General features: G+C 35.4%; 86 protein-coding genes and 1 pseudogene. 65 read left to right on the plus strand and 22 right to left on the minus strand.

The window, feature by feature from the left end; translation table 11 throughout:
* Window positions 1-94: pseudogene (locus tag GXW81_RS04365) on the minus strand (IS982 family transposase); the annotation flags it as partial.
* Window positions 95-276: 182 nt separating this feature from the next.
* On the opposite strand from GXW81_RS04365, the gene GXW81_RS04370 reads away from it, so the two are divergent.
* The 18 genes from GXW81_RS04370 to GXW81_RS04455 all read left to right on the plus strand — a co-directional run bounded on the left by GXW81_RS04370 (window position 277) and on the right by GXW81_RS04455 (window position 15,825).
* Window positions 277-975 carry an NAD(P)-dependent oxidoreductase gene (locus GXW81_RS04370; RefSeq protein ID WP_161531348.1) on the plus strand — a complete coding sequence of 233 codons (699 nt, stop codon included), beginning with the start codon at window positions 277-279 and terminating at the stop codon, window positions 973-975.
* A gap of 29 nt (window positions 976-1,004) precedes the next feature.
* Window positions 1,005-1,571, plus strand: coding sequence for a DapH/DapD/GlmU-related protein (locus tag GXW81_RS04375; RefSeq protein WP_161531349.1), 567 nt, complete (start codon window positions 1,005-1,007; stop codon window positions 1,569-1,571).
* A gap of 5 nt (window positions 1,572-1,576) precedes the next feature.
* A complete protein-coding gene (locus GXW81_RS04380; protein ID WP_161531350.1) occupies window positions 1,577-2,548 on the plus strand; it encodes a glycosyltransferase family 2 protein in 972 nt (323 codons plus the stop codon).
* A gap of 12 nt (window positions 2,549-2,560) precedes the next feature.
* The gene (locus GXW81_RS04385) at window positions 2,561-3,577 is read left to right on the plus strand and encodes a glycosyltransferase family 2 protein (protein WP_161531351.1); all 1,017 of its coding nucleotides are present in this window, start codon (window positions 2,561-2,563) and stop codon (window positions 3,575-3,577) included.
* A gap of 38 nt (window positions 3,578-3,615) precedes the next feature.
* Window positions 3,616-5,049 carry a lipopolysaccharide biosynthesis protein gene (locus GXW81_RS04390; RefSeq protein ID WP_161531352.1) on the plus strand — a complete coding sequence of 478 codons (1,434 nt, stop codon included), beginning with the start codon at window positions 3,616-3,618 and terminating at the stop codon, window positions 5,047-5,049.
* A gap of 81 nt (window positions 5,050-5,130) precedes the next feature.
* Window positions 5,131-6,147, plus strand: coding sequence for a sugar phosphate nucleotidyltransferase (locus GXW81_RS04395; RefSeq protein WP_161531353.1), 1,017 nt, complete (start codon window positions 5,131-5,133; stop codon window positions 6,145-6,147).
* A 56-nt stretch (window positions 6,148-6,203) separates the two neighbouring features.
* Window positions 6,204-7,004 carry a DUF4292 domain-containing protein gene (locus GXW81_RS04400; protein WP_161531354.1) on the plus strand — a complete coding sequence of 267 codons (801 nt, stop codon included), beginning with the start codon at window positions 6,204-6,206 and terminating at the stop codon, window positions 7,002-7,004.
* Window positions 7,001-8,554, plus strand: a complete 1,554-nt coding sequence (locus GXW81_RS04405; protein ID WP_161531355.1) for a M23 family metallopeptidase — start codon at window positions 7,001-7,003, stop codon at window positions 8,552-8,554. The genes GXW81_RS04400 and GXW81_RS04405 overlap by 4 nt, the downstream gene beginning before the upstream one ends.
* A gap of 30 nt (window positions 8,555-8,584) precedes the next feature.
* Window positions 8,585-8,767, plus strand: coding sequence for a twin-arginine translocase TatA/TatE family subunit (locus tag GXW81_RS04410; protein ID WP_004916619.1), 183 nt, complete (start codon window positions 8,585-8,587; stop codon window positions 8,765-8,767).
* 109 nt (window positions 8,768-8,876) lie between these two features.
* Complete coding sequence (tatA, locus tag GXW81_RS04415; RefSeq protein WP_161531356.1) at window positions 8,877-9,074, plus strand: twin-arginine translocase TatA/TatE family subunit; 198 nt, start codon at window positions 8,877-8,879, stop codon at window positions 9,072-9,074.
* Window positions 9,075-9,098: 24 nt separating this feature from the next.
* Entirely contained in the window at window positions 9,099-9,710 is a 612-nt protein-coding gene (locus tag GXW81_RS04420) for a DUF4254 domain-containing protein (RefSeq protein WP_161531357.1), read from the plus strand.
* Window positions 9,703-10,173: a hypothetical protein gene (locus GXW81_RS04425; protein WP_161531358.1), complete on the plus strand. Its 471-nt coding sequence runs from the start codon at window positions 9,703-9,705 to the stop codon at window positions 10,171-10,173. Before GXW81_RS04420 ends, GXW81_RS04425 begins: the two co-directional genes overlap by 8 nt.
* Window positions 10,174-10,192: 19 nt before the next feature.
* The gene (gene ribA / locus GXW81_RS04430) at window positions 10,193-10,786 is read left to right on the plus strand and encodes a GTP cyclohydrolase II (protein WP_079207520.1); all 594 of its coding nucleotides are present in this window, start codon (window positions 10,193-10,195) and stop codon (window positions 10,784-10,786) included.
* Window positions 10,787-10,948: 162 nt separating this feature from the next.
* Entirely contained in the window at window positions 10,949-12,655 is a 1,707-nt protein-coding gene (locus GXW81_RS04435; protein ID WP_161531417.1) for a glycoside hydrolase family 3 protein, read from the plus strand.
* A 13-nt stretch (window positions 12,656-12,668) separates the two neighbouring features.
* Window positions 12,669-13,802 carry an N-acetyl-alpha-D-glucosaminyl L-malate synthase BshA gene (bshA, locus tag GXW81_RS04440; RefSeq protein WP_153935731.1) on the plus strand — a complete coding sequence of 378 codons (1,134 nt, stop codon included), beginning with the start codon at window positions 12,669-12,671 and terminating at the stop codon, window positions 13,800-13,802.
* Between the two features lie 14 nt (window positions 13,803-13,816).
* A complete protein-coding gene (locus tag GXW81_RS04445; protein ID WP_161531359.1) occupies window positions 13,817-15,079 on the plus strand; it encodes a DUF2851 family protein in 1,263 nt (420 codons plus the stop codon).
* Window positions 15,080-15,085: 6 nt separating this feature from the next.
* Complete coding sequence (locus GXW81_RS10490) at window positions 15,086-15,307, plus strand: PspC family transcriptional regulator (protein WP_161531360.1); 222 nt, start codon at window positions 15,086-15,088, stop codon at window positions 15,305-15,307.
* Window positions 15,304-15,825: a GNAT family N-acetyltransferase gene (locus tag GXW81_RS04455; protein ID WP_161531361.1), complete on the plus strand. Its 522-nt coding sequence runs from the start codon at window positions 15,304-15,306 to the stop codon at window positions 15,823-15,825. Before GXW81_RS10490 ends, GXW81_RS04455 begins: the two co-directional genes overlap by 4 nt.
* 138 nt (window positions 15,826-15,963) lie before the next feature.
* Here GXW81_RS04455 and GXW81_RS04460 read toward each other — a convergent pair whose 3' ends face one another.
* Genes GXW81_RS04460 through GXW81_RS04475 form a run of 4 tightly spaced genes read right to left on the minus strand, consistent with a single transcriptional unit; the run spans window position 15,964 to window position 19,733 of the window.
* Window positions 15,964-17,022, minus strand: coding sequence for a DUF3810 domain-containing protein (locus tag GXW81_RS04460; protein WP_161531362.1), 1,059 nt, complete (start codon window positions 17,020-17,022; stop codon window positions 15,964-15,966).
* Entirely contained in the window at window positions 17,012-18,490 is a 1,479-nt protein-coding gene (locus GXW81_RS04465) for an MFS transporter (RefSeq protein WP_161531363.1), read from the minus strand. The genes GXW81_RS04460 and GXW81_RS04465 overlap by 11 nt, the downstream gene beginning before the upstream one ends.
* A 39-nt stretch (window positions 18,491-18,529) precedes the next feature.
* Window positions 18,530-19,261, minus strand: a complete 732-nt coding sequence (locus GXW81_RS04470; protein WP_161531364.1) for a 1-acyl-sn-glycerol-3-phosphate acyltransferase — start codon at window positions 19,259-19,261, stop codon at window positions 18,530-18,532.
* 13 nt (window positions 19,262-19,274) lie between these two features.
* Complete coding sequence (locus tag GXW81_RS04475; RefSeq protein ID WP_161531365.1) at window positions 19,275-19,733, minus strand: GtrA family protein; 459 nt, start codon at window positions 19,731-19,733, stop codon at window positions 19,275-19,277.
* A 115-nt stretch (window positions 19,734-19,848) separates the two neighbouring features.
* On the opposite strand from GXW81_RS04475, the gene GXW81_RS04480 reads away from it, so the two are divergent.
* From GXW81_RS04480 to GXW81_RS04490, 3 genes are all read left to right on the plus strand, one after another.
* Window positions 19,849-21,981, plus strand: coding sequence for an outer membrane beta-barrel protein (locus GXW81_RS04480; RefSeq protein ID WP_161531366.1), 2,133 nt, complete (start codon window positions 19,849-19,851; stop codon window positions 21,979-21,981).
* A 96-nt stretch (window positions 21,982-22,077) separates the two neighbouring features.
* Entirely contained in the window at window positions 22,078-22,935 is an 858-nt protein-coding gene (locus tag GXW81_RS04485) for a BadF/BadG/BcrA/BcrD ATPase family protein (protein WP_161531367.1), read from the plus strand.
* Between the two features lie 22 nt (window positions 22,936-22,957).
* Entirely contained in the window at window positions 22,958-25,243 is a 2,286-nt protein-coding gene (locus GXW81_RS04490) for an NADP-dependent malic enzyme (RefSeq protein ID WP_153935741.1), read from the plus strand.
* 79 nt (window positions 25,244-25,322) lie between these two features.
* Here GXW81_RS04490 and guaB read toward each other — a convergent pair whose 3' ends face one another.
* Window positions 25,323-26,783, minus strand: a complete 1,461-nt coding sequence (guaB, locus tag GXW81_RS04495; protein WP_161531368.1) for an IMP dehydrogenase — start codon at window positions 26,781-26,783, stop codon at window positions 25,323-25,325.
* Between the two features lie 80 nt (window positions 26,784-26,863).
* A complete protein-coding gene (locus GXW81_RS04500) occupies window positions 26,864-28,699 on the minus strand; it encodes an ABC transporter ATP-binding protein (protein ID WP_161531369.1) in 1,836 nt (611 codons plus the stop codon).
* Between the two features lie 578 nt (window positions 28,700-29,277).
* Between GXW81_RS04500 and GXW81_RS04505 the strand changes: the two genes are divergently transcribed.
* The 3 genes from GXW81_RS04505 (at window position 29,278) to GXW81_RS04515 (ending at window position 32,902) form a co-directional block, all read left to right on the plus strand.
* Window positions 29,278-29,922: a hypothetical protein gene (locus tag GXW81_RS04505; RefSeq protein ID WP_161531370.1), complete on the plus strand. Its 645-nt coding sequence runs from the start codon at window positions 29,278-29,280 to the stop codon at window positions 29,920-29,922.
* Between the two features lie 21 nt (window positions 29,923-29,943).
* A complete protein-coding gene (locus GXW81_RS04510; protein WP_161531371.1) occupies window positions 29,944-32,079 on the plus strand; it encodes a hypothetical protein in 2,136 nt (711 codons plus the stop codon).
* Window positions 32,080-32,182: 103 nt separating this feature from the next.
* The gene (locus tag GXW81_RS04515; RefSeq protein ID WP_161531372.1) at window positions 32,183-32,902 is read left to right on the plus strand and encodes a DNA-binding domain-containing protein; all 720 of its coding nucleotides are present in this window, start codon (window positions 32,183-32,185) and stop codon (window positions 32,900-32,902) included.
* A 263-nt stretch (window positions 32,903-33,165) separates the two neighbouring features.
* On the opposite strand, the gene GXW81_RS04520 is transcribed toward GXW81_RS04515, so the two are convergent.
* From GXW81_RS04520 to GXW81_RS04540, 5 genes are all read right to left on the minus strand, one after another.
* Complete coding sequence (locus GXW81_RS04520) at window positions 33,166-33,960, minus strand: hypothetical protein (RefSeq protein ID WP_161531373.1); 795 nt, start codon at window positions 33,958-33,960, stop codon at window positions 33,166-33,168.
* Between the two features lie 5 nt (window positions 33,961-33,965).
* Window positions 33,966-34,370 carry a rhodanese-like domain-containing protein gene (locus tag GXW81_RS04525; RefSeq protein ID WP_161531374.1) on the minus strand — a complete coding sequence of 135 codons (405 nt, stop codon included), beginning with the start codon at window positions 34,368-34,370 and terminating at the stop codon, window positions 33,966-33,968.
* 3 nt (window positions 34,371-34,373) lie between these two features.
* Entirely contained in the window at window positions 34,374-35,780 is a 1,407-nt protein-coding gene (locus tag GXW81_RS04530; protein ID WP_161531375.1) for a rhodanese-like domain-containing protein, read from the minus strand.
* A 13-nt stretch (window positions 35,781-35,793) separates the two neighbouring features.
* Window positions 35,794-36,588 (minus strand): sulfite exporter TauE/SafE family protein, encoded by a 795-nt coding sequence (locus GXW81_RS04535; RefSeq protein WP_161531376.1) that lies wholly within the window; start codon window positions 36,586-36,588, stop codon window positions 35,794-35,796.
* 70 nt (window positions 36,589-36,658) lie between these two features.
* Entirely contained in the window at window positions 36,659-37,102 is a 444-nt protein-coding gene (locus GXW81_RS04540) for a hypothetical protein (protein ID WP_161531377.1), read from the minus strand.
* Between the two features lie 145 nt (window positions 37,103-37,247).
* Between GXW81_RS04540 and GXW81_RS04545 the strand changes: the two genes are divergently transcribed.
* The 5 genes from GXW81_RS04545 to GXW81_RS04565 all read left to right on the plus strand — a co-directional run bounded on the left by GXW81_RS04545 (window position 37,248) and on the right by GXW81_RS04565 (window position 43,491).
* A complete protein-coding gene (locus GXW81_RS04545) occupies window positions 37,248-38,798 on the plus strand; it encodes a helicase HerA-like domain-containing protein (RefSeq protein ID WP_161531378.1) in 1,551 nt (516 codons plus the stop codon).
* Window positions 38,799-38,951: 153 nt separating this feature from the next.
* Entirely contained in the window at window positions 38,952-40,175 is a 1,224-nt protein-coding gene (locus GXW81_RS04550; RefSeq protein WP_161531379.1) for a PolC-type DNA polymerase III, read from the plus strand.
* Between the two features lie 44 nt (window positions 40,176-40,219).
* Complete coding sequence (gene recN, locus GXW81_RS04555; protein WP_161531380.1) at window positions 40,220-41,869, plus strand: DNA repair protein RecN; 1,650 nt, start codon at window positions 40,220-40,222, stop codon at window positions 41,867-41,869.
* Between the two features lie 78 nt (window positions 41,870-41,947).
* Window positions 41,948-42,811, plus strand: a complete 864-nt coding sequence (locus GXW81_RS04560; RefSeq protein WP_161531381.1) for a GLPGLI family protein — start codon at window positions 41,948-41,950, stop codon at window positions 42,809-42,811.
* 116 nt (window positions 42,812-42,927) lie between these two features.
* Complete coding sequence (locus tag GXW81_RS04565; protein WP_154137252.1) at window positions 42,928-43,491, plus strand: DUF3575 domain-containing protein; 564 nt, start codon at window positions 42,928-42,930, stop codon at window positions 43,489-43,491.
* A 63-nt stretch (window positions 43,492-43,554) separates the two neighbouring features.
* On the opposite strand, the gene GXW81_RS04570 is transcribed toward GXW81_RS04565, so the two are convergent.
* The gene (locus GXW81_RS04570) at window positions 43,555-44,238 is read right to left on the minus strand and encodes a zinc metallopeptidase (RefSeq protein ID WP_161531382.1); all 684 of its coding nucleotides are present in this window, start codon (window positions 44,236-44,238) and stop codon (window positions 43,555-43,557) included.
* Between the two features lie 82 nt (window positions 44,239-44,320).
* Between GXW81_RS04570 and GXW81_RS04575 the strand changes: the two genes are divergently transcribed.
* The 22 genes from GXW81_RS04575 to GXW81_RS04685 all read left to right on the plus strand — a co-directional run bounded on the left by GXW81_RS04575 (window position 44,321) and on the right by GXW81_RS04685 (window position 67,851).
* Window positions 44,321-45,445: a GNAT family N-acetyltransferase gene (locus GXW81_RS04575; protein ID WP_161531383.1), complete on the plus strand. Its 1,125-nt coding sequence runs from the start codon at window positions 44,321-44,323 to the stop codon at window positions 45,443-45,445.
* A gap of 313 nt (window positions 45,446-45,758) precedes the next feature.
* Complete coding sequence (locus tag GXW81_RS04585) at window positions 45,759-46,124, plus strand: NADH-quinone oxidoreductase subunit A (protein WP_004918335.1); 366 nt, start codon at window positions 45,759-45,761, stop codon at window positions 46,122-46,124.
* A 43-nt stretch (window positions 46,125-46,167) separates the two neighbouring features.
* Entirely contained in the window at window positions 46,168-46,722 is a 555-nt protein-coding gene (locus tag GXW81_RS04590) for an NADH-quinone oxidoreductase subunit B (RefSeq protein WP_004918338.1), read from the plus strand.
* An 82-nt stretch (window positions 46,723-46,804) separates the two neighbouring features.
* Window positions 46,805-47,299: an NADH-quinone oxidoreductase subunit C gene (locus GXW81_RS04595; protein ID WP_004918340.1), complete on the plus strand. Its 495-nt coding sequence runs from the start codon at window positions 46,805-46,807 to the stop codon at window positions 47,297-47,299.
* Window positions 47,300-47,334: 35 nt separating this feature from the next.
* Entirely contained in the window at window positions 47,335-48,558 is a 1,224-nt protein-coding gene (locus GXW81_RS04600; RefSeq protein ID WP_064970368.1) for an NADH-quinone oxidoreductase subunit D, read from the plus strand.
* A gap of 57 nt (window positions 48,559-48,615) precedes the next feature.
* A complete protein-coding gene (nuoE, locus tag GXW81_RS04605; protein WP_004918343.1) occupies window positions 48,616-49,128 on the plus strand; it encodes an NAD(P)H-dependent oxidoreductase subunit E in 513 nt (170 codons plus the stop codon).
* Between the two features lie 12 nt (window positions 49,129-49,140).
* Window positions 49,141-50,496, plus strand: a complete 1,356-nt coding sequence (gene nuoF, locus GXW81_RS04610; RefSeq protein ID WP_014938101.1) for an NADH-quinone oxidoreductase subunit NuoF — start codon at window positions 49,141-49,143, stop codon at window positions 50,494-50,496.
* Between the two features lie 106 nt (window positions 50,497-50,602).
* Entirely contained in the window at window positions 50,603-51,622 is a 1,020-nt protein-coding gene (locus GXW81_RS04615; protein WP_161531385.1) for a 2Fe-2S iron-sulfur cluster-binding protein, read from the plus strand.
* 3 nt (window positions 51,623-51,625) lie between these two features.
* On the plus strand, window positions 51,626-52,690 hold the full coding sequence (nuoH, locus tag GXW81_RS04620) for an NADH-quinone oxidoreductase subunit NuoH (RefSeq protein ID WP_161531386.1): 1,065 nt from the start codon (window positions 51,626-51,628) through the stop codon (window positions 52,688-52,690).
* Between the two features lie 73 nt (window positions 52,691-52,763).
* Window positions 52,764-53,291: an NADH-quinone oxidoreductase subunit I gene (locus GXW81_RS04625; protein WP_013446881.1), complete on the plus strand. Its 528-nt coding sequence runs from the start codon at window positions 52,764-52,766 to the stop codon at window positions 53,289-53,291.
* 3 nt (window positions 53,292-53,294) lie between these two features.
* Entirely contained in the window at window positions 53,295-53,792 is a 498-nt protein-coding gene (locus GXW81_RS04630; RefSeq protein ID WP_161531387.1) for an NADH-quinone oxidoreductase subunit J, read from the plus strand.
* Between the two features lie 6 nt (window positions 53,793-53,798).
* Window positions 53,799-54,125: an NADH-quinone oxidoreductase subunit NuoK gene (gene nuoK / locus GXW81_RS04635; protein WP_004918357.1), complete on the plus strand. Its 327-nt coding sequence runs from the start codon at window positions 53,799-53,801 to the stop codon at window positions 54,123-54,125.
* 7 nt (window positions 54,126-54,132) lie between these two features.
* Window positions 54,133-56,025 (plus strand): NADH-quinone oxidoreductase subunit L, encoded by a 1,893-nt coding sequence (gene nuoL / locus GXW81_RS04640; RefSeq protein WP_161531388.1) that lies wholly within the window; start codon window positions 54,133-54,135, stop codon window positions 56,023-56,025.
* Between the two features lie 3 nt (window positions 56,026-56,028).
* Complete coding sequence (locus GXW81_RS04645; protein ID WP_161531389.1) at window positions 56,029-57,513, plus strand: NuoM family protein; 1,485 nt, start codon at window positions 56,029-56,031, stop codon at window positions 57,511-57,513.
* A gap of 20 nt (window positions 57,514-57,533) precedes the next feature.
* The gene (locus GXW81_RS04650) at window positions 57,534-58,922 is read left to right on the plus strand and encodes an NADH-quinone oxidoreductase subunit N (RefSeq protein ID WP_161531390.1); all 1,389 of its coding nucleotides are present in this window, start codon (window positions 57,534-57,536) and stop codon (window positions 58,920-58,922) included.
* 150 nt (window positions 58,923-59,072) lie between these two features.
* Window positions 59,073-59,570: a thiol peroxidase gene (tpx, locus tag GXW81_RS04655; RefSeq protein WP_161531391.1), complete on the plus strand. Its 498-nt coding sequence runs from the start codon at window positions 59,073-59,075 to the stop codon at window positions 59,568-59,570.
* A gap of 55 nt (window positions 59,571-59,625) precedes the next feature.
* A complete protein-coding gene (locus tag GXW81_RS04660; RefSeq protein WP_161531392.1) occupies window positions 59,626-60,270 on the plus strand; it encodes an NAD(P)H-binding protein in 645 nt (214 codons plus the stop codon).
* Between the two features lies 1 nt (window position 60,271).
* Window positions 60,272-60,898, plus strand: coding sequence for a J domain-containing protein (locus GXW81_RS04665; RefSeq protein WP_161531393.1), 627 nt, complete (start codon window positions 60,272-60,274; stop codon window positions 60,896-60,898).
* Between the two features lie 439 nt (window positions 60,899-61,337).
* The gene (gene gcvP / locus GXW81_RS04670; RefSeq protein ID WP_161531394.1) at window positions 61,338-64,196 is read left to right on the plus strand and encodes an aminomethyl-transferring glycine dehydrogenase; all 2,859 of its coding nucleotides are present in this window, start codon (window positions 61,338-61,340) and stop codon (window positions 64,194-64,196) included.
* 662 nt (window positions 64,197-64,858) lie between these two features.
* Window positions 64,859-65,512, plus strand: a complete 654-nt coding sequence (locus GXW81_RS04675; RefSeq protein WP_154137063.1) for a hypothetical protein — start codon at window positions 64,859-64,861, stop codon at window positions 65,510-65,512.
* Window positions 65,513-65,547: 35 nt separating this feature from the next.
* Window positions 65,548-67,380 carry a hypothetical protein gene (locus GXW81_RS10500; protein WP_260393544.1) on the plus strand — a complete coding sequence of 611 codons (1,833 nt, stop codon included), beginning with the start codon at window positions 65,548-65,550 and terminating at the stop codon, window positions 67,378-67,380.
* A gap of 87 nt (window positions 67,381-67,467) precedes the next feature.
* Complete coding sequence (locus GXW81_RS04685; protein WP_161531395.1) at window positions 67,468-67,851, plus strand: HU family DNA-binding protein; 384 nt, start codon at window positions 67,468-67,470, stop codon at window positions 67,849-67,851.
* Window positions 67,852-68,779: 928 nt separating this feature from the next.
* Here the strand turns inward: GXW81_RS04685 and GXW81_RS04690 are convergent.
* The gene (locus GXW81_RS04690; protein ID WP_161531396.1) at window positions 68,780-70,702 is read right to left on the minus strand and encodes an ABC-F family ATP-binding cassette domain-containing protein; all 1,923 of its coding nucleotides are present in this window, start codon (window positions 70,700-70,702) and stop codon (window positions 68,780-68,782) included.
* A 143-nt stretch (window positions 70,703-70,845) separates the two neighbouring features.
* Here GXW81_RS04690 and GXW81_RS04695 point away from each other — a divergent pair, with 143 nt between their 5' ends.
* From GXW81_RS04695 to trmB, 8 genes are all read left to right on the plus strand, one after another.
* Window positions 70,846-71,199: a hypothetical protein gene (locus tag GXW81_RS04695; RefSeq protein ID WP_161531397.1), complete on the plus strand. Its 354-nt coding sequence runs from the start codon at window positions 70,846-70,848 to the stop codon at window positions 71,197-71,199.
* Between the two features lie 170 nt (window positions 71,200-71,369).
* On the plus strand, window positions 71,370-72,185 hold the full coding sequence (locus GXW81_RS04700; RefSeq protein ID WP_161531398.1) for an MbnP family protein: 816 nt from the start codon (window positions 71,370-71,372) through the stop codon (window positions 72,183-72,185).
* 85 nt (window positions 72,186-72,270) lie between these two features.
* Window positions 72,271-73,317: a cytochrome-c peroxidase gene (locus GXW81_RS04705; protein ID WP_161531399.1), complete on the plus strand. Its 1,047-nt coding sequence runs from the start codon at window positions 72,271-72,273 to the stop codon at window positions 73,315-73,317.
* Entirely contained in the window at window positions 73,318-74,265 is a 948-nt protein-coding gene (locus tag GXW81_RS04710; RefSeq protein ID WP_161531400.1) for a transporter, read from the plus strand. It abuts the gene before it with no gap.
* Between the two features lie 68 nt (window positions 74,266-74,333).
* Window positions 74,334-75,356 (plus strand): AMP-binding protein, encoded by a 1,023-nt coding sequence (locus GXW81_RS04715; protein ID WP_161531401.1) that lies wholly within the window; start codon window positions 74,334-74,336, stop codon window positions 75,354-75,356.
* Window positions 75,357-75,391: 35 nt separating this feature from the next.
* Window positions 75,392-76,048, plus strand: a complete 657-nt coding sequence (locus GXW81_RS04720) for an alpha/beta hydrolase (protein WP_161531402.1) — start codon at window positions 75,392-75,394, stop codon at window positions 76,046-76,048.
* 106 nt (window positions 76,049-76,154) lie between these two features.
* Window positions 76,155-76,916 carry a hypothetical protein gene (locus tag GXW81_RS04725; protein ID WP_173002803.1) on the plus strand — a complete coding sequence of 254 codons (762 nt, stop codon included), beginning with the start codon at window positions 76,155-76,157 and terminating at the stop codon, window positions 76,914-76,916.
* Window positions 76,917-76,956: 40 nt separating this feature from the next.
* Window positions 76,957-77,637 (plus strand): tRNA (guanosine(46)-N7)-methyltransferase TrmB, encoded by a 681-nt coding sequence (gene trmB / locus GXW81_RS04730; protein WP_161531403.1) that lies wholly within the window; start codon window positions 76,957-76,959, stop codon window positions 77,635-77,637.
* Between the two features lie 58 nt (window positions 77,638-77,695).
* On the opposite strand, the gene pruA is transcribed toward trmB, so the two are convergent.
* On the minus strand, window positions 77,696-79,321 hold the full coding sequence (gene pruA, locus GXW81_RS04735; protein ID WP_161531404.1) for an L-glutamate gamma-semialdehyde dehydrogenase: 1,626 nt from the start codon (window positions 79,319-79,321) through the stop codon (window positions 77,696-77,698).
* A gap of 203 nt (window positions 79,322-79,524) precedes the next feature.
* Between pruA and GXW81_RS04740 the strand changes: the two genes are divergently transcribed.
* From GXW81_RS04740 to GXW81_RS04755, 4 genes are all read left to right on the plus strand, one after another.
* Window positions 79,525-81,291 carry an aminopeptidase P family protein gene (locus tag GXW81_RS04740; RefSeq protein ID WP_161531405.1) on the plus strand — a complete coding sequence of 589 codons (1,767 nt, stop codon included), beginning with the start codon at window positions 79,525-79,527 and terminating at the stop codon, window positions 81,289-81,291.
* Window positions 81,292-81,393: 102 nt separating this feature from the next.
* Window positions 81,394-83,772, plus strand: a complete 2,379-nt coding sequence (locus GXW81_RS04745) for a TonB-dependent receptor domain-containing protein (RefSeq protein WP_161531406.1) — start codon at window positions 81,394-81,396, stop codon at window positions 83,770-83,772.
* Between the two features lie 132 nt (window positions 83,773-83,904).
* Window positions 83,905-85,083 carry an acetyl-CoA C-acyltransferase gene (locus GXW81_RS04750; protein ID WP_161531407.1) on the plus strand — a complete coding sequence of 393 codons (1,179 nt, stop codon included), beginning with the start codon at window positions 83,905-83,907 and terminating at the stop codon, window positions 85,081-85,083.
* Between the two features lie 111 nt (window positions 85,084-85,194).
* Window positions 85,195-86,673: an MFS transporter gene (locus GXW81_RS04755; protein WP_161531408.1), complete on the plus strand. Its 1,479-nt coding sequence runs from the start codon at window positions 85,195-85,197 to the stop codon at window positions 86,671-86,673.
* Window positions 86,674-86,748: 75 nt separating this feature from the next.
* Here GXW81_RS04755 and GXW81_RS04760 read toward each other — a convergent pair whose 3' ends face one another.
* Genes GXW81_RS04760 through GXW81_RS04780 form a run of 5 tightly spaced genes read right to left on the minus strand, consistent with a single transcriptional unit; the run spans window position 86,749 to window position 92,575 of the window.
* Window positions 86,749-87,342 (minus strand): hypothetical protein, encoded by a 594-nt coding sequence (locus GXW81_RS04760; protein ID WP_161531409.1) that lies wholly within the window; start codon window positions 87,340-87,342, stop codon window positions 86,749-86,751.
* Window positions 87,343-87,399: 57 nt separating this feature from the next.
* Window positions 87,400-88,386 carry an acyl transferase gene (locus tag GXW81_RS04765; protein ID WP_161531410.1) on the minus strand — a complete coding sequence of 329 codons (987 nt, stop codon included), beginning with the start codon at window positions 88,384-88,386 and terminating at the stop codon, window positions 87,400-87,402.
* A gap of 13 nt (window positions 88,387-88,399) precedes the next feature.
* The gene (locus GXW81_RS04770) at window positions 88,400-89,293 is read right to left on the minus strand and encodes a ribokinase (RefSeq protein ID WP_161531411.1); all 894 of its coding nucleotides are present in this window, start codon (window positions 89,291-89,293) and stop codon (window positions 88,400-88,402) included.
* A gap of 15 nt (window positions 89,294-89,308) precedes the next feature.
* Window positions 89,309-89,950, minus strand: a complete 642-nt coding sequence (locus GXW81_RS04775) for a DUF4241 domain-containing protein (RefSeq protein WP_161531412.1) — start codon at window positions 89,948-89,950, stop codon at window positions 89,309-89,311.
* A gap of 6 nt (window positions 89,951-89,956) precedes the next feature.
* Window positions 89,957-92,575 (minus strand): valine--tRNA ligase, encoded by a 2,619-nt coding sequence (locus GXW81_RS04780; RefSeq protein WP_161531413.1) that lies wholly within the window; start codon window positions 92,573-92,575, stop codon window positions 89,957-89,959.
* A gap of 211 nt (window positions 92,576-92,786) precedes the next feature.
* Here GXW81_RS04780 and GXW81_RS04785 point away from each other — a divergent pair, with 211 nt between their 5' ends.
* The gene (locus tag GXW81_RS04785) at window positions 92,787-93,158 is read left to right on the plus strand and encodes a DUF1573 domain-containing protein (RefSeq protein WP_004918413.1); all 372 of its coding nucleotides are present in this window, start codon (window positions 92,787-92,789) and stop codon (window positions 93,156-93,158) included.
* Window positions 93,159-93,192: 34 nt separating this feature from the next.
* Here the strand turns inward: GXW81_RS04785 and GXW81_RS04790 are convergent, their stop codons facing one another.
* Both GXW81_RS04790 and GXW81_RS04795 read right to left on the minus strand, forming a co-directional pair.
* Complete coding sequence (locus GXW81_RS04790; protein ID WP_161531414.1) at window positions 93,193-93,504, minus strand: hypothetical protein; 312 nt, start codon at window positions 93,502-93,504, stop codon at window positions 93,193-93,195.
* 70 nt (window positions 93,505-93,574) lie between these two features.
* The gene (locus GXW81_RS04795; RefSeq protein ID WP_409258623.1) at window positions 93,575-94,507 is read right to left on the minus strand and encodes an IS1595 family transposase; all 933 of its coding nucleotides are present in this window, start codon (window positions 94,505-94,507) and stop codon (window positions 93,575-93,577) included.
* Between the two features lie 400 nt (window positions 94,508-94,907).
* Between GXW81_RS04795 and GXW81_RS04800 the strand changes: the two genes are divergently transcribed.
* Complete coding sequence (locus tag GXW81_RS04800; protein ID WP_161531416.1) at window positions 94,908-95,330, plus strand: hypothetical protein; 423 nt, start codon at window positions 94,908-94,910, stop codon at window positions 95,328-95,330.
* The last annotated feature ends 13 nt before the right edge of the window (window positions 95,331-95,343 follow it).

A 95,343-nucleotide genomic window follows, 5' to 3' on the forward strand; every position in this document is an offset into this window, starting at 1 on the left:
TAGGTGTTCTTCTCTGATAACTAATCAGTTGATTTTCTGAAAAAAGTCCTAAAACTTCCAAAATTCTTTCATATATTTGCTCTATGTTGTTCATTTATATCGTTTTATAGCAAAAACAATATACTGATTTTCAGTCTAATAAACAACTCTTGTTTTTTTCATTTCATAATGCACAACGGGTTAAAATGAAGATGTTCTATCTGTTGGATATAATCCTCATTTTAAAAACAAAATATAATTAAAGGTGTTTATTAATTTGAAGTATATAATTTTATTATGGTTGTTGGAAAAGGACTTGTAGCATCATTATTTACGAATGTAGATAGAGAAGATATCATTTTTTTTGCATCAGGTGTTTCTAATTCGCTAGAGGTTAGGATGGAGGAGTTTATGCGTGAGGAAAATCTTGTTAGAGAAACTATTGCTAACCATCCTGATAAGGTAATGGTGTATTTTTCTACCTGTAGTATATATGATTCTTCCAAGGTAGATAGCCCTTATGTACGTCATAAATTAAAAATGGAGAATATTGTCTCAAACAATTGTAGCAGATATTTAATTTTAAGATTAAGCAATGTGGTAGGAAAAGGAGGCAACCCTAATTTACTGATGAATTATCTAGTGCGTTCGGTAATGAATGGAGAAGTCATAAATGTACACACAAAAGCAACTAGAAATTTAATAGACGCAGATGATGTGAGAGCAATAGTGTTGAGCTTAATTGAGACTCAAAATATAAACAAAATTATCAATTTAGCATATTTAGAAAACTATACTATTGTTGAAATATTAGAAATATTAGAATCTTTTTTTAAAATTAGACTCAATCTCAATCTTGTAAAGGCAGGAGCGAGTTATCCTATAAGTACCTCATCTGAAGTGGAAAATTATTATATAAAAAATAAACTTCTTGATAAAGAAAACTATCTTAGAACTATTTTGTCTAAGTATTATTCTATTTGTGATGTAGATTAAAGTTACATTTGTGTTTTAGTTTTATAAAAATGAAAAATATTATATTGTTTTTATTTTATAAGTTTTATAAATTTCTTAAGTATTCGGAAGTTTATCTATTGAGAAAAAAGTTCTTCTTAAATTCTCAATCCAAAATACATAGTTCTTTTAAGCTAGGGGCAGATAATGTGTTGGATATTCATTCTAAGGCTGTTTTCAATATAGCGGAAAATGTGATGATAAATCAAAATAATTTTATCACAGTAAAGAAAGAGGCTAAATTGAGTATAGGAAAAGAGACTTACATTACTAGGGCTACTATTTCTTGTTTGGAAGAGATAACCATTGGAGAAAACTGTATTTTAGGGGAAGGGTTGAAAATTTTTGATCATAATCACAGTTATACTCAGGAGCCTTTTTCTGTATCTAAAACAGAATTTAATACAGCACCTATAAAAATTGGTAATAATGTTTGGACAGGAGCGAATTGCATTATATTGAAAGGCGTGACGATAGGAGATAATGTGATTTTGGGAGCAGGGTGTACCATATATAAAGATATTCCTTCGAATAGTATAGTGATTAATAAACAAGAGTTAATACTAAAATCGGTGTAATCAGTATGAGTTTGGGATTTCCTATGGTATCGGTTATAATGTCGGTGTATAACGCAGAAAAATATTTGGCAGAAGCAATAGACTCGGTTCTTAATCAGACATATAGTGATTTTGAATTTATTATCATTGATGATTGTTCTACAGACTCCTCTTTTGCTATATTAAAAAAGTATGCCGCTAAAGATTCAAGGATAAAATTATTGCAAAAGAAAGAAAATAAGGGGACTCAGGGATTTATTGAAAATTTGAATTGGGGACTTGAGGAAGCTAGAGGTAAATATATTGCAAGGATGGATGCGGATGATATTAGCCATCCTACTAGATTTGAAAAGCAAGTGGATTTTTTAGATAATAATCCAAATGTTTTTATTATAGGCGCTCAATTAGATTTAATAAACGAGAAAAATGAAATAATAGGAGAAAAGTTAGCTAGCACTTACAATGAGGAAATTCAAGAGCGAATGCTTAAAACAATACAGCTATTTCATCCTGTTATTATGTTCAGAAATGAAGGTTTAAGGTATAGGGACAAGGTTTGGTATTGTGAGGATTATGAGCTGTATCTTCGTTTGATGTCGAAACAAAAAAAGATGGCTAATTTGCCAATTAAATTATTGAAATATAGGGTTTTAGGTGGTTCTATATCAAGAAAAGGGAGTAAGTTTATTAAATACATGTTTCTATCTAAAGCCTTTGAAATGTATTATGAAAGACAAAAAACAGGAAAAGATACTTACGAACAAATTAATCCTCACGCTTATGTGAATATACATAATATAGATTATAAAAACTCCATGCAAGAAATGGAACAAGCTGCGAGAGCTTGTTTAAAATATAAATTCAGAGAAGAATTGGTAGATCTAGTGAAGAAACAAAAAAAGTTTTATCCTAATGAGAAGTTTGGATTTTATTCTTTGGTAAGTAAGCTGCCATCGAATTTATTTAATCTCTGTTGTAGAATCTTAAATCGGATATAACATAGAATAAAAATGGATATATATATAAAATCATTCAATAGAGCATACTATCTAGATCGTTGTCTAGCGTCTATTGCAAGAAATGTGAAGGGAACTTATTCTATTACGGTTCTAGATGATGGCACTCTTCCAAAATATTTGGATAAAATAAAAGAGAAGTATCCTCAAATAAATATCAAAACATCTAAGTCTTATTCCCGAAAAATAAAGGGTGTAGAAGAAAATATTTTCTTAGGGAAGAATATAGATAGTTTTAATATTCCTACCGACTTGTGGGTAGAAGCAGTTGAGAATGGAACAGATTATTGTATCGTTACGGAAGATGATGTGTGGTTTACAGAAACAATAGATGTAGAAAATTTACTAACAGAAATAGAGAAAAATAATATCAATCTTTTAAAATTAGGCTGGCTAAGTAACTTTAAAGATGATGAATATCTCCAGATAGGTAAAATTAACGAAGACATCAATTTTAATAGACCTAAGGATTTGTTTTTAGGTTCTAAATGGCTAATGGATATATTTTTCTATAACCGTTATAAGTTTTTTAGTATTGCTTATAGATTAGGCATTTTTGATAATTATACCAAAAGAAAATACTGGTCGCTCAATTCTATCCTGATGGGGCTATGGAAAAAAGAATATTGGCTAGAAGTCTGGAAAGATGCAAAGGGTAAGGTGGACGAAAAACAACAACTAAGAAACGCTGCTGCTTACTATAATAAACATAAAAATAATCCTAATTTTATAGCTAGGCTTTCTAAAGAAGCTATGAAAACAACTTTTCAAAGTTCTGCAACTAACTCTTATCATGAATATGGGTTTAAGGTGGATATAAACTACATCAATTATCTTTTGAATGAGGCTTGGTATAATGATAAGTTAGATAGTATGCAAAACTATCCTAATGACTTTTCTATTGATTATCTAGAAACCTTCTTTGATGATAAGGTGGATAAAAACGAATATCATAAGTGGGTAGAGCAGTTTAAAAATCAATATAGAAACCTCGGCTGTAGTATAGACTAGAAGTTTATATTTTCTATATCTTTGCAGAAATTTTTGCTTTGAAAAAATTACTCAACGAGACTATCATTTACGGTATCGGGGCTATCTTACCGAGGGTTATTTATTTCCTGCTTAATCCTTTTTTCATTTACTATATCTCTAGGGAAGAGTTTGCCCAGTTTACCAATCTTTATGCTTGGATGTCTTATGTGAACATACTGCTTACACTTGGGTTTGAAACCTCTTTTTTTCGTTATTCGGCAGAGAAAGAAAACGAAAACAAGGCATTCTATACTTCGTTTTGGTTTCTGTTTTTTACATCAAGTTTATTTTTAGGTGGAGTTTATATTTTTAATCAAAGTATAGCAGATTCATTAGGGTATGCAGCTCACCCTGAGTATATTAAATGGTTTGCTTGGATTGCCTTTTTTGATACTATTTGTGTAATTCCGTTGGCATGGCTTAGATTTAACAATAAACCAATAAAATATTCTGCTATTAGAGTGGCACAGGTGCTGATGCAGGTATTAAGTGTTTTGGCATTATTTCTATTTATACCTAAAGAAACTTCTCAGAGCTTGGGTATGGAGACATCGGTATCCTACGCATTCGTAAGTAATATTATAGCTAGTGTGGTAGTGTTTGTGATGTTACTTCCTGTAGTTAGCAAGATAAGGTTTAAGTTTTCTATGAACTTGTTTAAACGAATGATAAAATATTCATATCCACTGATGTTGGCAGGATTAGCATTTGTTGTAAACGAAAACTTTGATAAAACGGTACAGTATAATATTATTTCTAAGGCAGAAGCAGGGGCTTATGGGGGTTGTTATAAGTTGGCGGTTCTAATGACGCTATTTGTTACGGCTTATAGAATGGGTATTGAGCCATTCTTTTTTAAACAAATGAATAATGCAAATGCGCCAAAAACTTATGCAAAAATCACGGAGTATTTCACATTATTCGCATCTGTAGCAGCGTTGGGTATTGTAGCAAATATCAGTTGGTTAAAATCAATTTTTATTACAGATAGCTCTTATTGGATCGCTATGGATATAGTACCGATTATTGTAGTGGGTAATTTGTGTTTTGGTATTTATTATAATTTATCTACTTGGTATAAAGTTACGGATAGAACCTTTGTTGGGACGCTTATTTCTTGGCTAGGAGCGGCAATTACCATTGTACTGAATTTGTTATTGCTCAAAGATTATGGGTTTATGGTGTCAGCGTGGGTAACCCTACTGGTTTATTTCTTAATGATGTTGGTGTCTTACTTTTTAGGACAGAAGTATTACCCAATCCCTTATAATATGAAAAAAATAATGTTGGTACTTTTGGTATTGTCGGTATTTTCGTTTCTGTCTTATCAAGTGTTTGAAGCAAATGTATGGATTGGGAATATTTTATTCTTAATCTTTGGGTTTGGTATTGTTTTTTCTGAGAGAAACTTAATTTTATCAATGGTAGCGAGGTTTAAAAATAGAGGGTAATTTTAATCAGTTGTTTATTTTTGGAGGAAGAAAAATTAAAATACTATATTTGAAGTTTAATTAGTAATTTATCATAAAAATATGAAAATAATAGTACCTATGGCGGGGCGAGGCTCCCGATTGAGACCGCATACTCTTACAGTTCCAAAACCACTTATACCTATTGCAGGTAAGCCTATTGTGCAAAGATTGGTGGAAGATATTGCAAAGGTAGCAGGGCAGCCTATAGAGGAAGTGGCTTTCATTATTGGAGATTTTGGTGATGAGGTAAAAGCTTCTCTAATTCAGATTGCAGAAAAATTAGGGGCTAAAGGGAGTGTTTATACTCAAGATGAGCCTCTAGGTACAGCTCACGCAATAAAGTGTGCGGAAGCTTCTATGCAGGGTGATGTGGTAGTAGCGTTTGCTGACACTCTTTTCCGTGCTGATTTTGTCTTAGATACTAATTCGGATGGTGTAATTTGGGTGAAAAAAGTAGAAGACCCTTCGGCTTTTGGAGTGGTCAAGCTAGATGATTATGGCTTTATTACAGATTTTGTAGAAAAGCCACAGACCTTTGTTTCAGATTTAGCTATTATAGGAATTTATTACTTTAAGTCTGCTGAGAAGTTAATGGAGGAGATCAATTATATTATGGAGAATAATATAATGCAAGGGGGGGAGTATCAGTTAACAACAGCATTAGAAAATCTAAGACAAAAAGGAGCTAAATTCTCTTTAGGAAAGGTAAATGATTGGATGGATTGCGGCAACAAAAACGCGACGGTAGAAACCAATAGTAAGATATTGCAATATGAAAAAGAAGCGATGTCTTCGTTCCCATCGTCTGCTAAAATAGAAAATAGCCTTATTATTCCTCCGTGCTTTATAGGGGAAAATGTGGTTGTTAAAAACTCCAAAATAGGACCTAACGTCTCTTTAGGCAATAATACTGAGGTAGTTAATTCTAATATAGATAACTCTTTAATACAGGAAAAAACCCTGATTAATCATGGTAATTTGAGTAACTCTATGATAGGTAACTCTGCTAAATATTTTGGAGTATCTAGAGAAATTTCGCTAGGAGACTATTCGGTGCTAGATTTTCTTTCTAAATAGATGTATAAGTTTTTAACTATTTTTTCGTTATAGCTAGATAATTAACATTCAATATTATGAATAAACTTTGGTTATTAGGGATAGCTGTGCTTATGCTAGTGACGTGCAAAACACAGCAAAATGTTCCGTCCACACCACCTGTGAGTACACATAAAAAGATAGAAAAAGACCAAGTTTTTTTCAATAATATCCTTAGAGAATCTGCTTTTAAAAATTTAAAGATTTCCAGTAAAATTAAGGTAGATAATGGGAGTCCAATTCCTACGTTGGACGCATTAGTTTATATAGAAAATCAAAAGAAAGTTTGGATAAATCTTTCAGCGTTGTTCTTTAATGTAGCAAGAGGTGTCGCTACGCCGGAAGGCGTTAAAGGTTATGAGAAGTATAATAAAACTTATATAGATTCGGATTTTTCTTATCTTAATCGACTTCTGAATGTTAACTTTATTGATTACTCAGCTCTTCAGAATTTATTGGTAGGGAGGACTTTTGTTCCTATTAAAGATAGTGATTTTGATTTGACTAAAAATGCACAAGGTTATCATTTAACATCGGCTAAAAATCAAAAAATAACAGTAGATGGTAAGGTAAATGAGTATAAAATGGAATTAGATTATGATACCATGTTTAATCTTAGTAGAGTGAAATTATCTGACGCCAAAACACCTGATTATCTAGAAGTTTTTTATACCAATTGGGATAATTTTGAAGGAAATTATCTGCCTAAAAATGTTAAAATTATTATAAAAGCAAAAAAAACAGACCAGATTTTCATAGAAAACACGAAATTTGACTCCTCTACTATGGATACACCATACACGGTACCAAGTAACTATACAAAGAAGGAAATTAAATGATATTTAGGAAGTTAAGTTTTTTATTGAGTGTATTGTGCTTTGGGTTGTTTTTTTCTCAGAAGAAAGAGCAGCTTCAGAGAGAAAGTGCTGAACTGAAAAAACAAATTGCACTTATCAACTCTAATCTTGCTAAAACTCAGAAGGAGGCAAGGCTTTCGATAGCACACCTTAATGAAGTTAATAAAAAAATTCAGTTAAGAGAGAAGGTTTATAATAATACACAAAAGGAGAAAAGGCTGATTGAAGATGATATTTATCTTCGTCAAAAAGAAATTAATAAGTATAAAAAAGAACTGGCTATACTAAGAAAAAACTATGCTGAGATATTAGTAAAAGCTTATAAGAATAAAGGTATTCAAAATAAAGTTACATTTATTCTATCGGCTAAAAATTTGGGAGAGGCTCTAAGAAGAGTACAGTATCTTAAACAATACTCTGATTATCAAGATAAAAAAGCTAAAGAAATTAGCAGTAAAGCGGCAGAAATTCAGCAAGCTTTAAAACTGAAACAAAAATCAGTAAAAGAGAAAGAAAATATTCTTACTCAGCAACAGAAAGATCTTTTAGTAATCCAAAATGATAGAAAACAAAGGGAACTATTATTAGAAGACTTCAAGAAAAATGAGGCTGCTCTTACGGCTGAACTTAAACAAAAGCAAGCACAAGCTAAGAAAATTGAAGGGGAAATCCGAAAGATAATAAACGAAGAAATAGCCGCTGCTAAAGCGAAAGAAGAGGCAGAGCGAAAGGCTAGATTGGAAAGAGAAAGACTTGCGAGAGAGGCAGCCGCTAGAGAAAAAGCAAGAATAGATGCCGAGAATAAAGCTAGGGCAGAAGCATTAGAAAGAGAAAGAAAAAAAGCGGAAGCAGAAGCTGCTAGATTGGCAGAAATTGAAAGAAAGAAGCAAGATGATGCTAGAAAACAAGCTGAACTTGCAAAAGCAGAGGAAAATGCAAGGAACGAAGCTCGTCGAATAGCCGCAGAAAAAGATGCTAGAGAAGCTGTTGCTAGAGCTAAGGCTGCAGAAGAAAAAGCTAAGGCAGCAAGAGATGCTGAGGCAGAACTAGCCAAGAGAAAAGAAGAGGAAAAGAAAAAAGCGGAGGAAAAAACGAAGACCGCGTTTGGTGTAGGAGCAGCAACAGGGGCTAATTTTGCTGAAAATAGAGGGCGAATAGGCTTTCCAGTGGAGAGAGGGCAGGTAACACACCGTTTTGGTAGACAGCCACACCCGGTATTTAAGAATATAGTTGAGGAGAATAATGGGATTAGAATTGCTGTTTCTCCCGGTACTAAGGCAAGATGTGTTTTCCCTGGTGAAGTGTCAAGAATTTCTTTTGTCGGGGGGACTAAAACGGTTATTGTAAAACATGGTAGCTATTTTACCATATATAGCAACTTATCTGATGTTTCGGTTTCTCCTAATCAGAAGGTTTCATCAGGAACTACAATTGGGACTATAGCACAGGATTTTGAGGGAGCTTACTCTCTAGACTTCCAAATTTGGAATGGAAGTACTCCTGTTGATCCTATGGGATGGGTCTCAAATTAACTATAAATTGAATAAAAATATAAATAAATTATGTTAACGACTATTTTAGCACTATCAGTACAACATATACTTATAGTGTTGGTTATACTACTCTTATTGTTTGGAGGGAAAAAGATTCCGGAGCTGATGAAGGGCTTAGGTTCAGGTATTAAGGAATTTAAAGATGCAGTAAAGGAGGAAGAAAAACCTTCAACAGAAGAAGAGAAAAAGTAGAGCAAATCTATTAGAGGGTTAAATTTTGGTAAGGATAGCGTATTAGTTTATATGTATAAATTTTGCTATCTTTACCAAAATTTTGTTTTAATACTATAAAGATAAATATATGTTAGTAGCTATTCTTGGGGCAGTAGGACCTTGGCAGATTGTTGCCATCGTGGTTGTATTATTACTTTTGTTTGGAGGAAAGAAGATTCCAGAACTTATGAAAGGCTTAGGCTCAGGTATTAAAGAGTTTAAAGACGCGGTAAAGGAAGATGATAAAAGCAAACCTTCAACAGAGGAAGAAAGCAAAAAATCATAATTAAAAAGTAAGATTTTAAATTAAATGAGTTTTTCTGAAAAAGCTTGGAATATTTTTAATCAAGCCATTATAGACTATCATAAAACAGATGATGTAGATGCAGTTGAGTCTAATCCGTTCTCCGAAAATACTTTGGAACGACTTTTGTATTCAAAGAATTGGATTGATACCGTTCAGTGGCATTTAGAGGATATTATTCGTGATGAAAACATATCTCCTGAGGAAGCTCTAAAGATTAAAAGAAGAATAGATTCATCTAACCAAAATAGAACCGATTTGGTAGAGTATATAGATGATTATTTTCTAGAAAAATATAAATCTGTGAAGCCTAAGGAAGATGCTAAAATCAATACAGAAAGTCCAGCATGGGCTATCGACAGATTGTCTATATTAGCTCTTAAGATTTATCATATGAAGATAGAAACCTTAAGAGATACAGCAGACGAGGAACATAAACTGAAGTGTTCTAATAAATTGGCTGTTCTTGAGGAGCAGAAGGTAGATTTGAGCACAGCTATAGATAGATTATTATTTGATATAGAGAGCGGTAACAACAAAATAAAGACTTATAAGCAAATGAAAATGTATAATGATGATAGTCTAAACCCAGTTTTATATCAAAAGAAAAATGTTTAAAAATCTCTTACCCTTAGTATTCACTATATTTTTACTGGTTTCTTGTTCTGTAGAGCAAGTTAACTTGTCTCCTCTTTCACAAGGGATTGTTTCTAAAGGAGAGGCAAAAACTTCACCTGACACCATAGTTATGAGTGCAAGTGTGAACGTTAGCCAAGTAAAGTATGCTTCTGAACTATCAACAGCGGCAGATAAACTTCCGAGGTTTTCAGATGCAGCAATAAATAAGCATATAGATTTAATAAAGTTCAATGTTTCTGAGTATCTTTATGCACTTAGGGAACACAACGAAAATAGAAAGGTAAGAACGCTAGACGGTTTGCAAAAGAGTTACAAAAAACTTCAAGGGCTGAGGAAAAATCTTTCTTTAGAAGAAGATGAAGCTCTTAATTTTTATTTGGTTAAAATCAAGACCAACATCACACTATTAGAATCTATTAAAACATCTTCTGATAACTTTTAAGTAAAGGTACGCTTATTTTATGTTGAAAATACAGGCTGAGGCTAATATCCCTACCGATTTTGGTGTTTTTAAAATGATTGCATTTTCTGATAATGAAATGGATTGGACACCACATATTGCGTTGATTGCAGAAAATACAGACTTTTCTAAGGAGGTCAATGTTAGGTTTCATTCTGAGTGCATTACTGGAGAGATATTTCATTCTAAAAAGTGTGAGTGTGGGCAGCAGCTAGATGCTGCGATGCAGTATATGCAGAAGAATGGCGGTATTATTCTTTATTTGAGACAAGAAGGTAGAAATATCGGGATTATCAATAAGCTTAAGGCTTATGCTTTGCAAGAGCAAGGAATGGATACTGTACAGGCAAATCTACATTTGGGACTACCTGCCGATGGTAGAGATTTTGGTGTGGCTATTGATATTTTAACTAATTTGGGTGTAAAAGAGATTAATTTACTTACTAACAATCCAGATAAATTAAAATTTGTAGAGGATAGTACAATAAAGCTTAATGAAAGGATTCCTTTACAGATACCTTCTAATGAAGTCAATGAGGATTATTTAAAGGTGAAAAAAACTTACTTTGGGCACTTGCTAGAAGATAATAAATAATCATAATATCAATTATATAAGGTTAAAGAGCTCTTTTTTACTAAAAAGATGCTCTTGTTTTTTTAATAGTAGGCTTATAATAAAATTGTATATTTGTTGTGGTTACAACTAATTTCTTTGAGTATAATGAATATAAATGTTAGAACAGTCTTAGCTTATGTGATGTTATTTTTTATTTTTGGGAATAATAAAGCACAATATATACCTAAAAATAACGCTGAAATCCTAAAAAAAGAAGCCAAAGTTTATGCTGAAAAAACTTATCAACAGCTTTCTGAAGATGAGAAAATAGGGCAACTTTTTATAGTCGCATTATATACTAATAAAGGGGAATCTTTCATCAATCAAGTCAAGACATTAGTGGAGAAGGAAAATATAGGAGGGCTTATATTGATGCAAGATGATACTCGTAGGCATATAAATTTGGTGAATGAACTTCAAGGTAAATCTAAAATACCTCTGATGATAGGTATGGATGCAGAGTGGGGACTTTACCAAAGGCTTCCAATAGCACATAAGTTTCCTTGGGCAATGACACTTGGGGCGATTCAGGATAATACGCTTATTTATGAAATGGCGGCTAAAATAGCTGAAGATTGTAAAAGAATGGGGATTTATTGGGATTTTGCTCCTGTGGTAGATGTTAATACCAATCCTATCAATCCCATTATAGGTAATCGTTCTTTTGGATCTAATGTGAAAAAAGTGATAGAGAAAGGGTTGGCTTACAGTTATGGTTTACAGGATAATGGAGTTTTGGCAAGTATTAAGCATTTCCCAGGTCATGGAGATACCGATACAGATTCTCACTTGGATTTACCTGTAGTTAATCATTCATTACACAGACTTAATAAAGTGGAGTTAGCCCCATTTAAAGCACTTATGGATAAAAAAATAGGGGGTGTTATGGTGGCTCATCTCTATGTTCCGTCTTTGGAAAGTCAAAAGGGAATTCCTGCTTCTATTTCGTATAATATTGTAACTAATTTGTTGAAAAATAAGTATGGCTATCAAGGGCTTATTATTACCGATGCTCTTAATATGAATGCGGTTGCGAAGAGGTTTAGTCCGGGAGAACTTGATTTAAGGGCGTTTAAGGCGGGTAACGATATTATGCTTTTTTCTCAAGATGTACCTTCTGGTAAAAGGTTAATTAAGAAAGCTTTGCAATCTGGCGAGATTGCTCAAGATAGACTAAGAGAGTCAGTCATGAAAATTTTGGAAGCCAAGTATCTATTAGGGCTACAAGATTTTAAACCTATTGATGCCAATAACATAGAACGAGATTTAAATAATGATACTCATCAAGAATTGACAGAAAAGCTATACGCCAACGCTTTAACATTGATAAAAGATGAGGCAAAAGCACTACCTTTAAAATCATCAAAATATTATTATTTACCTTTGGAGGAAGCTTCTTATCAAGACTTTATTAGAGAACTTCAAAACGGAAGAGAAGTAGAGCTTATCACAGAAGATAAATTGAATACTTTACCTCAAAATACTCCAATTATCGTAGGGCTTCATAAGGATAACAGCACAGCATATAAGCCTTATAAAATATCTGCTAAATCTAAGGTAATTTTGGATAGAGTAGCTGCCAGGCATCAGTTGATATTGGTGGTGTTTGGCAGTCCATATGCTTTGAGAGACATAAATATAAAGGATTATCCAACGGTACTTGTGGCTTATGAAAATAATGAATTGTCTATGAAGGCCACCGCCAAAGGACTTTTAGGTAAAACTAAAATACATGGGCGACTTCCTGTGGTGGTAAATCAAGATTTAAAAGAGGGGATAGGGATAGATGTAGCACCTGTACAGAGCGAAACTGAATGTAGTGCTAGACCAAATATCATCATAGAATAAAATGTTGAAAGGTATGAAAATAGGCATTCTTTGTTATCCTACTTACGGAGGAAGTGGTATTGTAGCTACCGAATTAGGAATGAGTTTAGCTCAAAAAGGTTACGAGGTACACTTCATTAGTTCTAACCTTCCCGCACGGTTGGATATGACTAACCCTAACATTTTTTTTCATAAAGTAAATGTTGAAACCTATCCGTTGTTTAAATATCAACCGTACGACATTGCCTTGTCTTCGGCTATTTATCAAGTAGTTAAACTTTATAAACTAGACCTCATACACGCTCATTATGCTATTCCATATGCTTATGCAGCCTTTGTGGCAAAGCAGATGCTGAGAGATGAAGGTATTTTAATTCCCATAGTTACCACACTACATGGCACCGATATTACTTTGGTGGGGCAACATCCTAGTTATAAGGCAGCGGTTCAGTTTTCTATCAATCATTCAGATGCGGTAACTTCTGTTTCGGAAAGTCTTAAAAAAGATACTTTAAAAGCCTTTACTATTAAAAAAGAAATACAAGTTATTCCAAATTTTATTGATAACGATTTATATAACAGTTTTGTAGGGTGTTGTAGAAGACAATTTGCGGAAGATGACGAAAAACTACTGATTCATGTTTCTAATTTAAGAAAAGTTAAGAGAATTCCTGATGTGTTAGAAGTGTTTAAAAGAGTGCAGGAAAAAGTACCAAGTAAATTAGTGATTATTGGTGAAGGTCCTGATATGGAACTGATTAACGATTTCCTTATGGCTCATCCGTACCTTATAGACAAAATAAGAATTTTAGGGAAAACTAATGATTTGTACCAGATTTTAAAATGTACTGATGTGTTTCTGCTTCCTTCTGAACAGGAGAGTTTTGGTTTGGCAGCGTTGGAAGCAATGGCGGCAGGAAATGCGGTGATTAGTAGTAATGCAGGAGGGATACCAGAGGTAAACATACAAGGAGAAACAGGCTTTTTAACGGAAGTGGGCGATGTGGAGACTATGGCTAAAAAGACTATCAATCTCTTGCAAGATGATGCTTTGCTCCAAAAGATGAAAGAAAGAGCAAAAGAAGTAGCCTTGCGTTTTGATTTAAAAAATATTCTCCCACAATACGAGCAGATGTACCGTGAAACGATAGAATCTTTTAAAAGTTAACCTTAACTTTTCGTATGAACGAGCAACTACTGCAATATCTTTGGAATTTTAAACTCTTTAAAACTTTTGATTTTAAGGATACTAAAGGTAATAAGGTAGAGGTCTTAGATTTTGGTCAGTGGAATTCCGACGAGGGAGCCGATTTTTTGTTTGCTAAAATTAAATATCAAAATATTGTTTTAGCAGGAAGTATAGAATTGCATTTAAAATCTTCGGATTATCAAAAACATCAACATCATTTGAATAGACAATACGATAATATTATTTTGCATGTGGTCTATACTCACGATAAAGATGTGGAAGAGTTGGTTGAGAAAAATATCCCAACATTAGAGCTTAAAGATTATTTGGAGACTTCTACACTAGAGAAATATCAGCGGTTAAAGGCTCAAAATGAGTTTATTCCGTGTGAGAAGTTGATAGAGGTTTCTAAAATTCCGTTTCAGTTTTCAGAGGAAACATTACTTAAAAAACTTGACCAAAAATCTTTGGAAATAGAAACCGCACTCGCTGAAACTAAGAATAATTACGAAGAAGTTTTATTTCAAAATTTGGCGTATGTTTTTGGACTTAAAATCAATGCTTTTGCTTTTAAGCAAATCGCAAAAAGTGTAAGCTTTGGTATTGTAAATAAAATAAGACATCATCAAAATCAATTAGAAGCTTTATTTTTCGGGTTGAGTGGCTGGCTAGAAACACCTTCCGATACGGAAACCGAGATGTGGAAAAGAGAATTTGATTTTCTAAAAGCCAAATATCAACTGAACGACACTTTTGTAGTTCCTAAATTTTTAAGATTAAGACCTGCTAATTTTCCCACAATAAGGCTATCTCAGTTAGCGGATCTTTATCATTTGCATCAAAATTTATTTTCAAAAATAATTAAAGTGTCTTGTCTTGAGGAGCTTTATGAATTGTTTACTCCAGTTAAAGCATCGGAATATTGGGATAATCATTATAATTTCGGAAAATCAACGGATAAAAAATCAGTTAAAAAACTGACGAAAAGTTTTATAGATTTGGTTGTTCTTAATGCTGTTCTTCCTATAAAATATACTTATCATAAACATTTGGAGGAAGATATTTCTGAAACTGTTTTGGATTTTTATCAAAATATAAAACCAGAAAAAAATAGTATCATAGAACAGTGGGAGGCTTTGGGAGTTCCTATTAAGACGGCTATGGATAGCCAAGCCTATTTATTCCAGTATAAAAGTTTTTGCAGTCAGAAAAAATGTCTAATTTGCAGTATTGGATATCAACTTTTAAAAAGATAGTAGTTTATGTTTGAAAATTTAAGACATAGATTTGAGCGTGAATGGTTTGGTGTACTTACCAGAATGGGGTCTAAGCTAGGAATTCCGGTATCAAAGTTAAGAGTTTTTTTCATTTATTCTACATTTGCGACGGCAGGAGTATTTTTCCTTCTTTATTTAGGGCTGGCATTTCTTCTTTGGATAAAAGATATGTTCATTGTGAGAAGACCTAGCGTATTTGATTTATGATAGAGATACAAATAAAGCCTGTGAAGAGTGATAATATTGCTAAACTACAGGAAATCTATCAATCTTATATAAATACTTTTCCCAAAGACGAACGTCGAGATGAAGCAGATTTTTGGGCTTTAACTAGAAAAGAATTTTCTCCTATAAGAGAAATTACAAGGGGAGAAGCTAGTGTAGGTTATATTATAGTGTGGGATTTATCATTATGCTTGTTTGTAGAACATTTTGAAATATACACACCTTTTAGAAATCAAAATTTAGGTTCTCAAGTATTGAATTATTTAAAAAATAAATTTCCATTGATAGTCTTGGAATCAGAGCCTGATAGTTTAGGAGAACTGGCTTCTAGAAGATTGAATTTTTACCAGCGTAACGGATTTACAGTCCTAGATAAAAGTTATATTCAACCAGCTTATTCAGAGGATAAAATGCCTATAAATATGTATTTGCTAGGCACAAATATGCCCGATGATTTGTGTATCGTTACTGAAGAAATAAAGAGTAAGGTTTATAACTAATATGAAATGTTTTTTTATAAATGAAAAAAAGTGTATATTTGGGGAACCTAAGGAAAAGGGAGGAAATTTTCCTTTGAGTAATATTTTTTTTCATCATTTGTGTTTTTAAGAGAGTCATACTATATAGTATGACTCTTTTTAATTAGCGATAGAAAGTCGTTCGTACTTGATTAAAAGTTCAATAAAGTAAGAGTAAGTAATTCTGCCTTCTTGCTGATTAGATTTCAGGAATAGATGGTTAGTCAATCCAAAAAAATCAGAAATGAGTCCTGTATGTTTATTTATAAAATTTTTCTCATAAGCTCGGTCTCGTTTCATTCCATCAGAATATTCACTAAGGATTTTTTCAACGAATTGAGGCTCTGTATCTACTAACGAGTTAAGTAAACTTTTAAGAGTGAAATATTGAGTGCTGTATTTTAGGTCAATATTATCACTGTTAATTCCTATGAGATAACCTATGAAATTAGCTTCTTGTTCCCTTGCGTAACCCAACTGATGAGCACTTTCGTGGGCTAAAGTAAATGGCAAATAGGTGTCAGGAAGATTAGGGTTATATTGAGCTTCGGCAGAAAAAGGATTGTAATACCCTAAAATACCTGTATCATTCATTATAAAAGAAAAAATACTAGATTTGAAGTTGGAGATGTCAGTTGTTATTTTAGAGTTTAAACCTAAAGGAAGTTGCTTCTGTTGGTTAAGAATTTCAGAGGTTACAATACTTAAATTTTTTATTTTAAAAACACCGTTAGAATCTTCGGAGACTTGTGCTCTACTTTCTTTACATAAGTTGAGGTATTTAATAGCGAGAGTTTTAGCCTCGTTAATACTAGGTTCTTCTTTGGGCAAAAGATTTATTATTGGTGGTTGAAAATAAGTCATTCCCCAAAAACTTTGATAGATGAAATAGAATATATTAACTCCTACTAATAGTTTTAGTAATGATTGTTTTTTCTTTTTAAATATTGAAACTAAGTTATAAATGAGAACTACAAATAAAACAATGTACAATATATCTCCAATAGAAAACGGAAACAAAGATGAAAGATATTGATGTATTTCTTTTTTTAGTTCAAAAAGAGAGTTGAAGAATTCAACGGCTAAAGAAATTTTGGATAGAATATAGAATAAAACGAATTGGGCAAACAAAATGCCTGCCCAAAATCTTTTCTTTTTATGTAAACTACTAGTGTGCACTATTAGAATTCTCAGATAAGATAACGCCTTTCTTTTTAAGGATTTTAGGAGTGATAAAACCATAAAAAGCCAAGTAGCTGAAGCATATAACAGGAATAATGTACGAGAAATGCGTGTAAGTCATTCCCAAAATTCCGTTTGGAGAGGTAAGGTCGTGGTCGCAAACCCACCCTTGTATCAGAGGAATAACACCCCCTCCTAGAATCATCATTACCAAGAACGAAGAGGCTTTACCTGTATTTTTACCAAGCCCTGCGATTGCCAAGTCAAAAATAGAAGGCCACATAATAGAGCAAAATAATCCACCTGAAATAAAGAAATATTTGGCAATTTCTTTATCTGGGTAAAATAAACCTAAAATCATCATTGCGGCACCTGCCACTCCAAAAATCATTAGTGTTTTTCCAGCGTTTTTACCACCTAGGAAACTCATAACGATAAAAATAAAAATCCAAATAGGGTAGATGTAAAATGCAGAAATATCTTTTCCACTTAGATGGTTAGCACCTAAAATAATTCCAAATGCTACGAATGGCACAATAAACTTTAAAGCTAAATTAGTAGAAGACGAGGTGTTGAAAACATTGATACCACCATTCCATCTCCCAATCATCAAACTACCCCAATAGAGTGATACGAAAGGAGCAATGTCGTGTTCCAAAACATTACCAAATTCTGCAGTGTGTAATAAGGCAGGTAAATTACTAATAATAGAAACCTCAACACCTACATAAATGAAAATGGCAAGCATTCCTAATAGGAGTTGCGGATAATTAAAGATATTGAAAGAGGAATCTTTATCTGTATTATCTACTTCATCTGAAGCAATGTCTTTAGCAGGGTCTTCTATTTTAGAAAATAGCATAAATACCGCTACTAGTATAAAAGCAATACCAAGTATGATAAACGGTAATTTAACATCGTTGAGGTTTAGACTAGTGTCTCCATTACCTCCCGTTCCGAAAAGGGCTAATCCTAATAAAATAGGACCAATGGTAGTTCCCAAAGAGTTGATACCTCCTGCTAAGGTTAGCCGGTGAGCTCCAGTTTCTGGGCTTCCCATTTTAATAGCGAGAGGATTGGCAACAATCTGTTGCACAGAAAATCCTAATCCTACAATAAACAAAGCTGTTAAAAAGAATGCAAAACTATGATTAGTGGCTGCTGGTACAAATAAAAAGGCACCAATAGCAGAGATTACTAATCCGAAGGCTAAGGTCTTCTTGTAACCAAATTTTTGCAGAATATCACTAAACAACGATATAATGAAAAATATAACTGAACCTATGAAATACGCCGCATAGAATGCCCACGCGACTAGTTGAGATTGTACCTGAGAAAGAGTAAAACTCTTTTTAAAAACAGGAATAAGAATATCATTACTTGCGGCTACAAATCCCCAAAAGAAGAATACAATAATCAGGGATATAAACTGAGACCATTTGGTTTGTGCTGTATTTTGTTCCATTTGATAAATGTTAAGAGAGCAAAGATAATTATTATTATCTTACAATGTATTTTCTTCTAGTGTGTTTTTGATAAGCTGATGCGCCTTTGTTTTAAGTTCATCTATATTGTAGGCTTCAGGAGTGTCAATAATCTCATTTAAAAATACCTTCACTTTACCTGGGTAACCTTTAGAATTATCAAAAGGAAACATTTCTTTTAATCCAATAAAAGTAAATATAGCTAGCGGCATACCATGTTCCACCGCTAGAGAGAATGCTCCATTCTTAAAATTGTCTAGAATAATGCTTGTGTCATCAGGAACACCACCTTCAGGGAAAATTACCATATTTTGTCCACCTCTCATTCTCTCAGCAGATTTTGTGTACACTTCGGCTCTGCTTTTAGGGTCTTTCCTATCCACCATTACAACTACTCTTTTGTAAATAGTTCCGAAGATGGGGATTTTTACCAACTCTTTTTTTCCTACAAAACAAATAGGATGATTAGGCAACAAAATAACCATCAGCATAACATCAATCACAGAAGTATGGTTGGCAATTACAATGTATTGTGTGTTGGGATTAAGATTTTTTGAAGTTTTCTTAATTAACTCGTATCTAAAGCCCATACCATAGAATACGCCTAACGCCCAAAGTCTAATAAAAAAATAACAAATGTTGTAGTGCCCCTTTCTAAATGAAAAAAGATAAACCCAAGGTCCTAGTATTAGCACTAGAACAATGTTTAGTATCACAAACCATAAACGCCATAGATAAACCAGTGCCACCATAATTTTGAAAATTTTATCCGTTGAATACCATTCGTTTTTTCACACTATAGTTGAGTATAGATACCAGAGCGATGGCTGATACTTTGCTAAGTATTTCTCGGCTGAAGGTAAAGAACCATAGTTTAAGATAAGTATCAAAAACCCACCAAAAGAAAACTTGGAAGAATATAAGACTCAAAAAAGTAGAAAAAACAGAAACCCCCATAAAGTAAGCGAACTCTCTCTTCTTAGAATGTTTGCCCCTCTGAAATACAAACCAAATACTCAAGAAATAGTTGGTGATAATACCACTACTGGTAGATAAAATATTACTCAACGGGTAATGCACGCCCATAAAATCTACTTCCATAGGGAACCATTGAGGAATAAAGATACTAAGCAGCTTAAAAGAACCTATCTCTACTATAGCGCTCAAACCACCTGCTATAATAAAGAATAGAATTTGTTTTTGTTTCAGTAGATGCTGTTTCATAAAGTGGCAAATTTAACTTTAATAATTAAAAGATGTAAAAAATCTAGCAGAATTTTTTACAAAATGTAACAAAAGTAAACGATTTACGACCTACTATGCTATAAAATATAACACAATGAAAAAACAATTAATTCTATTGTCTTTAGTGAGTTCGTTTTGTGTGATGGCACAGGAGAAAGGTGGCTCAAAGGAGAAAAAGATAGAAGAAGTTACCATCACCAAAACCAAAAAAGCGATAGAACAAAAAGCAGATAGAACGATTTTTGATTTTTCGGAGCAGCCTCAACTTAATTCAGGGACCGCTTTAGATGGGATAAAAAAAATACCAGGGCTTGTGTCATCTGATGTGGCAGGTATGCTTTATCAGGGTAAAATGCTAGAGGTCTTTATGGATGGCAGACCACTAAATATTTCTAGTAACGAACTGAATGCTTTTTTAGAAGGTATGCCAGCCAATTCTATAGAACGAATAGAGATTATCACACAGCCAGGAGCAGAGTTTCCTGCAACTTCTGGAGGAGCAATCCTTAATATTATCACTTCCAAAACGGCTAAAAATTACCTTACAGCTACTTATTCTGGCAATTACTCTTTTACTAACGAAGAAAAAGTGCGTAGCCGAACTAATAATTCCGTTTTGTTGAATGCTAAAAATAAATGGTTTGGTTGGCAACTTAATGTGGGACAGAATTATAGAGAATCCTTACTTAGAGGAAATACGGATAACATAGCCTCTGTATTTACCGACCGCTGGGGGCGTGGTTCTTTTATTAAAGCAGCAATGACTTTTGATATTGGTCAAGACAGGTTATTATTAAACTACGACCTCAATCGTAATAACAATGATTCTAGAGCAAATAGTAGCGGTGTCTTTTCAGGAATGCCTTACGAAAGATTAGACGAAACCTATTCGTTAGGAAATAGGCATGAGTTTATCGCCACTTATCAAAAGAAATTTGATGATAAAAATAAGAAGCTAGATTTCCGATTTTTATTCAATAAGAATGATAATAAATTTCAGCAGGAAAATCAAATGCTTAATGGAGTTGGAAAAAACCAGTTGATATTAAACAATTTATCAGATGCTAGAATTTCTACTTTTAAGGTAGATTACTCTCAACCGATAAATATTTTAGATGAAGGTAAAATCAGTTTTGGTGGGTTGTACGAGAAGCTAGACTTTAATACTCAGTCTGGAGGTATTACCAATTTAGACTATCAAAGACAAACGGCATCGTCTTATTTAGAATTACAAGCTACTTTAGGGAAATTTGATTTCATAGCAGGAACTCGTGCCGAAGATTACGATATTTCAGGCGAGTCTTACAATATAACTACAAAGTCTAATAATCAACTAATTCCTTTTAATCAGTTTAGATTTTTCCCCAATGCAAGCGTACAGTACAACTTTGGTAAGCAGGTTTATTTTGCTTTAAACTATAACAAAAAAATTACGCTACCTAGCATTTCTGCTCTTAACCCTAATAACAATACTCTTGCTAACGGAAACCTTTGGACGACGGGTAACCCTAATCTCCAACCAACAATTTTTGACAACTATGAGGCTAAACTTTCTGCGTTTGACTATGCCTTTATTGGTTATAATGTAAGCGTAGCTAAAAATCAGCTTATTCAGAAGGTAACTCGTCAGGGAGATGTGATTGTTAATAGTCAGGAGAATTTACCACAATTTAGAATCCACAACTTTAATGTAGGACTTCCGTTGCCGTTTATGCTATTCCATAAACCACTAAGCGAGGTGATGAAGATGAATTTTAATCCAGATAAAATCAACTTTATGTACCTCTATGCAGGTTATCAAAAACACGAAATTCCAGAAATGAAAACCAAAGGATTTTGGATTTTGAACCTGATGTCGCAGTTTATACTTCCGAAAGATATTAAACTAGTGGCTAATTTTGGTTACTTTACACCGAACGGGAACTACTACTATTTTGTAGCCGATAAACCGTTTATGAATACGCTAGACCTTACGCTTTCCAAGAAGTTTATGCATGACCGTTTGAGTGTTTCGGTATTTGCTAATGATATTTTAAACGGGCAAAGAATGCAAATACGTTCTATGACACAAACGCCTAATGTTGTGCTCTTTAATAAGTGGGACAGCCGTAGCTTTGGACTTTCTGTAAACTACAAAATCCCAACTAAAAACCGCCTAGCAAAAGAAAACCCTAACCTTTTGAATAAGGATAAAAAAGAAGATACAGGGCTCATCCAAGGTCTTTAAAAACTAAGATTATAGATACTTTTAAAGGAAAAAAGGAGCGTTTTTTGCTCCTTTTAATATTTATTATTTATATCTTAGCGAATTAAATTGTTTTTTATGATAGCAATTGTAGATGGAGGTTCCACGAAGTGTGATTGGGTAATTCTTAACCCTAGCGGAAGTTTCAAACTTAAAACAGAAACTGTAGGTTTTAATCCTAATATCATTCAGATTGATTTAATTCCGAAAGAAATCGTTAAAAATCAGGATTTAAACCAGCTTCAGTCTAGGGTTACTCAAGTGTTCTTTTATGGTTCTGGGTGTGGCATCGCAGAGAATAAGGCGGTGGTAGAGCAGCAGCTAAAAAAGGTATTTACCAATGCGAAAATAGTAGTGAGTGAAGACCTTACAGCAGCAGCCTATGCTGCTTATAGAGGTGTACCTGCCATTGTCTGTATTTTGGGTACAGGCTCCAATTCTTGTTACTTTGATGGAACGAATGTGAGAAGCGATTTGCCCTCTTTAGGCTTTTTAATCGGTGATGAGGGGAGCGGTAGTGCTCTAGGGAAGCATCTTTTAAGACGATTTTTTATGAAGAAGCTCCCTACCGATTTGCATCAGGATTTTGTAGATACCTATAACCTAAGTATAGAAGAGGCGATTAAAAATATGTATCATAACCCTAGAGCTAATGCCTACTTAGCTAGTTTTAATCAGTTTATTGCTGAAAGAAAACAGCACCCTTATTTACAAAATTTAGTCTTTGACGAAATGAAGAATTTCTTAGACTATCACGTGTTGCCTTACAAGGAAGCTAAAGAGGCTGAAATTAATTTTATAGGTTCCATCGCTTATGTGTACGAAGATTCTTTACGAGCGGCAGCGGCAGAACTTAATCTTAGGGTAGGGACTATCGTGCAAAGACCCATAGAAAGTTTGGTAAATTATCACAAAAAATACATACTAGAAATTTAAACTTAATTATATAGCGATTTATATGTCAAGTAAAACCAATAGAGACGAAAAAAACTTTAGACAAGCGGCTTTAGATTATCATAGAGCGGAGCCTAAAGGTAAAATAGAAGTAATTCCATCAAAACCACATTCCTCACAGAGAGACTTAAGTTTGGCGTATTCACCAGGGGTGGCAGAGCCTTGTCTTGAGATAGAAAAAGACCCTGCAATGGCTTACGAATACACAGGGAAGAGCAATCTAGTAGCAGTAATTTCTAACGGAACAGCCGTTTTAGGCTTAGGAGATATAGGTGCAGAGGCTTCTAAACCCGTGATGGAAGGCAAAGGGTTACTATTTAAAATTTTTGCAGACATCAATGTGTTTGATATTGAAATAGATGAGAAAGACCCAGATAAATTCATTCAAATTGTAAAAGCAATAGCTCCAACTTTTGGCGGTATCAACCTAGAAGACATCAAAGCTCCAGAGGCGTTCTATATAGAGCAAAGACTAAAGGAAGAGCTAGATATTCCGCTAATGCACGACGACCAGCACGGAACGGCAATCATCTCTGCGGCGGCGCTCATCAACGCACTAGAGTTGGCAGGGAAGAAGATAGAAGAAGTAAAACTCGTGGTAAATGGGGCAGGAGCGGCAGCCATAGCGTGTACCAAACTTTATATGGAGCTAGGGCTTAGAAAAGAAAATATCTTGATGTGCGATAGTAAGGGCGTTATCAATCACAAAAGACAAAACTTAACGCCTGAAAAACTAGACTTTGTAGCCGAAACCGATTTAGAAACTTTAGAAGATGCCCTTAAAGGAGCCGATGTTTTTGTAGGGCTATCCAAAGGCGATGTGATGTCGGCAGAAATGTTGAGTTCTATGGCAGAAAATCCTATTGTATTTGGTTTGGCAAACCCAACGCCAGAGATAGACTACAATTTGGCTAAAGCTACTAGAAGTGATGTAATTATGGCAACTGGACGAAGCGATTATCCTAATCAGGTGAACAATGTTTTGGGCTTTCCGTACATTTTCCGTGGAGCATTAGATGTTCAGGCGAAAGGGATAAACGAGGCAATGAAACTCGCTGCTGTAAAAGCGATTGCCGATTTGGCGAAGGAACCAGTGCCAGAAGCCGTTATTTTGGCTTACAACCTTAAAGGACTGAACTTCAGTAGAGATTATTTTATTCCGAAACCTTTTGATAATAGGTTAATAACTAGAGTGTCCGTGGCAGTAGCAAAGGCTGCTATGGAGAGTGGTATTGCTAGGAAAAGCATAGAAGATTTTGAAGCCTACGAAAACCACCTTTTAGACAGAATGGGCAAAGATGAAAAACTCATCAGAATGATGCAGAATAGGGCTCGTTCTAATCCTAAGAGGGTAGCACTAGGCAATGGGGAAGAGTATAATGTGATTAAAGCGGCACAAATCCTTTACGAAGAAGGCATTGCAGAGCCTATTTTGTTGGGAGACAAAAAGCTCATCAAAGAGAAGATGAAGGAGTTCGGTATAGAGCTTAATGTCAAGATTGTAGACCCCAACGATGAGGAGCAGCAAGAGAACAGAAGAAAGTACCGAGAAACCCTTTGGAAACTACGCAACAGAAAAGGAATCAATGAGTATAAAGCCAAAAGGTTTGTGAGAAACAGAGATTATTTCGGACCTTTAATGCTGAAACACGGCGATACTGATGCCCTGATTGTTGGTTTCTCAAAGAATTACTCTTCTGTACTAAAGCCTGTTTTGGAAGTGATAGAAAAAGAGCCAGGCGTGGATAAGGTGGCTTCTATGATGATGATACTTTCAGGGAAAAAGCCGAGATTTTTTGCGGATACTTCCATTAACAAAAATCCAACAGCAGAAGATTTAGTTAATATTGCTAAAATGTCGGAACTTACCGTGAAATCTTTTGCCATAGAGCCAAGAATAGCGATGTTGTCTTACGAGAATTTCTCTAGTATTTCCGAGACTTCCCAAAAGGTAGCTAAAGCGGTAGAAATCTTACATAAGAAATATCCTAATATGGTGGTAGATGGTGAAATTCAGCCAGATTTTGCGATGAATTCTGACCACTTAGCGGATTATCCGTTTTCTAAATTAGGAGATACTCCAGCTAATGTGTTTATCTTCCCGAATTTGGAGTCGGCTAATATTTCATATAAGATTATTAGAGGAATGAGAGTGGCACAAACCATAGGACCTATCCTTATGGGGCTGAAACAACCTGTACACGTATTACAAATGCGTTCTAGCGTAGATGAAATTGTAAACTTAGCCACAATAGCGGTGCTAGACGCTCAAAGGAGAGAAACGAAATAGATTGAATTGAGATTTAATTTTAGTTAAATATAAAAAAAGCGATAATCAAAACTTGATTATCGCTTTTTTACTTTTATGATTACAAGGAGTAGTTAGGAGCCTCTTGAGTAATAATCACATCGTGAGGGTGAGATTCTTTAAGACCGCTACCCGTTATTTTTACCATTTTAGAATCGGTTTGGAGTGATTTAATATCTTTCGCACCGCAGTATCCCATACCTGCTCTTAGTCCACCTGTGAGCTGGAATATCACGTCTTCTAACTTACCTTTGTGTGGTACTCTACCTTCGATGCCTTCGGGTACAAATTTCTTAGCTTCGCTTTGGAAATAACGCTCTTTACCACCTCTTTTCATTGCAGCTAAGCTACCCATACCTTGGTAAGATTTGAATTTTCTTCCTTGGAAAATAATTTCCTCACCTGGGGCTTCATCGGTTCCAGCGAATAGAGAGCCTAGCATCACTGCATTAGCACCACTTGCGATAGCCTTTACGATGTCGCCAGAAAGTTTAATCCCGCCATCTGCGATTACAGCAACATTTTTAGATTGAGCGTACTCATATACATTATAGATTGCCGAAAGTTGAGGTACACCTACACCAGCCACCACTCTCGTGGTACAGATAGAACCTGGACCTACACCCACCTTTAGAACATTAGCACCAGCCTCGATGAGGTCTTTGGCAGCTTCTGCGGTTACAATATTTCCACCCACGATGTCTAGGTCTGGGAAGGCTTGTCGGATTTCCTTTATTTTGTCTAAGACCCCTTTAGAATGTCCGTGTGCAGAATCTATGGCGATAATATCCACTCCAGCTTTAACTAAGGCGGTTACACGCTCCATCGTATCTTCGCCTACGCCTACACCCGCACCTACGATAAGTCTGCCGTTTTTGTCCTTATTGGCGTGAGGGTATTCTAGTTGATTGTCTATGTCTTTAATGGTGATAAGCCCTACGAGTTTAAAGTTTTCATCAACGATAGGGAGCTTTTCTACTCTGTTTTCTAGAAGGATATTTTTAGCCGTTTCAAGAGTGGTGTTCTTGTCCGAAGTTACTAGATTATCTTTAGTCATCAGCTCTTCCACCTTCATATCCAAGTTTTCTTGGTATTTTACATCTCTATTGGTAATAATGCCTATAAGCGTATTATTGTCATCTACCACAGGCAGACCAGAGATTTTGTATCTAGACATCAGCGCTTTGGCCTCTCTTAGAGTGTAGTCTTTGGAAAGCGTTACAGGGTCTGCTATCATTCCGTTTTCGGAGCGTTTTACCTTGTTTACTTGAGCAGCTTGTTCCTCTATCGGCATATTTTTATGGATAAATCCTAAACCACCCACACGAGCTAAAGCAATAGCTAAGTCGGATTCGGTAACGGTATCCATCGCTGCGGAAACGATAGGCACATTCAGCGTGATTTTGTCGGTAAGACGAGATTTAAGTGAAACTTGATTGGGAAGTACCTCAGAAAAGGACGGTACTAGAAGCACATCATCGAAAGTAATGGCTGTTTCTACAATTTTGTCTTGTATAGGCATAGCACTTTCTTTGCAAAACTAAGATTTTTTATTTAATCTTACAAAAGAAAATCAACTTAGCTTCCCAATATTAAGGAGATTTAATCAAAGTTTTGTAGCTCTACCAACTTTTTGTAAACACCGTTTCTAGCCATTAAATCGTTGTGGTTGCCTTGTTCTATTACCTTGCCTTTTTCCATTACTAGAATCAAATCGGCTTTTTGTATGGTAGAAAGTCGGTGGGCAATGATGAGTGAAGTTCTGTTTTCCATCATTTTGTCTAAGGCATCTTGCACTGCTCTTTCGCTTTCGGTGTCTAGGGCAGAGGTGGCTTCATCTAAAATCATCACAGGTGGATTTTTGAGTACCGCTCTTGCGATGGATATTCTTTGCTTTTGTCCTCCTGATAGTTTGTTGCCATCATCACCTATGTTGGTGTTGTAGCCTTCGGGAAGTTGGTCTATAAATTGGTGTGCATTGGCGATTTTAGCCGCAGCGATGACTTCTTCTTCGGAAGCCTCTGGCTTACCCATTAAGATATTATTATAGACTGTATCGTTAAACAATACCGATTCTTGCGTAACCATTCCTAGCAGGCTTCGGTAGTCTTTTAGTTTTAAATCTTTGATGTTGTTACTATCTACCTCTATGTTTCCTTTATTTACATCGTAAAATCTTGCCAAAAGGTTGGCGACAGTAGTTTTACCACTCCCAGACTGACCTACCAATGCTACCGTTTTCCCTTTTGGTAAAGACATAGAGAAGTCTTCCAAAATCTTATGGTCTTGGTCGTAGAAAAAGCTGATATTTTTAAACTCAATGCTGTGGTTGAGATTATCGATAGCGATAGGATTGGAAGTTTCTTCCACCTTTAAATCATAATCTAAAACTTCCGAAACTCTCTCTAGACTTGCCATTCCGCTTTGTATAGACGATATGGAGTTAGACAGTTGTTTAGCTGGAGCGAGTATCTGATAGAAAATCCCTAAGAAAATAAGGAAGGTCGCAGGGTCGTTATTAGTCCCGTTGATAACGCTGATGCCCGAAAACCAAGCGATAAGTAACATCGTGATAGACCCCAAAAACTCACTCATTGGAGAGGCGAGCTCTCGTCTTCGGCTCATACCTATGGCGTATTTTTGCCAAAGGTTGGTGGTGGTATCAAATCTTTTTTCTAGGATTTTATCCGCATTAAATATTTTAATGACTTTGGAGGATTTTAAGGTTTCGTCTACCAAAGAGAATAGATTGCCTAGTTCTTCTTGTGCCGAGTTGGCTTGTCTTTTTAAACTTTTACCAACCCACGAAATCAGCCAACCCATAATAGGGAAGACAATCAGGGAAAACAGCGTAAGCTGGGCATCTAATAAGAAGAGTGCGGTGAGAGAAAAAATAATCATGAATGGAGCATTCACAATATCTACTAAGGCTCCCATAATACCACTTTCTATAGCACCGACATCGTTAGAAATTCTGGACATCATATCGCCTTTCCTTTGTTCTGTAAAGAAAGAAACAGGGAGCTTTAGGAATTTGTGATAGATAGCACTTCTTAAATCTTTAGTAATCCCCACACGGTAATTTACAAGAAGAAAAGACCCAAGGTATCTAGAGATATTACGAAGCAAAAACGCCACTCCTGTAATTACGCACACCCACGCCAAAACGGTGCTGCCGCCATAAATATCGTTATATACTTGTATTTTATAATAGACTAAATCTTTTAAGTAGCCAAAATAATTACTCATGTTACCATCGTAGAAGGGCTCTTTGGTAGTGTCTATTTTATCTAATCTTAGGATAATCCTTAAAACAGGGAGCATAGAAAGCACCGAAAATATTTGAAGTACAGAGTACAAAATATTAAAAAACATACTTCCCCAAAGGTACTTTTGATGCGGTTTGGCAAAGCTTAAAATTCTATGTAAAGGTTTCATTAAAGTCTTTTATAAAGCCACAAAAGTAAGCAGGATATTTTAATTGAGCAAAAGCAGGTAGGCTTAGAGATTTAATATTTGCTACATATAATTTGCATATATTAAAAAATGCTTATACATTTGCTCTAGATTTATGCGATACACTATCAGCGACATACAAAAAAATAAAAAAAACTTGCACAAAAATTTGGTACTTCCAAATAATTGTGTAAACACACACACACACACACACACACACACACACACATAGTTTCGTGTATATGTCTTCTATTATCTAGAAAAATATTTCAACTTTTATCGTTTAGAAAAAATATACCGCCAGTATTCATTGGAGGTCTTTCGTGCTCATATTATTTACAAGATAATTTATATAACCATCTACTAGAAGCATTTTTGTTTTTTAAAACAACATGGTCGTTCTTGTTTAGTGCTTCTAGTGTTCAGAGAGGGCGTTATGCTCTTTCTATATCAGCCTTTCCTCTCATTTTGTGTGTGTTTAGAGGGGAAAGGCATTTTTATACTCAAGATTTAAAAATAGACAAAACAATAATTTATTAATCATTTAAAAATTAGATTTTATGAAAGCAACAACGACAAAATTTAGTGCATTGGCTTTTTTAGGTTTAGGCTTATTAGCTTATGGACAAACTTATGATGGTAAAGTAGGTATTAACGAATCTCAACCTAAAGCTACTTTAGAAATAACTCCTAATACAGCTAACAAGTTGTCTACAGCCTCTACAGTAGAAGGTATTTTAATACCTCGAGTTAGCCGTTTAAGAGCTGCTAATATGGGAACTGGCGTTACAGAATCTACACTACTTTATATTGACTCTGTTGCTGATGGTGCTGCTTCGGGAACGACGGTTAATGTAGATGCAACGGGCTTCTACTTCTTTAAAGGAGGGGTTTGGGTAAAAATGGGTGCAGGTGCTAGTAGTACAGCTGGGGCATTATATGGTAGTATTAGAGTATTAGACAATATAAAAGAAGATCAATGGACAGCGGAAGACTTTACTATTGTATTAACTAACGGTTTAACCAATGCAGCTTTACCAAAAGCAGCTCAAAATAAGGGAAGAATAATTTCTATAAGAAATGCTTCGGCAGGTCTAATTAGCTATACAGCAAATGCTCCTTTGAACAACTCTGCTATTTCTGTGAATAGAGGGCAGTTAATACAATCTGATGGTACCAATTGGTATGTAATCGGAGGTTTCTAATCACTTTAAAATTTATAAACAATGAAAAAAAATATTCTTACTATATCGGCGTTACTATTGAACATCGTAGCATTTTCTCAAGTAAATGTTGGTACAAATACTAATACACTAACCAATAAAAATACCTTTTTAGATGCGAGTGGATTTACAGAAACTGCTATATCTGGTACAGGAAAGGGGCTTAATTTTCCTAGAACTAACTTAACCACTTTTGCTTTTGATACATCGGATTTAGGGCAATATCAGTATTTCAAAACAGGTTTTGATGGTTTGGTGGTATATAATACAGCAACAGGAAAGACAGGAACTAATACTGCAACACAAGGTCAGCAGATAGATGTAACCCCAGGATTCTATTACTTCTCTAACCCTACGGCAACTGAAGATACTACAAACTTATCATCAGGTAAATGGGTAAGACTAAGTGATTCCCAAGCTAACGACCAACTTTGGGCTCAGAGAGATAACAATGGAATTATTGAAACTTATCTTAAGCCCTCTTTAGGGACTAATGATATTTTGGGATTTTACGAAGATAAAACCAATAAAAATAAGGGGTTTCTTCGTATTGCAGGCATCCTATCTCCGCTAGCTACTAGTACTACATTCTATAAGCGTTCAAGTATTAATTTTGAGAACTATGGTTCAGATGCTTTTCCTTTGACACATCCTTATACAAATACGGCATTTTATGATTTTAATCATAGAAGAAGTGTAGTTACTTCAGGACATGTAAACAATTCTACTTCTACTGCTATGAGATATAATGGGGGATATAATACCTTATTAGTACAAGACCCTAATATATCCAAACCTCTTAATTATCTTAATGGGCAAACTTTTGAGGTGCTTATAGAAGGAGAAGACCCTGATGGTACGGGACCTTTGTTAGGCGCAACCTTAGGTGTGAATGCTAATACTATGGTAGGTCTACAGTCTTGGGCTAGAGCTAATACATCAGGGAACTTAGGTAGTTTAGAAGGATTTAAGGTTGTAGGTCGTAGTATAGGTAGTGGTGCTACTATAGGACGATTTACAGGTCAAAATATGGATATTCTGGTGTCTAATAATCAGTCGGCATCGGTGGTTAGAGGAATAAATAATCAAATGGCACTTGAGACTGGACAAGTGAGTAATATGGGAGGTCTAGTGTCATATATTACATCAAAGGCGAGTAATATATCTACAGGAAAAGGTATGGATTTACGCTATATAGCCTCAGATACAGGTTCTACTATGACAGAGTATGTGGGTGTTTTCAATTCATTCACTTTAGGAGCAGGGAATAGTGTAGATGACTTTTATGGATATCGTCTTCATATACCTGCTATTGGAGCTAATTCTACTGTTAAAAATGCTTATGGGCTTCATTTAGATAATGTTAATTTCAGTACTGGAAACAATTATGCTATTTACACTAACGCTGGAACAGTTCGTTTCGGTGATAATGTAGGTATCGGCGTAGATGCTCCAGTAGAAAAACTAGAAGTAGCGGGAAATATCTTAGCTAAAGAAGCTGAACTTCGTTCTGAAAGGTCATCAAATATAGGAGGTTCATTAGAACTTTCCAATACTCTAAAGGCAGACACTACAACTGAAGTAGGTAAATGGAGATTGTTCAATATGAAGACTGGAGGAGCATATAATTATATCAGTGGTTTGCATTTTTGGGCTTATGGATTAGATAATTCAAATAAAAGTTCTAAAATGGTATTAACAGATGAGGGTAAGCTAGCAATAGGTTATGGTAGCAATGCTTCTGAAATGCCTAAAATTACAGAGTTATTAAATGTTAATGGTAATGTAAAAGCAACCGCTTTTATGGGAACTAATGGAGCTAAACTCTTCCCAGACTATGTGTTCCAAAAATACTATACAGGTACTTCTAACATTAAAGCAGATTACAGCTTTAAGACCCTTAGCCAAGTAGAAGATTTTGTAAAAGCTAATGGACATTTACCAGGATATCAATCTGCTGCAGAAATCAAAAAGCAAGGTTATATAGATATTATGGCAACTCAACTTACCAATGTGGAGAAGATAGAGGAACTTTACTTACATCTTTTAGAAAAAGATAAAGAAGTAAAAGACCTAAAAGCAAAGAATGAAGAGTTAGAGTCTCGTTTACAGAAGTTAGAAGCCTTATTAGTAAAATAGTTTATAACTTTCCCCATTGTGACAGTATCGCAATGGGGCTTTTTTATATCTCAAATTAGAATAAAATAATATAAAAGTTTAACCTCAAAAAATTATAAAGCTTATGAATACACTAAAAGCGTGGTTGCGTCCCAACCTATTGACTAAAGATGACCCTAATGATTTTGTAGCCGTACCTCTTTTAGGTGGCAGCCTTGGCATTACAGAAATCATAGAAGCTCTCAAAAAAGAGGGTATGGAGATAAAAACCGAAACGGCGGTAGATATTATCACTCGTTTTAACCGTAAAGCCTCAGAGCTGGTACTCAACGGTTATAGCGTAAATACTGGATTAGTCTATATGCGTCCTGCGATTAAGGGCGTATTTTATGATAAAACTTGGGATAAGGAGAAGCACTCGGTTTACGTAAATGTAAACCAAGGCACCGACCTAAGAAAAGCCGCCAACGATACCAAAGTAGAAATCCTAGGCGAACAATCTAGCCCAATGAGTGTGTTCAGTATTACCGACAAAGCCACAGGCAAAGCAGACGGTACGCTTACCAAAGGCAAAAACGCCGAAATTAAAGGCACTTATATTAAAATAGACGGCAATGACCCTAAAAATGGCATCGTCTTTAAAAATCTAGACACTCAACAAGAAGTGAAACTCTCAGCAGAGCATATTGTTCTTAACGAGCCGTCAAGGTTACTCATTCTCGTTCCTGCAGATTTAGAAGCAGGGAATTATGAGCTAAGTCTCACAACACAATTCTCTAAAGGTAATACCTTACTTAAAGAGCCTAGGACAGAAATTTTATCTGCTCCTATTGTTATTGGGTAGTTCGTTTTTATAACCACAACTGTAGGTTCTCAAATTTTGAGAACCTACAGTTATTTTTTACGCTACTTCGTTGTCTTACCGTACAACGGTGTGTCGTCTTAGGCTACGCTGGTGTGTTGTATGGTAAGACAACGAAGTGGCGTCAGTAAAGAGTTAAAGTTCTTGGATTAAATACTTTTATGTGACCTTGATGTTTTTCTAATGATTTTGGTTAGGAAACAATAGGTAACTTCTATAAAAAGATCTATATTATCAGTTAACTTTTACCTCCACCATTGTTCTTCTTCTTTTTGTTTGGCTTGTTTCGTTTCTGAAGTTTCGGTAAAATCTCCCTGAGCAAGCTTATAAGTTTTCCAACCGTTTTTTAGATATTTATTATTAACACTAAATTCTCCTACTCCAATATCAAGGTCGCCACTTTCAGGAATTCTGTAGTCTCCCCAATTACATCTCTTAGTTATATTTGTTTTATAGCTCGTCCAACTACCAACAAATTGATTATTTGAAAAACCATCAGAAAAGAAATTTAAGGCGTCGTATCGAAATTGCCCTTTATCGTCTATCAAGAAACGACTCTTCAGTTTACCTTTGATAAATCCAGTCGAAGGTTGTTTTTTATCTTCGTACAGAGTTACATCACAATCTGCATATCCCTGTTTGTAATTTGGGAAGTCACTACTTTTATAGATTTTAGCTTGTTTAATAGTAATTTTCCCTTGAAATGTGCAGATGGTTTCTCTAACTTTTGTTTTTCCAGATACCAAATATTCATAAGGATTTGTTGGGTTCTGAATAACTGAAGTAAAATGAATAAAAAATCTTTGATAATTATTTCCTATGAAGCCTAATATTTCGGGGCGTTTAACCTTTTCTTTTATTTTTTCTTCTCGGTTTTCCGAAATAATGCTATCTGCAGCAATAACTTTAGAAAGATTATAATTTTTAATTTGTTCAAAAAAATCAATCTTTATTCTGTCTTGTGCGTAGGAGTTTCCAAATAATAAAACTGTTAATATGATAACTGAGATGTATCTAAATTTGTTTTTTAGAGTATTCATTTTTTTTATTTTTGAAGTGCTTTTACTTCGTTCCAAGTCCCAGCGTTATATACTTTTTTAAAGCCGTGTTTCTCTAGAATAGTCTTAGCTTCTTCGGAGCGTCTTCCAGAACGACAGAAAAGTACAATATCCTGCGAAGAATTTAGTTTGTCTAAATGATTTTCTAATTGGTCTAAAGGTATGTTGATGGCTCCATTAGCACTGCCTTCTGCAAATTCTTCTGGAGTCCTTACATCTACCAAAATACTATTGGGAGCATTTATAATTTTCGTGATATTTGCTTCACTAGTATTTTTTGTATTGGCTGTACACCAGATAATTCCAGTATCTTTGGCTTTACTAGTTGTTTGGCAGGAGGTAAGCCCTAGAGCTAAACCTCCGCCAAGTATCATTTGGTGTATAACTTTCATAATTTAGAACTTAACTTTAGACTGGCATACAAAATCAGTGGTAGGCACAGAGGTTTCCTTAATTTTAGCAAAACCACCATCTACTTCTGTAAAATTTCGGATACCTCTAGAATTGAGTATGCTAGACGCAATCATACTACGATAACCTCCTGCACAATGGATGTAGAAATGTGTATCGTCTAGTTCTTTTGCCCAGTCGTTAATTTCCATAAGAGGGCGGCTAAGGGCGTCTTCTACATGCTCAGCAGAGTATTCTCCTATATTTCTTACATCTACTACTTTTGCATCTTTATGGTATTCGTTAGCAAAGGTTTCGGCAGAAATTCTTTTAATAGTGTCTATTTCTTTTCCTGAATTTTTCCACGATTCAAAACCACCTTTGAGGTAGCCTACTACATTATCAAACCCTACACGAGCGAGTCTAGTAATGGCTTCTTCTACGGTACCTTCTTCACAGACTAGTAGCAGGGGTTGCTTAACATCTACAATCATCGCACCTACCCAAGGGGCAAAACTGCCTTTAAGACCAATGTTTATAGAGTTAGGTACAAAACCTTGGTGGAAATCAGCCGCATTTCTAGTGTCAAGGATTAAAGCTCCTGTATTCTCTGCCACGGTTTCAAAATCTTCTACGGATAGAGCTTCTTTACCGTTTTTTAAAACTTCATCAAAGCTGGTGTAGCCTCCTTTGTTCATAGCGACATTCATTCCGAAGTATTGCGGTGGAGCGGTAAGTCCGTCTAAAACAGCGTCTATAAAAGCCTCTTTGCTAGGTTGGTTGAGGGCATAGTTTATTTTCTTTTGGTTGCCAAGGCTGTCTACGGTTTCCTTCATCATATTTTTACCACAAGCAGAACCCGCTCCGTGTGCTGGATATACGGTAACCTCATCTGGTAGAGGGAGTATCTTATTGTAAAGACTTTCATATAATAGCCCTGCTAACTCTTCTTGGGTAAGATTGGCAGCCTTTTGTGCCAAGTCAGGACGCCCCACATCACCTAAAAATAGCGTGTCGCCACTAAACAATGCAGTTTCTTTTCCATTTTCATCAAGGAGTAGAAAACACGCGCTTTCCATCGTATGTCCTGGAGTGTGTAGCACTTTTATTTTAACATTTCCTAACTCAAAAATTTGATTGTCCTCTGCAATAATAGCTTCAAAACTAGGCTTTGCAGTAGGTCCGTAGATGATAGGAGCGCCTGTTTTTTTACTCAAATCTAAATGTCCCGATACAAAATCAGCATGGAAGTGAGTTTCAAAGATGTATTTTAGGCTAACACAATCTTTCTCTAAACGCTCTAAGTAAGGTTGTACTTCACGCAGTGGGTCTATAATGGCTGCTTCGCCGTTAGAAGTAATGTAATAAGCACCTTGTGCAAGGCAACCTGTGTATATTTGTTCTATTTTCATAATGATACTATTTTTATTTTAAAATTAATTCTTTAATTAGGATATAAACTCCCATACCTAACACAAACCAACCAAAAGCAGGTTTGAGTTTTTTACCATCTACTCTTTTAGATAAAGCTAAGCCTAATAAAACTCCTAGAATAGATAGCCCCGTAAAAGATAAGAGAAATTGCCAGTCTATGGCAACTTTGTCTAAAGAGCTTATAAAACCTATGGTACTACTAAGTGTAATAATCAGTAGCGAGGTACCAATAGCTTCCTTCATTTTTAACCCTAAAATCATTACCAAAGCAGGAATGATAAGAAATCCTCCGCCAGCACCTACCAGCCCTGTAATAATGCCCACCAATAGCCCTTGAGAAATAAGCATCATATTTCTAGCGGGAGAAGCTGCTAGAGTGTGAGGTTCAGCTTTACTCCCTACAATCATTTTGTAGGAAGCCAAAAGCATTAGTGAGGCAAATAAAATGAGAAGGAACATATCTTTAGTAAGACAAATACCCCAACGGTTGATGATGTATTCGGGTAGATGTGGCACAACCACTCTCCTAGAGAAAAGCACTCCTAAGACGGAAGGGATACCAAATAGTAAAGCAGTATTGAGGTGTATTTGTTTCTCTTTAAAATGTCCCAAAGAGCCTACTAATCCGTTACAAGCAACCACAAATAAAGAGAGTGTGGTTGAAGTAACGGCATCTAACCCAAAAAGGTAGGCAAAAACAGGAACGCTTAAAATACTACCGCCACCGCCCATAAGACCGAGTACCAAACCAATGATGACAGCAAAAAAATAACCTAGTAGCTCCATAATTTTCTACAAAGGTAAGACTTCCACTCTACAAGTTATGAAACTTGGGTTACAGAAGTCCATTTTTGGATTAGGCTATTTCCATAATTTCAATTTGATGAGAGCCAAAATCAACTTTATCTCCTACTTTAGTCTCTTTTATTTTTGAATAAATAGGAGCCTCTTCGGAAATACAAATTACATCTTTTCCTTCATATTTGAACGGTGGCACTGAGATTCCAATAAAAATATAACTTTTGTCGGTTTTAATAAGGCAACCACTTTCAATACTTGTATGGTGTTCTTGAGCGGAATGTTCTATGAATGCTAAATGATTTTTTGCCGTATTTGCCATCTGTTCAAACCTAAGCTGCATATCTTTAGCCTCTGTTTGATGTGAAAAGTCTTCAGGGTCGTGAGTAGCATCTTCATCTATGTCAGACTCTATACGGTAACGCTCTACAGATTTTTGTAGGTTATCCACTATCTTTTGTTGCTCGTTAGCAATAGCTTTTAAAATGATTTCTTTTTCCATAAGGATTATATCTTTTATAGAGTAACAAATATAAGCAAAATCTACCATATTTAGGACTGGTTTGTCCTAGATGAGATTATTTAAGATAGATAAAAGAGCTATTATTCAGTTTTATTTCTTAATTTTATCCATCAAAAAATGTAAAATGGCAGACAAAACTAAATTTATAGAAGAACTAAGCAGTAGATATAGCTCCAAAGGAGATAGTATTATCCTAGGGAAGGGAATGCTAGATGGAGAGGTAATAAAAGAGGTAGATGTAAAACTTCCGTTAAAAACCTTAAACCGTCATGGTCTTATAGCTGGGGCTACAGGAACAGGAAAAACGAAGACCATACAGGTCTTTGTAGAACAACTTTCTCATGCAGGAATACCGTCTTTAGTAATGGATATTAAAGGTGATTTTTCAGGAATAGCAGAGGCAGGGGAGGAAAATAACATTATTAAAGAACGCTATGCTAAAACAGAGTTACCGTATAAAGCTCAGCCTTTTCCAGTGGAGTTAATGACGATTTCTGGAGCTAAAGGTGTTCAGTTGAGGGCTATGGTTACAGAATTTGGACCAGTACTACTTAGTAAAATATTGGGGCTTAATGATACTCAAAGTAGTATTATGTCGATAGTCTTTAAATATTGTGATGATAAAGGCTTACCTCTAATTGATTTAGAAGATATTAAAAAAGTATTACAGTATGTAACTACGGACGATAATGGTAAGAAAGAAATAGCAGAAAATTACGGCTCTATTGCACCAGCATCTTTAGGGGCTATTTTGAGGTCTATTGTAGCTTTAGAGCAAGAAGGAGCAACAGCTTTCTTCGGAGAGCCTAGCTTTGAGGTTAATGATTTGCTACAAACTAGAGATGGAAAAGGCGTGGTAAATATTATGCGTGTAGATGATATTCAGAATAAACCCAACTTATTTTCTACCTTCATGCTGTCTTTGTTTGCCGAAATTTACCTTACTTTTCCAGAAGAAGGCGATAGTGGAAAACCCAAATTGGTGCTTTTTATAGATGAAGCTCACTTAATTTTTAAAGAAGCCTCCAAAACCTTGCTTTCACAGATAGAAACTATGGTGAAACTTATCCGTTCTAAAGGGGTTGGTATTTATTTTATTACTCAAATACCTGGAGATGTGCCAGAGAATGTTTTGAGTCAGCTAGGTCTTAAGATTCAGCACGCATTGAGAGGATTTACAGCTAAAGATAGAAAAGAAATAGAAAAAGCCATACAAAACTATCCTGTTACAGAGTATTATAAGGCTGAAGAACTCATCCAAAATTTAGGAATAGGAGAGGCGTTTGTAACGGCATTAGATGAAAAAGGTATCCCAACACCTTTGGTGCAGACTTATCTTATTTCGCCAGAAAGTAGAATGGGAGTATTAACGGCTACCGAGATAGATAATCTAACGGCAGGGTCAGCTTTAGTTAAGAAATATCAGAATAGTATAGATAAAGAAAGTGCTTACGAGATTTTATCTAAAAGAATGGTCCCTGTAGCCGAGGGAAGTCAGGCGTCTCAAGAAGTACCTAAAACAACCGTGACTAAAGAACAAGAAGAACCTAGCATATTTGATACTGTATTGAAAAGTCCTATGGCTAAAACCTTTGGTACAACTCTAATGAGAGAGGGAGCAAAAGCCATACTAGGTATGCTTGGATTAAAATCCACTTCTAGGAGAAGGTACTAAAAGTTAATATCATAACCTGTAAAATTGAATGATTCAGATTTAATCTGAATCATTTTTTTGTGGATTAAACGGTGGTTAAATTTGCATTTAATGAAAAATATCCGCAAGTTTGCACCCTTTGATATTGTGAGATTGTTTTATTTTAAAAACTAAATGTATTCGGTAATAGATATAGAGAGTAATGGTGGTGCATTCCGAGAGGAGTGTATTATAGAGGTCGCTATCTATCGTTATGATGGGCATAAGATAGTAGACCAATTTATCTCTATGGTAAATCCAGAAGCCGATATTTCTCATTTTGTGCAAAAACTGACAGGCATCACGCCTAAAATGGTTAAAACTGCTCCCAAGTTCCACGAAATTGCCAAAAGAATTATAGAAATCACCGAGGGGAGCACCTTAGTAGGGCATAATGTAGATTTTGATTATAGAATGTTGAGGCAATCTTTTAAGAGGTTGGGCTATCATTTCAGTATAGAAACATTAGACACAATACCTTTAGCCAAAAAACTTATTCCTAATGAAGAAAGTTATTCTTTGGGGAAATTGGTAAAATCTTTAGGAATACCTTTAGCAGAGCATCACAGGGCAAGTAGTGATGCTAGAGCAACGCTGGACCTTTTTAAACTGCTAATGACTAAGGATAAAGATAACGAGATTATCCAATCCCATTTTGAGGAAGCTAATGCAAAAACCTACCTCAATAAAGTTAAAACACTTACCCAAGATTTACCAGCAGAACGAGGGATTATTTATTTCCAAGATGCTGAAGGTAAGGTCATTTTATCCGAGGCTACAGATGGTATTTATAAGTTTGCGAAGAAGGTATTTAATGCTAAATCTAAAAAGTGGCAAAAAATACAAAACGAAGTAGAACAGATTTCCTATGAACTAGTGGCGTCAGAGTTGTTTGCAAAGCTGATTATGAATACTAAAGGTCTTACCAAAACGATACATTTGCCGTATGGACTTTTTTTTGAAAATGATGAATGGTTAGTCAAACGAGTGCGTAGAGATATGCCGTTATTGCCTATGATTAAATTTAAAACCCATTCGCAGGGGAGAAAGGTGCTTAATTTTATTAAAAATCACGAAGTTTTAAACCACAAAGAAACTCTTGAACAGTTTTTAAGTTTTAAAGATAAAAATATCCTTCTTACAGGACAGGGCAGGACGAGAGGCGAAAAATCGTTTTTGTTGATAGAAAAAGGGCAAGTGTCGGGCTATGGATTTTACGATTGGTACCACCAAATAAGCACTTACGATAAACTTTCGAAGTTAAAAATAAAAGTAGACAAAGTTTCCTCTGATTTGAAAAACGAAATAAAGTTAGCCCTGCTCAGAAATGAGTTTAAAACACAAGAGATTCCTAGCTAATATTTTCTTTCAGAGCTGAAAGTTAAATTCGTATTTTTGTACTTATGCTAAATAAAATTTACATACAGAACTTTGCCCTTATAGATAAGCTAAGTCTAAATCTTAATAAAGGTTTGCAGGTTATTACAGGAGAAACGGGAGCTGGTAAATCTATTATTTTAGGAGCTTTAAGGCTGATTCTTGGTGAGAGAGCCGACCTAAAAGCCGTGGCAGACACAGAACAAAAAAGTGTTGTAGAGGCTGAGTTTGAAGTTTCTAACGACTTAAAATCCTTTTTTGATGAGAATGATTTAGACTTTGAAAATTCCACCATCATTAGACGAGAAATTCTCCCAAGTGGCAAATCTAGGGCTTTTGTGAACGATGTTCCTGTAACATTAGATGTTCTTAAAAATTTGTCATCTAAGTTGGTGGATATACATTCGCAGTTTGAAACTTCGTTGTTATTTACGGAGGCTTATCAATTTAGAATTATAGATGGCATTGCACAAAATCAGTCTATTTTAGCAGAATATCAAAAGACTTTTTCGGCTTATCAGAATTTAAAGAAGGATTTAGAAGAAGCTCAAAATCATTTATCAGAAGGGCTTAAAGAGCGAGATTATAAATCTTTTCTACTCCAAGAATTAGAAGAATTAGCCTTAGATAAAATAGATTTTGAAGAGGTTAAAAACCAGTTGAACACACAAGAAAATGCGGAATTTATATCGGAGAATTTAGCTGCGGTGATTTCTCGTTTTCATCAAGAGGAGATTGGGGTATTAGATGCTTTGGCGGACGCTAAAACGAAACTGTATAGAGTATCGGAGGCTTCCTCTCAGTTTGATGAGGTGAGTCAGCGTTTAGAATCTGTATTTGAGGAGTTTAAAGATATTGTAAGCGAAGTAGAAAATCAGGCAGAAAAAATAGAAATGAATCCACATTTACTATCTGAACTTACAACGATAGTTAATAAAATCAATACACTATTTGTAAAGCATCAAGTAGATACAGTGGAGGATTTGTTGGCTATTAAAAATAAACTGTCCGAAGAGCAAAATAGCTTTGATACATTAGAGCAGAAGATAGATGATATTACTAAAAAGTTGGAACAATCTTTAGCTCAGTTAGAAGTGTTGTCAAAAGAATTGTCTTCAACTAGGATTAAAGCCAGCCTTGTGTTCAAAGATAAAATAGAGCAACTGCTGAAACAATTAGGTCTGGAGAAAGCCAAGATAGAAGTTAGTCTTTCGGAGGCGGAAACATTTAATTCCTTTGGGAAAGAAAACATCAATATTTTATTTCAAGCCAATACAGGATTTCCGCTTAAACCTATACAGACGGCAATTTCTGGTGGAGAGCGTTCTAGAGTGATGCTGAGCGTTAAGAAAATAATGGCAGAAACAACAGCTTTACCAACTTTAATTCTTGACGAAATAGATACAGGTGTTTCTGGAAGGGTAGCTGAAGAAATAGGAAAGGTGATGAAAGAAATGGCCAAAGATATGCAACTGATAGTGATTACCCATTTAGCACAGGTAGCGGCTAAAGGACACCATAATTACAAAGTGGTTAAAAGCGAGGTGGAAGGCAGAACGCAGTCTAGAATTATCTTGTTGTCAGAAGATGAAAAACTACACGAGATAGCCCAGATTTTATCAGGAGCGAAGGTTACAGATGCTGCTCTAGAACAGGCTAAGGAGCTGATGAAATAAAAAACAGATGTTTTAGTAAATTATGTTGTAACAAATCTGATGATTTTACTACTTATTGTTTAGAATAAAATTTTAATTATGAAAAAAATAAATCTTTTAGTATTACTTCTTTTAGTGGGATTGTTTTCTGCACAGGAAGTTAATCGTTTCTTTTATGAAATGACTTTTAAGCCAAGCAAAGATTCTGCTAACAAGGTGGAAAAAGAGCTTACGGTATTAGATGTGTGGAAAGATAAATCGGTTTATAGAGATTATATGGCGGTTTCTCAAGATTCGCTGATGAAGGCTTTTATGGAACAAGTTAAGAAAACAGGTAATATGTTTGACCAAGAAAAATTTGGATTAAAACAAGGTAAATTTACTTATTCCATAGTAAAGCCTTACCCAATTAAAGAGGTGGCTTATGAAGACTTTATTTTGGAAAAAAAGTTTGTATATAAAGAGCCTGTAAAGCTAGATTGGAAAATAGAAACAGAAAAAGCAACCATAGAAAATTACTCTACACAAAAAGCAACCGCTTCTTTCGGTGGAAGAAATTGGATAGCTTGGTTTACTACAGATATTCCTTTTGCTGATGGACCGTATAAATTTTATGGTTTACCGGGGCTTATTGTTAAAATAGAAGATACCCAAAACCATTATCAGTGGGTGCTTAAAGGAAATGAGAAACTTTCTGAAGAAAAAGCAACGCCATACTCTGAAAAAATGATGAAAGAATTTGGTATGGGGAATGGTATTGAGGTAACTCGCGAGAAGTTTGATAAAGCTTATCAAGCCTATAAACAAGACCCTTTTGCTTCTATCAAAACACATTTTAATAATCCGGCAATGAAAGAGTATAAACTTCCAGATGGTTCTTATTTTGTAGATAAAATAAAAGAAGCAGAAGTGAAACTGAAAAAGTTTTTAAACGAAAATAATAATCCTATTGAACTAAAATAGGCTTTTGCTAAGAAAGTAAAATTAGAAGAGCAGTACATATAGTTTATTTGTACTGCTTTTTTGTGGGATGTAGAATGTATGAAATTTATTAAATTTGCTCCATAAAAATTAGACCTATGAAAAAAATATTTATGTTTTTGAGTTTTATCTGCTTTGCTTGTTTTGTTCAGGCTCAGACGGATTCGTTAAGTACTAAACCTAAGCCAATCACTTCTATTAGGAGTAATGATGTTATGATTAGTCCTTTTCCTTTAATAGCTGGAGGAGCTATAAATGTTTCTTATGAGAGACTTATTGATGATAGTTCTGGTGTTGGTTTAGATATTATTTTAGGTTTAGGAGACATATCTGGTAATAGTCAATTTTCTCCTTATTACAGAAGATATTTTGGAAAAAAATATGCTTCAGGATTTTTTATAGAAGGTTTTCTTCCTATAACAACCTCTCGTGATGAGAAAATAGATTATTATTATAGTCCTTATAGTTACTCATTTTATCCTGTATATACAGAATCAACTAATACAACTATAGGTATAGGTTTTGGTATAGGGGGTAAGTGGGTAACGCGTAGTAATATCACTTTTGAAACAAGTATCGGTTTGGCAAGGAGATTTACTAAAGGAGAAATGGTAAGTCCTGTGGCAGGAAAGCTGATGTTAGGTGTAGGATATAGATTTTAGTAGTGTTTGTTAAATACAAATAAAAAAAGCCTCAAAATTTTTGAGGCTTTCTATTTATGATTTTTAATCTCTCCTCTCCATTAGCATAGAAGCAAAATAAATTAGCTGAGCTAATGAGCCTAACGCTGCAACTACATAAGTTCTAGCAGCCCATTTTAGAGAGTCTTCAGCACCAGCATATTCTTCTGTGGTTACAGTGCCTGTACTCTTTAACCATTTTAAAGCACGATTACTTGCATCGTACTCTACAGGGAGCGTAACGAATGCAAATAATGTTGTTATGGCAAATAGCACAACACCTATAGCTAATAGGGTTTTATTGCCACTTGCAGCCATTACTGCAATACCGCCTATAAGGATAAATTGTAACAAGTTAGAACTGATATTAACGATAGGAACTAACTTAGAACGAAGTTGTAACATAGAATACCCTACGGCATGTTGTATGGCGTGTCCACACTCGTGGGCGGCAACGGCAGCGGCAGCGGCATTTCTCTGCATATAAACTGCTTCGGACAGATTTACCGTTTTGTTCATAGGGTTGTAATGGTCTGTAAGTTGCCCAGGTATAGAGACTACCTGAACATCATGTATGCCATTGTCTCTTAACATTTTTTCTGCCACTTCTTTACCAGAAAGCCCGTTACTGAGAATTACTTTAGAGTAGTGATTAAACTTTGATTTTAACCTCGCCGAAACAAGCCAACTTACTAGAGTGATGATTCCTAAAATAATATAATAACCCATAATAATTTAATTTTTAGCCACTATTTAGAAAAAATTATGCCAAACTTTTATGTTATATTTGCTGTGAAAAAATGACCGAAATATGGCATCTATAGTAGTAAAAAAGGTAACTAACGATAACGAATTACAGGATTTCATAAAATTCCCAAACAAACTTTATAAAGAAAATCCCAACTATGTGCCACCACTTAACAACGATGAAAAGAATATTTGGAACGCTAAAGAAAACCCAGCTTTATCTTACTCTGATGCAGAACAATATTTAGCATATAGAAATGGAGAAGTTGTTGGGCGTATTGCACTTATGGTTAATTATAAGGAAGAAAAGGAGTTAGGTGTTAAAAAGTTGCGTTTTGGGTGGCTGGATTTTATAGATGATATAGAGGTTTCAAAAGCATTGATGGATAAAGCTATAGAAGTAGCTAAATCTAAAAATCTTCCCAAGATTGAAGGTCCAATGGGGTTTACTAATTTGGATAAAGCGGGTATGTTGATAAAAGGGTTTGACAAATTGGCAACTATGATAGGAATATATAATTTTGAATATTATCCCGCTCATTTAGAGGAACTTGGACTTAAAAAAGAAAAAGAATGGGTAGAGTTTGAAATTGATTTTCCAGAGCAACTGCCAGAAAAAGTAACCAAGTTTAGCGGTCTTATTAAAGAAAAATATAAGCTTAAGGTTCTTAGGTTTAATCATAAAAAAGAAATATTGCCTTTAGTAGAGCCTATGTTTAAATTACTTGATGAAACTTATAAGAATTTATCTACCTACACGCCGATTTCAGATGAGCAAATCAAGACTTATAAAGAGAAATATTTTGGTTTTATAGACAAAGATTATATCATTTGTATTTCTGATGAACATAATGATTTAATTGCTTTTGCTATCACAATGCCATCTTATTCTAGAGCTTTGCAAAAGGCTAAAGGTAAGTTGCTTCCGTTTGGGTGGTGGCACTTTCTACAAGCAAGTAAGAAGAATGATAGAGCTAACTTTTACCTAATAGGCATTCGTCCAGATTACCAGCGTAGAGGAGTTACTTCTATTATCTTTGAAGAGATTTATAAAGTGTTTAAGAAGAAAGGGGTGAGGTTTTTAGAAACCAATCCTGAGCTTGAAGAAAATAAAAATATTCAACTTTTGTGGCAGGATTATAATCCGGTTAATCACAAACGAAGAAGAACTTATTCATTAGACATTTAAGGCATTTTCAATGAAAAAACAACTTTATTTCTATGCGATTTTAATTATCGCATTTGTATTATATAATACCGTTTTTAAAGTCGAAGACGATAGGGTGAACGCTATCGTTAATATTACCTTTGCAAGTGTTCTGTTTTTGTATATTGCTTATATCGCTTGGGTGATATTAAAGAAAATGAAAAATAGATAAAATAGCTATTTAAAATAATTCTAAATTAACTAAATATAAGTTATTTTGCTTTTAAAAAGGAGGTGGCTTTTTTAGTTTTAAGGTTTAATTTCTTAGCTTTGCAGGTCAAGAATTAAAGTTATTATGAGTATTCCAGAAAATTATATTCCAATTTTAATACAAGCTGCTGTAGGCTTGGGGTTTGTGTTGATTTCTTTGGTAGCTTCTCATTATTTGGGACCTAGGCTTAATGGCGGAGTTAAAGATGATGCCTTTGAGTGTGGGGTAGAGATTGAAGGAGATGCTAGAACACCATTCTCTGTTAAGTATTTTCTTACAGCTATTTTATTTGTTTTATTTGATATAGAAATAGTTTTTTTCTACCCTTATGCGGTTAACTTTAGGGAGTTTGGGGTAGAAGGCTTTTTAGCTGTTCTTACATTTGTAGCAGTATTTTTTATCGGATTTTTCTATGTTCTTAAAAGAGGAGCTTTAGATTGGGATAAGTAAGAATGTTTAAGTAACTATTATATTTAAAAATTAGAAAAACGAGATGTCTAATAAACCTATTATAAAAACAGATGCACCAGCTCCTCCAGGATATTCAGGAGAGGGGTTCTTTGCAACAAAATTAAGTAGCCTTATAGGAATGGCACGTTCTTATTCCTTATGGCCACTACCATTTGCAACTTCTTGTTGTGGTATTGAGTTTATGGCAATGGCGATGCCTACTTATGATATGGCAAGATTCGGTGCAGAAAGAATGTCTTTCTCTCCAAGACAAGCAGATTGTCTTTTGGTTTGCGGAACTATATCTAAAAAATTAGCACCTGTACTTAAGCAAGTTTACTCTCAGATGGCAGAACCTAAATGGGTAATAGCGGTGGGAGCTTGTGCAAGTAGCGGTGGTATTTTTGATACTTATTCGGTACTACAAGGTATAGATAAAATTATACCTGTAGATGTATATGTGCCAGGGTGTCCGCCTAGACCAGAGCAGATATTAGAAGGGTTTATGCAGGTTCAGGCATTGGCACAGAGTGAAAGTCTTAGAAGAAGAGATATGCCAGAATATAAGGCATTGTTAGAAAGCTACGGTGTTAAATAAATTGAGATAATTTGAAATTGAGAGCTAGATTATCAAAAAATTAAAGAAGTTAAATCATTGTCAAATTATCATATAAAAAGATATGAACAACGAATTTGTTTTAGAGGCCATAAATAGAGAATTTCCAGAAGCGGTATTGTCAGTTTCTGAGCCTCATGGTCTGTTAACATTAGAGGTAAAAAAAGAAGAGGTAAAAAAACTTATTCATCATCTAAAAGATTCTTCTTTAGAAATAGGTTTTCTTACAGATATATGTGGTATCCATTATCCTCAAGATAAGGCTAAGGAACTAGGAGTTATCTATCATCTTCATAATATGAAGACTAATTTTAGAGTTCGTCTAAAAGTGTTTATGCCGATAGAAGAAGCAGAGGTAGATACCATTTCAGATTTATATTCAGGAGCTAACTGGATGGAGAGAGAAACATTTGATTTTTACGGTATTAGATTTAAGGGACACCCTGATTTAAGAATTATCTTAAACGACCCAGATATGGGCTACCACCCAATGCTTAAACAGTACCGTTTAGAAGATGGTACTAGAGAGGATAAAGATGATAAAATGTTTGGTAGATAGAACTATTGGATATTTTACCCAAAATAAAATGAATTATGAAAGATAACGAACTATCTAATATACTTAATCAATACGAAAGTAGTGAGCAAATTGATGGGCAATTATATACCCTTAATTTAGGACCTACACACCCCGCAACACATGGTATATTCCAAAATGTACTGACGATGGATGGGGAAAAAATACTTCACTCTGAGCAGACGGTAGGTTATATTCATCGTGCTTTTGAGAAAATATCAGAGAGAAGACCTTACGCCCAGATTACTACGCTTACAGACCGTCTTAATTATTGTTCAGCTCCAATCAACAACTTAGGATGGCATATGACGGTGGAAAAGCTCATCGGTTGTAAAGTACCGAAGAGAGTAGATTATATGCGTATCATCATTATGGAGTTGGCTAGGATTGCAGACCATTTGGTATGTAATGGGGTAATAGGAGTAGATACAGGAGCAATTACAGGGTTTACCTATGTATTCCAAGACAGAGAGCGTATTTACGAAATGTACGAGCAAATCTGCGGAGCTAGAATGACTACCAATATTGGTAGAATTGGTGGTTTTGAGAGAGATTTTAGCCCTAAATTTCACGAATTAATTAAAGATTTTATTAAAAACTTCCCAAAAAGATTCCAAGAGTTTTGTAACCTAATGGAGCGAAACAGAATCTTTATGGATAGAACTATTGGGGCAGGACCTATTTCGGCAGAGAGAGCTCTTAATTACAGCTTTACAGGACCAAATCTTCGTGCAGCTGGGGTAGATTACGATGTGCGTGTAGCACAACCTTATTCGTCTTATGATGATTTTGATTTTATCATTCCAGTAGGGACAGCGGGAGATACTTATGACAGATTTATGGTTCGTCAGCAGGAGATATGGGAAAGTTATAAGTTGGTTAAAAATGCTTACGAAAACCTTCCAGAAGGTGATTATCACGCAGATGTTCCAGAGTTTTATTTGCCAGCTAAAGCAGATGTTTACACCAAAATGGAAGCTCTTATCTATCACTTTAAAATTGTTATGGGAGAGCAAGATATTCCTAAAGGAGAGGTGTACCATTGTGTAGAGGGTGGAAATGGAGAGTTAGGCTTCTATCTTATTAGTGATGGTGGAAGAACGCCATACAGACTACACTTTAGAAGACCTTGTTTTATATACTACCAAGCGTTCCCAGAAATGATAAAAGGCTCTATGATTTCTGATGCTATTGTAACTATGAGTAGTATGAATGTAATTGCAGGAGAATTAGACGCCTAAAATTTTGCTAAAACTAAAAAAGAATTAGAGTACACAGTACTTTTACAAGATAAAAAAATGAACGAGACAGTTATAGCTTTTAAGCCAGAAACCTTAGAAAAGGTTCATAAAATCATCGCTAGATACCCTGAAGGGAAACAAAAGTCGGCACTTATTCCTGTTTTGCATATTGCACAAAAGGAATTTGGAGGGTGGCTTAGTGTTCCCGTGATGGACTATGTGGCGGAGGTGCTTAACATATTGCCAATAGAGGTGTACGAAGTGGCTACTTTCTACACGATGTTTAATATGAAGCCGGTAGGTAAATATGTGCTAGAAGTGTGTAGAACAGGACCTTGTATGCTCAATGGAAGTGATGATATTTTAGACCATATCCGTAAAACACTTAACATTAAGGATGGAGAAACTACGGAAGATGGTTTGTTTACATTAAAACCAGCGGAATGCTTAGGAGCTTGTGGCTACGCACCAATGATGCAGTTAGGGAAATTTTATCATGAACATTTAACTAAAGAGAAAGTAGATGAAATCCTTGAGCTATGCAGACAAGGAGCCATTGCTTTGGATTAAATAAAAGAAAAAATGAGTAAAAAACTTTTACTTAAAGATGCACATATAGAGGGTATTCGTTATTTTGATGTTTACCGCAAACAGGGAGGTTATCAAGCAGCAGAAAAGGCACTTAAGATGGCTCCTGAAGAAATTTTAGAAGAAGTAAAAACTTCTGGACTTAGAGGTCGTGGAGGAGCAGGTTTCCCTACGGGGCTTAAGTGGAGCTTTTTAGCGAAGCCAGAAGGGGTGCCTAGACACTTGGTAGTGAATGCCGATGAGTCAGAGCCAGGCACTTTCAAGGACAGATATTTGATGGAATTTATTCCTCATCTTTTAATTGAAGGAATGTTAATTTCGTCTTACTGTTTAGGTTCTAATGCTTCTTACATCTACATTAGAGGAGAATATTCTTGGATTCCTGATATTTTAGAGGAAGCTATTGAGGAAGCTAAAAAAGCAGGATTTTTAGGTAAAAATATATTAGGTTCTGGTTTTGATTTGGAAATTTATGTCCAAAGAGGAGGTGGAGCTTACATCTGTGGAGAGGAAACCGCTCTTCTAGAATCATTAGAAGGAAGAAGAGGTAATCCTAGACTAAAACCTCCATTCCCAGCGGTTAAAGGGCTTTGGGAAAGACCTACGGTAGTTAATAATGTGGAGTCTATTGCCGCAGTAGTGCCTATTATCAATATTTCTGGAGCAGAGTATGCTAAAATTGGAGTTGGGCGTTCTACAGGAACTAAGCTAATTTCAGCGTGTGGTAATATCAATAAACCAGGAGTTTATGAGATTGATATGACCATTACAGTGGAAGAATTTATATATTCTGATGAATATTGTGGTGGAATACCTAACGGAAAGCGTCTTAAGGCGTGTATTCCTGGAGGAAGTTCTGTGCCTATTGTACCAGCTAATTTATTGCTAAGAACCATAGATGGCAAACCAAGATATATGAATTACGAATCCCTTTCAGAAGGAGGGTTTGCTACGGGAACGATGATGGGGTCAGGTGGTTTCATTGTTTTAGATGAAGACCAATCTGTGGTAAAACACACTATGACTTTAGCTCGTTTCTACAACCACGAAAGCTGTGGACAATGTACACCTTGTAGAGAAGGAACGGGGTGGATGTATCGTATCCTGAAAAAGATTGTAGAAGGTAAAGGAGAAATGTCCGATATAGATTTACTATGGGATATTCAAAGAAAAATAGAGGGTAATACCATTTGTCCGTTAGGAGATGCGGCAGCGTGGCCTGTAGCAGCAGCTATTCGCCATTTCCGTGATGAGTTTGAATGGTATGTTAAAAACCCAGAGTTAGCATTAACTCAAAACTACGGTTTAGGAAACTATGCAGATCCTATTCCTTTAAAAGTGGAAGAGTAATTTTCTCAGATGTAGTAAAGAAATATTACTAATAAAGAGAAATGTATATATAAAATAACACAGTCAATTCATAGCCTATTTTTGAAAAGGTTAATTATAGAAAATTATGAGTGAGGAAGTTAAAAAGTTTAAAGTAACTATAGATGGGCAGACTACAGAGGTTGCTCCTGGTACTAGTATCCTAGAGGCTGCTAGACAAATCGGGGGGAAGTCTGTGCCGCCTGCAATGTGCTATTATAGTAAATTGGAAACTAGTGGTGGTAGATGTCGTACTTGTTTGGTAGAGGTTTCTAAAGGGTCAGAAGCAGACCCTAGACCAATGCCTAAACTTGTGGCAAGTTGTCGTACAACAGTGATGGACGGTATGGAGGTAAAAAATTTAACTTCTGAGAAAACTCAAGAGGCCAGAAAAGCCGTTACTGAGTTCCTCCTTGTTAATCACCCATTGGATTGTCCAATTTGTGACCAAGCTGGAGAGTGTCATCTTCAAGACTTAGGCTATGAACACGGAGTAGAAAATACAAGAACGGAGTTTGAAAGAAGAACTTTTGAACCAGAAGATATAGGTCCTTATATTAAACTTAATATGAACCGTTGTATCCTATGTGCTAGATGTGTCTTAGCGGCTAATCAGCTTACGAAAGAGAGAGAGCATGGGATATTATTTAGAGGTGATCACGCCGAAATATCTACCTACCTCAATAAGGCATTAGAGAATGATTTTATAGGTAATGTGATTGATGTTTGTCCTGTGGGAGCTCTAACGGATAACACTTCTCGTTTTGCGAGTAGAGTATGGTTTACAAAACCTATGAACGCTACTTGTAAGTGCGAAAAATGTAGTGGTAAAGCAGTATTGTGGATGAAGGGGGATGAGGTTATCAGAGTAACGGCTAGAAAAGACGAGTATGGTGAAGTAGAAGAATTTATTTGTAATGATTGCCGTTTCCATAAAAAAGATGTCAAGTATTGGAATGTTGAAGGACCAAGACATATCAGCAGACATTCTGTAATTTCTGCTAATCATTACGAAGATTCAACGAATGCTTACGAGCTTTTGGAGGATAATACAGCAAAAGAAATAGAAAGCTCTACAGAAAATAAAAATCAAGAAGAAGAAAAATAAGTTATGGATTTATTGACTTTTAAAACGATATTAGTAATCTCTCTTTTTATTCTGTCTCTTACGGTAGCGGCTTATTCTACTTGGGCAGAAAGAAAGGTGGCTGCATTGATGCAAGACCGTATCGGTCCTAATAGGACTGGTCCATTGGGATTATTACAACCTTTGGCTGACGGTGGTAAATTTTTCTTTAAGGAAGACTTTATTCCTAAAAATTCAGAGAAGTTTTTATTTATTTTAGGTCCTGGTTTGGTGATGTTTATATCACTTATTACAGGAGCGGTTATTCCTTGGGGAAAAAGCCTTAACATAGGTGGAGAATCGTTTAGTTTACAAGTAGCTAACATAGATGTTGGGGTGCTTTACCTTATAGGTATGGTGTCTGTGGGAGTTTATGGCATTATGATAGGTGGTTGGGCTTCTAACAATAAATATTCTCTTATAGGTGCTATTCGTGCATCTTCTCAGATGATATCTTATGAATTAGCTATGGGGTTAGCATTATTGTCTATCATTATGATGGCAGGTTCATTAGATTTAAGAGTAATTACAGAAGCACAAGGCACAGGCAAACTATGGGGCGTAATTCCTGTAGGTTCTGGAATGAATTGGAATATTTTTTATCAACCAGTAGCCTTCTTAGTTTTCTTGGTAGCTGCATTGGCAGAGTGTAACCGACATCCGTTCGATTTACCAGAGTGTGAGGCTGAGCTCGTGGCTGGTTTTATGACAGAGTATTCTGCGATGAAGTTGGGATTATATATGTTTGGGGAATATGTTAATATGTTTATCTCCAATGCTTTAATGGTGGTTTTATTCTTTGGTGGTTACAACTATCCAGGTGTAGAATGGGTAACGACTACCTATGGTGAAAATGTAGCTGGAATTTTAAGTATTGTTGCGTTTTTGAGTAAAACATTCTTTGGTATCTTCTTGTTTATGTGGATTAGATGGACGCTTCCTCGTTTCCGTTACGACCAACTGATGCATCTTGGTTGGAAGACTTTAATCCCATTAACATTAGTTAATTTATTGATAACAGGAGCGGTAATATTAGCGTTTGGAAGTTAATACCAAATTTATAAAATTGAAATACAAGATAAAGACAATTAAATAATGTCTAACATCTAATATCTAATAGATAATGAAATTAACAAATAGATCAAAAGTAGTTTCTAATAAAAAGATGACTTTGGCGGAAAAGGCTTATCTCCCTGCTATAGTTAAGGGTATGAGCATTACACTAAAGCATTTTTTTAAGAAAGATAGTACGATACAATATCCAGAACAAGAAAAGCCAAGGGCTAAAGTATGGCGTGGGAGACATGTTCTTAAAAGAGATGATGAAGGTAGAGAAAGATGTACCGCTTGCGGGCTTTGTGCAGTTGCTTGTCCTGCGGAAGCCATTACGATGACTTCGGCTGAAAGAACTAAGGAAGAAAAACATCTTTATAGAGAGGAAAAATATGCTTCTACTTACGAAATTAATATGTTGAGATGTATTTTCTGTGGATTGTGTGAGGAGGCTTGTCCTAAATCGGCGATTTATCTTACAGATAGATTAGTAGATGTAGAGTCTAACCGTGGTTCTTTTGTCTATGGAAAAGACAAACTAGTGGAGGATATGAACAATAGAATAGATATTAGTGAAAGACAAAAGAAATCTTATTAAGTAATGGAGCAGATTGTTTTTTATATTATTTCAGGTTTAGCGGTTATTAGTGCTATCTATTTTGTAGCAGCTAAAAATCCGTTATATAGTATATTGTCTTTAGTAATTACATTTTTTTCTATAGCAGGATTGTATATATTACTTAACGCTCAATTTTTGGGAATTGTGCAGATTATAGTATATGCAGGAGCTATTATGGTTTTATTCTTATATGTGCTTATGATGCTTAATCTAAAGGAGAAAGACGAAGGCAAAAAGGATAACCTAATGAAATTTGCAGGAATTTTCTCTGTAGGGCTTCTTTTAGTAGGTTTTGTAGGTGCTTTAAGAGGTTATGTAGGAAATGAATTACCTGTAACTGAGATTACAGAAGGTGTAGGGCTTACCAAAAATTTGGGAAGATTATTGTTTAATGAGTATGTATTGCCGTTTGAGTTGGCTTCAATTTTAATTCTTTCGGGGATTGTAGGAGCGGTGCTAATTGGTAAAAAAGATTTATAAAATATTATGGAAATGAATTCTTTTGTACAGAACATTCCTTTGGATTATTACGTAGTTTTATCTACATTTTTATTCTGTTTGGGTGTTTTGGGTGTTTTGTTAAGAAAAAATGCCATTGTTATTTTGGGATGTGTAGAGCTTATGCTTAATTCTGTAAATCTATTATTAGTAGCATTTTCTACCTATTACGGAGATGCTCATGGGCAGATGTTGGTATTTTTCATTATGGTGGTAGCTGCGGCAGAAGTGGCTGTGGGACTGGCTATTATTACTATGATGTACCGAAATATAAAATCAGTAGATATTAGTATTTTAAATAAATTAAAAGGATAAAAGAAATATGGAAAATATAGTTTATGCGATTGTTCTTTTTCCTTTATTAGGCTTTTTAATCAACGGATTATTAGGGAAAAGATTACCTAAAATTGTGGTAGGCGGTTTGGCTACTGCGGTGGTATTTGTTTCATTTTTACTTTCGGTTTATATCTTTACACAGTTCAATTCGGATAGTCCTGCTTTAGTGGTAAAGGCTTTTGAATGGTTCCGTGTTAATGGTATGCAGGTTAATTTTGGGTTTCAGGTAGACCAGCTTTCTTTAATGATGATGATGATCATTACAGGGATTGGTTCTTTAATCCACTTGTATTCTATTGGTTATATGAGCCACGATGAAGGCTTCTATAAATTCTTTACTTACCTCAACCTGTTTATATTCTCTATGTTACTTCTAGTAATGGGAAGTAACTATTTGATTCTGTTTATCGGTTGGGAAGGTGTTGGTCTTTGTTCTTATTTATTGATTGGTTTTTGGTATAAAAATCAAGAATATGGTAAGGCGGCTAGAAAGGCTTTCATTATGAACCGTATAGGAGATTTAGGTTTGTTGATAGGTATTTTTATGTTAGCATCTGAAGTAAATGCGGTAGATTATCTAAGTGTAGCTCAAAACTCATCTACGTTTGCTATTGATAGCCCAGTTGTTATCTTTATCACATTGAGTTTATTTGTAGGAGCGGTAGGTAAATCAGCACAATTGCCGTTATTTACATGGTTACCAGATGCCATGGCAGGACCTACTCCAGTATCTGCACTTATCCACGCAGCTACGATGGTTACAGCGGGGATTTATTTGGTAGTTCGTTCTAACTTCTTATATTCTTTAGCACCTACAACATTAGATGTTATCTTGTATATAGCATTGCTTACAGCAGCTTTAGCAGCGTTTATGGCATTAAGACAAAACGACATTAAAAAGGTATTGGCTTACTCTACAGTATCTCAGCTAGGGTTTATGTTTGTAGCTTTAGGAGTAGGAGCTTATACAGCGGCGATGTTCCATTTGATGACACACGCTTTTTTCAAGGCATTACTATTCTTAGGTTCAGGTTCTGTAATCCACGCAATGAGCGGAGAGCAAGATATGAGATTTATGGGAGGACTTAAAAAGTATATTCCTATAACTCACGCTACTTTTTTTATAGGTACATTGGCTATATCGGGAATGCCGTTATTTTCAGGTATGATTTCTAAAGATGAAATATTGGTGTCAGCGTATGCTAAAAATCCAATATTCTGGGTAATTCTTTTCGTAATAGCAGCTATGACGGCTACTTATATGTTTAGATTGTATTATCTTACTTTCCACGGCTCTTTCAGAGGGACAGAGGAGCAAAAACATCACCTTCACGAAAGTCCACTTAATATGACTTTACCATTGATGGTTTTATCTGTATTGTCTTTGTTGGGTGGTTTCTTGAATTTGCCTCATTTTATAGCTCACGGAGAATACCAAACTTTACACCATTGGTTAGAAGGGTTGTATTATGTTTACACAAAGGAAACGGTTGAAGTTCCATTTAATGTAGAAATGATTTTACTAGGGCTTACAGTACTAATGTTCTTTGTAGTTTGGTTTGTGGTTAGATATCTGTATGTTACTAAAAACAAACAGCCTAAAGCTGAATATACAGGTTGGGAAAAACTGTCTGCTCAAAAATTGTATATAGACGAAATTTACAATGCTGCTGTGGTAAAACCAGTAGAAGGTTTGGGTAAATTGGCTTCTATGTTTGATAAAGGAATTTTAGACCGTTTAGTAACACTTGTAGGTTTAGGTTCGGTAGGTTCAGGTAGAGCATTCAAAAAAGTTCAGAATGGAAATGTAGAAAACTACATTTTAATTATGTCTTTGGCGATAGGTATTATTTTAATTATTAACTTTTTAGTTCTATAATAGATGTTATTATCATTATTACTATTACCTCTTGTAGGTTCAGGATTGGTTTTTGCTTGGAAGAGCTCTCAGAGTAGGTATTTGGCATTTGGTATAGCTTTAGCTCAGTTGTTGCTGGCATTTGTGATGTTGTTTAATTTCAACTACACAGATTCTGTAGATGGCGAAATGCAGTACCAAATACAATACGATTGGAGTTATTTGATAAGAAGTAGTTTAAGTTTCGGTATAGATGGTATGGGTATGCTAATGATATTGCTTACCAATATTTTAGTGCCTTTTATCATTCTATCATCGTTTAATCAACAGACATCTTATAGAAATACTTTTTATGGACTTGTCTTATTGATGCAGTTTGGTCTTTTAGGCGTTTTCACTGCGTTAGATGGTTTATTATTCTATATATTTTGGGAAGTTACCCTTATTCCAATATTGTTTATATGCGGAATTTGGGGGCAAGAAGACCAAAGAATTAAAACAACTACTAAGTTTTTTGTCTATACTTTCTTCGGTTCTTTATTCATGTTGGTTGGTTTAGTTTATTTATACAATCATTCAGACTCTTTTGCTTTGATAGATTTGTATAATGCGGCTCTGAATACTGAACAACAGACCTTTGTTTTCTGGTTAATTATGATGGCATTTGCGGTTAAGTTGCCATTATTTCCCTTCCATACTTGGCAGCCAGATACATATACTTATGCACCAACGCAAGGCTCTATGCTTCTGTCAGGGATTATGCTTAAAATGGCAGTCTATGGAGTGCTAAGATATCTATTACCAATAGCTCCAGAGGCCGTACTAGGTCTTTCTGGTAAAATAATAATGGTAATGGCAATAGTGGGGATTATTTATGGAGCTTTAATAGCTATTGTGAATAATGATGTTAAGAGAATTATCGCTTATTCATCTCTATCGCATGTGGGGTTAATGGTTGCAGGAATTTTTGCTTCTGCTATTGTTACACTTAATGGAACATTTACTTATGAGGGTGCTGAGGGTGCTATGGTACAAACTTTTGCACACGGTATCAATGTGGTAGGGTTATTCTACTGTGCTGATATTCTCATTAAAAGATTTGGTACAAGAGACCTTCGTCAGATGGGTGGATTGGCTAGAGTAGCTCCTAAGTTTGCAGTACTGTTTATGATTATTTTATTAGGGTCTATGGCGGTTCCGTTGACAAATGGATTTATCGGAGAATTTATGTTACTAAAAGCCGTATTTAGCTACAATACATTAGCAGTAATAGTTTCTGGACTAACAGTAATCTTAGCAGCAGTATATATGCTAAGACTTTATGGTAAAGCAATGTTTGGAGAAGGAGACGAAGCTGTTTTATCACAAGTTAAAGACCTTTCGGCGGTAGAATTTTCGGTATTGGCAGGGTTATCTATTTTTGTAATAGTATTGGGAGTGTATCCTAATATCATTATAGAAATGGTGCAAAGTTCGTTAAAGTTTATTTACTTATCTGTGATAAGTTAACAAAATGATATTTTAAAAAGATGAGTGTTTTAATTACTATATTTATCACAGCAGTTATTGCTTTGTTTACGGGTGTTTTTAATCAGGGTAAATATGCTAGGTATGTAGGAATTCTTGGTTTGGGAATTGCGTTATATGTTAGTTTCCTTCCTGATTGTACTTTTTTTGAAAAATACAATGCGATGTTTAGCTATAGTGCTAATACAGCATTATTTACCAAAATATCTTTGGTGGTAACTCTTTTATTATTTTTTATTGCAGGTTTTGCATTTAGTAATCATAGAAGTCACCAGTCGGAGCTTTATGCTTTAATGCTATTTTCTCTTTGTGGAGGTATTATTTTGTTTGGATTCCAAAATATGGTTACTCTATTTTTAGGGATAGAGATACTGTCTATACCGCTTTATGTTATGGCAGGAAGTGCTAAAACCAACCTTCGTTCTGTAGAAGCGTCTATGAAATACTTTTTGATGGGTGCTTTTGCTACGGGCTTTTTGCTTTTCGGTATCGCTTTGATTTATGGTAGTACAGGTAGTTTTGATTTAGCAACTATCCACCTTTTTAGAGGAGCACACGGAGCTACAAGCAAAATGTTTTTATTAGGAATTGTAATGATGTTGGTGGCTATGGCATTTAAAGTATCTTTAGCACCATTCCATATGTGGAGTCCAGATGTATATCAAGGAGCACCGTCTCTTATTACAGGCTTTATGGCATCAGTGGTTAAGATAGCAGGATTTTATGCGTTTTTCAAAGTGATGACTTTAGCATTTATCGGAGGTTTTTCTATGTGGATTAACATCGTGGCTGTGCTTATTATATTAACGCTCATCTTGTCTAATATTATGGGATTGGCACAAACCAATGCGAAGAGAATGTTGGCTTACTCTAGTGTTTCTCATGCAGGGTATATTGCACTAATTTTTTTCGGGTTTAATAGCCTTTCTGTATATAATTTAGCTTTCTATCTATTTGCTTATTCTTTAGCAACAGTTGGGGTGTTTATGTGCTTGATATGGGTAGAAAAAATTAAAAGAGAAACTTCTTTTGAAGCATTTAACGGTTTGGCAAAAACAGAACCTTTATTAGCTATTGTAGCTTCTGTATCTTTATTGTCAATGGCTGGTATTCCGCTTACGGCAGGGTTTATAGGTAAATTTAATGTTTTTAGTCAAGCTATTTCAGGTAACGCTACTGTACTGGTAATTGTAGCTATCTTGGGTTCTGCCTTGAGTATCGCTTATTATTTAAGATTGATTATAGCGATGTTCTTTTATCAAGAAAGTACATTTAAAACTAGTGAAAAGGTAAGTATTACTTATAACATTATGGCGGTGGTGCTTGTATTGTTATTGGTAGCGATGGGAGTGTATCCAGATTTATTTGCTATGCAATTTGGACTTTATTAAGAAAATAAAATAAGAATCAATCAGTTGATATAGAGAGCATAAACTTTTCGGAGTTTATGCTTTTTTATTGGTGTTTATTAGGATAGTAAAGCTAACAATAGGTTTGTAAGAAATTTATATTTATTTTTGATAAATATTAAAACATTTAAAATGGCAAAACTAACATTAAAAGGTAATGAAATTAGTAGTGTAGGAGAACTTCCTAAACTAGGAGAAACAATAAAAGACTTTAATCTAGTAGCTTCAGATTTAAGCGAAAAAACTAAAAATGACTTCTCAGGAAAAAGAAAAGTACTTAATATTTTCCCAAGTATAGACACGGGAGTATGTGCCGCTTCAGCGAGAAAATTTAATGAAGAAGCATCTAAGTTAGATAATACGATAGTGATAAATATCTCTAGAGATTTACCATTTGCATTAGGGCGTTTTTGTGCTGCGGAAGGTTTAAATAATGTGGAAACACTATCTGATTTCAGAAGTAATTTTGGGGAAGAATTTGGTGTTACTTTAGTAGATTCACCACTTAAAGGATTGTTGAGTAGAGCGGTTGTTATCACTGATGAAAATGATAAAGTGATTTACACAGAACAAGTATCCGAAATTACTAACGAGCCTAACTACGAAGCCGCTTTAGCGAGCTTAAAATAAATTATTTTAGAGGGGGAGAACCTGCATTAGTTCTCCCTTTTTGTATTTTGATGAGATGAAAAAAGCAGTAGTTATTGGTGGGACGGGAGCTACAGGTAAGGCTCTATTACATACACTTTCTAATGATTTGTCGTATCAGTCGGTGGTGGCATTATCTAGGAGAGACAGCACTTCGTTATTACCAAAAGTGGAGGTTTGTAAAGTAGATTTTAATCATTTAGAACAAAGTTCGGCTATTATCAGCGGAGATGTTGCATTTTCTTGTTTAGGAACTACGCTTAAAGACGCTGGGAGTCAAGACGCTCAGTGGCGTGTGGATTATGATTACCAATACACATTTGCTAAAATAGCCAAAGAAAACGGAGTTTCTACATTGGTTTTAATTTCTTCTATGGGAGCAGATAAAAAGTCGCCAATTTTCTATTCTAAAATGAAGGGTAAACTAGAGGAGGCAATTACAGAACTTAATTTCCCTAACCTTATTATTTTAAGACCAAGTTTACTTATACGCCCTGAAACCAAGAGATTGGGAGAGCGTATTTCACTACCTATATTAAATACTTTTAATAAAATAGGATTGCTGAAAAAATATCAACCTATATCAGTGGAAGATTTAAGTAAAGCAATGGTAAAATCGGTGGAAAGGTACAAAACAGGCACTCATATTTTAGAACTAAAACAAATTTTGGAATTGGTTTAAGGTGAAGAATTACTATTATTTTTTAGGAATTTCGGAAGAGGCTACATCGGAAGACATCAAGAAGGCTTACCGAAAATTATCACTTAAATATCACCCTGATAAAAACGAAAACGATTCATTTTTTGTGGAGCGTTTCAGAGAAGTTCAGGAGGCTTACGAGGTGCTTATCAACTCAAGTAGTAGAAGTTTATACGACCAAAAACTAGCACAAATACAACAAAACATTAAATCCGACCAGCCGCCTTACATCAAGACTTTCCACGCGAATAAACTTCGAGTGAAAAAAGGCGAAGAAATTATCCTAAATTGGCAGACACAAAACGCCGATGTAATAAAAATAATCCCTTTTGGTCTAGTAAAAAACTATGGAGAAAAAAAGGTGAAAATCACACAATTTGATACCAACGGAGAGTGCCGAATTTTACTGAATGCTACCAATACACTATTGCAAAAAACCGTTGCCAAAGGCATCACCATAAAAGAAATACAGGAAGTGGAAACCCCTCTCTCTGAAACTCATTTTACCAATACAAAACAGCAATCAAACATTGCCAACCGACCTAGTAAACTTCCATATATCCTAGCTCTATTGTTGGTGATACTACTTTTATTTTGGCTTTTTCGTTAAGCCATTTTCAATCTGCCAGGGCATTTTTTGCACCTTTTGCCCTTTTTAAACTTTTTACAACATTTCTTTTTGCTGCAAAACATCTCTTGTTCAGCCGAAAACGCTGGCGTAAGTACAGGTACTTTAAAAGGAATTACTGCTGTATTCATGTTGCAAATATAATCTAATTTGGATTAAATACAAATAAAAATAAACTCATCAATTAGCTGATATTTATCAGATTTTATTTAGGAGCTATTTCCCGCTATCCGCTCATACTCCTCGCTCAGAGGCTCCGCTTCACTCTGCCTCTTCACTGTGGGGTATCTGCTTCTATCGGGGCTATTAGCACGGTGCAAATACAAAATATTGGTACATAAGCACACAAAATCTTTGTATAGAAAACCAAAAAGTAATAAATTTACGCTCTGTAATCTAATAAAAAAACAATAGAAAATTTATGAATACACAAGCCTTTGTTAATCGTCACATTAGTCTTAACGAGCAAGACACACAGGCGATGCTTTCCAAGATAGGAGTATCTTCAATAGAGGAGCTCATTTCTCAAACCATACCAGCGGATATTAGAACGGACAAAGATTTAAGCATTTCAGAACCCTTATCGGAGTACGAAATGCTTTCTCATTCTAAGGAGTTAGCCTCTAAGAATTATCTTTTTGATAATTACATTGGGTTTGGTTATCACAATGTTATACTACCATCGGTAATTCAGAGAAATATTTTAGAAAATCCTAGTTGGTACACGGCTTATACTCCATATCAGGCAGAGATAGCACAAGGTAGGCTAGAAGCACTACTTAACTTCCAAACAGTGGTATCTTCATTAACGGGCTTCCCTTTAGCTAATGCCTCTTTATTAGATGAAGGTACAGCAGCGGCAGAGGCTATGCATATGTTCTTTGAAAACCGAACTAGAGAGCAGAAAAAAGCAGAAGCTAATCGTTTTTTTGTGTCAGAGTTGGTGTTACCGCAGACGGTAGCTGTACTTCAAACTAAAGCAGATGGACTAGGGATAGAAATCGTAGTAGGTTGCCACGAGAAAGAAAATCTAAACGAAGGCTTTTTTGGTGTGCTACTTCAGTATCCAGGTAAAAACGGAGTGGTATTAGACTATACAGACTCTATTGCTAAGTATAAAGAAAACAATCTACAAGTAGCGGTGGCTTGTGACCCAATGGCATTGGTTAAGCTGAAATCTCCTGCCTCTATGGGTGCGGATTGTGCGGTAGGTACGACACAGAGATTTGGTATTCCTATGGGATATGGTGGTCCACACGCAGCATTTTTTGCTTGTCAAGAATCTTACAAGAGAGATATACCTGGTAGAATTATAGGGGTTTCTCAAGATATGTACGGTAAGAGAGCGTTAAGAATGGCGTTACAGACTAGAGAACAACATATCAAAAGAGAAAAAGCGACTTCTAACATCTGTACAGCACAGGTTCTTTTGGCGGTAATGGCAGGAATGTACTGTGTGTATCACGGACCTAAAGGTCTAGAGTTTATTGCAGATCAAATTCATTATAAAGCGAATGCACTTGCGGAGTCTTTAAAGATGTTAGGTTATCAAGTAGTAGAAGAAGCAAGTTTTGATACTGTTAAAATAGCATTGTCAGAGGAAGAAAAACTCAACTTGATGATGCTAATGAGAGGTCAGAGTATCAACCTAAACTACTTTACCGAAGGCATCGTAAGTATAGCACTCAATGAGGCTTGTACTGAAGATAAGTTACAAAAATTATTAGATGCTTTTGCAAACTTTAAAGCGAAGCAAAGTTTCAAAATCAATATAAAAGAAGCGTGTACTTTACCTAAAGACTTATTAAGAACAGACGAAATCTTGAAAGATGAAGTCTTCAATAAGTACCATACAGAAACAGAGCTGATGCGTTATATCAAGAGATTAGAGAGAAAGGATTTATCTCTAACTCACTCTATGATTTCGCTAGGTTCTTGTACAATGAAACTGAATGCTGCTACTGAAATGTTACCATTATCTTGGGCAGAATGGGGTAGTGTTCACCCATTTGTACCTACGGAACAAGCAGGAGGTTATCAGTTATTGATTAAAGAATTAGAAAAAGATTTAGCAGAAATTACAGGTTTTGCAGGAACTTCTTTACAGCCTAACTCTGGAGCTCAAGGCGAGTATGCGGGGCTTATGGTCATTCGTGAATATCACAAATCTAGAGGAGAGGGGCATAGAAATATCGTGTTAATTCCTCAGTCTGCTCACGGTACCAACCCAGCATCGGCAGTAATGGCAGGTATGAAAGTGGTTGTAGTGAAAAACCTAGAGAACGGAGAAATAGATTTTGAAGACTTTAAAGCTAAGGCAGAAGAACACCGCGAAAACCTTTCTGCGGTAATGATTACTTATCCTTCTACTTATGGTTTCTTTGACGCTAACATCAGACAAATTACCAGTTTAGTACACCAATATGGAGGACAAGTTTATATGGATGGGGCAAATATGAATGCTCAAGTAGGCTTTACAAGTCCTGGGCTTATTGGAGCAGATGTGTGCCATCTTAACCTTCATAAAACATTTGCAATTCCTCACGGTGGAGGAGGTCCAGGGGTAGGACCTATCTGTGTAGCAGAACATTTGGTTCCGTTTTTACCGTCTAATCCTAACATAGGGGTAGGTGGTTCACAGGCAATTCAGGCAATTTCTTCTGCACCTTATGGGTCGTCATTAGTGCTTAATATCTCGTATGCTTATATCAAGATGTTGGGAGCTCAAGGTCTTAAAAAGGCTACGGAACACGCCATACTTAATGCCAACTATCTAAAAGATGTTCTAAAGGAACATTTCCCTATTCTTTATACTAATGCTCAGGGCAGAGTAGCACATGAGTGTATTGTGGACTTCCGCCAGTTTAAGACACTAGGTATAGAAGTAGCCGATGTTGCTAAACGATTGATGGACTACGGTTTCCATGCACCTACGGTAAGTTTCCCTGTGGCAGGTACGCTGATGATAGAGCCAACCGAATCTGAAAGTAAGGCTGAACTAGACCGTTTTGCAGAAGCTCTTATTTCTATTAAGAAAGAGATAGAAGAAATAGCTAACGGACAAGCTGATGCTCAAAATAATGTGCTTAAAAATGCACCACACACAGAGCAAGTGGTACTTTCTGACTCTTGGGACAAACCTTACTCTAGAGAGAAAGCAGCTTATCCTTTAGATTGGGTACGAGAGCATAAATTCTTTGCATCTGTATCTAGAGTAGATGAGGCTTATGGAGACAGAAACTTAGTGTGTACTTGTGCACCTATAGAGAACTATATGTAAAGATTACTTTTTCTACAAATAAACAGTACAATAAAAAAAACTACCTCCTTTTATGGGGGTAGTCTTTTTTGTGCTTTTATTTAGAGGTAGGTAGAAGAAAAATCTTATGCTAAAACTTGCACACTTCCGCAAAAGGTTATAAGTTTGCTTCATATTTATGCGATACACTATCAGCAACATACAAAAAAGTGAAAAAAACTTACACAAAAATTTGGTAGTTCCAAATAATTGTGTAAACACACACACACACACACACACACACACACACACACACAGATAATTACCTGCGTATGTGTCGTATTATCTAGAAAATTCTTTAGACTTTTATCGTTAAAACAAAGTATCATTCCGCCAACTTTTGTTGGGGGCTTTTGGCGTTTATCTTATTCTAAATTTAGCTTTCATAAATATATGCTAAAAGCACCATTGTTTTGTCTAATAACATGGTCGTTCTTGTTAGGTGCTTTTAGTGTTCAGGGAGAGAGTTTTCGCTTTCTTTCTGTTTTAGCCTTTCCTCTCATTTTGTGTGTGTTTAGAGGGGGAAGGCGTTTTTTTATATCAGAGCTTAGAGGTAAGATATTAGAACCTAGTATCACCTCAACCCTTAAGTCTAAAATCCAAAATCTATAATCTAAATATCAACAATTTTAAAATTAAATATTATGACAACAAAAACGACAAAATTGAGTGTATTCGCCTTTTTAGGTTTAGGCTTTGTAGCCTATGGACAGTACGATGGTAAAGTGGGTATTAACGAACCACAACCTAAAGCTACTTTAGAAATAACTCCTAATACGGCTAACAAGTCGACTACAGCCTCTACAGTAGAAGGTATTTTAATACCTCGAGTTAGCCGTCTAAGAGCTGCTAATATGGGAACAGGTGTTACAGAATCTACACTACTTTATATTGACTCTGTGTCTGATGGTACTGCTTCGGGAACAACGGTTAATGTAGATGCTACGGGTTTTTACTTCTTTAAAGGAGGTGTTTGGGTTAAAATGGGTGCAGGAGCAACAGGAGCAGTTACTTTGCAGTCACTTACAGGAGGGATTAGAAAAGTAGTTCAAGCTAATGATACAGAATGGAAAAAAGAGGGTACTTTTTGTTTAATCCAAACTACTACAGCAACTATTGATATGCCTAACCCCTCCAGCTATGCAGGGAAGATTTTATCTGTAAATAATCAATCAGGAACACAGTTAAATTATGGTGGAAGTTATCAGCCAATTAGTGCTACCACATTAGATGGAGGTAAAGGGCATATTTTAATGTCAGATGGTTCAGCGTGGTATGTAATAGGAGGAAGTTACTAGTATAAATAAGAGAACTAAAAACAAAAAGAAAAACAATGAAAAAAAATATATTTCTAGCAAGTGTTTTACTGGGAACATTGGCTTACGGTCAAATCAATACACAGTCAAATCCTAATCCAGTAATAAATCAAGAAAATCCTTTTTTAGATGCATCTGGATATAATCGTTCAAATAATAATGTTGGTAAAGGTTTGTATTTTCCAAAGACAGATTTAACCACATGGGAATTTAAAACATCAACAATAAATCCAGGGAAATTCTCTACCTATTTTGATGGGATGATTGTTTATAATACTGGTTCGGGTAAAACTTTAGCGGATACTAGTAAAGGAGGCAAACAAGTAGAGGTAACCCCAGGTTTCTACTATTTTAAGAATCTTAACCAAACTTCTCCAAGTGGTAGTGTAGCTAATGGAGAATGGGTAAGATTAAGCGATACCCAAACCAATGACCAACTTTGGGCTCAGAGAGATAATAATAGTATTACAGAGACTTATCTAAAACCTGCTTTGGGACAAGGTGATTTTGTAGGATATCAAAAAACGAGAAAATATTTGTATAATTTAGGAAATGTAGCGGAGAGCGATTTAGCGCATCAGTATCTTAACAATGCTACAGGATATGTTTCTAATGAAATTCCTTTTGCAACTTTGATCTCTTCGGATGCCTTGCCTCAAGTATCGAGTATTGCAGCAGGACGAGGTTTCTTTTTTACCTCTAATCAAGCCTTGCTAAAAGAGGCTCATGTTGCCTCTAATCCGTCAAAAACTTATCAATTAGATGAGTCAAGGTTAGTGGTTAAAGATGTTACATCGCCAATAGGAGGATTAACAGGAGTTAATTCATCTGTTGACATGTTCTCTAATACTACGGCGTCAGGTATTTCAGGTATTTCGGGTATTACTTCGGTAGGAAGTGAAAACGGAAACTATTCTAGAGCAACTGTAAGTAGTAATACAGGAGGTGTTTTTCATGCTAGAAACTATGGTACTTCTACGGATATGTATGGTACAAGAACTTTTGTAAGTAATAGAGGTGTTGCGGATAATATACGCGGAAGTTACATCAATATATCTTCTCAAGTGCTTAACATTGGTCAAACATCTATGCCTGCACACACCGTAAAGGTAATGTATGGAGTAGATAATGTGGTAAATGTATCAGAAAATGCTACGATAGAAACAAGAACCAATGGTATTAGGTCAGCTTCTTATTTTCGTCAGAACAGTACAACTCCAGAACATTACGGTATCTACAATTATAGCAGAACTTATGCAGGAGCTAATGTGGGGCAACTTTATGGAGCAAGATATGCTTTTTATAATGATGCTACAGCTACGGTAGGAGATATGTATGGTTTGTATATAGAAAATGTAAACAAAGGGGGTAATTTTAATTATGCTATTTATACTAATGAGGGAAAAGTTAGATTTGGGGATAATGTAGGTATAGGCGTGGATGCTCCAGCAGAAAAATTAGAAGTCGCGGGTAAAGTAAAGGCAACAGCTTTTATAGGAACCAATGGTGCGGCTATCTTCCCAGACTATGTATTCCAAAAGTATTACACAGGAACTTCTAGTATTAAAGCAGATTATAGCTTTAAGACGCTAAGTCAAGTAGAAGATTTTGTAAAAGCTAACGGACATTTACCAGGGTATCAGTCTGCAGCAGAAATCAAAAAGCAAGGTTATGTAGACCTTATGGCAACTCAACTTACCAATGTGGAGAAGATAGAGGAGCTTTATCTACATAGCATAGAGCAAGATAAGGTTTTAAAATCTCAAAAAGAAGAGTTAAAATCTAAAGATGCTAAAATAGCAGAATTAGAAGCTCGTTTACAGAAGTTAGAAGCCTTATTAGTAAAATAGTTTAATGATTCCTTATGATGCCTATCGGTATCGTGAGGAATTTTTATCATCAAAATCAATTACTGTAAATCATAAAAAGTAGAAATTATGCCAGTAAAATTTAAAGCAATCGAAAGAGGTCAGCCCGGCGTAAGCGGTGGCGGCAACAAAAAATGGTATGCTTCTCCTAATATGAGCGGAGAGAAAACCCTAACCGACCTTACCAGAGACATAGAGAAAATCTCTACGGTAAGCGGAGCGGACATCAGAGCGGTACTCTACGCTTTAGTAGATGTGATGCAATCGTCCTTAGCTAATGGACAAATTGTTCGTTTAGGAGAGTTGGGCAGTCTGCGAGTGAGTTTTAGTAGTGAGGGCAAAGCTACGGAGAAAGAAGTAACGGCTAATGCTATTAAACAAGCTAAAGTGATTTTCACTCCTGCTAAAGGAATAAAAGATACCCTAGCGACACTCACTTACGAGAAGGCTTAGGATAACCCCTAAGCCCCCTTTAAAAAAACCGATGCTTATAAAATCAAAAACTTATAGGCATCGGATTTTTTTTAATAAGCATAAAAATAATTTTTATAGGCATAAGTTTTAGAAGTTGTTCTTTTTGTTATTTGTCCTTTTGTCTTGAAACAAAAGGATAAAAAGTTCAAGAGCAAAGGTTAGGTTTGGCTCCGCCGAACCACTTCGTTAGGTTTGCCTTCGGCACGGAACTGACCCCTGCTATTTGGAAGCTACCGCTCCCAATACCGCTACGGGGTCAGCTCCTAAACTTACCTTTGCTCGGCAGACTGTTGATAATAGCTAAGCGGTTATCATTTAAAGCAGTTTTAAAATGGTCTTTGGTGGGTAGCCGTTAAAAAAATAGGAGTAAAGGCGTTAAAAAAGTTTTACTGTTTGAGCAGGCGTTGGGTAACGAGGCGGGGCGAGTTTTAAAACTTTTAGCCTTTGTGAGTATTTTTTAGGCATAGCCACCACAACCTTGAATTTTTGCTTCTTTTGTTTCAAGACAAAAGAAGGTAGATAAGTATATATCTGTACTTTTAGCTTGACCTAAAAGTACCAAAAAGTTAAGACTAGAAAACTACGGCTAAAAAATGAGTCTTCCATTCTAAAAGCCCTAGAACTCACGCCAAGGCTTAAACCCTATGCTTGTTCAGACAATAGGTTTTTCTTAACGAATGGACGCCCCATTTTCTTAACGCCTCCGTTTCCTTAGGTCGGAGGGTGGAGCGGTGATAATTTAGTATTGCTTTAAACGGTCTTTGCTCGGCAGACCGTTGATGACGGCTAACGGTTTTAAAATGAAATAATCTTTGATAAGATAAACATCTCTAAAAAACGATGCCTATAAGTCTTGTTTAGATTTTATAGGCATCAATTTTTGGAGTAAGATAGAGCCTTTTTTATTTTAAAATGAATCCAATTGCTCCGATAGGCTTTCCCATTCAGACATAATAGCTTCTAGTTCCTTTTGTAAGGTTTGGTATTTTTCTAGTTCCTGTTCCGTAGGATTGGTCTTTGCAAATATATCCTCTAGAGTTGCTATCTCGGTTTCGTAGTCGGCTATTTTCTCCTCTAGCTTCTTTATTTTGTTTTGCAGGTTTTTTTGCTCTTTAGAGATAAATTGAGGTTTCTCCACCACCACAGGCTCCGCTTTTGGAGGAGGTGTTTTGGCTTTTTCCTCTAGCTTAGATTTTTCTACGGATATTTCTCTGATGCTTTCCTTTTGTCGGTATTCTAGGTACTCGTCTATGTTACCTAAAAACTCCTTCATCTTACCATCTCTAAACTCAAAAATCTTATCACAAAGCCCTTGCAAGAACTCCCTGTCGTGAGAAATAACGATAAGTGTGCCTTCAAAATTCTGTAAAGCGAGTTTTATAATTTCCTTGGACTGTATGTCTAAGTGGTTAGTCGGTTCGTCCATAATCAAAGTATTGAACGGACGCAACAACAATTTACATAATGCTAACCTATTTCTTTCACCTCCAGAAAGCACTTTGGTTTTCTTGTTTACGGCATCGCCTTGGAATAGAAAACTCCCTAAAAGGTCTCTTACTCTAGGTCTGGTTTCTTCTGTAGCAGCATCTTCGGCTTCTTCTAGTACGGTTTTGTTTGGAGTGAGTACTTCCTCTTGATTTTGGGCAAAGTAGCCGATGTTTACATTGTGTCCTAAATTCCAACTTCCTGAATAATCTTTAATTTCTCCTGCGAGTATTTTGGCAAGGGTGGTTTTACCTTGACCGTTTTGTCCGAGTAAGGCTATTTTTTCGCCTCTTTGGACGAAAAAGTCTACACCGTCAAAAACTTGTTTTGTGCCGTAGGCTTTTCCTAAATTTTCAGCTTCAAAGATTACTTTCCCAGGAACGATACTCTGCACAAACCTAATGTTGAACTTAGAAACATCTTCGTTATCTATTTCTATGCGTTCTATTTTTTCTAATTTTTTAATCAAGGATTGAGCGAAAGAGGCCTTGGTAGCACTAGCTCGAAATCGGTTGATGTTGTCTTCCATTTGCTTGATTTCGGCATCTTGGTTCTTTTTGGCTTGTTCTAGCTTTTCTCTTCGTTCCTTGCGGAGCTCTAGGTATTTGGTATAGTTGGCTTTGTAGTCATCTACCTTTTTATTATTGATGTCAAAAGTTCGGTTGCATACCGAAGTCATAAATTGCTTGTCGTGGCTTACCAGTACAATAGCCCCAGGGTAATCTTTCAGGAAGTTTTCTAACCAAATGATGGACTCCATATCCAAGTGGTTGGTAGGCTCGTCCAGTAACATAAGGTCGTTCTTTTGGAGGAGTAGTTTGGCGAGTTCTATCCTCATACGCCAGCCGCCAGAAAACTCATCGGTTATCTTTTGGAAGTCGTCTGCTTTAAAGCCTAGTCCCAAAAGTATTTTCTCCATATCGCCTTCTAGGTTGTAAGCATCGTGATGATGAAGCAAGTCGTTAAGCTCCGTCATACGATGAATGAGCTGATGGTAGGCATCGCTTTCGTAGTCGGTTCTAGTGGCTAGTTGATGATTAACTTCGTCTAGCTCTGCTTTCATCGCGTTGATTTGTTCAAAGGCTTGCATCGTTTCGTCCCAAACGGTTCTACCTTTTACAAAATCTAAATCTTGCTTTAAGAAACCTATGCTGATGTTACCTTCTGGGATTACTTCGCCTTCGTAGAAACTTATTTCGCCCGAAAGCATTTTGAGGAGTGTAGATTTACCAGCTCCATTCTTCCCAACTAAACCTATTTTATCTTCTTTTTTTATAGTGAAATTAACATCACGGAACAGGTAATTTCCCGAATGATGCAACCCTAAACTCTGAACTGAAAGCACAATGTCTAATTTTTAAATGATTAACAATTTAACGAACGGCAAAAATAAGGAAAATAACTGTACTATGATTTTTATCCATATTGGCAATTGGTGTTGTAAAAAATATTAGTTTTGTACTCGTGAAAAAGGTTTTAGCTTATATAATGTTAGCGATTATAATGCTGGTTTCTTTCCAGCAGAGTATAGTTGTGGTTCATTTTAAGCTAAACCAAAGTTTTATAGAGGCAAATTATTGTATTAATAAAGATAAGCCTCAGATGAATTGTCATGGTAAATGTTACTTAGAAAAAGAACTGAAAGACAACCAACAAGACGACGTTTTGGTAGGTCTATCTTTATATGAAACGGTTGTTTTTGTACTTTTGGATAATGGGTTGCCTACCTTTGATGAGGTTTTCTACGAAAATTCTGAACGCAAGATTATATCCAAAGACTTCTTTGTTCTAAGAGATGTTTTTGACCAATCGTTTCGTCCTCCTATTTCGTTAGCTGTTTAATCATTTTATTTTTATGCTATCATTGTTTCCTTTATTTTGATAAAGGATTGGTGGTGTGTATCGTTTCGGATATGATAATAGTTGTCATTTATTCGGGACTAATTATGAGCACTTTTTATTCTGGTGTTCTATCTAATCAATTTAATCAGTTTAACTAAATAGAAAAAATTATGAAAAAATATATCGTATTTGCTTATGTTGCAATCATTTTAAGTTTGGTAGTATCTTGTAACAGAGATGAAGAACCAACTATAGACGCTAATGATAAAAATTCTGTAACATTAAAATTTGAAAACTTCTTTAACGGACAGGCAATGTATGAGCTTTCTGGAGTTTATACTTCGTCATCATCTCAGAAACACAAGTTTAGTACTTTAAAATACATTGTGAGTGATGTTATTCTAGTAAAATCCGATGGTGCAGAGGTTAAATATCATTACCAAAATCCAGACAAAGGTGCTTATATCGTGGACCAGTCGGAGGAAGCAATAACGCATAATTTTGTGTTAGAGGAAATTCCTGCTGGAGATTATAAGCAAGTTAAATTTGGGCTAGGTATTTCTCCTGATGCGTTTGTTTTAGGGCAAGAAAAACAGGCTTTGTTTTGGGATAAAGCTAAGACGAATGGTATGAGCTGGAGCTGGGCAAGTGGCTATAAATTTGTGAATTTTGAAGGAACTTATTCTGATGCTTTAGACAAAAATTTCAAAATACATATAGGTAATATAGGGAATCCACAACAGAGTAATACTCCTGATGTTTATAAAGTTATCACATTAGACTTGCCACAAGTGGCTAAGGTAAGAAAAGTAATTGCTCCTCAAATACACATTATGGCGGATATTAACCAATTCTTAAGTGGTAAGAATAAAGTGGTTTTATCAGATGATAATGCACAGGCGATGCACCCTAGTAAGTCTGTGGTAAAGGAAACAGCGGAAAATCTTTCGCTTATGTTTAGTGTGGACCATGTTCATAATAACTAGGCTACTATTTCCAATAAATTATTTTTAATTATAAACTCTACCTGAAGTTAAGTCTTTGGGTAGGGTTTAAATAAATTACGGAAAAATGAAAAGCTATATTATCACAGGGCTGGTGGTTCTTGTTTCTGTGCTTTCTTGTCGGAACGATGAGGCGGAAGTTCAGTATCCTATAGACCAACCTTACGCATTTGGAATACCATCTAATTTTCCAGAAGTGAAGTATAATTTACAAGCTAATAAACCTACGGAATATGGCGTTCAGCTAGGAAAAAAGCTATTTTATGACGGAAGATTAGCCAAAGATAATGCTGTGGCGTGTGCTTTTTGCCATATTCAAGAAGACGCCTTTACGCATCACGGACACACGGTGAGCCACGGAGTAGAAGGCAGAGAAGGTTTTAGAAACGCTTTGCCTATTCAGAATATGATTTTTTTGGATAAATATATGTGGGACGGTTCTGTAACCGATTTAGAGATGCAACCTATTATTCCTATTTCGGCACACGAAGAAATGGACGAAACCATAGAAAATATTACACAGAAGATTAAAGACGATAAAGATTATAAAAGACTTTTTACCATTGTGTATGGCGATGACAAAGTTACGGCTGAAAGAATTTTGAAATCCATCACACAATTTATGTCTATAATGATTTCTGCTAACAGTAAGTATGATAAAGTGGTAAGAAATGAAGGAGAAAAATTTACAGAGGAGGAGGCGAGAGGCTATACTATTTTTAAGCAAAAATGTACGGCTTGCCACTCCACGGATTTGTTTACAGACCAAAGTTACAGAAATACAGGGCTGCCTTATAATCCGATATTAAAAGATGAAGGTAGAAAAAGAGTAACAGGTAAAGACTCTGATTTTTTGAAGTTTAGAGTGCCTAGCCTTAGAAATGTGGAATATACTGCTCCATATACTCACGATGGTAGATTTTACACATTAAAGGCTTTACTTGATTTTTATGATTCAGGAGTTATAGACAATCCTAACTTAGACCCTGAATTTAGAAAGGTTAAAGGTAGAGTAGGAATTCCTTTAACAGAGCAAGAAAAATATGATCTTATTTCGTTTTTAAAAACATTAAGTGATACTCAATTTATTACTAACCCAGCATTTTCAGAATAGATGATGAAACAGATAATTTTAATTTTTAATTTATTTAGTCTATTGATTTTACAGGCTAAAGATAGTATTAGTGTTAAACCAACAAATTTTACTATCCAATCTCTAAGGTGGTTAGAGGAAGATTGTGATGCGTGTGGTTGTGCGGTAGGTAATGCGGCTTCTGGTTTTGAAAGCATACTCAATCCTCAGTTTATAGGTGTTAAATATCTTTACCAATCGTATGAATCTAAAAGTAATATTTTAGATGCTCATTTTTCCGTTCCAGAGCATTACAACACGGTGCAAATCTGGGGGCGTATTCCACTACATAAAAATGTAGATGTTTATGCCAATTTGCCATTTCATTTTCATAGTAGATATACAGCAGATACCAAACAAGAATTAAGTGGTGTGGGAGATGCGTCGGCATCGGTTATTTATAAACTTAATTTGGATAAACAAGATTCGCATAGGCTTAATTTTGGAGTTGGGGTTAAAGTACCATTAGCTAAATTTGATGAGAAAACGGCTAACTCCTATAATCCGAGTTTTCAAAGAGGTACGGGAAGTTGGGACTATTCCGCCATTGTTAATTATACTTATATGAAAGGACAATGGGCTGTGGCACTCTCTACCGATTATATATTCAAAAATCAGAATAAATATTATTATCGTTTTGGAGATCAATGGAATACTTCTGTTACAGGGTATTATATCAAAGATTTTGATAGTTTTAGATTGTCTCCTAGAGTAGGGATTTCTACGGAAAAGTATTTCCAAAATGTACAGGTGGGAGAAAAAGTGCCTCACACGGGCGGTTATCTGGTGTTGAGTAAATTGGGAGCGGAGTTTTCCTTCCGTAAGTTTAATATAGGTGTGGAAAGTCAATTGCCTTTGCGTTCCGAAATAGCTATCAATTCCGTTAGGATAAATGCGAGACATTCTGTTTACATCAATTTTAACCTTTAATTATAAAGGAGTAGATTTTAGCATTTGATATTTATAGTTTATTTTTGAGGTAAATTATAAGTATTTCTATGATGCTGATAGACTTTTCTAAAGAGGTAGATTTAAAACAACTTCAACCTAATACCGATTTTGAATATCAAGTTCTAAATTTTTTAGAAGATTGGTATTCGGAGAAGCCTTGCGTTTCGGTGAAAACATCAGGCTCCACGGGTGTGCCTAAAGTATTTGAGGTAGAAAAGGAAAGAATGAAGGCATCTGCGACTATGACCTGTGATTTTTTAGGTTTAAATAGGTCAGATAAGGCATTGCTCTGTTTGCCTGTGGAATACATATCAGGCAAAATGATGTTGGTAAGGGCTATGGAACGAGGCTTGAAGTTGTTGATAAAAACGCCTTCCGTTAGTCCTTTAGAAGATTTAGACGAAGAGGTTGATTTCTGTGCGATGACGCCACTCCAAGTGGAGTATTCTTTGGGAAAGATAGATTTAATTAAAAAACTTATCATTGGCGGTGCGGCTGTTTCGGAGTCTCTTAAAGCAAAGCTAAAAGGTGTTACATCTCACATCTATGAAACTTACGGAATGAGCGAAACACTTTCTCACATTGCGTTAAAACAGATAACGCCAAATGAGGAACCCTATTTTAAACCATTGCAAAATATATTTTTAACTCAAGATGAACGAGGGTGTCTCTGTATAGAGGCATCTCTTCTTACTTCGGAAAAACTCACTACTAATGATTTGGTAGAACTAAAAGAAGGAGGTTTTTTTAACTTTTTGGGTAGAGTAGATAATGTCATTAATTCTGGTGGAGTGAAGATAATCCCAGAACAATTAGAAGATAAGTTAAAGAAAATAATCCCGAATGAGTTGGTATTTACTAGCATTTCTGATGCTGTTTTAGGCGAAAAATTAGTGTTGGTAATAGAAGGAGAAATATCCCAAGAAACTCAAAAATTACTTGGCGAGATAGCGTATGATAAGCCCTACTATGCACCAAAAGAGATTGTTTTTTTAGACAAAATTCCTAGAACTCCAAATGGTAAAGTCAATCGTGTGGAGTTGAGGAAGAAATTGCAATCTAAAGGCTAAAAGAGTAGTTACTCTTAAACTATAAAACATAAATTATGAGTAAAATTTATATTTTTAGTGGGCTTGGAGCGGATAAAAGAGCGTTTGAAAAAATTGATTTTTCAAATTACGATTATGAGTTTATAGATTGGATTGAACCAAAGGATAGAGAAAGTCTTGAAGATTATGCATTTAGGATTTCAGAGAAAATTATTACAGAAAAACCAGTTTTGATTGGACTTTCATTCGGCGGAATTGTAGCAACAGAAGTAGCTAAACATATTACAACAGAAAAAGTTATTTTGAGTGCATCGGCAAAAACAAAGTTTGAAATTCCGAAATTATATAGATGGTTTGGGAAACTTAAACTTGATAAGTTAATTCCTGAAAGTCTCTTCATGTATCCAAATATATTGCTATACTGGGCTTTCGGTGTAGAGAATAATTCTGATAAGATTTTGCTTTCTGAAATTATAAAAGATACAAATCCTAAATTTCTAAAATGGGCGATTAGAGAAATTTTACATTGGAGGAATATTCATGTAGTGAATAATATGATACATATTCACGGAACAAAAGACCGAATCCTACCTTATAGAAATATTGATAGCCCAATAAAAGTGAATAATGGAGGTCATTTTATGATTATTAACAAATCCAAACTATTAACACAAATTTTAAAGGTGGAAATTAACAAGAATTTAGAAGTTTAGCTTTTATTTTTAGTAAAAAATTAACTCGTGCTTTAGAGGGCAACGCTTAATTTTGCCGATATTATTTTAGTTGATGTATCGAAGTTTATTATTTTTACTCTTGTTGATGAGCGTGTGTGTCAAGTCTCAATTTTTTGTGGGAGAAGTTCTTGTGGAAGACCGCTCGGAGGTTTATTTAACTCCAATCTATGTTACTAACTTAGAAACCCGAAAAACGGTACTGTGTGATTACAAAGGAGCCTTTAAAATAGCGGCTTCCAAAGGCGATGTCATTAGGTTTACCTCTATTACTACGGATAGAACAGATATCACTATTACCGAAAAACACCTAGCAACTTACAATAATATTGTGGAGCTTAAAATGGCGTATAATGTAATTCCTGAAGTTAAATTATCTAAATTTAAGCCTAGTGGTATTCTAAAAAAAGATGTTATAGCACTAGATGATAAAAAATCACCGTTGGCTCTCAAGCAGATGATAGGACTTCCAGAACCTAAAGGGGACGGAACTTCGCCAGAAGCTCCACCAGCAGCATTTGCGGGCGGAGGTTTAACCTTTAGTATAGATACTATTTATGATATGATTTCGGGGGAACAAAAAAGAAAACGTCGCTTATATGCCTACGAAAAAATGATGAAAACCACGGCGGCTATCAGAAATTATTATGGGGACGATTATTTTGTTTCTATGAAAATTCCTAAACATATGATAGATGATTTTCTACAATTTGTATATTCTTCGGAGGAGGGCGTTTTTGCTTTAGTGCAAAATAATAAGTACGAAGGGGTTAAAGTCTATTTTGAAAAATACTTGCCAATATTCCAAAAGAGAATGAAAAATACCACCATAATGGAAGTCGTTAAATAGACTTTAAAATTGTATTTTTGCACTCGTTAAAAAATAAGTTGTGGGAAAAAATAAATTAGAGCGTTTTGCCGAGAATAAAATACTTAAAAATGTATTTCAGCCAACTAGAGAGGAGGCTTTAGAAGGGTATCCTTTGGCTGGGCAGTGGCGAGAAAAGGTTTTTAAAAATGATAATCCTATAGTGCTGGAGTTAGGCTGTGGGAAGGGCGAATATAGTGTAGGCTTGGCAGAAGCATTTCCAAATAAAAATTTTATAGGAGTAGATATTAAAGGGGCTAGGTTTTGGTTTGGTGCTAAAGCCGCTCTAGCTAAAGAGTTAGATAATGTTGTTTTTTTAAGAACACAGATTGAACTTATTGACCGCTTTTTCACTACAGATGAAATAGATGAAATTTGGATTACCTTTCCAGACCCTCAAATAAAATATCGCAGAACCAAACATAGGCTGACTCACCCTGAATTTTTGGACAGATACCATAAAATACTCAAAAAAGATGGTGTGATTCATTTAAAAACAGATTCTGAATTTCTACACGGCTATACTTTAGGATTGCTGCAAGGTTTAGGACACGAGATAATTTCGGCTCATCACGATATTTATGGGGCGCCAGAATACGACCCTGAAACGCCACTATTGAGAGATATAAGAACTTATTATGAAGAGCTATTTTCATCAAAAGGAAAAACGATTACTTATATTAAATTCAGGTTGAAGAAATAAAATAACAAAAGCTGCTCAATCGAGCAGCTTTTGTTTTAGACTTATGTGTTAAGGTATATTATCCCAAATAAGGATATTTGTAATCTTTAGGAGAAACAAAAGTTTCTTTAACGCTTCTTGCAGAAACCCAACGAAGTAGATTCATTTTAGAACCAGCTTTATCATTAGTTCCTGAAGCTCTACCACCACCGAATGGCTGTTGTCCCACTACGGCTCCTGTAGGTTTGTCGTTGATATAGAAGTTACCAGCAGCGTTTTCTAATGCTTTATAAGCCTCGTCTATCGCATAACGACATTGCGAGAAGATGGCTCCCGTTAATGAATAAGGAGAAGTGCTATCTACTAATTTAAGCGTTTCAGCCCAATCAGCATCTTCGTAAACATAAACGGTAAGGATAGGTCCGAAAATTTCTTCTACCATACTTTCATATTTAGGGTTGGTAGTAAGAATTACAGTTGGGTGTACAAACCAACCTTTGCTATCATCAGTTTTACCACCTAAAACAACTTCAGCATCATTAGCTTGGTTAGCTCTTTCGATGTAACCTTTGCATTTTTCAAAAGAGTTTTTGTCTATCACGGCGTTTACAAAGTTAGATGGGTCTTCTGGAGAACCTACTTTTACAGTGCTAAGTTGAGCTTCCATTACTGCTTTTACATCATTCCAGATAGATTTAGGAATGTAAGCACGAGAGGCTGCCGAACATTTTTGTCCTTGATATTCAAAAGCACCTCTTACTAGGGCAGTGGCTACGGCTTCTACATTAGCAGATGGGTGAGCAACTACGAAATCTTTACCTCCTGTTTCTCCAACGATTCTTGGGTAAGATTTATAGTTGTGGATATTGTCTCCAATTAGTTTCCACATACCTTGGAATACTTTAGTAGAACCTGTGAAGTGGAGGCCTGCAAAATCAGGGTGTGCTAATACTTTTTCTGCTGTTTCTTTTCCGTCAGTGAAAATCATATTGATAACACCGTCTGGTAAGCCAGCTTCTTTTAGTACCTCCATAATTACTTTTGCAGAATAGATTTGTTTGTCAGAAGGCTTCCATACTACTACATTTCCTAGCATTGCCATACAAGTAGGTAGGTTACCAGAAATAGCAGTAAAGTTAAATGGGGTTACGGCAAAGCAGAACCCTTCTAACGGACGATACTCTGAACGGTTCCAAATGCCGTTATCAGAAACAGGCTGTTCAGAGTAGAGTTCTGTCATAAACTCTACATTAAATCTTAAAAAGTCTATGAACTCACAAGCAGAGTCTATTTCTGCCTGATGCACATTTTTAGACTGGGCAATCATCGTAGCCGCATTCAGTTTATCTCTGTAAGGACCAGCGATGAGGTCTGCTGCTTTTAAGAAGATAGAAGCTCTCTGTTCCCAACCTAGTGCGTTCCACTTTGCTTTAGCGGCAAGAGCAGTTTCTATGGCTTCGTCTACAGTTTTCATATCTCCTTTGTAGTAGAAACCTAAACTGTGTTGGTGGTCTTGTGGAGAAAACATTTCTACCTTATGGTCTGTTTTTACCTCTTTTCCGTTGATAATCATTGGGACTTCCACTTTCTCTGCCCACATTTTCTTATAAGTGGCAATTAGAGAGTTTACTTCGTCAGACCCTGGAGCATAGGCTCTTACAGGCTCATTAGTTGCAAATGGTACTTGCGAAATAGCTTTTGACATTGTAATATATTTTTATGTTGAAAACGATTTTCCACAAAGTTACTATAATTAAGGTAAACTACCAATTTTTCGTTTTTTTGAATCTTTGTTGGATTTGATGGTGAAGTATAATTGTTGAAAATTTTTATTTTTTTAATGATTAAAAGTATAAATGTTACTAACAAAAGATTTTCTTAACTTTACCTCAAAATTTCAGAAGAGTTATGACAGTTACAGAAAAATTAGGAGCGTTACGCTCTAAAATGAAAGAATATAATATAAACGCATTTGTAGTGTACTCTGCAGACCCACACATGAGTGAATATCTTCCCAAGGAGTGGCAGGAGAGAATTTGGCTTACAGGATTTACAGGTTCGGCAGGTTTTGTGGTGGTTACGGAAGATAAGGCGGCTCTTTGGACTGATGGACGTTACTTTGTACAAGCTCCGCAAGAGTTGGCTGGGTCTGGGATAGAACTAATGAAAGAAGGAGTAGAAGGTACTCCAAATTATATAGATTGGATAGCGTCACAAATTCCACAGAATGGAAAAGTAGCGGTGAATGCTTTGGCTACGGCTCACTCCAATTGGATTGATTTAGAAAATAAACTAGAGCAGAAACATATTTCTTTGGTCAATCAGCCTTTATTGGAAGAAATATGGACAGACAGAGGTGTACCTTCAAAAAACGAAGTCTTTGTTCATCCTTTAAAATGGGCAGGGCAATCTGTGGTGGATAAGATAGCTTCCATTAGGCAGAAAATGAAAGAAAAAGAGGCTTCTGTGCATATTATGTCTAGTTTAGACGATGTGGCTTGGACGCTTAACTTACGAGGTAGCGATGTGGCTTGTAATCCTGTTTTTTTAAGTTATTTAGTGATTGGCGAAGCGGAAGCGGTTCTTTTTGTTGATTTAGAAAAACTCAATGATGAAGCGAAAGAACAAATGAAAGTTTCAGGAGTTAAACTAATGCCTTACGAATCTTTCTTTGGATATTTAGCTCAATTTAAAAACGAGAAAGTACTAGTATCTCCTAATGCTAATCAAGCTATATATAATGCTTTAGAAGGAAATAGTTTTGTTGTAGCTCCTGTACCTGCTAATTTAATGAAAGCGGTTAAAAACAGTACAGAATTAGAAGGTTTTAGAACGGTGATGGTGAGAGATGGAGTGGCAATGGTTAAATTTCTATATTGGCTGAAACATAATGTAGGTAAAGAGCCTATGACAGAATATTCCATAGGGAAGAAATTAAAAGAGTTCCGTGCCGAAGGAGAGAATTTTGTGGGCGAAAGTTTTGGAAGTATTATAGGGTACAAGGGTAACGGAGCGATTGTGCATTACTCTGCGAAATCGGAAGGAAGTAAAGAAGTTACTAATGAAGGAAGTATTTTAATTGATTCTGGAGGGCAATATTTAGAAGGTACTACTGATATTACCAGAACATTAGCGTTAGGAGCGGTATCTCAATCTTTTATAGATGATTGTACTTTGGCACTCAAGGGAATGATAGATTTGAGTATAGCTAAGTTTCCGAAAGGAACTAGAGGTTTTCATTTAGATACTATTGCTAGGTTGCCGCTTTGGCAAAGAGGTAAAGATTACGCTCATGGCACGGGGCACGGTGTAGGGAGCTTTATGAATGTACATGAAGGACCTCAAAATATTAGAAAGGATATGAATCCTCAAGAGTTACTTCCTGGTATGGTTTGTTCCAACGAGCCAGGCTTTTATGTAGAAAACGAGTACGGTATTAGACACGAAAATTTAGTAGCGGTAAAAGAATTAGATACAACGCCTTATGGAGTATTTTATGGATTTGAAACTCTTACGCTTTGTCCATTTTTTAGAGAAGTTATCAATATAGAACTACTTACTGAGGAAGAAAAAAATTGGTTAAATACTTATCATAAAACTTGTGAAGAAAAGTTAAGTCCTTATTTAGAAGGTGATGTTAAAAATTGGTTTTTAGATTTGGTGAAGCCTATGTAAATTCAATCTTAGATACATTTAAAAAAAGAGAACTCTAATCAATAATTTAGGGTTCTCTTTTTTATTTGAAATTAAATTATTTTTGCACAAATAAGTATACTTATGAAGACTCAATTATCACTTTGTTTTCTTTTGGTTGGGAGTTGGTTATTTGCTCAAGTAGGGAGTGTAAATATCAGCGTATATGATTTTTTTAATAAAAAAGGTTTACCGGCTAAGGTAACGGTACTTAAAACCCAACAGGCTTTTAATGGCGAGGGTAAAGTACAGATACAAGATTTATCCGCAGGAAGTTATAGTTTCTTAGTGGAGTCAGAAGGTTATCAATCGGTTTACCTTAATGATATAGATGTAGTGCCTAACCAAAACATTAGTTTAAGTGCCACTCTTGAGAAAAAGGCAAAGAACATTCAGGAGGTGGTGATTTCTAAAAGTGCCTATAAAAAAACAGCAGAAAGCCCATTGTCTTTAAGGACACTTTCTGCGGAGGAAGTGCAAAAAAATCCAGGGTCTAATCGGGATATATCCAAAGCCTTATTAAGTTTACCAGGAGTAGGGAGTACCGCTACTTTTCGGAATGATTTGTTTATCCGAGGAGGGGCCTCACAAGAAAATAAATTTTATATTGATGGAATAGAAGTTCCTGTCATCAATCACTTTCAGACTCAGGGAGCTAGCGGCGGACCTAGAGGAATTATAACGGTAGATTTTATAAAGGATGTTGATTTTTACAGTGGGGCTTTCCCTGCGAATAGAAACGGCGTGCTTTCTTCTTTATTTGAGTTTAATCTAAAATCTGCCAGAAGAGATAAGATAGGCTACAAAGCCGTGATAGGGCTTGATGATATGCAGCTAATGGCAGACGGCCCACTATCTAAAGACCAATCTTGGACGGGACTTTTTAGCGTTAGGAAATCCAACCTTCAGCTTCTGTTTAAAGCGGTGGGCTTGCCTTTTTTACCTTCGTACTATGATACCAATTTTAAAGTTTCTAAAAAGTTTAAATCTGGAGATGAGTTTTATGTGCTTGGTATTGGGGCGTTGGATAATTTTAAATTTAACGAAAACGCCAAACCAACTTTAGCTAATCTTACGTTGATTGAGCAGTTGCCTATCAACAACCAATGGAGTTATACTTTAGGGGCGGGGTATCGTCATTTAAGAGAAAATGGCTATTGGCTTTTTACAATGAGTAGAAGTGAGTTGGATAATTCTGCGTACAAATATTTTAGAAATATAGAAAAACCAGAAAATCAGTTATTGGATTACCATTCCAAAGAGCAAGAAAATAAAATTCGTATAGACCGAAATTTCCGATTAGGAGATATAAGATTTACTGCAGGAGGAAATTACAGTTTGTCGAGGTATTACAATCAGTCTTTTGTACAGCAGATTACTCAAGTAGGGCAGGTATCAGACCAATATAGCACGGATTTTAACCTATCTCAATACGGGCTTTACGTGCAGGGTAATTATAGAATAAACCAGTGGAACATTTCCGCAGGGCTTAGGGCGGATGGCTCGGATTATTCCGCAGGAACGAGCAATCCTTTGAGGCAATGGTCGCCTCGTTTGGCGGTTAGTTATGCTATTAGTAATGCTTGGTCGCTTAATTTTAATACAGGAATTTATTATCAACTACCGTCTTACACGGCTTTAGGGTATCAGGAAAATCAAACTTTGGTTAATCGCCCTTATCTCAGATATATCCGAAATGCCCAATTGGTAGGAGGTTTAGAGTATAAAGCTCCTAATAACCTGCGTGTAACGTTAGAATCTTATTACAAAAAATATAATCATGTTCCTTTTTCGCTTAGAAACGGAGTTTCTTTGGCTAATCTGGGGGGCGGTTTTGGTGTAATAGGTACAGAGCCTTTGGACGCTAGAGGAATAGGCGAAACTTATGGTGTTGAGTTTCTTGCTCAAAAACGAACACTTAACGATTTCTATGGGATATTAGCCTATACTTATGGTTATTCTAGATTTAGCAATGCGGAAGGTAAACTACTGCCTTCTAGTTGGGATTCCAGATATATTTTGAGTCTTACGGCAGGTAAAAATTTTCAGAAAAATTGGAATTTGGGTGTAAGGTTTAGATTTCAGTCTGCTTTGCCAGAAACGCCTTACAATCTAGCTTTGAGCCAAATGGTAGCGGTATGGGATATTTCTAACGCTCCTGTAAGAGATTTTGCACAGACTAATGCTTTCAGAGGTAATAGTACCAGCCAAATGGATATTAGACTAGAGAAAAAATGGATATTTAAAAAATGGCAACTTAGTGGATATTTAGATATCATCAATGCCTTTACTTCCGCTAATCCAAGCAATCTTCCTGTGGTAAATCTTAATAGAAATGAGCAAGGTGAAGCTGTTGTTATCAACCCAGCAGAACCTTATTTACAACAGAGATATCAGCTGGTAACGGGAGAGCAGGATAGGTTGAGAGTATTACCTTATTTCGGTATTATAGTAGAGTTTTAAAAATTTCTCTACTTACTACTGTTATTCTTCTTTAACAAATGTAAATCCTTGTTTTTCATTTTTAATGATATTTACTTTTAGAGCTATATTTTTTTTCGTACTTTGGCAAAGTAAATTTTAATACAGAATAAAATGAAAGAAGTATTTATAGTATCGGCAGTAAGAACACCGATGGGAAGTTTTCTAGGTTCGTTATCTAATATACCTGCACCACAATTGGGGGCAACAGCTATTAAGGGAGCTTTAGCCAAAATAAATTTAGACCCTAAAGAAGTTCAGGAAGTTTACATGGGGAATGTATTACAAGCAGGAGAGGGGCAAGCACCTGCTAGGCAAGCAGCTTTGGGAGCAGGACTTTCTAAGGAAACACCGTGTACTACTATCAATAAAGTTTGTGCTTCTGGTATGAAAGCCGTGATGATGGCAACACAAGCGATAAAGGCGGGAGATGCTGATGTAGTAGTAGCAGGAGGTATGGAGAATATGAGTTTGGTGCCTCATTATTATAATGCTAGACAAGCGGTAAAATTAGGTGATGTAAAAATGCAGGACGGAATGGTTCTGGACGGACTTACCGATGTGTATAATAAAGTACATATGGGCGTATGTGCAGAGAAATGTGCTTCGGAATATGGTTTTTCTAGGGAGGCTCAAGATAAATTTGCGGTACAATCTTACCAACGGGCAGCCAATGCTTGGAAAGAAGGTAAGTTCTCAGATGAAATAGTACCAGTGGAAATTCCACAAAGGAAGGGTGAACCCATTCTCTTTACCGAAGACGAAGAGTATAAAAATGTGAATTTTGATAGGATACCTGCCTTACCAACGGTATTCCAAAGAGAAAACGGTACTGTAACAGCGGCTAACGCTTCTACACTTAATGATGGTGCTTCTGCTCTTATTCTGATGTCTAAAGAAAAAATGGGAGAACTAGGATTAAAACCTTTGGCTAAAATTATAGGTTATGCAGATGTAGCACAAGAGCCAGAATGGTTTACAACAGCACCAGCTAAAGCCTTACCAAAAGCCTTAGATAAAGCAGGTGTTAGTCTGTCAGAGGTAGATTTTTTTGAGTTCAACGAGGCATTTTCTGTGGTAGGTTTGGCAAATAATAAAATTCTTGGTTTAGATGAGTCTAAGGTTAATGTAAATGGAGGAGCAGTGGCATTAGGACACCCTCTAGGAAGTTCGGGTTCTAGAATTTTGGTTACACTCATCAATGTACTTAAGCAGAATAATGGTAAAATAGGAGCGGCGGCTATCTGTAACGGAGGTGGTGGTGCTTCTGCTCTAGTGATAGAGAATTGCTAGTATTTGCTATTGTTATAGTTGATTATAAAAACCATTAAGAATAAATAATACGATTTATATCTAAGTTCTTAATGGTTTTGTTATTTTTGCGAGATTAAATTTAGTTATAGTATGTCAAACATAAAGGAAAATCAACCTAGTAAAAATATTAAAAATAATCCTAAAGTAATGAGAGCTTGGGCGGTGTATGACTGGGCTAATTCTGTATATTCTTTAGTGATTACTTCTACTATTTTTCCGATTTATTATAGTATTATTACTACAGCTTACGAAAAGAATGAATATATAAGTGAAACAGGGCAATGGGTAAAAGTACCTGTAAGAAATAGTATTAAAATATTTGGGGAAAATTATCATCCAGATGCTATTTATGGATATTCGCTTACCATTTCTTTTCTTATAGTAGTTTTCTTATCGCCCATATTATCTTCTTTGGCGGATACTATCGGTAATAAAAAATCTTTTTTGCAGTTTTTCTGTTATTTAGGAGCAACTTCGTGTATGGGTTTAGCAATGTTTGTTAATATGCATACGGTATTTTTAGGACTTCTTTTTAGTATTACTGCTAGTGTAGGATTTTGGGGGAGTTTGGTTTTTTATAACTCATTTCTACCAGATATTGCCACACCAGATAAGCAAGATGCACTTTCCGCAAGAGGTTATGTCTATGGTTATATTGGCTCTGTAATATTGGTGATTATATGCTTATTACTCATTCAAGTTCTAGCCGAAACACCTAAACAAGCCCTGATAATGACGCGTGTAAGTTTCTTACTTACAGGAGCATGGTGGTTTGGTTTTTCATATTACACATTTAAGCATTTACCGAAGTTTGGGAATGTTAAAGAGCAGCTACCTAAAGATTTAGTACTTCTAAATTTAAAGAATGTTTTTAAAAGCCATAAAGAACAAGGTGGTTTTTGGGCGGTTTTTAAAAGTAATATTATCTTCTACATAGAGATTGTAAAAGAGAGTTTTAGAGAGTTACACAAGGTTGGGACACAACTATTTAAAACGCCTAACCTTAAGTTTTTTCTTACTAGTTTTTTCTTTTATAGTGTAGGGATGCAAACCATTTTCCTAATGGCGACTTTGTTCGGAAAAAGCGAAATTAACTTGCCTCAAGAAAAACTTATTTTAGTTCTTTTAGTTATTCAGATTGAAGCGATTATGGGAGCTGTATTGTTTTCTAGATTATCTAAAAAGATAGGCAATAAAAATGTGATTTCGATAGCCGTTTTCCTGTGGATTGTAGCGTGCGTAGCAGCGTATATGATAGACAAGCATAGCCCTGATGCAGAATATAAATTCTACGGAGTTGCAGGTATTATTGGTTTGGTAATGGGTGGTTTACAAGCAATGTCTCGTTCCACATATTCTAAGCTATTGCCAGAAAATGGTATGGAAAATACAACCTATTTCAGTTTTTATGATGTTTTAGAGAAGGTAGCTATTATTTTAGGAACATTTATTTTTGCGACTCTTATAGAGCATTTTAATAATATGAGATATGCAGCTTTGTCTATGGTTGTTTTCTTTTTCTTGGGGATTGTATTTATAAGATTCTTGAACGGAAAAAAGGTTGGTTAGTATTTAATAAGATACATAATAAAAAAATCGCTCCGTAATTTACGGAGCGATTTTTGTTATAATAAATTCCAGATATTAGAAAGTGTAAACTTCTGTATTGGTTTCACTTAATACTTCGGTTGCTTCAGCTTTATTAGGCTCTTTGGAAGCATCTAATAACGAAGGATTGCTAGGATAAGTTCCGTTATTGAATGTTAGTGTTTTCCAGCCTTCCCTATCTTGAACAGATAATACCTTCCAGCCATTTTCTTCTTTAGACTGTACCCAGAATGGAGGTGTAGTAACAGTAAACGTGGTAATAGGCTTTAAATCATTTTGTAAAAGCAACACGGTACAACCACCACTACCACAAAAAGAAGAAGAGGTTAGATGTACAAAAATTTCATTCTTGCCATCATTGTTTAAATCTACTTGAGCTAACTTAAACTTTTTATCTTCTGGTGCAATGGTTTTAGCATCTTCTTTTGTTAAAAAACTATTGTTAAGATAGTCTTTCACTCTGAGAGCTAAATTCTCATCAGTTTCGGTAGCAAGAGAATCGGTCACAGAAGTCTGCTCTGTAGTAGATACAGAGTCATTGGTAACTGTTTCTGTTACTTTGTTTTTATCTGTGTTACAAGAGAATAATACTAATGCCGCAACAGGCAATAAAACATTTTTGATTTTCATAATTGAGTTTAATTTTATTGGTTGGGAAAGTTTCAAAAATAATGCCAAAGTTTGAACCTAAGAAACTAAAAGACTACAACCTCTAATGTCAGAATGGTCTATCCTTCCCAAAACCTGAAAATAATTTTGGGTTATTTTACCTAAATCTTGTGTAGCAATAAAACTACAACTATGGCGGTTGGCCAAATCTATAATGTTAATAGCTCCTGTTCTCCCATTTTCAACATACGAAAGAGGGTCTTCTGTATTACGAATTAAAATCCTCATCCAATGAGGTGTTTGGTAAAGATTATCTCCTAGCGAATAGGCTTGAGACAGAAGTTCTGTCATAGAGTATTCCGAATAAATTTTCTGAGTTTTAAACCCTTCCTTCAGAATGTTAAGAAGTTCGTCTTTAGTCATTTCTTCTTTTCTTCCTTTCATGCCACCAGTTTCTATTATAGTAAGGTGTTGATGATAAGAAAGTTCCCATTTGTTATCCGCTAAGGTATCCAAAAAATCAAGTAAGGCAAACGAAACTCCAAAGAGAATTACCTTTTTATTTTGTTGTTGTAAATCATTAAGAAGTTTGTACAGCTCCTGATGGTTGTATAAAAAATAGCCGTTTTCTTCTTTAGATGAGGTTTTCATTAGAAAATCAACCATATAAACTAAAGATGAGTTTTGGCGTTCTAGATAATTGGGTAGCAATCCTAAAAAAACAAAATCTTCGGGAGTGCCTATAAATTGTTTAAAACTTTTATAAATGCTATGTTGATATAACTCTTCATTCGCAATCCAATGTTTAGATAAATTCATCTGGGTAGTGCCTGAACTTTGGAAATATAAAGAAGGTGTTAATCCTTTTTCTAACACTGTATGATTTTTAAACATTTCTATTGGTAGAAAAGGAATTTCTTCTATATGCTCTATTTTTTTAGGATTGACATTGAGAAAATCCACGAATTTCTGATAAATTTCTACCTTTTCATATTGGTACAAAAAGGTTTCTATACAGGCGTCTTTAAAAGCTTTTTCTGTGTTAATATCAAAAATAGAAAGCATCAATAAATGTTTTTTAAGCCAAATTAAAATCCTTTAAATAAGGTAGCCCTTTTTGTGAACCTCTATGCTGAGATACTTTTAGTGAGACATCGTTGCCAAATTTCACACATTCGTTGATGGGATTTCCATGACATAGAGCAACAGCAAATCCTGAAGTAAAGGCATCACCCATTCCCATTCTGTAAGCCGCTTCTTCTGGGTCGTTACGGAAATATTTCATTTCAGAACCATTGTAGTAAATGGTAGAATTGGTATCATCTCTTACAAAAAGTTTATTAGGTAATTTTTGTAAAACTGCATCTCTGTGGTCATCTCCAAAAAGCGTAGATAAGTCGTTGCTTTTAGCGACTATGAAACTAGCGTACTCTACTAACTTCTTAGAAAGTGGTCTTGCGGGAGCGGCATATATACCGAGTTTGGTGCCATTTTTTTTGCAAAGCTCTAACACTTTTTCTATAACTGTATCCGTGATTTCTAGTTGAACCAAAACTAAATCAGCGGTTTCAAACAGGTGTTTGGGATTTTCTAGATGTTTAGGACTCAAAGCATAGTTAGCTGATGGGACTACAACAATGGCATTTTTACCTTTAGAAGTGGTAACATATGCTGTGCCAGTTTCTATATCAGGGTCTTCTACAACAAACCCTACATTTACATTTTCTTCTACAAGATTTCTTAATATTTGTTGACCGTAAGGGTCCATACCTACACATCCTACAAAGTAAACACTAGCCCCTAGTCTTGCAGTTCCTACGGCCTGATTAGCACCTTTTCCACCGAAGAAATTTTCGGAGGAGTTAGCCATCACCGTTTCTCCCAACTCAGGATAGTGTTCTGTTTTTAAAACCAAATCCACAGATGAGCTTCCTACTACAAGGATTCTAGGTTGTTCTTTACTAAGTTTCATATTTGTTGTAATTTTTTAGTCAACTTGTATTTCTATAAATTCTGAAATAATTTTTACGGGTTGATGGTTTTCATTAAAACCTATATACGAGGCATAAAAACCTTCTCCGTAGCCCGTTTCAAAAGCGATAATATTATTCTTATGCTGCTCGTTAGGTATCAAAGAAGCAAATTGGTCTATAGCTCCGCTTTCATCAAAAAAATGAGTGTGGAAAAATTCTTCATAAATACCCATAAAATCATCGCCTTTCTTTTGGAATAATTCTAGTTCTAACTGATTAAGATATTTCTGGGTGTCTTTATCCATAAGACAGCCCATTCCTGTTTCTACTGGGAAACCAAAGATTTCATCTTCTTTTAAGTCTTTAATGTTTTGCCCGTTGCATACGGCAAGTTCCCATTTAGAAACGGTTTCCTCGGAGAATGCAATCTCTACATAGGCGATGCAGTTACTCGCCTGTTCTTTATGTATTAAAACAGGAAATTCACCTTTTGGAAAAATGAAACTAAAAGGCTCTTTATCAGGTGTGATGAGTGGGTCGCAAGCAACTAGCTCTCCAGAGGAAAGGTGTATCATTCCGCCATTGAAAGTTTCTAGCAGAGGACTTTCTACAAATGGCTTAGAAAATAGTTTTGCGATGTTTTTAATGTGATTCATTATTTTTTATCCCAGTGTTTTTAATTTTTCTTCTAAAAGGGCTATTTTGTCTTGAGCATCTTTTTGTTTTTTTCGTTCCATTTCTACCACCTTTTCAGGAGCTCCACTAACGAATTTTTCGTTGCTTAGCTTTTTCTCAACAGAAGCTAAGAATCCTTTAAGATAAGAAAGTTCCTCCTCTGTTTTCTTTTTCTCTTCTTCCAAATCAAGTGTTTCACTAAGCGGTATGGAAAGCTCTGTAGAACCCACTAAGAAAGAGAAGCTCGGTTTGTCTGTTTTTTCATTGAAATAAATATCAGAGACATTAGCCAATTTCTTTATAAGTGCTTCGTTGCTGTTTTCGAGAGCATTGGTATAGAGTTCTACGGTTTCTTTAGGAGAAATACCTTTGCTTTGTCTGTAGTTTCTCACGCCAGAAATCCACTCTTTAGCAATATCAAATTGGTTGGTAATATTTACATCAAATTCTGATGCTTCTTTCTGCTGAGCGATAATGAGGGCTTCGTCTGTATTTCTTGAAGTAATATTTTGCCAAAGTTCCTCGGTTAAGAAAGGCATAAAAGGGTGGAGCAATTTCATCAACTCCTCAAAATAAACAATAGTTTTGTCGTAAACCTCCTTAGAAATGCCTTCGCTGTAATTCGGTTTAATGGCTTCCAAATACCAAGAACAGAAATCGTCCCAAATTAATTTATAAATAAGATGTAAGGCGTCTGAAATTCTGAATTTTTCAAACTGCTCGTTAATCTCTTTTACGGTTTTATCTAATAAATGACCAAACCATTCTATCGTTTGGTTTTCAACTGCACCAGCTGGTTTGTCCTCTTGTTTCCAACCTTGTACGAGACGGAAAGCATTCCATATTTTAGTAGCAAAATTTCGCCCTTGTAGCATTAAGTCTTCGTCGAATAGAAGGTCGTTTCCAGCCGCAGAACTCAACAGAATTCCCACTCTTACGCTGTCTGCACCGTATTTGTCAATTAGTTCTATTGGGTCAGGTGAATTGCCTAAGGATTTAGACATTTTGCGTCTTTGTTTATCCCTTACAATCCCTGTGAAATACACATTTTTAAAAGGAACTTTACCTCTCCATTCCAATCCTGCCATAATCATTCTGGCCACCCAAAAGAAAATAATGTCTGGACCTGTAACGAGGTCGGTAGTAGGATAATAATAGTTGATTTCTTCGCTGTTAGGGTCTAATAATCCGTCAAATACGGACATTGGCCACAGCCAAGAAGAGAACCAAGTATCCAAAGCGTCTTCGTCTTGTTTTAAGTCGGCAAGGCTTAGATTTGGATTTTGAGCTTTTTCTCTTGCTAATTCCAATGCTTTTTCAGCGTTTTCTGCCACTACAAAATCGTTTTCGCCTTCTCCGTAGTAGTAGGCAGGGATTTGTTGTCCCCACCAAAGCTGACGAGAGATATTCCAATCTCGGATGTTTTCCATCCAATATTTATAGGTGTTTTTAAATTTATCAGGATAGAATTTAATCTCGTCGCTCATCACCACCTCTAAAGCAGGTTTTGCAATTTCGGACATTTTTAAGAACCATTGTTGAGAGATTTTAGGCTCTATCACCGCTCCTGTTCTTTCAGAAGTTCCCACCTTGTTTACATAGTCTTCCGCCTTAGCGAGGAGACCTTTCTCTTCCAACTCTTTTGCAATTTCTTTACGAACTACGAAACGGTCTTTTCCTTCGTAGTGCATTCCGTGATGATTTAGTTTACCATCATCATCAATAGCATCAATGATTTGAAGTTGATGTTTTTGACCAATTTCGTAATCATTAACATCGTGGGCAGGCGTTATTTTTAAAGTTCCTGTTCCGAATTCAATGTCCACATATTCATCGGCAATAATTGGCACTGCACGATTAACGATAGGCACGATAACGGTCTTGCCGATAAGTTTTTGGTAGCGTTCGTCGTTAGGGTTTACGCATACGGCCACATCACCGAAAATAGTTTCAGGACGCGTGGTAGCCACGGTAAGAAAATCTTGTGTTCCTTCAATTTGATATTTTAAGTGATACAGTTTTCCGTTTTGCTCTTTAAAGATAACTTCCTCATCTGAAATGTTGGTTTTGGCTTCTGGGTCCCAGTTAACCATACGGTAACCTCTGTAGATAAGCCCTTTGTTATATAAATCCACAAAAGACTTTATCACTTGTTCGGAGAGTTTATCCTCCATTGTGAAGCGAGTCCTGTCCCAATCGCAAGAACAACCTAATTTTTTTAACTGCTCTAAAATTGTTCCGCCATATTTATGCGTCCATTCCCAAGCGTGTTTTAGGAATTCTTCACGAGAAATATCAGATTTGTTAATGCCTTCTGCTTTAAGTTTAGCCACAACTTTCGCCTCCGTAGCAATAGAGGCGTGGTCGGTTCCGGGAACCCAACAAGCATTGTAACCTCTCATTCTTGCTCGTCTAATCAACACATCTTGAATGGTATTATTAAGCATATGCCCCATATGCAAAATCCCCGTTACATTAGGTGGTGGAATGACAATGGTGTAGGGAGGTTTATGATTAGGTTCAGAATGAAAATAGTTGTTTTCTAACCAGTAGTTGTACCATTTTTGTTCGGTAGAAGAAGGGTTATATTTCTCTGAAATCTGCATATTTTTAGTCTATTTATAATCGTTATTTTTGCTTTATTCTGCAAAAATAAGATAAAGATAATAAGGAAGCTAACTTTTTGATACAAATTTGTATGGAGAAAATTGTCGGAAAATAAATTCTAGTTTGGCGTGTAATTTGTAGGTAAGAGTGGAAAATAATCAAAGTTGAAAAATAATTTTAACTTTGCATAACTTTAAAAGTATAAGAATTATGAAAAAGATTTTAACAGGGCTAGTTTTAGCGGTAGGTTTTATGGCTTCTGCCCAAACTATTAGCTTCGATAAAACAACAGTAGATTATGGTAAAGTAGAAAAAGGTTCAGAAGGACACCGTTATTTTACAGTAACTAATACAGGTGATAAGCCTTTGGTAATTAGTAATGTAAAGGCATCTTGTGGGTGTACAACTCCAGAATGGGACAAAACACCTATTTTACCAGGTAAAACTTCTAAAATTAAAGTAGGTTATAATACTAATTTAGTAAATCCATTCAAGAAACTTATAGAAGTTTTCTCTAACGACCCTAAAGCTAACAGAAGTGTTATTTGGATTCAGGGAGAAGTTGTGGAAACAAGTAAATAGAAATATTTAGTATTAAAATAAAGGCATCTACATACTATTTGACACCTCTATTTTTATTAGTTTTTTTCTTTTTCAATAAATGTTTATTCTCCTTGAAAAAATTATGTATTTTTTCATTCATTGCTTCAACAGCATCAATTACTGTTCTTCTTTTCTTAAAATATTCGTAAATTAGTGGGTCAAAAAAATTATTTGCCATTTCATAATCATTAGTTCCCGCATATACATAAAAACGAAAACTATACAAATAAGTGGGCCAATCTTTTGGTTGATTTCTAAAATCAGTAGTTGCCTCCAAATATTCTATAAGCTCTTCTTTGGTTTTAAATGGTTCATCATCAGACATAATAAATATATTTTTTGTTATATATTATTATTCCGTAAATTATTACTTGAATAAGAAATCATAAAAAAAATTATAATCTACTCCTTAAAATTAATTGATTGTATGTTAAATTACAACCCTTAATATTAGTTATTAGATGAATAAAACGACCTCTTGGAGTCATTTTTCTTGTATTATATCTAAAAACAAATTCATCAACATATCTTTGCAAATGTTGTCGAGATACAACTCTATATACGCCAATTATTGCTCTTTTAAAGTTACTCCAAAAATTTTCGATTGTATTTGTATGTGCATTTCCATTAACATATTGTTTATTACCATGATTTACTATTGAATGATTGTAAAACATATCTAATCCATTATATGAGCCCCATTCATCAGAATATAAATCACTAAAAATATTAACAGTTCTCAATATTCTTGACTGTAATTCATTATTTGTTACATTTGAAACGACATTAGCGTTAACTTTTCCGCCACGTTCTAACATTCCAAAAACAGGGATTTTATCTAGATAACTTCTTCCCTGTGAATGCTTTACTTTTTTATTAGCGTGTCGATTTTTGTTCTTACCACCAACATAAGTTTCATCAACTTCAACTTCGTTTTCTAAACCCTGTCCGTTCTCAAAAGCCGAACATTCTTTCAATCGCTTCAACATAAACCAAGTTGTCTTTTGTGTAAGTTCCGTGTCTCTATGTAATTGCATAGATGAAAGACCGCATTTGTGTGATGTATACAACCATATTCCAATAAACCAATCTCGTAAAGATATATTGGAATTTTTGAAAATCGTAACACTTTTCACCGTGAAAGTTTTCTTTGTTTTACTACATTTATATCTGTTATTAGAACATCTGTAAACCTTTGCGGTTTTATCAAATGGAGAAACAGGATTACCATTCCATAAAATTTTTTCTAAAAAAACAATACAAGATTGTTCATCTGGAAAAGTATTCATTAGTGCTTTTAGTGAGTTAAATTTAAATTCGTTAAAAATATTAACCATAGCTTATAGTGTTTATAAGCACTTTATCCGTATTTTTCAGAATTTATAAGTTAATGGTGAATTAATATTTATGATATTCAAACTACTATTGGTTAGATATTAAAAAAAAATATTATATTTGCCTCCGTTAAGAAGGCCTCCTTAACCTTTTAAAACATAGGAAAGTGTTCAACTTATTTCTCTCTAACGAAATCTGGTAAATTTTAGGACGAGAATAGGTGAACGGTTCCACGCTATACAATTTATGGCGTGGGCTGTTACTTATTTTAGTCCAAGGTCTTTACCAGAGCCCGTTAGATAAGATTGGTTGCAGTACCCACGCTTTCTATACAATGATATTCAATAATTTTCTTTGGGGTATCTGGGAAATAAAACTTAAAATTATTTTAAAATGAAAAAAGTAATTTATTCCATATTAATTACCGGATTGCTATTGTCTTGTGGTAAGAGTCAAAAAAATGAAGAAAATATTGATTTTGAAACAGAAACCCAACAAATAGATAAAGAGGTTTCATTAAATAACGATAGTCGTTATAATGATAATAGTTATGATGATTTTTCTTCTTCAGATACTGATTATGACAAAATACTTGATGATTATGAAGAATATACAGAACAATATTTAGCCATGTATAAAAAGGCAATGGCTGGTGATGTTTCTGCAATGACTGAATATCCGGAATTAATGGAAAAAGCCCAAAATTTGGAAGAGAGTATGAAAAATGCTGAACAAAATGGAAAATTAAATTCTCAACAAATGAAACGATTAAATAATATAATGATGAAATATATGGACGCTTTACAAAATAGATAATCCAAAAAAAAAA

Origin of the sequence: Riemerella anatipestifer, assembly GCF_009932355.1 — a bacterium.
Taxonomy (GTDB): domain Bacteria; phylum Bacteroidota; class Bacteroidia; order Flavobacteriales; family Weeksellaceae; genus Riemerella; species Riemerella anatipestifer_E.

Coding starts and splice junctions, on each gene's coding strand:
- GXW81_RS04695 (WP_161531397.1), top strand. CDS start 70,846: ATGTTAGCGATTATAATGCTGGTTTCTTTCCAGCAGAGTATAGTTGTG.
- GXW81_RS04550 (WP_161531379.1), top strand. CDS start 38,952: ATGTATTCGGTAATAGATATAGAGAGTAATGGTGGTGCATTCCGAGAG.
- GXW81_RS04465 (WP_161531363.1), bottom strand. CDS start 18,490: ATGGAACAAAATACAGCACAAACCAAATGGTCTCAGTTTATATCCCTG.
- gcvP (WP_161531394.1), top strand. CDS start 61,338: ATGAATACACAAGCCTTTGTTAATCGTCACATTAGTCTTAACGAGCAA.
- recN (WP_161531380.1), top strand. CDS start 40,220: ATGCTAAATAAAATTTACATACAGAACTTTGCCCTTATAGATAAGCTA.
- GXW81_RS04660 (WP_161531392.1), top strand. CDS start 59,626: ATGAAAAAAGCAGTAGTTATTGGTGGGACGGGAGCTACAGGTAAGGCT.
- GXW81_RS04560 (WP_161531381.1), top strand. CDS start 41,948: ATGAAAAAAATAAATCTTTTAGTATTACTTCTTTTAGTGGGATTGTTT.
- GXW81_RS04765 (WP_161531410.1), bottom strand. CDS start 88,386: ATGCTTTCTATTTTTGATATTAACACAGAAAAAGCTTTTAAAGACGCC.
- GXW81_RS04645 (WP_161531389.1), top strand. CDS start 56,029: ATGTTATTATCATTATTACTATTACCTCTTGTAGGTTCAGGATTGGTT.
- GXW81_RS04755 (WP_161531408.1), top strand. CDS start 85,195: ATGTCAAACATAAAGGAAAATCAACCTAGTAAAAATATTAAAAATAAT.
- GXW81_RS04470 (WP_161531364.1), bottom strand. CDS start 19,261: ATGGTGGCACTGGTTTATCTATGGCGTTTATGGTTTGTGATACTAAAC.
- GXW81_RS04530 (WP_161531375.1), bottom strand. CDS start 35,780: ATGAAAATAGAACAAATATACACAGGTTGCCTTGCACAAGGTGCTTAT.
- tpx (WP_161531391.1), top strand. CDS start 59,073: ATGGCAAAACTAACATTAAAAGGTAATGAAATTAGTAGTGTAGGAGAA.
- GXW81_RS04575 (WP_161531383.1), top strand. CDS start 44,321: ATGGCATCTATAGTAGTAAAAAAGGTAACTAACGATAACGAATTACAG.
- GXW81_RS04395 (WP_161531353.1), top strand. CDS start 5,131: ATGAAAATAATAGTACCTATGGCGGGGCGAGGCTCCCGATTGAGACCG.
- GXW81_RS04760 (WP_161531409.1), bottom strand. CDS start 87,342: ATGAAAATCAAAAATGTTTTATTGCCTGTTGCGGCATTAGTATTATTC.
- GXW81_RS04600 (WP_064970368.1), top strand. CDS start 47,335: ATGAAAGATAACGAACTATCTAATATACTTAATCAATACGAAAGTAGT.
- guaB (WP_161531368.1), bottom strand. CDS start 26,783: ATGCCTATACAAGACAAAATTGTAGAAACAGCCATTACTTTCGATGAT.
- bshA (WP_153935731.1), top strand. CDS start 12,669: ATGAAAATAGGCATTCTTTGTTATCCTACTTACGGAGGAAGTGGTATT.
- GXW81_RS04420 (WP_161531357.1), top strand. CDS start 9,099: ATGAGTTTTTCTGAAAAAGCTTGGAATATTTTTAATCAAGCCATTATA.
- GXW81_RS04740 (WP_161531405.1), top strand. CDS start 79,525: ATGACAGTTACAGAAAAATTAGGAGCGTTACGCTCTAAAATGAAAGAA.
- GXW81_RS04510 (WP_161531371.1), top strand. CDS start 29,944: ATGAAAAAAAATATTCTTACTATATCGGCGTTACTATTGAACATCGTA.
- GXW81_RS04535 (WP_161531376.1), bottom strand. CDS start 36,588: ATGGAGCTACTAGGTTATTTTTTTGCTGTCATCATTGGTTTGGTACTC.
- GXW81_RS04585 (WP_004918335.1), top strand. CDS start 45,759: ATGAGTATTCCAGAAAATTATATTCCAATTTTAATACAAGCTGCTGTA.
- GXW81_RS04595 (WP_004918340.1), top strand. CDS start 46,805: ATGAACAACGAATTTGTTTTAGAGGCCATAAATAGAGAATTTCCAGAA.
- GXW81_RS04720 (WP_161531402.1), top strand. CDS start 75,392: ATGAGTAAAATTTATATTTTTAGTGGGCTTGGAGCGGATAAAAGAGCG.
- GXW81_RS04565 (WP_154137252.1), top strand. CDS start 42,928: ATGAAAAAAATATTTATGTTTTTGAGTTTTATCTGCTTTGCTTGTTTT.
- GXW81_RS04725 (WP_173002803.1), top strand. CDS start 76,155: ATGAGCGTGTGTGTCAAGTCTCAATTTTTTGTGGGAGAAGTTCTTGTG.
- GXW81_RS04745 (WP_161531406.1), top strand. CDS start 81,394: ATGAAGACTCAATTATCACTTTGTTTTCTTTTGGTTGGGAGTTGGTTA.
- GXW81_RS10490 (WP_161531360.1), top strand. CDS start 15,086: ATGTTTGAAAATTTAAGACATAGATTTGAGCGTGAATGGTTTGGTGTA.
- GXW81_RS04375 (WP_161531349.1), top strand. CDS start 1,005: ATGAAAAATATTATATTGTTTTTATTTTATAAGTTTTATAAATTTCTT.
- GXW81_RS04780 (WP_161531413.1), bottom strand. CDS start 92,575: ATGCAGATTTCAGAGAAATATAACCCTTCTTCTACCGAACAAAAATGG.
- GXW81_RS04435 (WP_161531417.1), top strand. CDS start 10,949: ATGTTATTTTTTATTTTTGGGAATAATAAAGCACAATATATACCTAAA.
- GXW81_RS04525 (WP_161531374.1), bottom strand. CDS start 34,370: ATGAAAGTTATACACCAAATGATACTTGGCGGAGGTTTAGCTCTAGGG.
- ribA (WP_079207520.1), top strand. CDS start 10,193: ATGTTGAAAATACAGGCTGAGGCTAATATCCCTACCGATTTTGGTGTT.
- GXW81_RS04425 (WP_161531358.1), top strand. CDS start 9,703: ATGTTTAAAAATCTCTTACCCTTAGTATTCACTATATTTTTACTGGTT.
- GXW81_RS04400 (WP_161531354.1), top strand. CDS start 6,204: ATGAATAAACTTTGGTTATTAGGGATAGCTGTGCTTATGCTAGTGACG.
- nuoE (WP_004918343.1), top strand. CDS start 48,616: ATGAACGAGACAGTTATAGCTTTTAAGCCAGAAACCTTAGAAAAGGTT.
- GXW81_RS04675 (WP_154137063.1), top strand. CDS start 64,859: ATGACAACAAAAACGACAAAATTGAGTGTATTCGCCTTTTTAGGTTTA.
- GXW81_RS04545 (WP_161531378.1), top strand. CDS start 37,248: ATGGCAGACAAAACTAAATTTATAGAAGAACTAAGCAGTAGATATAGC.
- GXW81_RS04705 (WP_161531399.1), top strand. CDS start 72,271: ATGAAAAGCTATATTATCACAGGGCTGGTGGTTCTTGTTTCTGTGCTT.
- GXW81_RS04615 (WP_161531385.1), top strand. CDS start 50,603: ATGAGTGAGGAAGTTAAAAAGTTTAAAGTAACTATAGATGGGCAGACT.
- nuoL (WP_161531388.1), top strand. CDS start 54,133: ATGGAAAATATAGTTTATGCGATTGTTCTTTTTCCTTTATTAGGCTTT.
- GXW81_RS04570 (WP_161531382.1), bottom strand. CDS start 44,238: ATGGGTTATTATATTATTTTAGGAATCATCACTCTAGTAAGTTGGCTT.
- GXW81_RS04800 (WP_161531416.1), top strand. CDS start 94,908: ATGAAAAAAGTAATTTATTCCATATTAATTACCGGATTGCTATTGTCT.
- GXW81_RS10500 (WP_260393544.1), top strand. CDS start 65,548: ATGAAAAAAAATATATTTCTAGCAAGTGTTTTACTGGGAACATTGGCT.
- GXW81_RS04650 (WP_161531390.1), top strand. CDS start 57,534: ATGAGTGTTTTAATTACTATATTTATCACAGCAGTTATTGCTTTGTTT.
- GXW81_RS04590 (WP_004918338.1), top strand. CDS start 46,168: ATGTCTAATAAACCTATTATAAAAACAGATGCACCAGCTCCTCCAGGA.
- GXW81_RS04405 (WP_161531355.1), top strand. CDS start 7,001: ATGATATTTAGGAAGTTAAGTTTTTTATTGAGTGTATTGTGCTTTGGG.
- GXW81_RS04475 (WP_161531365.1), bottom strand. CDS start 19,733: ATGAAACAGCATCTACTGAAACAAAAACAAATTCTATTCTTTATTATA.
- GXW81_RS04700 (WP_161531398.1), top strand. CDS start 71,370: ATGAAAAAATATATCGTATTTGCTTATGTTGCAATCATTTTAAGTTTG.
- GXW81_RS04505 (WP_161531370.1), top strand. CDS start 29,278: ATGAAAGCAACAACGACAAAATTTAGTGCATTGGCTTTTTTAGGTTTA.
- GXW81_RS04385 (WP_161531351.1), top strand. CDS start 2,561: ATGGATATATATATAAAATCATTCAATAGAGCATACTATCTAGATCGT.
- GXW81_RS04785 (WP_004918413.1), top strand. CDS start 92,787: ATGAAAAAGATTTTAACAGGGCTAGTTTTAGCGGTAGGTTTTATGGCT.
- GXW81_RS04520 (WP_161531373.1), bottom strand. CDS start 33,960: ATGAATACTCTAAAAAACAAATTTAGATACATCTCAGTTATCATATTA.
- GXW81_RS04710 (WP_161531400.1), top strand. CDS start 73,318: ATGATGAAACAGATAATTTTAATTTTTAATTTATTTAGTCTATTGATT.
- GXW81_RS04770 (WP_161531411.1), bottom strand. CDS start 89,293: ATGAAACTTAGTAAAGAACAACCTAGAATCCTTGTAGTAGGAAGCTCA.
- GXW81_RS04540 (WP_161531377.1), bottom strand. CDS start 37,102: ATGGAAAAAGAAATCATTTTAAAAGCTATTGCTAACGAGCAACAAAAG.
- GXW81_RS04775 (WP_161531412.1), bottom strand. CDS start 89,950: ATGAATCACATTAAAAACATCGCAAAACTATTTTCTAAGCCATTTGTA.
- GXW81_RS04630 (WP_161531387.1), top strand. CDS start 53,295: ATGGAGCAGATTGTTTTTTATATTATTTCAGGTTTAGCGGTTATTAGT.
- GXW81_RS04480 (WP_161531366.1), top strand. CDS start 19,849: ATGAAAAAACAATTAATTCTATTGTCTTTAGTGAGTTCGTTTTGTGTG.
- GXW81_RS04500 (WP_161531369.1), bottom strand. CDS start 28,699: ATGAAACCTTTACATAGAATTTTAAGCTTTGCCAAACCGCATCAAAAG.
- GXW81_RS04790 (WP_161531414.1), bottom strand. CDS start 93,504: ATGTCTGATGATGAACCATTTAAAACCAAAGAAGAGCTTATAGAATAT.
- pruA (WP_161531404.1), bottom strand. CDS start 79,321: ATGTCAAAAGCTATTTCGCAAGTACCATTTGCAACTAATGAGCCTGTA.
- GXW81_RS04715 (WP_161531401.1), top strand. CDS start 74,334: ATGATGCTGATAGACTTTTCTAAAGAGGTAGATTTAAAACAACTTCAA.
- nuoH (WP_161531386.1), top strand. CDS start 51,626: ATGGATTTATTGACTTTTAAAACGATATTAGTAATCTCTCTTTTTATT.
- GXW81_RS04625 (WP_013446881.1), top strand. CDS start 52,764: ATGAAATTAACAAATAGATCAAAAGTAGTTTCTAATAAAAAGATGACT.
- GXW81_RS04380 (WP_161531350.1), top strand. CDS start 1,577: ATGAGTTTGGGATTTCCTATGGTATCGGTTATAATGTCGGTGTATAAC.
- GXW81_RS04490 (WP_153935741.1), top strand. CDS start 22,958: ATGTCAAGTAAAACCAATAGAGACGAAAAAAACTTTAGACAAGCGGCT.
- GXW81_RS04750 (WP_161531407.1), top strand. CDS start 83,905: ATGAAAGAAGTATTTATAGTATCGGCAGTAAGAACACCGATGGGAAGT.
- GXW81_RS04685 (WP_161531395.1), top strand. CDS start 67,468: ATGCCAGTAAAATTTAAAGCAATCGAAAGAGGTCAGCCCGGCGTAAGC.
- nuoK (WP_004918357.1), top strand. CDS start 53,799: ATGGAAATGAATTCTTTTGTACAGAACATTCCTTTGGATTATTACGTA.
- nuoF (WP_014938101.1), top strand. CDS start 49,141: ATGAGTAAAAAACTTTTACTTAAAGATGCACATATAGAGGGTATTCGT.
- GXW81_RS04455 (WP_161531361.1), top strand. CDS start 15,304: ATGATAGAGATACAAATAAAGCCTGTGAAGAGTGATAATATTGCTAAA.
- GXW81_RS04370 (WP_161531348.1), top strand. CDS start 277: ATGGTTGTTGGAAAAGGACTTGTAGCATCATTATTTACGAATGTAGAT.
- tatA (WP_161531356.1), top strand. CDS start 8,877: ATGTTAGTAGCTATTCTTGGGGCAGTAGGACCTTGGCAGATTGTTGCC.
- GXW81_RS04445 (WP_161531359.1), top strand. CDS start 13,817: ATGAACGAGCAACTACTGCAATATCTTTGGAATTTTAAACTCTTTAAA.
- GXW81_RS04515 (WP_161531372.1), top strand. CDS start 32,183: ATGAATACACTAAAAGCGTGGTTGCGTCCCAACCTATTGACTAAAGAT.
- GXW81_RS04485 (WP_161531367.1), top strand. CDS start 22,078: ATGATAGCAATTGTAGATGGAGGTTCCACGAAGTGTGATTGGGTAATT.
- GXW81_RS04410 (WP_004916619.1), top strand. CDS start 8,585: ATGTTAACGACTATTTTAGCACTATCAGTACAACATATACTTATAGTG.